At 40.5% G+C, this 115,343-nt stretch carries 112 protein-coding genes, 5 pseudogenes and 1 riboswitch (2 of these 118 cut by a window edge); of the genes and pseudogenes, 25 read left to right on the forward strand and 92 right to left on the reverse strand.

Annotated elements, in window-relative coordinates; all coding sequences use genetic code 11:
• The 11 genes from cysT to R8695_RS15630 form a co-directional block, all read right to left on the reverse strand.
• A protein-coding gene (gene cysT / locus R8695_RS15580) for a sulfate ABC transporter permease subunit CysT (protein ID WP_154779496.1) crosses the window boundary here: on the reverse strand, positions 1-451 show its 5' portion. The gene continues 386 nt to the left of window position 1, outside the view; only the first 451 of its 837 coding nucleotides appear in the window; its start codon is at positions 449-451; the stop codon falls past the left edge of the window.
• Between the two features lie 118 nt (positions 452-569).
• The gene (locus tag R8695_RS15585) at positions 570-1,568 is read right to left on the reverse strand and encodes a sulfate ABC transporter substrate-binding protein (RefSeq protein WP_118509138.1); all 999 of its coding nucleotides are present in this window, start codon (positions 1,566-1,568) and stop codon (positions 570-572) included.
• Positions 1,569-1,696: 128 nt separating this feature from the next.
• Positions 1,697-2,107 carry a M67 family metallopeptidase gene (locus tag R8695_RS15590; protein ID WP_154779656.1) on the reverse strand — a complete coding sequence of 137 codons (411 nt, stop codon included), beginning with the start codon at positions 2,105-2,107 and terminating at the stop codon, positions 1,697-1,699.
• A gap of 16 nt (positions 2,108-2,123) precedes the next feature.
• Complete coding sequence (gene thiF / locus R8695_RS15595; RefSeq protein ID WP_167829730.1) at positions 2,124-2,930, reverse strand: thiazole biosynthesis adenylyltransferase ThiF; 807 nt, start codon at positions 2,928-2,930, stop codon at positions 2,124-2,126.
• Entirely contained in the window at positions 2,930-3,136 is a 207-nt protein-coding gene (thiS, locus tag R8695_RS15600; RefSeq protein ID WP_154779495.1) for a sulfur carrier protein ThiS, read from the reverse strand. The genes thiF and thiS overlap by 1 nt, the downstream gene beginning before the upstream one ends.
• A gap of 132 nt (positions 3,137-3,268) precedes the next feature.
• Positions 3,269-3,586: a thioredoxin family protein gene (locus R8695_RS15605; protein ID WP_118509135.1), complete on the reverse strand. Its 318-nt coding sequence runs from the start codon at positions 3,584-3,586 to the stop codon at positions 3,269-3,271.
• Between the two features lie 13 nt (positions 3,587-3,599).
• On the reverse strand, positions 3,600-3,845 hold the full coding sequence (locus R8695_RS15610; protein WP_118509134.1) for a sulfurtransferase TusA family protein: 246 nt from the start codon (positions 3,843-3,845) through the stop codon (positions 3,600-3,602).
• A complete protein-coding gene (locus tag R8695_RS15615) occupies positions 3,838-4,698 on the reverse strand; it encodes a 4Fe-4S binding protein (RefSeq protein ID WP_154779494.1) in 861 nt (286 codons plus the stop codon). Before R8695_RS15615 ends, R8695_RS15610 begins: the two co-directional genes overlap by 8 nt.
• 349 nt (positions 4,699-5,047) lie before the next feature.
• Entirely contained in the window at positions 5,048-5,536 is a 489-nt protein-coding gene (locus R8695_RS15620; RefSeq protein WP_118509132.1) for a DUF2798 domain-containing protein, read from the reverse strand.
• Positions 5,537-5,845: 309 nt separating this feature from the next.
• Positions 5,846-6,838, reverse strand: a complete 993-nt coding sequence (locus R8695_RS15625) for an ABC transporter permease subunit (RefSeq protein WP_243139424.1) — start codon at positions 6,836-6,838, stop codon at positions 5,846-5,848.
• Positions 6,839-7,011: 173 nt separating this feature from the next.
• Entirely contained in the window at positions 7,012-8,250 is a 1,239-nt protein-coding gene (locus tag R8695_RS15630; RefSeq protein WP_154779493.1) for a galactokinase, read from the reverse strand.
• Positions 8,251-8,518: 268 nt separating this feature from the next.
• Between R8695_RS15630 and R8695_RS15635 the strand changes: the two genes are divergently transcribed.
• Both R8695_RS15635 and R8695_RS15640 read left to right on the forward strand, forming a co-directional pair.
• Complete coding sequence (locus R8695_RS15635; protein ID WP_167829729.1) at positions 8,519-9,445, forward strand: AraC family transcriptional regulator; 927 nt, start codon at positions 8,519-8,521, stop codon at positions 9,443-9,445.
• 96 nt (positions 9,446-9,541) lie between these two features.
• A complete protein-coding gene (locus R8695_RS15640) occupies positions 9,542-10,084 on the forward strand; it encodes a prolyl-tRNA synthetase associated domain-containing protein (protein ID WP_118509130.1) in 543 nt (180 codons plus the stop codon).
• 75 nt (positions 10,085-10,159) lie between these two features.
• Here the strand turns inward: R8695_RS15640 and R8695_RS15645 are convergent, their stop codons facing one another.
• From R8695_RS15645 to R8695_RS15660, 4 genes are read right to left on the reverse strand one after another with little or no spacing between them, the layout of a single operon-like run.
• Positions 10,160-11,917 (reverse strand): beta-galactosidase, encoded by a 1,758-nt coding sequence (locus R8695_RS15645; RefSeq protein ID WP_331669672.1) that lies wholly within the window; start codon positions 11,915-11,917, stop codon positions 10,160-10,162.
• Positions 11,818-12,753 (reverse strand): LysR family transcriptional regulator, encoded by a 936-nt coding sequence (locus R8695_RS15650; protein ID WP_154779491.1) that lies wholly within the window; start codon positions 12,751-12,753, stop codon positions 11,818-11,820. Before R8695_RS15650 ends, R8695_RS15645 begins: the two co-directional genes overlap by 100 nt.
• A gap of 29 nt (positions 12,754-12,782) precedes the next feature.
• Positions 12,783-13,904 carry a glycerate kinase family protein gene (locus R8695_RS15655; RefSeq protein ID WP_154779490.1) on the reverse strand — a complete coding sequence of 374 codons (1,122 nt, stop codon included), beginning with the start codon at positions 13,902-13,904 and terminating at the stop codon, positions 12,783-12,785.
• Between the two features lie 42 nt (positions 13,905-13,946).
• A complete protein-coding gene (locus R8695_RS15660; protein ID WP_154779489.1) occupies positions 13,947-14,330 on the reverse strand; it encodes a DUF3783 domain-containing protein in 384 nt (127 codons plus the stop codon).
• Between the two features lie 419 nt (positions 14,331-14,749).
• On the opposite strand from R8695_RS15660, the gene R8695_RS15665 reads away from it, so the two are divergent.
• The gene (locus R8695_RS15665; RefSeq protein WP_154779488.1) at positions 14,750-15,973 is read left to right on the forward strand and encodes a dicarboxylate/amino acid:cation symporter; all 1,224 of its coding nucleotides are present in this window, start codon (positions 14,750-14,752) and stop codon (positions 15,971-15,973) included.
• 166 nt (positions 15,974-16,139) lie between these two features.
• On the opposite strand, the gene R8695_RS15670 is transcribed toward R8695_RS15665, so the two are convergent.
• The 11 genes from R8695_RS15670 to R8695_RS15720 all read right to left on the reverse strand — a co-directional run bounded on the left by R8695_RS15670 (position 16,140) and on the right by R8695_RS15720 (position 29,245).
• A complete protein-coding gene (locus R8695_RS15670; RefSeq protein ID WP_025580901.1) occupies positions 16,140-17,531 on the reverse strand; it encodes a GH32 C-terminal domain-containing protein in 1,392 nt (463 codons plus the stop codon).
• Between the two features lie 118 nt (positions 17,532-17,649).
• Positions 17,650-18,489, reverse strand: coding sequence for a carbohydrate ABC transporter permease (locus tag R8695_RS15675; protein ID WP_008705243.1), 840 nt, complete (start codon positions 18,487-18,489; stop codon positions 17,650-17,652).
• Positions 18,486-19,370 carry a carbohydrate ABC transporter permease gene (locus tag R8695_RS15680; RefSeq protein WP_008705245.1) on the reverse strand — a complete coding sequence of 295 codons (885 nt, stop codon included), beginning with the start codon at positions 19,368-19,370 and terminating at the stop codon, positions 18,486-18,488. The genes R8695_RS15675 and R8695_RS15680 overlap by 4 nt, the downstream gene beginning before the upstream one ends.
• A 99-nt stretch (positions 19,371-19,469) precedes the next feature.
• The gene (locus R8695_RS15685) at positions 19,470-20,765 is read right to left on the reverse strand and encodes an ABC transporter substrate-binding protein (RefSeq protein ID WP_008705247.1); all 1,296 of its coding nucleotides are present in this window, start codon (positions 20,763-20,765) and stop codon (positions 19,470-19,472) included.
• 227 nt (positions 20,766-20,992) lie between these two features.
• Positions 20,993-22,606 carry a response regulator transcription factor gene (locus tag R8695_RS15690; protein ID WP_154779487.1) on the reverse strand — a complete coding sequence of 538 codons (1,614 nt, stop codon included), beginning with the start codon at positions 22,604-22,606 and terminating at the stop codon, positions 20,993-20,995.
• On the reverse strand, positions 22,606-24,438 hold the full coding sequence (locus tag R8695_RS15695) for a cache domain-containing sensor histidine kinase (protein WP_154779486.1): 1,833 nt from the start codon (positions 24,436-24,438) through the stop codon (positions 22,606-22,608). The genes R8695_RS15690 and R8695_RS15695 overlap by 1 nt, the downstream gene beginning before the upstream one ends.
• 171 nt (positions 24,439-24,609) lie before the next feature.
• On the reverse strand, positions 24,610-25,002 hold the full coding sequence (locus R8695_RS15700; RefSeq protein ID WP_020993212.1) for a VOC family protein: 393 nt from the start codon (positions 25,000-25,002) through the stop codon (positions 24,610-24,612).
• A 480-nt stretch (positions 25,003-25,482) separates the two neighbouring features.
• Positions 25,483-27,114, reverse strand: a complete 1,632-nt coding sequence (locus R8695_RS15705; protein ID WP_154779485.1) for an AAA family ATPase — start codon at positions 27,112-27,114, stop codon at positions 25,483-25,485.
• A 90-nt stretch (positions 27,115-27,204) separates the two neighbouring features.
• A complete protein-coding gene (locus R8695_RS15710) occupies positions 27,205-27,783 on the reverse strand; it encodes a hypothetical protein (protein ID WP_154779484.1) in 579 nt (192 codons plus the stop codon).
• 108 nt (positions 27,784-27,891) lie between these two features.
• Positions 27,892-28,734 carry a hypothetical protein gene (locus R8695_RS15715; RefSeq protein WP_154779483.1) on the reverse strand — a complete coding sequence of 281 codons (843 nt, stop codon included), beginning with the start codon at positions 28,732-28,734 and terminating at the stop codon, positions 27,892-27,894.
• Between the two features lie 37 nt (positions 28,735-28,771).
• Positions 28,772-29,245, reverse strand: coding sequence for a DUF3990 domain-containing protein (locus R8695_RS15720; RefSeq protein ID WP_154779482.1), 474 nt, complete (start codon positions 29,243-29,245; stop codon positions 28,772-28,774).
• 974 nt (positions 29,246-30,219) lie between these two features.
• Between R8695_RS15720 and R8695_RS15725 the strand changes: the two genes are divergently transcribed.
• Together R8695_RS15725 and R8695_RS15730 are read left to right on the forward strand one after the other, a co-directional pair.
• A complete protein-coding gene (locus R8695_RS15725) occupies positions 30,220-30,774 on the forward strand; it encodes a TRAP transporter small permease (protein ID WP_025580891.1) in 555 nt (184 codons plus the stop codon).
• Positions 30,775-34,107 carry a TRAP transporter large permease subunit gene (locus R8695_RS15730; protein ID WP_154779481.1) on the forward strand — a complete coding sequence of 1,111 codons (3,333 nt, stop codon included), beginning with the start codon at positions 30,775-30,777 and terminating at the stop codon, positions 34,105-34,107. It abuts the gene before it with no gap.
• Positions 34,108-34,347: 240 nt separating this feature from the next.
• On the opposite strand, the gene R8695_RS15735 is transcribed toward R8695_RS15730, so the two are convergent.
• The 12 genes and pseudogenes from R8695_RS15735 to R8695_RS17785 all read right to left on the reverse strand — a co-directional run.
• Positions 34,348-35,367, reverse strand: a complete 1,020-nt coding sequence (locus tag R8695_RS15735) for a GTP-binding protein (protein WP_154779480.1) — start codon at positions 35,365-35,367, stop codon at positions 34,348-34,350.
• A 134-nt stretch (positions 35,368-35,501) separates the two neighbouring features.
• Positions 35,502-37,034 carry an isopeptide-forming domain-containing protein gene (locus R8695_RS15740; protein ID WP_154779479.1) on the reverse strand — a complete coding sequence of 511 codons (1,533 nt, stop codon included), beginning with the start codon at positions 37,032-37,034 and terminating at the stop codon, positions 35,502-35,504.
• Between the two features lie 17 nt (positions 37,035-37,051).
• Entirely contained in the window at positions 37,052-37,885 is an 834-nt protein-coding gene (locus R8695_RS15745; RefSeq protein ID WP_154779478.1) for a class C sortase, read from the reverse strand.
• Positions 37,886-37,889: 4 nt separating this feature from the next.
• Positions 37,890-38,711, reverse strand: coding sequence for a class C sortase (locus tag R8695_RS15750; RefSeq protein WP_154779477.1), 822 nt, complete (start codon positions 38,709-38,711; stop codon positions 37,890-37,892).
• A gap of 109 nt (positions 38,712-38,820) precedes the next feature.
• Complete coding sequence (locus R8695_RS15755; protein ID WP_154779476.1) at positions 38,821-40,404, reverse strand: SpaA isopeptide-forming pilin-related protein; 1,584 nt, start codon at positions 40,402-40,404, stop codon at positions 38,821-38,823.
• Positions 40,405-40,564: 160 nt separating this feature from the next.
• Positions 40,565-46,939, reverse strand: a complete 6,375-nt coding sequence (locus tag R8695_RS15760) for an LPXTG cell wall anchor domain-containing protein (protein ID WP_154779475.1) — start codon at positions 46,937-46,939, stop codon at positions 40,565-40,567.
• 34 nt (positions 46,940-46,973) lie between these two features.
• Positions 46,974-47,582 (reverse strand): signal peptidase I, encoded by a 609-nt coding sequence (lepB, locus tag R8695_RS15765; RefSeq protein WP_243139423.1) that lies wholly within the window; start codon positions 47,580-47,582, stop codon positions 46,974-46,976.
• Positions 47,554-47,838 carry a DNA repair protein gene (locus R8695_RS15770; protein ID WP_118509117.1) on the reverse strand — a complete coding sequence of 95 codons (285 nt, stop codon included), beginning with the start codon at positions 47,836-47,838 and terminating at the stop codon, positions 47,554-47,556. The genes lepB and R8695_RS15770 overlap by 29 nt, the downstream gene beginning before the upstream one ends.
• Before the next feature lie 154 nt (positions 47,839-47,992).
• Positions 47,993-48,122: riboswitch (cyclic di-GMP riboswitch) on the reverse strand.
• A gap of 214 nt (positions 48,123-48,336) precedes the next feature.
• Entirely contained in the window at positions 48,337-50,220 is a 1,884-nt protein-coding gene (locus tag R8695_RS15775) for an ABC transporter ATP-binding protein (protein WP_118509116.1), read from the reverse strand.
• A complete protein-coding gene (locus tag R8695_RS15780; protein ID WP_154779474.1) occupies positions 50,213-51,946 on the reverse strand; it encodes an ABC transporter ATP-binding protein in 1,734 nt (577 codons plus the stop codon). Before R8695_RS15780 ends, R8695_RS15775 begins: the two co-directional genes overlap by 8 nt.
• A gap of 74 nt (positions 51,947-52,020) precedes the next feature.
• Positions 52,021-52,530 carry a MarR family winged helix-turn-helix transcriptional regulator gene (locus R8695_RS15785; RefSeq protein ID WP_308418791.1) on the reverse strand — a complete coding sequence of 170 codons (510 nt, stop codon included), beginning with the start codon at positions 52,528-52,530 and terminating at the stop codon, positions 52,021-52,023.
• Between the two features lie 295 nt (positions 52,531-52,825).
• Positions 52,826-52,969, reverse strand: a pseudogene (locus R8695_RS17785) (DUF6783 domain-containing protein); the annotation flags it as partial.
• Between R8695_RS17785 and R8695_RS17790 the strand changes: the two are divergent.
• Together R8695_RS17790 and thrH are read left to right on the forward strand one after the other, a co-directional pair.
• Positions 52,907-53,047 (forward strand): annotated as a pseudogene (locus R8695_RS17790) (DUF6783 domain-containing protein). The pseudogenes R8695_RS17785 and R8695_RS17790 overlap by 63 nt on opposite strands.
• 247 nt (positions 53,048-53,294) lie before the next feature.
• Positions 53,295-53,897, forward strand: coding sequence for a bifunctional phosphoserine phosphatase/homoserine phosphotransferase ThrH (thrH, locus tag R8695_RS15800; protein WP_118509113.1), 603 nt, complete (start codon positions 53,295-53,297; stop codon positions 53,895-53,897).
• 91 nt (positions 53,898-53,988) lie between these two features.
• Here the strand turns inward: thrH and R8695_RS15805 are convergent, their stop codons facing one another.
• A complete protein-coding gene (locus R8695_RS15805) occupies positions 53,989-54,489 on the reverse strand; it encodes an NUDIX hydrolase (protein WP_118509112.1) in 501 nt (166 codons plus the stop codon).
• A 381-nt stretch (positions 54,490-54,870) separates the two neighbouring features.
• Between R8695_RS15805 and R8695_RS15810 the strand changes: the two genes are divergently transcribed.
• Positions 54,871-56,454, forward strand: a complete 1,584-nt coding sequence (locus R8695_RS15810; RefSeq protein WP_154779473.1) for a glucose-6-phosphate isomerase — start codon at positions 54,871-54,873, stop codon at positions 56,452-56,454.
• Between the two features lie 108 nt (positions 56,455-56,562).
• Here the strand turns inward: R8695_RS15810 and R8695_RS15815 are convergent, their stop codons facing one another.
• From R8695_RS15815 to R8695_RS15840, 6 genes are all read right to left on the reverse strand, one after another.
• The gene (locus R8695_RS15815) at positions 56,563-58,674 is read right to left on the reverse strand and encodes a two-component system response regulator (RefSeq protein ID WP_154779652.1); all 2,112 of its coding nucleotides are present in this window, start codon (positions 58,672-58,674) and stop codon (positions 56,563-56,565) included.
• Between the two features lie 198 nt (positions 58,675-58,872).
• Complete coding sequence (locus R8695_RS15820) at positions 58,873-59,085, reverse strand: hypothetical protein (RefSeq protein ID WP_154779472.1); 213 nt, start codon at positions 59,083-59,085, stop codon at positions 58,873-58,875.
• 62 nt (positions 59,086-59,147) lie between these two features.
• Complete coding sequence (locus R8695_RS15825; RefSeq protein ID WP_167515431.1) at positions 59,148-60,668, reverse strand: right-handed parallel beta-helix repeat-containing protein; 1,521 nt, start codon at positions 60,666-60,668, stop codon at positions 59,148-59,150.
• 163 nt (positions 60,669-60,831) lie between these two features.
• Positions 60,832-61,305, reverse strand: a complete 474-nt coding sequence (locus R8695_RS15830) for an 8-oxo-dGTP diphosphatase (protein WP_243139422.1) — start codon at positions 61,303-61,305, stop codon at positions 60,832-60,834.
• Between the two features lie 270 nt (positions 61,306-61,575).
• Positions 61,576-61,764: an AlbA family DNA-binding domain-containing protein gene (locus tag R8695_RS15835; protein WP_308418790.1), complete on the reverse strand. Its 189-nt coding sequence runs from the start codon at positions 61,762-61,764 to the stop codon at positions 61,576-61,578.
• A 425-nt stretch (positions 61,765-62,189) separates the two neighbouring features.
• Complete coding sequence (locus R8695_RS15840) at positions 62,190-63,284, reverse strand: alpha/beta hydrolase (RefSeq protein WP_154779470.1); 1,095 nt, start codon at positions 63,282-63,284, stop codon at positions 62,190-62,192.
• Positions 63,285-63,547: 263 nt separating this feature from the next.
• Between R8695_RS15840 and R8695_RS15845 the strand changes: the two genes are divergently transcribed.
• Both R8695_RS15845 and R8695_RS15850 read left to right on the forward strand, forming a co-directional pair.
• Complete coding sequence (locus R8695_RS15845) at positions 63,548-63,952, forward strand: LysR family transcriptional regulator (RefSeq protein WP_154779469.1); 405 nt, start codon at positions 63,548-63,550, stop codon at positions 63,950-63,952.
• An 18-nt stretch (positions 63,953-63,970) separates the two neighbouring features.
• Positions 63,971-64,465: a nitroreductase family protein gene (locus R8695_RS15850; protein ID WP_154779468.1), complete on the forward strand. Its 495-nt coding sequence runs from the start codon at positions 63,971-63,973 to the stop codon at positions 64,463-64,465.
• Positions 64,466-64,508: 43 nt separating this feature from the next.
• On the opposite strand, the gene R8695_RS15855 is transcribed toward R8695_RS15850, so the two are convergent.
• The 3 genes from R8695_RS15855 to R8695_RS15865 all read right to left on the reverse strand — a co-directional run bounded on the left by R8695_RS15855 (position 64,509) and on the right by R8695_RS15865 (position 66,128).
• Positions 64,509-64,760, reverse strand: a complete 252-nt coding sequence (locus R8695_RS15855) for a hypothetical protein (protein ID WP_205730787.1) — start codon at positions 64,758-64,760, stop codon at positions 64,509-64,511.
• Between the two features lie 35 nt (positions 64,761-64,795).
• On the reverse strand, positions 64,796-65,704 hold the full coding sequence (locus R8695_RS15860) for a LysR family transcriptional regulator (protein WP_154779467.1): 909 nt from the start codon (positions 65,702-65,704) through the stop codon (positions 64,796-64,798).
• A gap of 202 nt (positions 65,705-65,906) precedes the next feature.
• On the reverse strand, positions 65,907-66,128 hold the full coding sequence (locus R8695_RS15865) for a hypothetical protein (RefSeq protein WP_243139421.1): 222 nt from the start codon (positions 66,126-66,128) through the stop codon (positions 65,907-65,909).
• Positions 66,129-66,480: 352 nt separating this feature from the next.
• On the opposite strand from R8695_RS15865, the gene R8695_RS15870 reads away from it, so the two are divergent.
• From R8695_RS15870 to R8695_RS15885, 4 genes are read left to right on the forward strand one after another with little or no spacing between them, the layout of a single operon-like run.
• A complete protein-coding gene (locus R8695_RS15870; RefSeq protein WP_005608366.1) occupies positions 66,481-66,810 on the forward strand; it encodes a DUF6442 family protein in 330 nt (109 codons plus the stop codon).
• Positions 66,807-67,013: a helix-turn-helix transcriptional regulator gene (locus R8695_RS15875; protein ID WP_003865061.1), complete on the forward strand. Its 207-nt coding sequence runs from the start codon at positions 66,807-66,809 to the stop codon at positions 67,011-67,013. The genes R8695_RS15870 and R8695_RS15875 overlap by 4 nt, the downstream gene beginning before the upstream one ends.
• Before the next feature lie 9 nt (positions 67,014-67,022).
• Entirely contained in the window at positions 67,023-67,325 is a 303-nt protein-coding gene (locus tag R8695_RS15880) for a hypothetical protein (protein WP_008121271.1), read from the forward strand.
• Between the two features lie 19 nt (positions 67,326-67,344).
• Positions 67,345-68,142, forward strand: coding sequence for a YhfC family intramembrane metalloprotease (locus tag R8695_RS15885; RefSeq protein WP_243100771.1), 798 nt, complete (start codon positions 67,345-67,347; stop codon positions 68,140-68,142).
• Positions 68,143-68,223: 81 nt separating this feature from the next.
• On the opposite strand, the gene R8695_RS15890 is transcribed toward R8695_RS15885, so the two are convergent.
• From R8695_RS15890 to R8695_RS15945, 12 genes and pseudogenes are all read right to left on the reverse strand, one after another.
• Positions 68,224-68,370, reverse strand: a complete 147-nt coding sequence (locus R8695_RS15890) for a hypothetical protein (protein WP_167515430.1) — start codon at positions 68,368-68,370, stop codon at positions 68,224-68,226.
• 40 nt (positions 68,371-68,410) lie between these two features.
• Positions 68,411-68,935, reverse strand: a complete 525-nt coding sequence (locus tag R8695_RS15895; RefSeq protein WP_154779466.1) for a flavodoxin family protein — start codon at positions 68,933-68,935, stop codon at positions 68,411-68,413.
• Positions 68,936-68,982: 47 nt separating this feature from the next.
• Positions 68,983-69,798 (reverse strand): alpha/beta fold hydrolase, encoded by an 816-nt coding sequence (locus tag R8695_RS15900; protein WP_154779465.1) that lies wholly within the window; start codon positions 69,796-69,798, stop codon positions 68,983-68,985.
• A gap of 94 nt (positions 69,799-69,892) precedes the next feature.
• Positions 69,893-70,411: pseudogene (locus R8695_RS15905) on the reverse strand (DUF1349 domain-containing protein); the annotation flags it as partial.
• A 274-nt stretch (positions 70,412-70,685) separates the two neighbouring features.
• Positions 70,686-71,111 (reverse strand): annotated as a pseudogene (locus tag R8695_RS17795) (GNAT family N-acetyltransferase).
• Between the two features lie 543 nt (positions 71,112-71,654).
• On the reverse strand, positions 71,655-72,494 hold the full coding sequence (locus R8695_RS15915; RefSeq protein WP_008393853.1) for an aldo/keto reductase: 840 nt from the start codon (positions 72,492-72,494) through the stop codon (positions 71,655-71,657).
• 4 nt (positions 72,495-72,498) lie between these two features.
• Positions 72,499-73,080 carry an acyltransferase gene (locus tag R8695_RS15920; RefSeq protein WP_005347226.1) on the reverse strand — a complete coding sequence of 194 codons (582 nt, stop codon included), beginning with the start codon at positions 73,078-73,080 and terminating at the stop codon, positions 72,499-72,501.
• Positions 73,065-73,394, reverse strand: a complete 330-nt coding sequence (locus R8695_RS15925; RefSeq protein WP_167829735.1) for a flavodoxin — start codon at positions 73,392-73,394, stop codon at positions 73,065-73,067. The genes R8695_RS15920 and R8695_RS15925 overlap by 16 nt, the downstream gene beginning before the upstream one ends.
• A pseudogene (locus R8695_RS15930) lies at positions 73,352-73,630 on the reverse strand (MerR family transcriptional regulator); the annotation flags it as partial. The pseudogene R8695_RS15930 and the gene R8695_RS15925, both read right to left, overlap by 43 nt.
• 16 nt (positions 73,631-73,646) lie before the next feature.
• On the reverse strand, positions 73,647-74,219 hold the full coding sequence (locus tag R8695_RS15935; protein WP_154779462.1) for a flavodoxin: 573 nt from the start codon (positions 74,217-74,219) through the stop codon (positions 73,647-73,649).
• 208 nt (positions 74,220-74,427) lie between these two features.
• Positions 74,428-74,559 (reverse strand): hypothetical protein, encoded by a 132-nt coding sequence (locus R8695_RS15940; RefSeq protein ID WP_279238185.1) that lies wholly within the window; start codon positions 74,557-74,559, stop codon positions 74,428-74,430.
• Positions 74,560-74,561: 2 nt separating this feature from the next.
• The gene (locus R8695_RS15945) at positions 74,562-75,560 is read right to left on the reverse strand and encodes an alpha/beta hydrolase (RefSeq protein WP_154779461.1); all 999 of its coding nucleotides are present in this window, start codon (positions 75,558-75,560) and stop codon (positions 74,562-74,564) included.
• A gap of 119 nt (positions 75,561-75,679) precedes the next feature.
• Between R8695_RS15945 and R8695_RS15950 the strand changes: the two genes are divergently transcribed.
• A complete protein-coding gene (locus R8695_RS15950) occupies positions 75,680-76,117 on the forward strand; it encodes a MerR family transcriptional regulator (protein ID WP_118571954.1) in 438 nt (145 codons plus the stop codon).
• A 27-nt stretch (positions 76,118-76,144) separates the two neighbouring features.
• Here the strand turns inward: R8695_RS15950 and R8695_RS15955 are convergent, their stop codons facing one another.
• Positions 76,145-76,663, reverse strand: a complete 519-nt coding sequence (locus R8695_RS15955; RefSeq protein ID WP_024729655.1) for a ClbS/DfsB family four-helix bundle protein — start codon at positions 76,661-76,663, stop codon at positions 76,145-76,147.
• A 54-nt stretch (positions 76,664-76,717) separates the two neighbouring features.
• Positions 76,718-77,320 (reverse strand): Type 1 glutamine amidotransferase-like domain-containing protein, encoded by a 603-nt coding sequence (locus R8695_RS15960; protein WP_062808204.1) that lies wholly within the window; start codon positions 77,318-77,320, stop codon positions 76,718-76,720.
• A 338-nt stretch (positions 77,321-77,658) separates the two neighbouring features.
• Between R8695_RS15960 and R8695_RS15965 the strand changes: the two genes are divergently transcribed.
• Genes R8695_RS15965 through R8695_RS15990 form a run of 6 tightly spaced genes read left to right on the forward strand, consistent with a single transcriptional unit; the run spans position 77,659 to position 82,282 of the window.
• Complete coding sequence (locus R8695_RS15965; RefSeq protein WP_025580190.1) at positions 77,659-78,363, forward strand: lantibiotic protection ABC transporter ATP-binding protein; 705 nt, start codon at positions 77,659-77,661, stop codon at positions 78,361-78,363.
• Positions 78,364-79,110 carry a lantibiotic immunity ABC transporter MutE/EpiE family permease subunit gene (locus R8695_RS15970; protein WP_008705323.1) on the forward strand — a complete coding sequence of 249 codons (747 nt, stop codon included), beginning with the start codon at positions 78,364-78,366 and terminating at the stop codon, positions 79,108-79,110.
• A 2-nt stretch (positions 79,111-79,112) separates the two neighbouring features.
• Positions 79,113-79,856, forward strand: a complete 744-nt coding sequence (locus R8695_RS15975) for a lantibiotic immunity ABC transporter MutG family permease subunit (RefSeq protein ID WP_118509081.1) — start codon at positions 79,113-79,115, stop codon at positions 79,854-79,856.
• Complete coding sequence (locus R8695_RS15980) at positions 79,849-80,226, forward strand: NisI/SpaI family lantibiotic immunity lipoprotein (RefSeq protein ID WP_025580194.1); 378 nt, start codon at positions 79,849-79,851, stop codon at positions 80,224-80,226. The genes R8695_RS15975 and R8695_RS15980 overlap by 8 nt, the downstream gene beginning before the upstream one ends.
• Before the next feature lie 38 nt (positions 80,227-80,264).
• Complete coding sequence (locus tag R8695_RS15985; protein WP_055056575.1) at positions 80,265-80,927, forward strand: response regulator transcription factor; 663 nt, start codon at positions 80,265-80,267, stop codon at positions 80,925-80,927.
• Entirely contained in the window at positions 80,918-82,282 is a 1,365-nt protein-coding gene (locus R8695_RS15990) for a sensor histidine kinase (RefSeq protein WP_154779460.1), read from the forward strand. The genes R8695_RS15985 and R8695_RS15990 overlap by 10 nt, the downstream gene beginning before the upstream one ends.
• 445 nt (positions 82,283-82,727) lie before the next feature.
• Here R8695_RS15990 and R8695_RS15995 read toward each other — a convergent pair whose 3' ends face one another.
• Complete coding sequence (locus R8695_RS15995) at positions 82,728-83,834, reverse strand: RNA-guided endonuclease TnpB family protein (RefSeq protein ID WP_154779459.1); 1,107 nt, start codon at positions 83,832-83,834, stop codon at positions 82,728-82,730.
• A 605-nt stretch (positions 83,835-84,439) separates the two neighbouring features.
• Between R8695_RS15995 and R8695_RS16000 the strand changes: the two genes are divergently transcribed.
• On the forward strand, positions 84,440-84,865 hold the full coding sequence (locus R8695_RS16000) for a sigma-70 family RNA polymerase sigma factor (RefSeq protein WP_118510262.1): 426 nt from the start codon (positions 84,440-84,442) through the stop codon (positions 84,863-84,865).
• Between the two features lie 183 nt (positions 84,866-85,048).
• Here the strand turns inward: R8695_RS16000 and R8695_RS16005 are convergent, their stop codons facing one another.
• The 19 genes from R8695_RS16005 to R8695_RS16095 all read right to left on the reverse strand — a co-directional run bounded on the left by R8695_RS16005 (position 85,049) and on the right by R8695_RS16095 (position 101,610).
• Positions 85,049-85,276, reverse strand: a complete 228-nt coding sequence (locus R8695_RS16005; protein ID WP_008705329.1) for a hypothetical protein — start codon at positions 85,274-85,276, stop codon at positions 85,049-85,051.
• 574 nt (positions 85,277-85,850) lie between these two features.
• Positions 85,851-86,411, reverse strand: coding sequence for a hypothetical protein (locus R8695_RS16010; RefSeq protein WP_154779458.1), 561 nt, complete (start codon positions 86,409-86,411; stop codon positions 85,851-85,853).
• A 2-nt stretch (positions 86,412-86,413) separates the two neighbouring features.
• Positions 86,414-87,226, reverse strand: a complete 813-nt coding sequence (locus R8695_RS16015; RefSeq protein ID WP_154779457.1) for an endonuclease/exonuclease/phosphatase — start codon at positions 87,224-87,226, stop codon at positions 86,414-86,416.
• A gap of 28 nt (positions 87,227-87,254) precedes the next feature.
• Positions 87,255-87,554 carry a type II toxin-antitoxin system RelE/ParE family toxin gene (locus tag R8695_RS16020; protein WP_154779456.1) on the reverse strand — a complete coding sequence of 100 codons (300 nt, stop codon included), beginning with the start codon at positions 87,552-87,554 and terminating at the stop codon, positions 87,255-87,257.
• A 1-nt stretch (position 87,555) separates the two neighbouring features.
• A complete protein-coding gene (locus R8695_RS16025; RefSeq protein WP_154779455.1) occupies positions 87,556-87,804 on the reverse strand; it encodes a type II toxin-antitoxin system prevent-host-death family antitoxin in 249 nt (82 codons plus the stop codon).
• A 123-nt stretch (positions 87,805-87,927) separates the two neighbouring features.
• On the reverse strand, positions 87,928-88,983 hold the full coding sequence (locus R8695_RS16030) for a helix-turn-helix domain-containing protein (protein ID WP_154779454.1): 1,056 nt from the start codon (positions 88,981-88,983) through the stop codon (positions 87,928-87,930).
• A gap of 162 nt (positions 88,984-89,145) precedes the next feature.
• Complete coding sequence (locus tag R8695_RS16035) at positions 89,146-89,733, reverse strand: helix-turn-helix transcriptional regulator (protein WP_167515429.1); 588 nt, start codon at positions 89,731-89,733, stop codon at positions 89,146-89,148.
• 199 nt (positions 89,734-89,932) lie between these two features.
• Positions 89,933-90,307: a TnpV protein gene (locus R8695_RS16040; RefSeq protein WP_154779452.1), complete on the reverse strand. Its 375-nt coding sequence runs from the start codon at positions 90,305-90,307 to the stop codon at positions 89,933-89,935.
• Positions 90,308-90,311: 4 nt separating this feature from the next.
• Positions 90,312-91,730 (reverse strand): plasmid recombination protein, encoded by a 1,419-nt coding sequence (locus R8695_RS16045; protein ID WP_167515428.1) that lies wholly within the window; start codon positions 91,728-91,730, stop codon positions 90,312-90,314.
• 780 nt (positions 91,731-92,510) lie between these two features.
• A complete protein-coding gene (locus tag R8695_RS16050; protein WP_154779451.1) occupies positions 92,511-93,005 on the reverse strand; it encodes a PIN domain-containing protein in 495 nt (164 codons plus the stop codon).
• Complete coding sequence (locus tag R8695_RS16055; protein WP_012742196.1) at positions 93,002-93,292, reverse strand: hypothetical protein; 291 nt, start codon at positions 93,290-93,292, stop codon at positions 93,002-93,004. The genes R8695_RS16050 and R8695_RS16055 overlap by 4 nt, the downstream gene beginning before the upstream one ends.
• Before the next feature lie 71 nt (positions 93,293-93,363).
• Positions 93,364-93,831, reverse strand: coding sequence for a plasmid mobilization protein (locus tag R8695_RS16060; RefSeq protein WP_154779450.1), 468 nt, complete (start codon positions 93,829-93,831; stop codon positions 93,364-93,366).
• An 18-nt stretch (positions 93,832-93,849) separates the two neighbouring features.
• Positions 93,850-94,920 carry a site-specific integrase gene (locus tag R8695_RS16065; protein WP_154779449.1) on the reverse strand — a complete coding sequence of 357 codons (1,071 nt, stop codon included), beginning with the start codon at positions 94,918-94,920 and terminating at the stop codon, positions 93,850-93,852.
• Between the two features lie 55 nt (positions 94,921-94,975).
• Positions 94,976-95,164, reverse strand: a complete 189-nt coding sequence (locus tag R8695_RS16070) for a hypothetical protein (protein WP_154779448.1) — start codon at positions 95,162-95,164, stop codon at positions 94,976-94,978.
• A 36-nt stretch (positions 95,165-95,200) separates the two neighbouring features.
• A complete protein-coding gene (locus R8695_RS16075; RefSeq protein ID WP_154779447.1) occupies positions 95,201-97,255 on the reverse strand; it encodes a hypothetical protein in 2,055 nt (684 codons plus the stop codon).
• A gap of 190 nt (positions 97,256-97,445) precedes the next feature.
• Entirely contained in the window at positions 97,446-98,891 is a 1,446-nt protein-coding gene (locus tag R8695_RS16080) for a hypothetical protein (protein ID WP_154779446.1), read from the reverse strand.
• A gap of 178 nt (positions 98,892-99,069) precedes the next feature.
• The gene (locus tag R8695_RS16085) at positions 99,070-100,707 is read right to left on the reverse strand and encodes a hypothetical protein (protein ID WP_154779445.1); all 1,638 of its coding nucleotides are present in this window, start codon (positions 100,705-100,707) and stop codon (positions 99,070-99,072) included.
• Positions 100,708-100,728: 21 nt separating this feature from the next.
• Complete coding sequence (locus R8695_RS16090; RefSeq protein ID WP_154779444.1) at positions 100,729-101,376, reverse strand: J domain-containing protein; 648 nt, start codon at positions 101,374-101,376, stop codon at positions 100,729-100,731.
• A gap of 51 nt (positions 101,377-101,427) precedes the next feature.
• Complete coding sequence (locus R8695_RS16095) at positions 101,428-101,610, reverse strand: hypothetical protein (protein WP_154779443.1); 183 nt, start codon at positions 101,608-101,610, stop codon at positions 101,428-101,430.
• A 170-nt stretch (positions 101,611-101,780) separates the two neighbouring features.
• Here R8695_RS16095 and R8695_RS16100 point away from each other — a divergent pair, with 170 nt between their 5' ends.
• On the forward strand, positions 101,781-102,125 hold the full coding sequence (locus R8695_RS16100; protein WP_154779442.1) for a helix-turn-helix domain-containing protein: 345 nt from the start codon (positions 101,781-101,783) through the stop codon (positions 102,123-102,125).
• A gap of 91 nt (positions 102,126-102,216) precedes the next feature.
• Here R8695_RS16100 and R8695_RS16105 read toward each other — a convergent pair whose 3' ends face one another.
• The 8 genes from R8695_RS16105 to R8695_RS16140 all read right to left on the reverse strand — a co-directional run bounded on the left by R8695_RS16105 (position 102,217) and on the right by R8695_RS16140 (position 108,373).
• Complete coding sequence (locus R8695_RS16105) at positions 102,217-102,990, reverse strand: hypothetical protein (RefSeq protein ID WP_154779441.1); 774 nt, start codon at positions 102,988-102,990, stop codon at positions 102,217-102,219.
• A 52-nt stretch (positions 102,991-103,042) separates the two neighbouring features.
• Positions 103,043-103,729, reverse strand: a complete 687-nt coding sequence (locus tag R8695_RS16110) for a recombinase family protein (RefSeq protein WP_154779440.1) — start codon at positions 103,727-103,729, stop codon at positions 103,043-103,045.
• Positions 103,730-103,914: 185 nt separating this feature from the next.
• Positions 103,915-104,802, reverse strand: a complete 888-nt coding sequence (locus tag R8695_RS16115) for a DUF5688 family protein (RefSeq protein ID WP_154779439.1) — start codon at positions 104,800-104,802, stop codon at positions 103,915-103,917.
• Positions 104,803-104,821: 19 nt separating this feature from the next.
• Entirely contained in the window at positions 104,822-105,541 is a 720-nt protein-coding gene (locus tag R8695_RS16120; protein ID WP_243139420.1) for a hypothetical protein, read from the reverse strand.
• Positions 105,538-105,867 carry a DUF3848 domain-containing protein gene (locus R8695_RS16125; RefSeq protein WP_167515427.1) on the reverse strand — a complete coding sequence of 110 codons (330 nt, stop codon included), beginning with the start codon at positions 105,865-105,867 and terminating at the stop codon, positions 105,538-105,540. Before R8695_RS16125 ends, R8695_RS16120 begins: the two co-directional genes overlap by 4 nt.
• Before the next feature lie 11 nt (positions 105,868-105,878).
• Positions 105,879-106,808, reverse strand: a complete 930-nt coding sequence (locus R8695_RS16130) for a YqaJ viral recombinase family nuclease (RefSeq protein ID WP_154779437.1) — start codon at positions 106,806-106,808, stop codon at positions 105,879-105,881.
• Between the two features lie 82 nt (positions 106,809-106,890).
• Positions 106,891-107,829 carry a DUF932 domain-containing protein gene (locus R8695_RS16135; protein WP_154779436.1) on the reverse strand — a complete coding sequence of 313 codons (939 nt, stop codon included), beginning with the start codon at positions 107,827-107,829 and terminating at the stop codon, positions 106,891-106,893.
• Positions 107,830-108,187: 358 nt separating this feature from the next.
• On the reverse strand, positions 108,188-108,373 hold the full coding sequence (locus R8695_RS16140; protein ID WP_154779435.1) for a helix-turn-helix domain-containing protein: 186 nt from the start codon (positions 108,371-108,373) through the stop codon (positions 108,188-108,190).
• A gap of 299 nt (positions 108,374-108,672) precedes the next feature.
• Between R8695_RS16140 and R8695_RS16145 the strand changes: the two genes are divergently transcribed.
• Positions 108,673-109,173 carry a relaxase/mobilization nuclease domain-containing protein gene (locus tag R8695_RS16145; RefSeq protein WP_154779434.1) on the forward strand — a complete coding sequence of 167 codons (501 nt, stop codon included), beginning with the start codon at positions 108,673-108,675 and terminating at the stop codon, positions 109,171-109,173.
• Positions 109,174-109,304: 131 nt separating this feature from the next.
• On the opposite strand, the gene guaA is transcribed toward R8695_RS16145, so the two are convergent.
• Both guaA and R8695_RS16155 read right to left on the reverse strand, forming a co-directional pair.
• Complete coding sequence (gene guaA / locus R8695_RS16150; RefSeq protein WP_008705330.1) at positions 109,305-110,882, reverse strand: glutamine-hydrolyzing GMP synthase; 1,578 nt, start codon at positions 110,880-110,882, stop codon at positions 109,305-109,307.
• Between the two features lie 753 nt (positions 110,883-111,635).
• A complete protein-coding gene (locus R8695_RS16155) occupies positions 111,636-114,029 on the reverse strand; it encodes a glycoside hydrolase family 31 protein (RefSeq protein ID WP_154779433.1) in 2,394 nt (797 codons plus the stop codon).
• Positions 114,030-114,200: 171 nt separating this feature from the next.
• Here R8695_RS16155 and R8695_RS16160 point away from each other — a divergent pair, with 171 nt between their 5' ends.
• Positions 114,201-115,343 carry the 5' portion of a PqqD family protein gene (locus R8695_RS16160; RefSeq protein ID WP_317676190.1) on the forward strand. It continues 51 nt past the right edge of the window, so only the first 1,143 of its 1,194 coding nucleotides appear in the window; the start codon lies at positions 114,201-114,203; its stop codon lies off the right edge, out of view.

The raw sequence follows: 115,343 nt of genomic DNA on the forward strand, positions 1-115,343 counted from the left end.
TTCCTACGAAGATCATGGCAACTGTGATGCCGATCCTTGTGTATGCGATCTTGATACCAAATCTGGCAAAGAAGCTGCCTACCATGCCGGAATCAGATGTTAAGGATGTAAGTGCGATACCGGCTACCGCGGTTGGAAGTGCGAAAGGAAGTTCGATCATTCCGTCCATGATTCGTTTGCCTGGGAATTCGTATCTCACAAGCACCCATGCAAGGATGATTCCCATAATGCCGTTAATTACTGCTGCTGCGAAAGCAGATATGAAGCTGGTGTAAAAGGATGCCAGTACTCTGGCTCTTGTGATGGTTTCAATGAAATCTCTGAAGCTGAGCTTCGCTGTATAAATCACAAGACTTGCAAGGGGGATCAGAACCACCAGACTTAATATGGAAATGGTAATTCCCATAGAGAGTCCGAATCCTGGAATCACTGGTTTGTTTCTTTTTTTCATAATCAATTACCACCTCTCTGTCTCGTATGTTCTGGTCGTGTTATCTTCGTGCTCTATTTTGCGCCCCGTTATTATGGGTCGATAGTTTCCGCATCCTGGATCATGGTTGCATCTGTTTTTATCGCTCGTAAATCTCATCAAAGATTCCGCCATCCCCGAAGTGCTTTTTCTGCACCTCATCCCATCCGCCATATTCACTGATGTTTACCAGGTCTACGCTCAGATCAAACACATCGCTATGTTCTTTCAGGATTTTCTCATTGGTCGGGCGGAAGTAATTCTCTGCTTCAATTTCCTGTGCTTCGTCAGAATAGAGATAGTTTAAATACTCTGTCGCCACTTCTCTTGTATCTCTGTAATCCACTACCTCATCTACCACCGCTACAGTCGGCTGTGCCAAAATGCTGACGCTCGGAGTAACGATCTCGTACTCATCCGGGTAGTCACGCATGGAAAGATAGGCTTCGTTTTCCCATGCTACCAACACATCGCCCTGTCCGTTCTCTACGAATGAAGTAGTTGCACCTCTCGCACCGGAATCCAGAACTACTACATTCTGATAGAGCTTCTTGATGAAATCTTTGATCTGGATCTCGTCTCCGTTGTATTTCTTATCTGCATAAGCCCATGCTGCCATGTAGTTCCATCTGGCTCCACCGGAAGTCTTCGGGTTGGGAGTTACCACTCCTACGCCCTCTTTCGTCAGATCATCCCAGTCCTGAATGTTTTTGGGATTTCCTTTCTTAACCAGAAATACGATGGTGGATGTATACGGGGAACTGTCATTGTCAAAGTTATCTATCCATCCCGCCTTGATCAGTCCTGCGTTCTCTATGGATTCAATATCGTATTCCAGTGCCAGTGTTACCACATCTGCATCCAGTCCGTTGGCTACCTCCAGTGCCTGTTTTCCGGAACCGCCGTGAGACTGTGTAACTTCCACATCTTCTCCGGTTTTCTCTTTCCAATGTTTTTCAAATATTTTGTTGTACTGTTCAAACATCTCTCTGGTTGGATCATAGGAAACGTTTGTAATAGAAACGGTTTTCCCAAACGCCTGTACCGGTGTCAGCGCCAGCACTGCTGCCAGACCGAATGCAAATATTTTTTTGATCATGTTTCATCTCCTGAGTATTCACATAACATTTTTCTCTTTTGCTGATTTATGTCTTTATACTCTGTCTTTGCTGTTTTTAACTGTTCAGCATCGTCTTCATTGGCAGCCGAACAGTCGTCTTTATCTTTTTATACTAATACAAGTTCTTCTTTCTCAGATTCTGTTCCTTCTATATGGAAGGAATTCAGAACCGGGTTCTCATTGTCCATGAGAGAAAGGATCATGTAGCTTGCTGTACTGTCGTATGCCAGTCTCTTGTCTTCTTCAGATGGCCTGGAAGGGCTTTCCGGGTGGGAATGCCAGTTTCCGAGAGGTACCAGACCGTTGGCACGCATGTCTTTTACTGCTGTAAGCTGTTCTTTCGGATCCAGAGAAAAATGTTCATTGGAATGGTCAATGTTTGTCAGGCAGTAAACTTTCTCGATGGATTTGTTATTGCCGTCTTTTTTTCCGGCGATCAGTCCGCAGGCTTCTTCCGGTAGATTTTCTCTGGCATGCTTTAAGATTATTTCATAGTCATTTTTTGACATTGTGATCATCATGTTTCTAACTCCTTTAGATTCCGTCACATTCCGCCTGCTCATAGTCGATCAGTTTTGTGATTGTCGGATGCTCACCGCATACCGGGCAGTTCTTCACATGTTTCGGAAGTTTGATCTTACGGAATTCCATTGTAAGTGCATCGTATGTGAGAAGAGATCCTGTGAGAAGATCACCGACTCCAAGAATGTATTTGATGGCTTCCATAGCCTGAAGGCTTCCGATCACACCACCCATTGCCCCGATGACACCTGCCTGTTTACAGGTAGGTACAGCATCCTTTGGCGGCGGATCTTTGAAGATACATCTGTAACATGGTCCTTCTCCGGGAACGTATGTCATCAACTGACCTTTGAAACGAATGATTCCTGCATGAGAGAATGGTTTCTTTGCCATAACGCAGGCATCATTGATCAGGAATTTCGCCGGGAAGTTATCGGTTCCGTCAATAATGAAATCGTAATCTTTGATCAGATCCATGATATTCTCGGAATCTACGAAAGTCTGGTAAGTTTTTACTGTCACATCCGGATTGATGGCTTCCATGGATTCTTTTGCGGAAATTACTTTTGGCTTGCCGATATCTTTGGTTGCGTGAATGACCTGACGCTGAAGATTGGAAAGGTCTACCTCATCTGCATCTGCGATTCCGATGGTTCCCACACCTGCTGCAGCAAGATAAAGGGCTGCCGGTGCTCCAAGTCCACCTGCTCCGATGATCAGGACGCTGGAATTAAGTAATTTCTTCTGTCCTTTTGCTCCAACCTCTTTCAGAATGATGTGTCTGGAATAGCGTTCGAGCTGTTCGTTTGTGAATGCCACTATCTTCCACCTCCCATGAAGTACAGAAATTCAACGCTGTCGCCTTCTTTTAATGCATAGGTGTCAAATTCTGCTCTGTCGATGAAGTCATCGTTTACGGATACTGTCACGTACTGAGGAGTTTCTACGTTCTCCTGTACGATCAGTTCTGAAACTGTGATTGCGTCTTTTACTTCTTTTTTATCTCCTGCTACTGTAATAACCATAACTTTTGCTCTCCATTTCTTTATATTTTGTATTATCCGAAATTTAATTTTCAAAATTTGCTGCCAATGAAGAAAAGCATCTGCATTTCTGCTTGCTTCATAATCTGATAGCAGCTTCTCTATCTGATTTAATTAAATGTTCTTGTCAATAATCTCTTCCAGCTCTGCTGCTTTCTTTGCTCCTGTCAGCCGTTCGATCTGTTTTCCGTCTTTCAGGAAGATCAGGGTCGGTGCTGACATGACCTTGTATTCTTCTACCAGATTCTGTTCGTAAGCTACATTTATTTTTCCGATATAGATCTGGTCACCGTATTTCTCTTCCAGCTTCGCAAATACCGGAACCATTCGCTTACACGGTACGCAACTGTCGGAATAGAAATCGATCAGTGTAAGTTTTCCTGGCTGGAAAGCTTTCTCTTTAAATGTCTCACTGTTTAATCTCTCTGCCATGGTCTCGCTCCTGTCAGTCTCCGACTTTCTTCACATAAAGTGTGTAAGTTCCGTCTTCGTTGTCATCCAGTTTCAGAATCTGATGTCCTTCTTCTTTGATGCTTCGCGGTACGTTCTGAACCGGTTCGCCGTCATTCATTCGGATGGATAAAACCTGTCCCTCATCCAGTTCTTCCAGCGCTACCTTTGCCTTTACAAAAGTTACCGGGCACACAACATCAGTAATATCTACAGTATCATCAAATTTAATTTCACTCATTTTCATATGCCTCCAGGATTTCTTTATTGAATTCGTCCTCGCCTACGCGATCGATGGTAAATTTCAGTCGCTCACCTGCATTTGCATTCTTCTCGAAAAAACTGATCGCTGCATCGCAGACCTTCAGGAGTTTTTCGTGATCTTCGATAAATGGGATCACTGTTTTTCCTTTGTTGATATGGTTTCCGAAGATTCCTCCGAAAGAAACGATGTATCCGTGAGTATTGTCATACGCGTCTGTCGGACAGGCTTTGGTGCATCGTCCGCAGAAGTTACATTTGGAAGAATCGATAGAGATTTTTCCATCTTCCAATGTGATGGCTCCCTCGCGACAGGCTTTCACGCAGACACCACACTGGATACATTTATCTTCCTGCCATGCTACTTTGATACCGCCCTTGATCCCTACGTCGTTCTCTTCTGCTTTTAAGCAGTTATTCTGGCATCCGGTAACACCGAATTTGAATTTGTGCGGAAGTTCACGTCCGAAGTATCTCTCATCCAGCTCCTGTGCCAGCGCGTAAGTGTCAATACATCCGCCTGGACAGATAGCTGCGCCCTGACAGGCTGTGATGGTACGAACTCGAGGTCCGCATACACCTGGAACTACATCTCCTTCCGCAAGTGCTGCTTTCACTTCATCAATCTGGTCTAACTTGATAAAAGGAATCTCCACACCCTGACGGGAAGTAAGATGTACATAGCCCTCGCCGTATTTCTCTGAAACCTCAGCTACTTTCGCAAGCTGTTGCGCATCCAGATGTCCGCCAACTACTCGGATTCTTAATGAAAAATTATTTTTCTGTTTCTGGCGCATGAATCCGCCTTTTTTTAATGCTGCATAATCTGCCATTTCTCTTTCCCTCCTGTCAGGATTTCGTTTCGCGTTTACTTTATCTCTTTAATCCGATGTGTATTTTCTACTTTTCATAGTTATTTGATAGGTTTTCTATGATATTACACGAAATGGCATTATTTGTCAATACTGTATTGAAATAAATACAATACTCGTTCTGTGACCTGATTTATCCAAAAATAAGCACAAAAAAGACTATTGCTTCATGAATTTTCTTCGTTAAAACAATAGTCCTTTCTTCCTTATTTTTTGTGTTATTATTGTGCCATAATTATGGTATTTTTTTATGTATTTCAAGAAAAAAACAGCATCCTGGAATCCAGAATGCTGCAATCTAATCCAATATTTATTCAGCAGAAGCTGCTGCTCTTTCCTTCTCCGGGAAGAGTTTTCCGAATACGAATCTTACAAACGGACCTGCGTAAAAGATCTGCCAGAAGAATGCCATCGGGAAGTTCATTGCTGTTGTCTGAAGCCATGTCGGGATGAACTGGCTTACCGGTGCATGTTTGATCAGCAGAGTTGCTGCAAAGCTCATACACGGACACATAAATGCTACGGATACTGCTGAGATTGCAAGTACAAGGTGGAACGGATTGTCTCTTCTCACATCCACAATGCGAAATGCAGTCTTCTTTGCAAGAGCACCGATGATAAAGAAATCAAGAACAAAAGCAATCGGTCCCATGAATGTTAATTCATGAAAGGCTAACAGAAATGTCTCATTTGTCATCGTTCCTGTGTTCAGCACAATATTGTAGCAGATCATGGCATAGACCATTACAAACACCATGATAATCGTAAAAATAACTTCCTGAAACTTGTTTTTTGGCATAAAAAAATCCTCCTTAGATAGTGTGCAAATAACATAAATTAGAGATTTGTGTTGTTCATAACCACCCAGGAGGATGTACCGTTTCCAATAAAACCAAATATCTGTTTCTTAAATTTACCGTTGGTTATTATACGGATTGTTGTAAAAAAAGTCAAGAATTTTTTTCAAAACAAAAATCCCCGTCTTTCACAGAGTTCTGACTCTATGGAAGCCGGGAATTTTATGTAAGTATAGTAATGAGATTATGTCAGCTATATGGCAGAGGTTCTTGTGCCATACAGGTCTGTCGCAATGATAAAATGATAATGATTATTTAACGATCATACCAGTCTTTCTGTCGCTGAAGATTGCTACTTCGATCAGGAAGATCACACCAAGGATCAGCTGCTGTAACTGGGTTGGCATCATCAGCATTACCAGACCACTGGAAAGTACTTTGTAAGTCATAACGCCGAGGAGGATGTTGTAGAATCTAACTTTGGCACCGCCGTTTACCGGCATTCCACCAAGTACCAGGGCAATCATGATCTGTGTTTCCAGCTGGTTACCAGCTGTGGATGTAACGGAACCTACTTTGATAGCATTGACGAATGCTGCAAGTCCTGTGATACATCCTGCTGCTACGAAGATGAGGATCTTTGTACGCTCTACGCGGATACCTGCATATCTTGCTGCTGTTTCACCGGCACCGATGGCTTTCAGTCTGTCAGGTGTAGCTTCTTCCTTTGTGATGGAACCGATCTTCACACCATCTCGAAGTACACTGATATTATCAGACTGCTCGATAACCTCCTCAAGGTCATGGGAAATAAAGATTACGCAGTTTCCTGTGTCACGAACCTTGTGCATTACCTTGAAAAGCTCTTCACGGCCTTTCTGTCCAAGTGCTGTTGTTGTCTCGTCTACAACCAGAACCTTCGGATTAAAGTAGGTAGATTTTACGATCTCTACCAGCTTACGATCCTCGAAGTTGTAATCATCGATCACCTTAGTTGCATCAATATAGTTGAATCCATAGCTGTCCAGATATTCCTGGGCTTTCTTGTTCTTGGCTACAACTTCGTTACTTCCGATGGCGTAAGTATAAGTACCGATTTTTGTATATTTCAAAATGAATGCGCAAAGCAGATATGCGATCAGTGCCAAGATCAGGTTGACCGGATAATCACCAAATGCTCTGTAGTCTGCTGAAAGTATTACGTTCTTTCCGTTTGTGGCGTATACACTGAAGTCCTCATAGATCAGGGACAGCGCACATGTAACGATCAGGGAAGAGATATGTAATTTAATATTGGAAAGCAAAACAGGAAACTTCCATCAAAAAAACAGCAGTAAAGTGTATGTCAATCCAATCCACCTTACTGCTGCCTGTTTTTCCTGATAACATCTATAGCAATATTCGTCAAACAGATATTCACAATCCGCTTCGCGGTCTGCTCATAATTTTATGTTCGGCAACACCCTTTGCGGCATATTTACTTTTCAATATGTACCGCACCTACTGCACGGATGTTCATCGGATATACGTTTTCTTTTCCTGCAAATTCAGAAATATAGGAAACATAGTTCTCTGTCTCTTCTTCCGGTACTACACACATGATAACACCGGCAAATCCGCCTCCGTGGATACGGCAGATACCTTTGCCCAGTTTCTCAAGGAAGAGATCTGTAAGAGCAAGCGCAATAGAAATCTTCTGCTCTGTATATGCTTTGATCGGATAGCAGTTCTGAAGTAATTCCCAGGAAGATTTTCCGGATTCACTGAGAAGCTTCAGTACAGTCTCACCGTCTTTCTCTTCAACTGCTTTTGCGGCTCTCTCTACACGTTCGTTCTCTTTGAAGAAATGAATCGCTCTTAAGATTGCTCTGTCATTATCGATCTTATCCATATTTGCAAGCACTTTCTCAAGAGTTGTCTCACAGAGAAGATCTGCTCCTGCTGCCTTGGCTGCTTCTTTCATTTCCATAGGGATCTCAGAGTATTCTTCACTTAAATCAGCATGACCTTTTCCTGTATTAACGATTACAAGATGATGATCATAATCATGGAAAGAGAAGTTTACTTTCTCATATTTAGGATTCTCTCTGTCTGAGAAGTCCAAAAGGATCGGACCGCCAACTGCACATGCAAGCTGATCCATTAATCCAGAAGCCTTCAGCCAGTAAACATTCTCAGCATACTGTCCTGCTTTTGCATAGTTGATGTATGTCATTGCACCATCATTAAAGAAATAATTGATGATGGAACATACCAGCATTTCGAAAGATGCAGAAGAGCTTACACCTGCTGCGCGGATTACATTTGTGGTCACATAAGCATCAAAACCCGCTACTTTAAAACCGAATTTCTGAATAGCTTCCACCATACCTGCTACCAGAGATACGGTTCCTTGAGCCTTCGGTACGCTGGCAAGATCATTGATGTCTACGACAACTTCCTTATCATATCCTTCACTGGTGATACGGATAACACTGCTGTTGTTCGGGTAAGCAGCACCGATGGTATCCATGTCAATGCTGCCTGCGATCACGCGGCCGCCATTATGATCTGTATGGTTTCCTATAATCTCTGTTCTTCCTGGTGCTGTAAAAAATTCTGCTGTATCATGATGGTAAATTTCTGCGAAATGATCAGCTACAGCCTGAAAACGTGCTGCTGATTTCTCTGCTTCGCCGTAAATACGTGTCAATTCATTTTTATTTGGAATATTCATTGTAAAAATCCTCCGTTGCTCTCTCCGGTCTGTCCGCCGCTGCATAGTAACATCATATGAAACTGGGCGGCAGACGGGAATATGTGTATAGAATGTTTGGGAGCAGCCTTGTTTCGGCCCCACTCTTAAAGTCTAGTATATCTTGCTGCAACAGGAAAATCCTTGATAATCTAAGGAGAAAATAGTAAAATCTTGCGTTATTCTGGAAAACAGCGTACAATGACTTTAACCAGACCGCCTGATCACTGCAGAAAGGAGAAAACACATAGTGGCTGAGATCATAACCGACACCTCCCAGAAAGAACTGAAAAAACATGGCAGCGATGAATTTCCTCTGCTTGTGAGCTATGAGAAGCTTTCCGGCTACAAATCCGGTTCTTTTCTGTGGCACTGGCATCCGGAAATAGAGATCACCCTTGTTCTGGAAGGCCAGATCCTTTATAAAGTACACCAATGCACTTATCATATGAACACCGGTGATATTCTCCTTGGAAATGCCAATGTTCTCCACGCAGGTTTCATGGAAGATATGAAGGATGGCAAATATGTGTCCATCACTTTTCTGCCAAAGATCATCTATGGAGCCTATGAAAGTGTACTGCGCAGAAAGTACGTAGAACCTTTTTTACAGAACTTTTCCATTCCGGCGATTTATATTGATCATTCACAACCCTGGCACAAGCTTTTCGCAGATTATGTAAAAGAGATCATTCGTCTGTATGAGGAAAAGAAGGAGTTCTATGAACTGGATATCACCGGAACCCTGCAGAAATTGTGGCGCTGTATGCTGCAGAACCTCCCCGGGGATCTTCCCTACACAGAACACAGTAAACTGGAGCGTAACCGGATGCGTGAGATTATGGATTATCTGGAACATAATTACATGAACAAGATCCAGATGAAAGACATCGCAGAAGAGATCCATCTCTGTGAGAGCGAGTGCAGCCGGTTATTCAAGCGTTATATGAATGTTTCTTTATTTACATTCCTGCAAGAATACCGCGTAGAGCGAAGTCTGGAGTTTCTCCTCAGTTCCGGTGACAGCATCATGGAAGTAGCCCTGAAATCCGGCTTCACAGATTCCAATTACTATGCCAAAGTATTCTCCAGAATCAAAGGCTGCAGCCCACAGAAATACAGAAAACAAAACGTTACTGTTCACTCTGTGAACAATAACAGCAAAACATCAATATGAACCGTGATACCTGACTATATTGTCTTTTTCACGTTACTATGCTGCAATTTTTGCAGATTACTATAACTAAAAATATTTAACGAAAGGAACAGAAAAATGGAATTATTAAACGGACGTCCTGCTGATGAAGCCGGACGGTTGGAAAAGGAAATCCGCGTTTATGATCTGCTGGATTCTCTTGGGATTTCTTATCAGAGAGTAGACCATGAACCGGCAATGACAATCGAAGCCTGCCAGGATATTGACAAACTGATGGGAACACATATGTGTAAGAACCTGTTTCTCTGCAACAGACAGGAAACAGCTTTTTATCTCCTGCTGATGCCTGGTGATAAGAAATTTAAGACAAAAGAGCTTTCTTCTCAGATCAATACTGCACGTCTTTCTTTTGCGAATGGAGCACACATGGAAGAATTACTGGACATCACACCAGGATCCGTAAGTGTTATGGGACTGATGAATGATAAGGATAACAAAGTACAGCTTCTCATCGACGAAGACTTGCTGGAACATCCTTATCTCGGATGCCATCCATGTATTAATACTTCCAGCCTCTGTATCAAAACAGACGATATATTGAAAACATTTCTCCCGGCTGTACACCATGAACCGCGATATGTGAGGTTACTGGGAGAATAAGAAATAACCATACCCAAAACAAAAAAGATGCCGCCAGACCATCAAAACAGATGATCAGGCGGCATCCTGTGCCAATTATGCCTCTTCTACAATCTTAACATTCCATGGTGAAACTGTGACCGTCTCTCCGTCCTGTACAGCTTCTCCTGAAAATAATTCTGTTCCGTTTGCGCCGTGATATACCACGTTCTGCTCTTCTGCAGAGTAGTTCAGGATATATCTGACACATTTTCCCAGATCATTGCTGCCTTTTCTTATGATCACCGGCCAGTTGTATTCCGGAATTTCTACTTCCACACTGTTAAGAGCTTCTGTGATCACTGCTTTTAAGGTGTTGTCATCTGTCATGCAGCCGATGTAGATAGCAGTTCCTTTTCCATAATGGTTCTTGGTGATCGCTGCGTATTCCTTCCAATTATAATGGTCATAGGATGCAAGTACCTCTGCTTCCTGAGGCATTAATAATTCCATAAATACTTTTGCTTCAGCTTTTTCATCTGCTCCCTTTGCAGTTCCATTGATAATGCTTCCTGACAGCCCTGTATTCTTCGGGAAAGTGAACTGCTGGTAGCTGATGCCGAAACATTTACTCAGAATATGGGGTTGCATTTCATGGCTTACTTTAACATTCTCATTTGCAAATGCGGTCTTGAACGTTGCCACCAATGTACCGCCATTTGCCGTGTACTGTTTCAGTTTTTCCAGCAGTTCATCCGGTGCGGCATAGAGTGCCGGAACAAAGATTGCTTTATACTGATCAAGATTATCAGATTCCGGCCATACGAAATCACACTCAATATTCATCTTAAACAGCGCATCATAAAGCCAGCGTACCACATCATTATATCCAATGCCGTTATCTCCTGCTGCGGTTGCTTCGATTCCAAACCATTCAAGAGCTGTTAATGCTTCATTGCTTACAAGAATGGCAACATCATTTTTCTTCTTCAGATTTACCAAATGGCTTCCAAGCCTGGAGAATTCGTTTCCGATGATGCAGGCTTCACGGTATGGTGCATTCTCCTGCATGTCATGGCTGAGAAGTCCTCTCCAGTATGTCTCAAAAGAATTATGGATAGAATGCCAGTGCCAGTACATCACACTGTTTGCACCGCTTGCCAGATGACTGTATGCCTGAAGTCTGAGCTGTCCCTTATAAGGAGTCCATCCCGGATAACCCTGTGCTTCTGTTTCCAGAACAAGATAGTTATCTCTCTTTAAAGAACGTGTCATATCACCGCCAAATGCAATCTCTGCCCCTGTCAGATCATCCTGTGTTGGATGATAAATATCTGTGCCCGCAATCGTCAGTGCTTTCGCTGCATGATAATGGTTTACATCAGGCTGTACTCCATAGGAATATCCCCGCCATTCAAAGTCAAAATTATGGGTGATAAACTGATCTTCTCTGCGGTATTCATTTACAATATCTGCCTGCCAGCCTAAAAACTCATCTACCAGTGTTCTCTGGAACTTCTCGAACTCTGCACCAAGGCTTCCATTGATAGTTCCTCTTACGTCTGGGAAATCTTCCCATGCATTGATACGGTTACTCCAGTAATCCAGACCAAATTCATAATTCATGGCATCCAGATCATTATTGAATTTCTTACGGAGATATTTTACAAATTTCTCCTGAACATTTTTACCTGCATTATCCTTTTGCCTACAGGCACTATAGCATATGCAAATCCGGAAATCAATATTCCTCTGCTTTCTGTAATTCTTTTTTATTACTCCGCAGAAACAGTATTCTGCTCCAGGTATTTCTTCAGCGAAGAAACATACAAATTCCCCACCTTGCTGAGAATTGAATTCTTTCTGGTAATATATCCGATCTCCATGTCACTGTTCTGGTTCTGCTCATCCCCTTCGAAGGGAATTGCCAGATAGTCACTGCCATTCAGCTCCTCGCAGATGATTCCGGAACACAGGGTATAGCCATTAAGTCCTACCATCAGATTCAGCATAGTCGCCCGGTCCGAAGCCTTAACTGTTCTGGAATATTCATTGGTAGACAGAATTTCCTCTGACAGATAAAAACTGCTCTTATCTCCCTGTTCAAAGGACAGACAGGGATATTCTGCCAACTGGCTGTAGCTGATAGATTTCTCATTTGCCAGTGGATGATTTTTCCACAAATATACATATGCCTGACAGTCAATCAAATGATGAAACTCCAGATTCGCAGAGTGGAGAAGCTTTAACAGTGCCTTTCTGTTGAAATCACTGAGATAGAGTACTCCCACCTCGCTTTTCATGGTGCTGACGTCACTGATCACATCTGCAGTCTTTGTCTCCCTGATGGCAAATTCATATTCCGACACATCAAACTTCTGCACCATATCCACGAATGCTTTCACTGCAAAAGAATAATGCTGGGTGGAAACGCCGAATTTCTTCTTATAGGAACCACCCTCACTGTATTTCTCAACCACACTTTCATACTGTCCGTATATCTGACGGGCATACATCAGAAATTCTGTCCCGTCATTGGTCAGCGTCACACCACGGCCGCTACGGTTGAATATAATGATACCAAGCTCCTTCTCCAGCTCCTTCACTGCATTGGTCAGAGAAGGCTGGGAAATATACAACGCCTCCGCAGCTTTATTCAATGAACCGGTTTCGGAAATTGTGATGATGTAATTCATCTGTGTTAATGTCATATGGTTTCTCCCTTATATGATTAATTTTTCTATAGCAGTCTGAATACCTGCTCTGCAGTTGCAACCATATTTGCTTTTGCGGTGTCCGGATCCATTGCTTCTTCCAGCGTGGAAATTCCGCGTACAATTGGAAAGAAAGCATCTATTCCTGCTTCATTGCAGGCAACCGCCTCTTTCGTAACGCTTCCTGCAAATGCAATGGTTTTTGCACCATATTTCTTACCAAGCTTTGCAACACCAACCGGGGCTTTCCCCATGGCAGTCTGATGATCCAGACAACCTTCGCCTGTTACAACCACATCTGCATCCTTCATCTCCTCTTCCACATGGACAGCATCCAGAATAAGCTGTATTCCCGGTGTCAGCTCTCCATCCAGATAATTCAGAAATGCAAATCCAAGTCCGCCTGCCGCACCTGCACCTGCTGCATTCTGGTTATCTTTACCAATCACTTTGGCAGTAACCTCTGCATAGTTTTTCATGCCTGCATCCAGAACCGGAAGGATATCGGGGGTAACTCCCTTCTGCGGTCCATAGATATATGTAGCTCCCTGAGAACCGCAGAGAGGATTGGTCACATCACAGGCAATCCTGAAATTACACTGGGAAAGAAGTTCCTTCTTGTCTGAAATTTCTACAGATGCAATCCTTGCAAGTGCCTGTCCACCTTCCCCTACATCTTCTCCCTTTTCATCCAGAAATTTATATCCAAAGGCTCTCAGCATTCCCACTCCACCGTCATTAGTGGCGCTTCCGCCAATACCGATAATGAAGTTGCGGATACCTCTGCCGATTGCATGAAGGATCAGTTCTCCCACTCCATAGGTGGTAGCGGTCATAGGCTCCTTCTTATCTGAAAGTGTGATACCTGCTGCTGTTGCCATTTCCATGACTGCGGTATTACTTTCCCTGAGATATCCATAATATGCCTGAACCGGCTCATGATAAGGACCTGTAACTGTCACATCCACACGTTCTCCCTTCAGACCTTCGATCAGCGCATCCGTAGTTCCCTCTCCACCGTCAGCCAGAGGTTTTACGATCACTTCTGCGTCCTTTTTTGCTGCAAGAATACCTGCTTTGACAGCCATTCCTGCTTCCATGGAAGTCATACTTCCCTTAAATGAATCAACTGCAACTACAACCTTCATAACTTAAACCTCCAACTATCCATGTTATTTACCAGGACTGCTCTAGGACGGATGATACATATTATGTTCTTTCTCCAGTTCTTTATAAAGCTGCATACAGTTCCAGTTCTGATTATGCTCCGTCAGAACTGCCTTATAATCCACAGGTGTACCTGCTTTCCGCAAGGTATAGAGCACCTGGTCAAACAGATTCCCGGTAATTCCTGCAAGGATCAGCATTTCCTTCTCCATCTGCTCCTGAGGGATCAGCGCTGATGGAATCTGCACCTGAGAAACCTCTTTCACTCCTGCCAGATATCCGATTGGCTGACTATAGTCCTGGGGTTCTACAGTTTTTAAACGTATCTTAAAAGGCAGTAATGCCATCTTTAACTTGCGAAGCTTCTGCTGATCCTGAAAATTTATTAATAAAATAGTTGGTTTCATATAAACACTCCTTCTGATACAAGTAAGTCCCCACCTACTACTTATTGCTCTTTACAATTGAAGCAGGGTCTTCCTTGATTTGATTAAATAATTACAACTATTATACCCTCTTCACCTGCACCTGACAATAACACATACTCTGTGCTTTCATCCATTCTCAACAAAACACCCTGCAGAATAAAAACATGCAAATTACTGTTCACATACTACTCTCCCAAGACATACAAGTCAAAATCCCATTGCTACAGGCAATCTGGAATGAATTTTGACTGCGTTACTGAAAATGAAATAAACAGTAATGTAAAAGACTGCTCAAATAAGAAAGCAACGGGAAATATTGTAATTCACACACTATTGTGATAAAGTAGTGTCGTGCTATTTTTCATATCAGTAAACGAAAATAAAGAGGGAGGGAACAAATGAAAAAATTCTATTCGTGGTATAAAAAACATATTACCGCAGCAATCTTTACCGGTCTGATCCTTGGTATCATTACCGGACTGTTTCTGGCAAACCGTTTCGAACCGGTACTTGCCATCACAAGCCTTATCGGAAGCATTTACATGAATGCCCTGAACATGATGATCTTTCCACTGGTCTTCTGTTCCATTATCATGGGTATCTCCAGCATCGGTAATGCCCGCACAACCGGCAAGATCACAGCCGGCGCCATGATCTTTTTCCTGTGCACCACAGCACTTGCCAGCCTGGCAGGACTGATCATCCCGCGACTGATCCATCTTGGCGAAGGTGTTAAATTCGAGATGGCAACTTCCGACATCCAGGCAACTGAGATGACCAGCATTCTGGATACCATCAAAAACCTGATCCCATCCAATCCGGTTGCAGCTTTCGCAAACGGAAATATGCTTCAGGTACTTGTATTCGCAGTCATCGTAGGCTTCACACTTATCGCCATCGGCGAAAAGGGTACTGCACTTCTGAAAGTCATCGATTCCTGTAACGAAGTCTGTCTGAAAGTCATCAGCACAGTTATGTACTTCACACCTATCGGTGTATTCTGTACTATCGTTCCTGTTGTAGAAGCCAACGGTACAGAAACCATCATTTCACTGGCAACTCAGCTGATCATCCTGTATGTGGCATTCTTCGGATTTGCCCTGGTCATTTACGGCGGCTCCGTGAAATTCATCGGCAAAGAAAACCCTGTGAAATTCTTCAAAGCAATGCTTCCTGCAGCTCTGAACGCATTCGGAACCTGTTCCAGTTCAGCGACCATTCCAATCAGTAAACAGCGTATGGAAGACGAAATGGGCGTATCCAACAAGATCACAAATATTGCCATTCCTCTTGGCGCTACTGTAAACATGGATGCCGTATCCATCCTGATGTCATTCATGATCATGTTCTTCGCCAATGCATGCGGAATTAGCGTAAGCATTTCCATGATGATCATAATCCTTCTGGCAAACGTACTCCTGTCAGTAGGAACCCCGGGAATCCCGGGCGGTGCCATCGCATCCTTCGCAGCCCTGGCAACCATGGCAGGTCTGCCTGCAGGAGTTATGGGCGTTTACATCAGCATCAATACACTCTGCGACATGGGTGCAACCTGCGTTAATGTTATCGGAGACATGGCAGGATGTGTGGTCCTTAAGGAGAAGATTAAATTAGAAGATTAAGCAACCCCTAAATCTGTTGTTTCCAATCGACTTAACGCAAAAAAGCTGCTGTGCATTTCTATAACTGAAACGCACAGCAACTTTTTTATTTACAGCAATCTCTTCGTCACGTTACTCTACACCGAATAACTGCTCCACGGTTTATCGGTTAAATTGCTGTCTGTCTCTATTTCTTTAATCCGGTTGTAACCTTACAGTTAGTTACTTTCAGGCTTCCTTCAGAAGCAAAGAGTGACAGACTTTCTCCCGGACGTTTATATGCTCTTGCATTTAATGCAACACCGTCTACATAGATTGTAGCAATTGTATCATCTACGATCATTTTGATATTGTATTTCTTACCAGGTACCAGTTCCAGCGGTCTCTCCAGTCCGATATTCTGGTTTGCAGGCCATGGCCAATTTGGTTTTTTCTCAAATACATATCTGTCTTCTGTTACATTAAATACGAACTGGTAAGACTCAGCTTTATCCTCATCTTCATAGAATCTCACACCGAAAGTTCTAGTTCCTTCTGTGAATTCCACATCTGCTTCGAATTTGAAGATATCTCCTGTATCTTTTGCAACTACTTTTTCTGTACTCTTAGTTGGAGTATCAATTACAAAATCTTCTGTCTTTTCTTCTTTATCAAATGCATTCCATACAGTTTCCGGAATTCTTACACCAAGGGTTCCATCTTCTCTCTGGTAAACCTCATGTGCCATAAATGTTCCTGCCCAGATGAAGTTATTGTCATCATCATCCTGATCCTTGGTAGCAACCCAGCCAAAGAGGATTCTCTGTCCGTTCAGTTCAAAAGTACGTCCTGCATAATAAGATCTGCCGTCAAATGCATCATCTTTCGGTGCGATCCATGGACCTTCCAGACTCTTGCTCATACGGTATACCATTTTACTTCTGTCACTGTATTCTGTCACAATATGATACCACCAGTCACCAATCTTAAATAAGTCTGGCATCTCATGCATAGTATAGAGATCCGGTGCCCAGAAATCTCCTTCAAACTTCCAGTTTTTCAGGTCTTTAGATGTGAATTTAACAGTTCTTCCTGTCTGTCTTGTCTTTGGTCCCTGTAATCTTGCACCAAGAATCAGCAGATACTGATCATTTTCCTCATCGCGGATCACCCATGGATCTCTCCAGTCATCCGGGTCATAGCCTTCCTGTGGAGTGAAGGTAAGTGCATCCTGAGTTTTGTGCCATGTTACAAGATCATCGCTGTATGCATGCATCAGAACCTGAGATGGTTTTCCAAGTGCCGGATAATCACGGTTATAACCTGTATAGAAAATATGATACTGTCCTTCTGCCTCGAAAACACTTCCTGCAAAGATAAACTGATCCTGCTCTTCATCTGTTCCTCTCGGAATTGCCACACCTTTATCTTCGTAATGTACAAAATCAGAAGTTGTTGCCAGATCCCAGCCAAATGGTTCTCCAAATGGTCCCGGTTTTCTGGTATCTCTCTGATGATATAAATAGAATTTATCTCCATGTCCAAATGGCATGCAATCGCCAAACCATGTTCCCGGGAACTGATAGTATAATTTCTGCATAGTCTTAATCTCCTTTTTTATACTTTATTTCACTTTACAGGCCTGCTTGTACTTTTCCGGCAAACCTGTTATTTACTCATAAATCAAACTACTGTTATCAGGTAATTCTTGCATATTATCAACCTTTTACTGCACCTGCTGTCATACCTGCCAGCATCTTCTTGCTGCTGAAGAAGTAGAAAATAAATACCGGAAGTACTGTTACAGTGATGGCTGCAAATGTACCACCCCAGTCTGTCAGTCCCATGCTTCCTACGAAGTCATTTAAACCAAGTGTAATGGTTTTCATATCTGTAGATCTGGTAAATGTATAAGCATTAATATACTCATTCCAGCAGAATACTGCCTGCATGGTTGCTACTGTAATAATAGAGTTCAGTGACATCGGAACCACCATCTTAAAGAAACATCCTATCGGTGAACATCCATCAATGATCGCTGCTTCCAGCATTTCTTCAGGGAAGAATTTGCTGAATGAATAAAACAGCTGAATGGAGTAAGACAGTGAAAAAGCAATCTGTGGCAAAATAATTGCCGGGTATGTATTGATCAGTCCCATCTTATTAAAAATAGTAAACAATGGAATCAGTGCAACCTGCATAGGAAGCATCAATCCAAGAAGGAAATAATTAAGGACAAATTTTCTGCCTTTGAATTTGATTTTGCTTAATGCAAATCCAGCCATCAATGCAAATAAAAGCAGAGGAATCAATACACCGATCAAAACAATGATACTGTTTTTAAAATAAGTCAGCATATGGCTTTTTGTAAAAACATTGATAAAGTTTGTCAGCACCCATTTTGACGGGAGTGCATATGCCGGTAACTGTCTGAAATCATCCAGTGACTTAAAGCTTGAAGTAAATACATAGAAGAAAGGATAAACCTGCATCACAACAAGGATTAATGCTATAACCCATTTAATGATGCTCGGAATGGTTGGTTTTTTCTTTTTCATTCGTCATCCCCTCCTCCTGTGAATTTACGGAATAACATTCCAACTACCATACAGATGATTACGATCATGATCGCTACAGAACTTCCGTAACCATATTTCATACTGCTGAACGCCTGTTTATACATATAAGTTGTCATAAGTTCAGAAGCATTTCCCGGTCCTCCATGTGTTAACAGATAAGAGAACTCGAAAGATCTCAGGGAACCATTCAGTACCAGCAGACAGTTTGCAATGATAACCGGTTTAATATAAGGAATTCTTACATAAAGATATTCCTGCCATGTTGATGCTCCATCGATCAGTGCTGCTTCTCCCAGTTCATCCGGAACACCGATCAGTGCTGCATAAAAGATAACCATATACAGTCCCAGGTATTTATATGCTTCTACAAAAGCTGTTACATACAGTGAAATCTGAGGATTGGAAATCCACTCCATCAGTTTCAGAGATGGATCGATGAATGATAATACCTGATTCACAATACCGGTTGGAGTTACTGATAATAACTTTGTAAAAATCTGGCAAATCGCTACAGAAGAGATAACTACCGGAATATAATACAGAGTCTGTAAAGCAACTCTTCCTTTTTTAATACGACTGAGGAGAATCGCAAATAATAAACCTCCAAATACCTGAATTGCAACATTGATCACTGTATAAATCAGTGTATGCCATACAGTAGATCTGAAAACATCATCCTGTGTAAGAAGTTCAATGTAATTTTTGAAGCCTACAAATACCTTTTCACCAACACCGCTCCAGTCAAAGAAGCTGTAATATCCGGCCCATACAATGGACACGATTACAAATGCCGTATAGATAAGAAATGCCGGAAAAATAAATAAGAAAATTACTGATTTTTTTCCAAATGCTTTCTGCACGAGGCTCCCTCCTTTCCGAAAATCAAATTGTTTTATGTCTTTTCTTTCAAAGAGACTGACAAAAATTTTGCCAGTCTCCAGACTACTGCTTAAATTTTTTTATTTCTTTACCAGAGAATCACAGGTCTTAATAAATTCATCCGGTTTTATGATTCCCTGAGCAAGCTGCTGCTGTTCATCAACAATTTTAGTCATTACATCTGAATCCAGTTTATCATCCCAGGAAGTCCATGCTGTTTCTGCATCTTCAAACATTGGCTGTGTATCATAGTAAAGCTGTGGCAGTCCTTCCGGAAGTTCTTCATTAAACGGTGAGAAAACCTGTGCCTGATTGTAGCATGCATCTGTAAAGTTTTCGCACATATAATCGAAGAATTCCTGCATTGTATCATCATATGTTGCCTTATTAAATCCTTCCGCAAAACCTGCATGAACTGGTACGTTAGTAGACATATTGTCCATTCCTTCTGTATCCGGCACAGGGAAGAATCCAAGTTCACCATTGTCATACATTTCTTCTGCAAGGCTGATCTGTCCGGAGCCTGTATAGAAGATTGCACCGGAACCACCAAAGAATAAGTTACATGCAGAGGTAAAATCTACACTTGCAAATCCTGGTTCAAAATAACCTTTTGTTCCAAGATCAGAAAGAAGATTTACTGCATATTTTGCAGACTCATTGTCACTGAAAGAATCTGTTCCAGCCTGATAACCCTCAATAAATTCAGGACCAGTTACTCTCCATGGTGAGAAAGAAAGATATCTCATCAGCTGCCATGCATCAGAACCTCCCACAATAACCGGAATCTCGCCCTGATCTGCAATTTTCTGGCAATCTTCTTCAAATTCTTCCCATGTTGTCGGAGCATCTTTGATTCCTGCTTTTTCAAAGATATCTTTTCTGTACATAAAATACTCACAGTACAATCCCTGTGGGAAGAGATACATATTTCCGTCGTCTGCATCTGTAAGGAAATCTCTGATCGCACCATTTAATTTCTCATCATATCCGTTTCTTTCAAGTTCATCTCCCACATTAACCAGTGCATCAATATCTTTGCATGCTTTAGAAAGTGTTCCGTTCGGGCATCCAAAAATATCCGGAAGTGTATCACTGTTAATATACATCTGGAGTTTTGTAAAATAATCCTGCATATCGTTTACAAGTTCAATTTCATAATCCAGACCTTTTTCATCACAGAAATTTTTAAGAAGATAATCAAATGTCTTATACTGTTCTGTAGACTCTGTACCTTTTAATAAAGCAGTAATCTTCGTTCTTTTTCCATCGTCCGATTTCTTCGCAGAAGCTGTAACTGCTCCCATGCCTGTCAGAAGACTGGCTGTCATAGCTGCCGTCATGGCAAGTGATAACACTTTTTTCATTTTCCTCATTTACTTGTTTCCTCCTTTTAATTTGTGTTTCCTCGTTCTTGATGATTTTATTTTAGTCTTTTTGCCTTTTATAAACAATTGGAAATAAAAGTAAAAATAGGAGATTTGTGCACAAATTTTATACTGTGCACAAATCTCCTGTTCTATCGTCAGGCAGATAAAATCATCCGCCTCGCTGCTTGCCTGATTCGGTTAAATGACTTACCTGATACAGTTAACCTCGTTGTTTATATATGTTTCCTGAATTCATTGGGCGTAATGCCGTAACGCTTTTTGAATACTTTTATGTAGTATCCAAAGTCTTTGTATCCTACCATTTCTGCGATTTCATATTGTTTATATTTATTATCTGCAATCAGTTTCTCCACCTGTTGGAACCGGACATCTGTCAGATATTCCAGAAAACTCTTTCCGGCATATTTCTTAAGAAGGCGGCTGATATAGGTTCTGCTTACATGGAATTTCTCAGTCAGATCATCCATAGATAAATCTCCTGAATAATTCTTCTCAATGTAAGAAAGAACACTCTGAACCAGTTTCCGGTTCCGTTCATCAGTTCCTTCTGTATTCTGTTTAATCAGCGTTCCAAACAGATTCAGCAGACAATTCAACACCTCTTCTGTGTTCTCGCACTGACAGATTCTTTTTATTCCATCCTGAAGCACAGAAAGATTCCAGTTTTTATTATGAATTTCACTGTCAACTGCACAGATATATGGAAATTTCATACATCCCAAAAGTAAATCCATTGCTGCAAATTTCACCGGAGATACATCTTCCGGTGCGTTTCGAAACATCTGATGAAGTTCATCCTCCGCTTTCTCAAAACTGTCCTGAAACAAAGTCATCATAAAATGTGTTTTTTCACCGGAAGTAATCACAAAGTCTGTCTGTTTTTCATATTGCAGATCTTCGTATCTGAGTATGATATTCGTACCCAGATAAACACATTGCCTGCATGCTGTCTGTGCCTTACGGTACTGTGCATTTGCCTGATATTCGTCCACTTCTACATCGCTCAATCCAAAATTCATATGTGCTTTCAGATACCGTTCTACTTCTACCTGTATCTTACTGCATGCCTGCAATGCTTTTTCCATACATACTGCGTTTTCTTCTTCCTTTTCAAACAAAAGAATAAAATTATATTCTGCAGTTGCTGTATTATAATCGCTCAAAACATGAATTCCAAAATCATTAAAAATTTCCTCAAAAATATTGATGCATGCAAATTCCTCTATCCATTTATCTCCTGTATGGATTTTATTTTCTCCAACAACTTTTCGCCCTACACACACAATATATTTCTCTATTGTCAGATTCAGAGATTCTGCCTGCTCTTTTACAACTCCTTTTCCCTGGATTCTTCCATACAGAAGATTTCCCGCAAATTTGGATCTCAGCTGCGGAACTGACCTGTTGAAATATTTCTTCAAATCCCGGATTTCCTGCTGTTTTTCCTTCTTTGCATGAATTTCTCCGGCAATCCGGGCAGCCATTGCCTTTAACTCATCATAGTCCACCGGTTTGAGAAGATATTCTTCCACACCAATGCTGATTGCTTTCTGAGCGTAGGCAAAACTGTCATATCCTGTCAGTATCACTATAACCGCATTGGGATAAATCTCATGTGCTTTTTCTGCAAAATCCAGTCCATCCATTCCCGGCATCTTCACATCTGTATGGATCAGATCCGGTTTCGCCTGCTCCAGTTTCTCCAGCCCTTCCAATCCGTTCCTTGCAGTTGCGGATATACGGTATCCATAATCGCTCCATGGAAACGAACATAAACCATCCAGAATAATATATTCATCATCTAATATCATTACCTGCAATTCCATTATCTCTCGTCTCCCCTTTTTTTGTTATTTTCATTTACAGTTTCATCGTATTTCCTGTAAGTAACTCCGACATTACCGTTCATCGGAATTTCCAGTATTACCTGTGTTCCCTTCCCCGGTTCTGATGTAATGCTCATCCTTGCTTTGTTCTGATATACATAATCCAGTCTCTTTCTCACCGCATATACTCCCAGATGGGTATGTGTCCGCTCTGCTTCATGATCTGGCTCTTCCTCTGTCCCCATCAATTTCTCCAACTGCTCCTGTGACATTCCAACGCCATCATCCTTTACTGTAAATACTGCCATTCCATCTGTAATTTCTCCTGAAACATAAAGGAAACAGTCCCATGTCGCATTTTCCACACCATGAACCACCGCATTTTCCACCAGTGTCTGAATAGTCATCTTCGGAATCTCTAATTCATTTAATCTCTCATCCACTTCAATATAAGATGTAAATTTATCTCCATATCTGGTTTCCTGTATGTAAAGATAATCCTGTACATATTTTATTTCCTCACGAATATAAACCATACTTCTTTTATTGCTGATACTTGCACGCATCAGACTGCTGATAGAAGTAACCATACGACAAATATTATCCTCACCTTTTTTTCGCGCCATCCAGTTGATTGTATCCAGTACATTATAAAGAAAATGCGGATTGATCTGTGCCTGTAAAGCCTGGAATTCAATATCTTTGTTAACTGTTTCCATCTCCACAACCTGTTTTATCAGCTGCTCTATTTTCTCTATCGTCTGGTTGAAAACAGAATTCATGGCTCCAATCTCATCCCTTCTTCCTTCCGGAAGACGGACAGAAAAGTCACCCTCCGCAAACTGCTGCATTGCTTTACTTGTACGCTTGATCGGACCAGCGATTCCCTTTGCCAGAATATTAGCAAGAAAAATACACAACATCAAACTTGCCAGAATAAGCATGATTGTCGTTTTCTGTAATCCTCTGGCTGTTTTCTGCAAGAAACTCATAGGAATCATTCCTACAACTGTAAGTCCTGTGTCAGAACTTCTCTGATATACACAGTCATAACCCTGTCCATCTGCAGTAAACAGAAATTCTCCTGTGTTGCCTGATATTTTTTCTATCCAGCTTCTGTCACTGATTGTCGCATCATTCTCTGCACTCTCTATCAGAACATTTTTGTCATTGTCCAGAAGAAAAATATGTGCAGCCAAAGAATCTCTGGCTGTGATCGTCATTTTTTTCAGATAGCTCAGCTTAATAGATGCTCTCAATATTCCCACTGGCTTCATAGTCAGAGAATCTTTGATCTGCTTTGCCATATACATCAGACCTTCCTCAGAAGCATTATAATAAATACAGCGTCCTTTTGCCTGCTCCGCCAGTTCACAGGATATCTGAGCGGTCTTTTCATGAATCTCATGATTATTTGCCAGCAGATGATTTGCTCCGTTATAACCATACAGCTGGATATCATTCATATAAATACTTGTATATCCCTGCAAAAGCAGCCTTCTGATCTGCCCCGATCTTGAATAATAGGAATACAGCTCTGTGCCATCCGATTTATATGGTTCATCAGACTCCAATTCCTCCTGAACCGTATTGTTATTTGCAATATACTCAAATGAATTCCTCACCATATCAAAATAATGATCCAAATTCACCGACAACTCGTTCACCACTCCCGCAGACTGCTTCCTTGTCTGTTCTGTCACAATTGAAGATGCAGACATATACTGCGAAACACTGGCAGCCAACAGAACAACCAATGCTACCCCTAACGTACAATACAGAATTTTTCTCTGTATCGACAGATTAATATACCACTTCTTTAAATTTTTCATCTCTCTTTTCCCTTTAATGCCCCTTTATTTTTCCCGTTTTTCACTGCTGCGGTCTATTCCGGACAGCCAAAAAGCCGACACACTGTTTCCAGTCAATGTATCGGCTTTACTGCTTCATTTTATTATGTTCGGAATTTTATTATGTAGGTATATTCCGTAACTTTTTCTGTTTTACAGATACTGACTGAATTCCACTTTCTCCTTATTCGGACCCTCAATGGTAAAGAATTTTACACCATTTTCCCAGAATGGCAGGAAATGAATGGTATCCTGTGTGGAGTTTAAACCAGCTTCATTAATATACTGGAAAATCTCCTCAATGTCTCTCACATCAAGCGCAACATGATCAATCGCCCCATGCTCCATCTTCGCCGCATGATTCTCATAAGTCTCCACTACCAGAGTTCCCAGTTTCAGAAACACAACCTTCTCATTCGCTTCCTCATTTACAGTCTCAAACGCCGTCTCAAATCCCAGCTTATGATAAAACTCCACAGTTTTATCAATGTCATTTGTCGGAATCCCGATATGCTGTACACCTGTTGAATAGTTCTTTAAGTCCATAATCATTTGCTCCCTTCTAGTCAATCGGATATTCGCAATCCGCTTCTGCTACATGGCTCATTTTTCTACAATATACTCAGAAAACAATTTAATTGTCAATAGCCGTTATAAATTCTTTTTATTTGCTTTTCTATTTTGTACAAAATTCCCATGACATAGAACTCTAATACCTGATAAAATAAATACGACATAAAATGTCGCTTACCCAATGTCAGACGAGTAGGCGGCATTTTTGCATTTATATGGAGTTTTTGTTACTACCCACTCCAGGTCCTGATTGTCGGACCACTCTGCCGCTTCATCTTCCGCCACCTATTTGCCACCACAGCCCAGGATTAGGAAAACTCACCTGTTTAAATAATATAAAAACCATCCTGTTTCTAATCATATCAATGATATCATACAGGATGGTTTTTTATATTTTTATTCATAAAACCAGACAGATACTCGCAATCCAATTTCGCTACTTACTTAATTCGGTTAAATTCTGTTTCTGAGAATCTCCGTTTTACATCTGTGTATTTTATCGATTTTACTATAACTAATTCCAACACCTAAAATCTCACCAGTATATTTCGGTAATTCACCTAATTTTCCCATAAACCGTAGCATATAATCCTTATCTCTAATCTGTTCAATGGCTTCTTCCGGTGTATGGTCCACTTTTAATTCTAAAATAATACATGTGTCCGATCTGTCTTCTGGATAAAAAATAAAATCAACAAACCCCTTCCCTGACTTATCCTCTCTCTCCACACGGTATCTATCTCTCGCTGCCAAATAAACAAGATTCACAACCACTGATAATTCTGTTTCATTATTGTAAGAAAGGATTGGGGTCTCTGTATTGTGAACATAAGCCAATATATTCTCCATAGTTTCTGTATCCCCATGAAGTGTGGCCTCCAGCATACGCTCAGATTCTTTCGCCAATCTGTATACATATCCCAATGAAGCTTCTTTCTGAACCATCTCATCAAATTTGTCCATCAATTCTTTATTAGGAATATACACCTTTCCATTATAATAGCTTAAAAAACCATATACTACCATGGCAGATAAAATTTCTTCTCTGGTCAGCAGATTCAGAGAAGTGGCCGCATACTCCTGAATCTTCGCCTTGACACCCTCACCAGAAATCATAAGCGCAATATCTTTACGCACATCTGCAATATTATTCTCAACGTAATAGAATATTTCATCATATGGTCCTGAACTTGTCCAGTAACTGCCCAGATTATTATTCTCTAAGGCTGCCACAACCGATCTTGGATTATACATTCTCTCCCCATTTTTAGTAAAATATCCATCATACCATTCACGTAATCCTTCTCTGGTCACATTCAGCGTTTCTTCTTTTCCGGCATTGTTCTCGCAATATCTTTCATAAAGCATATCAACTTCTTTATCTGAAAATCCAAATACATTACCAAACTTAGACTCCGAAGCCATCGTATACTCCATGAACATGTTTAATTCAGATCCACTGGAATACTTGGCGATTGGCAATATTCCCGTCATATATGCCAATGCAACATACGGCTTATCCTTTAACAATCCTTTCAAAAATAGCAAATAAGACTTTTTATCATCCTCTGTCACAAACGGCATATGAAATACCGAATCCCATTCATCAAAGACAAAGACAAAACGTTCTTTTTTTTCCGCAAAAATCCTCTGTAGGTCTTCTCTTACAGAACCATTCTCACGAAAATCAATATCCGGATATCCCCTCTTTAAATCCTCTTTTAAATTCCCCTTTATCTCATCTATATATTCCTTATAACTTATACATTCATCATCAACCACGCTAAAATCAATATAAATTGTATTATACTGGTTCAAATGCTTTCTGTAATCAGCAAATTCTGAGATTTTCAATGTCTCAAATACATCCTTCGACGCAACATCTTTTCCAAAAAAAGCGCCAATCATATTTGCCATCACTGTTTTTCCAAATCTGCGGGGACGTGTCACACACACATGACGATTTCCAACCTCAGCCAATGGAATCAGTTCTCTTAGCATCTGCGATTTATCCACAAAATACGGACTACATACTTCGCTTTTATATAACGTATACGGAGATACGCTGTTTAAATAAATTCCCATGTGGACAGTCTCCTTTCTGGACAATTTCCCTTTTCTCTTACTCCAAAATATCATAAAACATACAAAACTGCAATTATTACCAATCTTATATCATTTTCTCCAAAACATCCCCCCAGCCAGAACCAGCATCACGATTCCCACCATTACCAACGGCAGAAATCCGTCTATATACCCCTTCCAAGTTTCCAGCTCATAATAAATCATATAACAATACAAACTCGCCACAACCACAACCAAGGTCAACACCACAAATGCAACAGAAACTCCAGCTGAAAACAATCCACTGGCATACAGCGTATCAACTGTGATTAGATTCAAAACCGCCCATCCGATAATCAGAAACAACTCCGTCGTCACCATACGATGAAAAATAATATTACTGATTACCAACAAAACAACATAACCAATCACACCACCAGCCAGAATCCATCCACCAGGAATTCCTGCACGCACCTTCTCTGCCTGAAAAATGCCCTGCGCCATCCAGTTTACCGCCATAATCCCACAAGCCGCCGTCGCCACCAGCAAAATTCCCGACAGCCACAACGGAACATGTCTCTCCGGATAAAAAGCCACACCCCACCAAACCAGATAACACCCCGAACAGGCTGCAAGCATCAAAATCCCTTTAAATAACGTCTCCATAGGCGTTCCATAATTTGAAAACATCCTATCACTCCTCTAGAATACCTATAAATCATCTTATATATTTATAATTGCAAGCCTTTTTCCTATAAAGACAACCACAGATTAACTCAAAACTAAAGTCTCAGTTTTTTATGCCTGCAACTTTGGTAAACTTATACTGCTAAATATCCACTTAACTGCAAGAATCAAAATTATAAGCACTACTATTGGGATAATACATGTTGTGACCATAAAAATTGCAAATGCTTCTATAAGATTATTAAGATAATTTTGAACTGCATCCAATGTTTGCGTTACTCCAGATGTAATTCCTTCTGCTAAATCTGTAACTTTTGAAACAAGTCCACTAACAAACCCCTCTTTTTTCTGACTTTCATTATCAGAATCAGATTCATCCATACTCTCCGCTGATTCTTTTACTTTTTCTACACTTTCATTAATTGATGTCGCATGTAAATTTTCAACTACTGTAGATATTTGTATACTTACAGGAGTAACTATACATAATACAAAACCAAACAAGAGCATTCTAACAATAAGATTGTAACAAAATGTTCTCCAAGTCTTTTTTCTTATCAATATTGCTGAAATTGCTACAAAACACAATATAGGAACGATACATTTAAAAGTAACATATCCACCGACAGTTAATAAAATTTTCTCCAAAAAAATTGCACCTAATACACTAAGAAAATATGTACTCAAATCTGCAATTTTTTCTGCAATAGGGGTCCCAACATCATCTGGTAAAACTGTTATTGCCGCTGATGTTGCAGTAGAAGTTGCAATTAAACCGGTTACTGTATTTCTTTTTTCATCTAAAGATTCAATCATAGATGCATATGTCTCAGGTGATGAAGTAACCACCGAAATTTTATTAAATGATAATAATGCTACTAACAATAAAAGTACTATACCCATTATCTTCTTTGTCCACTTAGAATTACTTAATTTTTCAACATCCCATTCCATTATGTATCCCTTCTTTCGTGATTAATTATATTTTAAGTTAACTGTTATTTTTATTTCTATAAACCGTCTCACTTCCTGTGAACGTCAATGTATCCAATGCAGAAATCGTATGAAAACTAATCTGATATGTCGGATGATTATATTTAACAAGTTCCCAGAATGCCACTCTTGTTATTTTTCCATCCACAAAATCCTGTACATAATTAAATATCGCATCATCAACCATAGGTCCTTCAACAATATCATAAGTATGCGCTTTTCCAACCCTGCAAGCTACAATAAAGTCAAGCCATTCGTCTGTTATTCTCTCAAACTTCAAATATTTCAATGCAGGATTTGGAATATAGTTATACTTGTTCACATATCCTTTTTTCTCATACCTGATTGCACACCTTTCTGCCTGCTCTTTATTCGCAGTACAATAAAATCCAAAATAAAAATCTCTATTATAAATAGACTTTCTTATACTCGGATACACAACAATTTCTTTACTTCCATAAAATAAAACCATTCCTTCTCCTTTCCCTGTTACTTATATGCACTTATAATTGTAAGTCTTTTCTCTAACAGAATCAACATCTTTGCATCCAGCATTACAGTCATTACTGTTCCCTCTTACACTTCCAATCCCCAGCGCGAAGCAACATCTCTCTGCAGGTGAATCTGGAGTTACTTAGCCCCCGGAACTGAACCTGCAGAGAGATGCTGCTTCGCGCGTCCCCTCTTGCGCTGTGTACGCCCCACACCAACAAACTTCCCCCAAATACTTACAAAAACCTCTTGACTTTCAAAACAAACAGCGTTAAAATTGCTTTAGCTTTTTAAACAGCTAAACCTATAACGCATAAATTCAACGAAGGGAACCAGTAAAAACAGTCCCCCCTGTCCTCAGAGAACTGCAGTCCGGTGAAATGCAGTGACAGACCTGTTTCGAATATCATCCCCGAGAAGGAAAGCCGAACCCTTGAATACAGCCATCACAGATATTGCCGTATTCACAGTAAGCTTCCCCGGCCGCCCCCCGTTACAGGAGCCGCGTATATCGGTACGTTGCAGAATCGTACTTGTTTCAAAGGTGAAACAGGGTGGTTACGGAATATCATATGTCCGTCCCTGCGTGGGGCGGACTTTTTTTATGTTATAGGAAATTACTCCATAATATTCCTATAACATAAAAAAGCCCTCTGGGCAGGATCGCACTGCGATGGAGAGGAATTATGTCGCTGAAGCGACCCATCGCAGGCGGAGAATCCTGCAAGCAGGATTCTTTCTTGTGTCAAAAATGCCCTTACACACGAGACATACTTTCTTTTCCAGGCTGTCGATCTGAAACCGAAACACTACTTCTGTTTTTCGCAGACAACAGAATTCACCACAGATGAAAAATGTAACTAATTACATATTATAACCATTACATTCCATCTGCCTTGAATCTGCTCCAAATTCCGAAAAACAGCAGCAAATTTTTTGAGAGGAGTAGAGAGCATGAAAATCTACAAAAAAATCATGAACGCACTGGCTGCAGTAGAAAAGATCGTCCTTGTGATCTCCACACTGCTGATCCTGGTGCTGACTGTGGGAAACGTATTTTCCCGTAAAGTCATCCACCGTTCCTGGTCCTTCACAGAAGAACTTGTAGTAGCGGTATTCGTACTCATCACCCTGCTGGCAGCCGCACTGGCCTGCCGCGAAGGAGAACTGGTCAGCCTGACACTGGTCACAGACCGCCTTCCAAAGAAACTGAAGAAACCATCCGTAATTCTGATCACAGTCCTGAGCATCATCTTCAGCGTCATCCTTTTCAAATACGGAATGGACAAGGTAATCACTCAGCTTCAGAATGGAAAAAGAACCTTCGTATTAAACTGGCCTGAATGGATCTTCTGGTCCTTCGTACCCATCGGTGCAGGATGCATGATCCTTCACTTCATTGAATTCTGTCTGGACTTCTGCTGCAAAACCGACAGTGCCAAAAATACCGACAACAGCACAAAAAGTAACATGAACACAATCACAACAGACAAAAAGGAGGGCAAATAAATGATCAGTGCAATCTTATTTATCTCCTTCTTCATATTCCTGATCCTGGGTGTACCCATCGGAATCTGCCTCGGACTTTCCTCCGTATGCGCAATCCTCTACTCCGGTACATCCCTGACGATCGTAGCAACCAACATGTACTCAGGAATCAGTAAATTCCTGCTCCTGGCAATCCCATTCTTCGTACTGTCAGGAAACATCATGGCAAAAGCCGGTATCTCCAAGCGACTGATCAAATTCGTTGATACCTGCGTAGGCCACAAAAAAGGCGGTATCGCCATCGTATGTGTTATCGTAGCCTGCTTCTTCGGCGCGATCTCCGGTTCCGGCCCTGCAACTGTTGCAGCCCTTGGCGCCGTACTGATCCCTGCAATGGTAGAACAGGGCGGTTTCTCCGCACCATTCTCCACAGCACTGATGGCAACCTCAAGCTCCATTGCCATTGTCATCCCGCCAAGTATCGCCTTCGTTGTATATGCCTCCATCACAGGCACATCCATCGCAGACATGTTCATGGCAGGTATCGTACCAGGTCTTCTAATGGGCGTGGCACTGATAATCGTAGTAATGCTGGAAGCAAAGAAACACAATATCAAACCATCCAGGGAAAAAGCCTCCGGCAAAGAACGCTGGGACGCTTTCAAAGATGCTTTCTGGGGATTCCTGATGCCGGTCATCATTCTGGGCGGTATCTACGGCGGTATCTTCACACCAACAGAAGCAGCAGCCGTATCCGTTGTATACGGTCTCTTCGTAGGTATGGTCATCTACCGCGAAGTTTCCATCCGCGATATGTTTGACATCCTGGTAGACTCAGCAAAGACAACCGGCGGTATCATGCTCATCGTAGCAAGTGCCTCTCTGTTCTCCTTTGTATGTACCAAATTCGGTATTGCAGATGCAGCCTCCAATTTACTTGGAAGCATCGCACATAACCAGTTTACCTTCCTGCTGATCGTAAATATCATCTTCCTGATCGCAGGATGCTTCATCGATGCAAACTCCGCTATGTACATCTTCATCCCGATTATGCTTCCTGTATGTAAGGCTCTTGGATACGATATAGTAGCATTCGGTGTTATGGCAACTGTAAACCTTGCAATCGGACAGGTAACTCCTCCTGTAGGTGTAAACCTTTTCGTAGCAATCAGCATCAAGATCAAAAAAGGTCTGGAAGTTACTCTGCAGGAGATCTCAAGGGCAGTTGTGCCAATGATCGCAGCCTGCGTTGCAGTTCTTCTGATCGTTACATACATCCCGATCACTTCCACTTTCCTTCCGAAAGTTCTTGCAAAAGAAGGCTCCTACACAGGTGTTCAGTCCTCCGCTTCCTCTGACACAGCTTCCAAGGAGGCAGGAGACGGCAATAACTCCTTCGACACAATCGCAGATTACAGTGACCTTGACTGGCCGGAAATGACCTGGAACTTCGCATGCTCCACTACTGAGACAAGTACCTGGGCAGACGGTGGACGTAAGTTCGGCGAACTGATGGAAAAAGCTACAGGTGGCAAAGTCAAAGTTAACATTTACGCAGCTGACCAGCTGACAAACGGCAACCAGTCCGAAGGCATTCAGGCTCTGATGAATGGTGATCCGGTTCAGATCTCCATGCACTCCAACCTGATCTACTCCGCATTTGACCCACGTTTCAACGTTGTTTCTCTTCCATTCGTCTATGATTCTTACGATGATGCAGATGCGAAATTCGACGGCGAAGCTGGTGAAAAGCTGAAAGAAATCCTCAGTGAGTACGGACTCCACTGCATGGGTATCGCAGAAAACGGTTTCCGCGAAATCACAAACAGCAAACATGAGATCAAGTCTGTAGACGATCTGAAAAACCTGAAGGTTCGTGTAGCAGGCTCCAACCTTCTGATGGAATGCTACAAGAGATGGGGTGCTGATGCCACTAACATGAACTGGTCCGAAACCTACACAGCACTTCAGCAGAACACGGTAGAAGGTCAGGAGAATCCACTTCCGGCTATCGATGCTGCAAGTGTTCAGGAGGTTCAGCCTTACTGCTCTATGTGGGATGCAATTTATGACTGTCTGTTCTTCTGTATCAACGAAGACATCTACAACAGTCTCACACCTGAACAGCAGGCAGTTGTTGACGAAGCAGGACAGAAAGCAGTTGAATATGAACGTTACATCAACCGTTCCGGAGATGACGAGATCAAAGAACGCTGGGCAAGCCAGAACGGTGTAACAATCACAGAAAAAGAAGACATGGACATCGACTCCTTCAAAGAAGCAGTTGACGGTATCGATGACTGGTTTGTAAACGAACTGAAGAGCCAGGGCTACGACGATGCTCAGGATCTGGTTGACCTTTTCACAAAGGATTCCTTCAACACAGTGGAAGATTACAGTGATCTGGACTGGCCGGAAACAACCTGGAACTTCGCATGCTCCACTACTGAGACAAGTACCTGGGCGGACGGCGGACGTAAATTCGGTGAACTGATGGAAAAAGCCACAGGCGGCAAAGTCAAAGTCAACATTTATGCTGCTGATCAGCTGACAAACGGTAACCAGTCCGAAGGTATTCAGGCTCTGATGAATGGCGATCCGGTTCAGATCTCCATGCATTCCAACCTGATCTATTCCGCATTTGACCCACGTTTCAACGTCGTATCTCTTCCGTTTGTCTATGATTCTTATGATGATGCAGATGCGAAATTCGACGGCGAAGCAGGTGAGAAGCTGAAGGAAATCCTTAGCGAATACGGACTCCACTGCATGGGTATTGCAGAGAACGGTTTCCGTGAACTGACTAACAGCAAACGCGAGATCAAATCTGTAGACGATATGAAGAACCTGAAGGTTCGTGTAGCAGGCTCCAACCTTCTGATGGAATGCTACAAGAGATGGGGCGCTGATGCCACTAACATGAACTGGTCAGAGACTTACACAGCACTTCAGCAGAACACTGTTGAAGGTGAGGAAAATCCACTTCCTGCTATTGACGCAGCAAGCGTTCAGGAGGTTCAGCCTTACTGCTCTATGTGGGATGCAATTTATGACTGTCTGTTCTTCTGCATCAATCAGGATATCTACGACGGCCTCACACCTGAACAGCAGGCAGTTGTTGATGAATGTGGCCAGAAGGCAGTTGAGTATGAACGTTACATCAACCGTTCCAGCGACAATGAGATCAAAGAACGCTGGGAATCCAAAAACGGCGTAACCTTCACAGAGAAAGCTGATATGGATATCGATTCCTTCAAGAAGGCTGTAGACGGTGTAGACGAATGGTTCGTAAACGAGCTGAAGAGCCAGGGCTACGAAGACGGCCAGGATCTGGTTGATCTGTTTACCAAATAATTCAAACGGTTACAAAACTCCATAAAAATAAATAAACAGGGTATGAAGTTTCATCAGATTACGATGAGCTTCATACCCTGTTTGTTCTGCCCTCCAGTTTCACGAAGGGAGGGTGATGCCAGATGAATACAATGGGCACCTGATTTTTCAAGTGCCCTTTTTATAAAGTAAAGCGGACATTCGCAATCCGCTTCGCTACTTGCTCATGAGCGCAGTCACTTCGCGACCTGCGTTCAAATCTCAAATCTTCAGGTAAGACTTGATTTTCTCCTCCTGCAGCTCTTCCCCGATCACGATCAGAACCTCCTGCCCCACATGAAGCGGACGGATTGTGATTTCATTCTTCGTAGCATTTAATTCAATCCACTGCTCTCCATCACTCTCTGTCCGGGCAGAATGTCCAGAGCAGTCTTCGCTATCACTGTCTATTTTCATAAATCCCTTCATCCGAAACACTCGCCCGCATTCAGGATCAGACAAAACATGCTCAGCGGCTTCCCGCAGCTCCTTCTCAGTCATCTTCACATTCATAAAGTACAGAGAAGTAAAGGCATCCTCTGCCTCGAACTCCGGTTTCCTGTAGCTTGCCATCTCATATCCACAGGATGCGATCAGATCAAAGTCCTCTTTCGACATCTCATCCCAGTTTTTGTGGATAACATTGTTGGTAACACCAGCTTCACCACTGCCATCAAAATCTTTTCCAAATCTCCTGCTACAATGCACCTTTTCCAAGGCACAATTCACATGCTCAATCGTCTCCTGGATTTCCTCCGGCGTTGCCTCCTGGCTCTTGCTCATCACAATACATCCGGCATCCGCCACTTCCGAAGCCAGGATAAACTCCGCCTCATCCGACAAATCACTTTCCAGCTTCGAATCCACGATCGCGATCACATTCCCGATCTGATACCAGCGGTTCAGCGGCTCTTCATGAAGAATGTCAAAGAACTCATCCACATCAAAAATCCCTGATGGCTCCACGATCACACGATCATAGCCACACATTCCCATAGCGATCAGCTTTGTCTTAAATCTCCTCCTGTGGCAGTCCTTATCACATCCCCCGGAGATCATCTCCAATTCACAATTATCCCCCATCAGATCCTGAAGCAGCATCATATCCACATTCACAGCCCCATAATCATTCTCCAGAATCCCGATATTCTTTCCTGTATCCATCAAATACTGCGCATACTTCCTGATAAATGTCGTCTTCCCTGAACCAAGGAAACCGGTGATCAAATCTATTTTTACCATTTCATGTCTCTCCTTTGCTGTTGGAAATTATATATACACAACCATCTGCATTCGCCTAAAATCTTTTTTCAAATCATAACATCATAACGAAAAAAACGCAACGCCTGCAGACGTTACGTTTTTTCAATAATATATTATTTCTTTTTCTTTCTGGCGATCACGAATCCTACTGCTGCAGCTGCTACAAACAGAACTACGAACCAGATTATAATGTTCGTGTTATCACCTGTCTTTACGCTGTGGCGTGAAGTGGTTGGTGTGATTCCAGGAGTAACGCCTGGCGTTGTTCCAGGAGTTGTGCCAGGAGTGATTTCCGGAGTCTGTGTTGGGGTCGGTGTCGGTGTCGGAGTGGTTGTTGTCACTGTATTGGTAATCGTAACTGTCAGTTCTTTCTCACCATCGAATGTCAGATTACCTTCACCGCTGACCTTATATCCGAATGTAGCCTTATCCACCGCCTTACCATCTTTATCAGACTCGAATACTCTGTATTTGAATACCTTATCCTTATCCGCAATATCCGTAGACTGGAATACCAGACTTACCTTATCATTCTGCTTCAGTTCCAGAGTCTCTACCTTAACCTCGCTGCCATCTTCCTGAACCTCATTGACAGTAGCATAGAATGTATCATCTACAGTCGTCTGCTGTCCATCCTTCACCACATTCTTCTGGATCCATAACAGACGCTCCATGTAGAAGTTATCCGGCAGATCCAGATAAATATTATTTACAACAGCTTCCTGTACATCGAAATTCACATTGTCAAAAGTAACCATAGAACCGGTTTCACCATTCACATCAATACTGCAGATAACCTCGGTTCCTGTCTCATCCAGGAAAGAATCACCATCCGGTCTCGGATTACCCTCTGCATCTGTCTCACGCACATAATAAGTGCCCAGCGGCAGATCCGTATACTCCACAGTACCACTGGTATCTCCCACAATATGGATCGCTTTCGCATCCCCATAAGGAATGGTGGCCGCCTCATCCAGATACAGACGTACATAATAAGTTGCTTCCGGTGTATAGATATCAACCCAGTCATCATCCAGCAGATACAGCTTCTTGGTCACTTTCAGAGTACCTGTATTACTGTCATTATTCTTCTCTGCTTTCGGATAAGCAGTTACATTATATTCCAGGCCAGCTTCACTTCCATCACTGGAATACGGCACAGAGATCAGCATCGGAGAAACCCTGCAGCTCTCCAGATTTCCTGTCTGAACCATCAGATACACGCCCATCTCCAGAGAAGTGAAACTCACATTACCATTCACATCTGAAACAGCCGTCTTCACAGGAACTCCTGCACTTCCAACTTTATTTACCAGTGTCTTCGCTGCTGCCTCTGCATCCGCTGCAGTCTTCAGATTATTCAGATCTATTCCCGTAGATTCCAGAGAGGAAGCCAGCTGGAAATGAACCACATAGGTATCAATCTCCATAGTTCCTACCTGATACAAAGACAGCGGCACATCTGCCAAAGGTACCTGCGCACCATCCTCAGTCACAGCCAGTGTCATAGAAAGACTTCCCAACTGCCCCCCGCTGCCTGTATCAGATGCCCATACTCCCGGCACCACTCCCAGCAGAAGCAGCAAAGCCATACAAACGGCTGTCAGAATCCTGAACCCTTTCCATTTCATAAACTTTTTCTTCATATACTACCCAGCCTCCGTTATCTCTGTAGATTTCTACGTTTCCTGCGGCGTTTTACCACCACGATAATGATTATGATCAAGAACACAGCACCGCCGCCGGCCAGCAGCCAGATACCTGTTTCCTTTTTCTCTGCTTCCTTCTGTACCCGAACAACTGTCTCTTCTATGTATTTGGTCCGGTGTCCACGCACCAGAAGCCTGTGTGTGTTGATTCCATATGGCGTACAGGTAACCAATGTGCAGAGATCCTTTCCCTGAACGATTTCCAGGTCAGACATCTCATCGGGCAAAACCACCTTGATCTGGTCCACCTCATATGCCAGCTTCCTGCCAAGCACATTCAGGACAAAAATGTCACCTTCCTCCATCTGATCCAGATCTGTAAAGAGTCTGGCACTGGGCAGTCCCCTGTGTCCGGAAAGAACACAATGAGTACTTTTGCCCCCTACAGGAAGGGAACTTCCTTCCAGATGTCCGATGGCGATCTGCAGTGCGCCCTCGTCTGTTCCGTGGTAGATTGGCAGGGAACAGTCGATCTTCGGAACTTCTATATAGCCCATGATCCCGGTTCCGGAAACATCCAGAAGGCTCTCATATTTCTTCTTATCCTTCTTCGAAAGTTTCCAGTGGTCTGATTTCTTCAAAAGACTTTTATTATACTTTCTGGCTGCTTTCAGCATCTCCTTGTTCTGGGAATCATCCAGCTTCTCCACCTGCTTCGTATAGGTTGCAATAGCGCGAGACTGATGCGCCCTGTTCCACAGGTTACTTACCGTAGGATACAAGAGGAAACCAAGTCCTGCCAGAAAAATAAGTGCGATAATGATCGTTGATATATGTTTTTTCTTCATTCTTTTATCTCTTCCTGCGACCACTTACAAAGATGCCAGCCAGCAAAATAAGCAGGACAGGAACGGCAATACATGCAGCCACAATTCTGTTGTCTACTTGCATGGCATCTGCTGTTACACGAACAGCTTCCGCTTCCTCACGGTTGGCTACACGATGACCGCGCACCAGAAGACGGTGGGTATTAATTCCATAAGGAGTACAGGTGACCAGTGTACAGAGATCTTTGCCCTCTTCGATCTTCAAGTCATCCACTTCGTCCGGAAGAACGATGCGGATCTGATCTACTTCATAGGTCAGCGTCTGATCCAGGGTACGGATCATGAATATGTCCCCCTCTTCCAGCTTGTCCAGATTGGAAAAGAGCTTGGCACTGGGAAGTCCTCTGTGTCCGGAAAGAACACAGTGAGTATTGACACCGCCTACTGGAAGGGAGCTCCCTTCGATGTGACCAATGGCAATCTGAAGGACACCTTCATCTGTGCCGTGATAGATTGGAAGAGAACATTTGATCTTCGGAATTTCGATATAGCTCATGATCCCGGTTCCGGAAACATTCAGCAGTTTATTGTATTCCTTCTTCTCTTTCTTCTTCAGCCCCAGACCATGTCCGGTCTCGAAAAGTTTCTCATTATACTCCTGGGCTGCATTCCACATTTCCTCATAGTCCTGTTCATCCATCTCAGCCACCGAATCCGCGTATGTCGCGATTGCCTGTGACTGATGCAGGGAATTCCAGTAATCACTGATTGTTGGATATAACAGCACGGAGAGACCCATGAAAAATACAAGCACTAATGCAATTGTAGATAAATTCTTTTTTTTCATGTGCATCTCCCTGTTGTCACTTTTTATCCCCAAAGGAACAGGAATGACTTCCTGCTCCTTTGAAGGGTTTGTATTACTTTATAACTTTTTTCTTTATGTAAGTTCGTGATTAGCGGTTAGAGCTCATGCGTTTCTTTGTAACAAGAAGAACGCCAGCGCCAAGCATAAGGATTACACCAACTACGTAGAAAATTGTTGTACCGATACCACCGGTTTCTGGAAGCTGAGAACCAGATTTGTTGACAATGTCAGCTGTTACAGCACCTGTAAATTTTCCAGATTCCGTCTGAGCTATAAAGAGCTCACCAGCTGTTAAACTTCTTAACTGAGGATTATCTGCAAGAATATCATGACCAGCAATAACAGTAAATGTGATGTCGCTAATTGAGTTATATCCTGAAGGAGTCACAACTTCCGAAAGCTTATACTCACCATCATCAATGCCTTTAAATTCAAATATTTTATTATTTTTCTCTGTTTCTGTTTGAGTATATACATCTTTTCCCGTATTAGGATCGTTAGTTTTAGTTGCTCCAATGACCTTTACAGAATTCCACTTACCAGCTGCATCTTTTTTCCATAATTCAAATGCAGCTCCCGCAAGAGGATTTCCATCTTCATCTTTTTTATTCGCAATTACACTGTATGTAAATACTATATTTTTATCTGGTGCTGTTTTGCCAAGTCCATCCTTGTTTGGATTATTGCTATATTCGAGGTAAGAAGTATTTGGATTTCCAGTAGCTCCAATTACTGCATCAGCTCCGAGAATTGCATAATACTCTACAGTAACATTCATTCCCTCAGCACCACCAAGTGTCTTAACATCAGCAATAGTAATATCAAAAGCATTCTTATTCTGATTTACATTTAAAGCATATTCATTATCGTTAAGCTCTCTATCTCCAACTTTAACTTTCAAAGCATGCTCAGAATATTCGCAATTCTCGTCAAGTTTTAAATGGGTCATCTCATCATGAAACACTAATTTATAAGTATCATAATTTTCCAAATCTCCAAGTGTAGCTGTCAGCTGATAAGGAATATGATCACCTATATCATAATCAGCTGAATCCTGCCACGTAGTTTCAGAATTTAATACAGAGTCGTTAACGTCTTTAACCTTTTTTTCCAAAGTTGTTTTACTTGTTTTATTCCTAACAGTTACAGTTTCTGCTTTAGACACTTCCAAAAGAGAAAGGTTACTTGCATCATCCTTACTGGATACAGCAGTTGCATCAACAATCAGATAATATCCTGCTTTGGGTAAAGTAGCTTTTCCCGACTCAGTACCTACAGTTTTTACGTCTGTTAAATTGGCCGCTACTAACTTTGCAAATGTCTTCGCATTGTTCGAATTGTCTGACCACTTTCCAACAATATCTGCTACATCTGCCGGAGTACTACACTTACTGAAATCCACACCATCACTGAAAGTTTTCGGAACTTTTAATGCCTTCAAAAGATCAGTCGAGTTTACACCGTCTCCCCATTTCACATCTGAAAGCGTATTCGTTCCTTCCACTAATGTACCAGTAAAAATCTGATATGCGTAAAAAGTATGTTTTGATATATCTACCGTCGTTGACGCAGTAGTTGGTGTAGATGCATTGCTCGCAAATGCGGTCATGCTCATTGCCGGTACCATAGCCATTGCCAGTACCATAGGTAATACTTTTTTTGAAAATTTCATAACTTTCCCTCTCTTTCTTTTCTCACGCTATTTGCATTGCGCATTGTATGTTGATTTAAAATATCGCCAAATTTCAAACCAACGTATATCCAAAATTAGCTCTCTTCTGCTAATATTGATATTATAAGTTATCTTGTCCGGGTAAGGAGTAGATTATTTTCTACTCCTGCCCTTTGCGTTTCTGTCTTAACATAAATCCTGCAAGTGATCCCACCATCATTAACAGTCCCACTGCTGTAAACCTGTTAGTACCGATTCCACCGGTTTCCGGAAGTTCGTACCCATTATCAGTTATCTTGTTTTTAGCAAGAATTATTATGTTTTGTTTCTCATAGTATACGAAGCTATAAGAACTAGGACTTAATTTTTTTCCATCCTCGCCAATACCAAGTAGTTCATAACCCTCTGGAATATTTACTTCTTCTATTGTATATGTTTTACCATTTTCCAAAGCAATCGATTTTCCATCAAGGTCTGTAATATCTTTAAAATTCTTGTAACCACCCTGTGACACTTCAAAAGTTGCAAGCTCTGTGGCTCCATCTTTCAGCTTGAATTGGAACTTTTTGGTTTCATCAGCTTCCTGAACTTTTCCATTAGAATCAACTACTTCTTTTCTGATAATTGGACTTGAAGCAGGAATCTTCACACCTACCTTTGGTGGTTCTGCAATAATTCCATCCGTTTTTCCCTCAACCTGATAACGGTACCCAAAGCTATTCCATGCGATAAGTCCTGGTGCAGCATCATTGCCTAATCTTCCTTTATACTCATATACCAGTGTATCGCCGGAATCAATCTCTCCATTTAATACCACTACAAATGACTTGTCAGTAGCTAGCCATGTATCATGCCATTCATCTCCAAGTTTTCCTTTAAATTCATCTTCTGTAAATGATGTTTCACTTGAATATTTTACAGTATATCCTGATACAGGTATTGACTGATTATTTTTATCCAACTTGTAAATATTGAGATTTTTAGCAAATGCTACTGTAAATTCACTTCCTCTAATGTCTTTCTGGTTTACAACACCAGTGTCATTCAAACCAGGAAGTAAATCAATCATCACCAGATTATTCATCTTTTTACTGCTTACGTTCCTAATATGATTTCTGTAAATCACATCAACGTCTTTCTCTACAGTGATATAATTTTTATCATCTGATCCACTAGCTGTATTAGATGAATTTCCCTCTTCTGTAATAGTTTTCCATGATACAGTACCATACTCTCCCAACGCATTCACTGATGCACTGGCTTTTACTCCAATGTATTCACCATCATCATTCTTTACAAGTTCTCCGTGTCCGGATTTTACTCCATTTGCATTGAACTCCTGAATTGGAATAAGCGTTGCTGTATTGGTATAAATTTGATAATTTGTAATGGCTTCATTCTCTGTATATAATTCCAATGTTGCATAGCCGCCTGCAGGAATATCATATTGGGAATCAGCGAAATTAAATTCAAAGTCATTTGTTTCCGTATCGTTTATAGAATTCCATACAGCCTCAGTAATATTTTCCTCATGTTTCTTTTGTCCATTAGCATAATAAACTGTATATTTATATGCTTCTTTTATCACTTGCCTATGTAATTTTTGTGCCTCATCTTTTGTAATCAGATGGAATGGATCAGTTACTATATCTGTTACCTTATAATTACTCATATCCAAAACGCCATCATTATAAAGTGTTACAAGCCATTTTACAGCTGACTGCGGAGAAATATTATCATTCGTATTAATATTATTTAATTTAGAATCACCTGCTTTTATATAACCTACCGCCTTTTTTTCAATACCCGGTATGATCTGGTTAATCGGCGTAATTGTTACCTCTGATGATATAACCCGCTTATCATTCTGTATTCCCTCGTCTTTGGATGAACCATTATTCTGATTTGCATCATTAACAGTGTTATCTGTTTTAATCTCTTCATAATCCTTATAATTAACATCCTTATCTACAATTAATTTTGCTGTATTTGTCAAAGGCACATTCTCAACTAGCTTATCATTTGTTTCACATACTACGCAAAACAGAATCAATTGACCTTTTTGTAATTTGTACGGTTTATTATCATCCCCTGTTACTTTCATAGAAAGTTCCTGACCATCTATTGTCGCAGCAATGTGCACTCCATTTACAAAACCAGAAAACCAAGGTGCATAATTTCCCTCTGCAGTAACTATATTATCCGTTAGCGCTGAAGTATATCCTGCTGTCCATGTCCAGCTACGATTTGTGGTCAATCCTTTATATGTTAATCCTTCCGGAATACTATCCTGAATATCAGATATTTCAACAGTTTGTTCCCCTGAATTAATAACTGCAATAGTATATCCAATTACTTTTTTACCTGAGCTGGTAAAAACTTCCTTACTGGCAATTTGAGTTCCACTACTCAGATTACTATTTTCCTGATAATTATAAATTCCCCATACACTTTTCTGTAAATCCACAGATTTGGGATTCTCATATTTATTATCAACAGTAACCCTGATAGCTTTATCAGTCGAAGCACTGTCAACTACTTCAAATGATGCATTCTCAGAAGATATTACGTCCTTTTCTCCGGTAATATCTGTAGCATCCTTTGCTTTTACAACCTTTGCCTTGTAAGTAGTTGTTCTCTCCTTTCCTTCTACATCAGCATTAGTCTCTACCAGCGTGTATTCCCCTACTGGAAGATTATCAAAAGTATAACCCCAACGGGAATTATCCCAGCTTGGACAGCTGAAATCTGAATATTTTACTTCTTTTTCATAAGTTCCATCTTCAAATTGAATTGGCTCACCACTTGATGTCTTTCCAGTAAGTTTAAATATAATATTTCCATACTTGTTTTGATATTCCTTCTCAGAATAATATGGCGAATATCCATTAAACGTTTTCTGCAAATACAACTTTCCTTTTTCTGACCCACCGTATACAGTTACAGATTTAGAACGATCCAGATATTTAACTGTGTTGATAAATGAATAGCTTCCTCCATTCTTTTTCTGTTCATCTGACAGGATAATCTTCGCCGGATACTGTATAGTAACCTTTTCCCCTGACTTCAGCTCATCAATTAACCATCTCAAAACTATTCTGTTACTCTCAAATGTAACACCGGCTGTTCTATCTCCGAATTGGGCTGTAAATGTAGCATTTCCTTCTCGGACACTACCATTTTTATTCTCGTAAAAATCAATCCAACTAACAGTCGATTCTATTCCATTAACTTTTTTAATAAGATGTATGCTGTCGCCCAATATCATTCCTGTTGGCAATTCATCTGTCAGATATTGATCTTTTACATTGTTTGGATTACTTTCATCATTCTTAAGAGTAATCGTATAATTAAATTCCTGTTCATCTGAATAAACTTTACTTGTATCTTTATCAACCGTTTTATTTATTACTATCGGGTTCTTTACAGTAATATCTGTATTACCGCTGCCGCCTGACCCAGTTGTTACATTATTCTTCAGTACAGTATTTCCACCTGTTTTATCTGTATTTACTCTACACTTGTATGTAAAAGTAAGTTGCTCATGTGCACCAATTTTATCAACAGTCCACTGTAGATTCTGTCCATTCACATCAAAGTCAACTTTATGCCCGTCACTCAACGAAATATTTTTCTGGCTTTTTGTGATTTCCGTACTATTAAACTGCGCAGATATAAATTCCAGTCCATTCGGCAACACGTCCTTAAGCGTTTCATTAGCAACCGGAATATCTGTTGGATTTTCAACAGTGATCTTATAGATAACTTCAGCTCCATTATTCAATACACCATTGGCATTTGATTCCTTTTTTACAGTTGTATAGCCTTTATGATATTTAACCTTTACGTTCTCTGTATATTGATTTTTATACTGAGCCTGATTAGAAATATCACTGTTATTGCTCAAATCCTTCATGGCTGAATCATCAGCATCTTTTACTTTTACCGTAAAACTAACTTCTTTCGTTTCACCAGATGCGATATTACTTTCACTTGGAATCCATTCAAGAGTGTAAATACCATTATTTTTATTTTTAGTTACAGTAATATTCTTGCTCTTCAAATCTGCTATCTGTGCATCCGTTAATTCCAAATATTGCGGTAAAGTATCAGTAACCTTGTAATAATTACCTTTCGAGTCTTTTACTATAATTTCATTTGTACCTTCATTTTTCACTGACAAAGTATAAGTAATAGTATCTCCCGCTTTAACACCATTTTTAACACTAGTATTATCTGCTTTTTTACCTACAACAATCTTTTCCGGTTCCCTGGAAGGTATAATAAGTGCATCATCCTCTGTCTCTTTAACCGGATATTCTTTATATGGATGTGGCGCAATTTTAACATGATTCCGGATAATATCTTTTTGAATTTCTGAATTCTCCCGATTCTTGTAATCTTCCGGCACCTGCAGTTTACTTGCATTCAACTGCATCTTAAGGTTAAGATGCGCCTGTTCCTTAGTTGGAACATTACCATTCATATTCTGATTCGGAATCTTTAGAGTATAAGTAACTGTCTTTCCATTAATGTTCAGATTCTCGACAGTTCCTCCCTGCAAATTTGTAAATTCCAAGATTGTTTCTTCATCTGAAGTTACAACCTTTCCATCTTTTACTTTTACCCCCTTGGGGAATGATATATTATCAGGCAAGGTAAATATATCTGTCACTTTCACATAATCTGTCCAGATTTCACCATAATTTTCTCCATTAGAGTGATTTGCTTCAATAGTATATTCATAATTTCCTGTCAGATTTGATCCTGATACCTCTGTATACGCCTGCTTCTGATTATTTACTTTCTTTGAAACCGGATACCACTCATTCTTTGCAACCCATGTAAGAGTTTGAGAATCACCTAAATAATCTGTTCCTGATGTTCCCTCAGGAGCTTTCGTTCTGGTTTCATCTACAGATAACGTCATCTGTGTCTTAGCGGGCATTGTTCCATTTGTAGAACTCAACTCTACATCGAACTCAATTGTAGAACCAGCAGGCTGTTCATATTTAATATAATATTCTCCATTTTCCTCCACTAGTTCTAATTCCAGCGCATCCTTTCCACCATTATAGTTTACAGTCCGCTTTCCATTTTTAAATCCCTCTATATGCACTCCTTCTGGCAGCTTTCCAACTTTAACATAAACAGTTGCTTTAGAGTTAGGATTATTTGCCTGAGAATATGTTGATACAACTTTTGCAGAAAGTGGCTCGCCAGTGTTATCTTCTGGTTTTGATGCTGACAATTCAACTTTAATACGCTGATTAACCGCATCTCCATCTTCTCCGGTAGCTGCCATAGAACTCGTCTCATCATCCAGTGCTTCCGGTGCATCATCTTCGTCTTCTTCAGCTGCCTGTGCTGGTTCCGGTGTCTCCTCCGGCTCCGCCGTCGGAGTTTCTTCTATATTATTATTGTCCGGTTCCTGTGCGTCTGCATCGTCCGCTGCCGGTTCTGCGTCGCCATAGTCGAAGTTCGGGTTGCGTGGCATGGTTACGTAGCCGACGATGATCGCGTTGTCCAGGTTGTATGTATTCTGTTTTACTTCTTTATCAGAGTCGCCGATCACGGTAGTTACCTGGGCGTCATTGGCGTTGAGGACGATTCCGGCGTGGTCGGGGGTGCCGTCCTGGTTGCCGTCGAGGATGATCAGGTCGCCGGTGTTCGGGGTGTAGCCTTCTTTGGAGACCGGTGCCCATTCCCAGCAGTCTGATGGCTGTACCATTGCGGATGACGGGATGCCTGCATAGCTGAGACAGAAGTCTGTGAACTGTGCGGACCAGTTATCGCGGTACGGGTCGCCTGCCCATGCGCCGTAGCGGGTGTAGCCGTTCATTGTGGCGCCGTCTTCTGCTACATTATAATTGGAAGTGCTTTCTCTGTAGCCGATCTGTGTCTGGGCGATGGCTGCCAGATCGCTGCCCCAGTTTCCTGTCAGGGATACAGAGCTTACAGAATTCTGCCATGTATCTGCATCTTCTACATCTGCATTCGGGTCAGAGTAGCATGCCAGTGAATGTGCATGCTCTTCTTTACCACAGGCAAGTACCTGCTCGTAGCATTCTGCTGTGTGCTGATGTCCTTCGCTCTCCTCCTGGTCACAGGTGAGAATGTCCTCTGTCTGGTAGCATTCCTCTGTGTGCTGGTGTCCTTCATTCTCTTCCAGTCCGCAGATCAGATTGCCTTCCTCATCATAGCACTCTTCTGTATGAGTATGAGCACCTTCACCCTCTTCCAGTCCGCAGATCAGCGTCTGTTCCTGGGTATAACATTCATCCGTATGGGTGTGTGCTCCTTCGCCTTCTTCTTTCCCGCAGATCAGACGGTTCTCATAACATTCATCCGTATGAGTATGTTCTTCTATTCCACAGTGAGGAGTTCCCTCTGCAGTAAGTGCCGGAAGGATCAGCGCATATACAGTACAGAAAACTACTATACATGCCAGAATACTGACCGCTTTCTGCCAGCGTTTATGCTTCCGGTTCTGCAGCTTGAACTTCGCCGCCTGATGCAACAACGTATTTTTCATCTGACATCTCTCCTTTTCCCTTTTCCTGTTCCCCTTACTTCACAGGACCTGCTGAACTCAAAGGCCAAAGCCTGAATACAATCTTTCCTACGATCTGCTCCTCTGCCACGCAGCCTACTGATGTATTTCGGCTGTCAATGGAAGTGGATCTGTGATCTCCCATCACGAAGTATCTGCCATCCGGCACCTGATAGGGGAGTTTGATATTGCAGTCTCCCAGAGACTTCTCTACCAGATAGGGTTCGTCCAGGGGGTCGCCGTCCACTGTGACATTTCCCTTCTCATCGATATCTACCCAGCTTCCGGGACCTGCGATCATTCGCTTCACCAGAATCTTATTATTATAGTAGAAAGCGATCACATCTCCCTGGGTGAAATCTGCACCTTTCACAGATACCACGATCTGACCTTCCTGAATAGTGGGATACATGGAATTTCCATATATCTGCAGTACCGGAAGTAACAGTACGGCGATCAGAACTGCCGCGGCTGCTACTGCGATCAGTGTACCGATGGTATTGCGCAGCACCTGATAAAACCGGTGCCTGTATTTACTTCTGTTTAACTCTGCCTCCAGCTGTGAGACTGTGGGCAGGGAAGTAATTTCTTTTTTCTTATGCTTCCTCATGCTGAATGCTTTCATTCTCCCGCCTGTCTGCATGCTGTCTGATATTCTCCAGATACTGGTCTGCTGCCTGCTGTGCTGCCTCGAATACCTTATTGATCCGAAGTGCTGCTTCCGCGATAGATCCGGCTTCCTGTTCCATCAGTCTCCGGTCTTCCAGCTTCTGCTTCGTCTCCTCCAGCTCCTGCTGCAGGCGCTGCACTTCTTTGCTCTGTTCCAGGAGCATTTCCAGTAAATCTGTGCGGCTTAAACGCCGCAGCTCTTTTTCAGTCATTATGCTCTCCATCCAAGTTTATTTCTCACTGCATTTGTTTCTGTGCAGAAATGTTTCTTTTTGATGCTTATTTTTGATTTTATTAAGTCATATTTTTGACTTTTTCTGACTTTTAACATACAAAAAAAGCCACAATTATTCTTTGATAAAAAATAATTGCAGCCGAACTACCTTATAAATTAATCCTTCCCGGATTAATACTCCTCTTATGTATGTAAATACTTTTTTATCAAAGGCTCCAAGCTTTGCGTCCCTGGCTCACACCAGGTTTGCCAATTCCATATTCAGTTTCGTACGTTTCACCATGCTTCTCATATTATACCTCTTGGGACAAAAATTTGTCAACCGGTACCAGTCCGTTATATTGTACAATTTTACGTTCACTTTTTGCATATTTCGTACAATTTTCGGTTTTATCAGTAATATATATATAAAAGCGCCTGCCAATCTGTTACTATTGACGATTGACAGGCACTTTTTGGTTAGACCAATTCGGTTTTATGATAATTCCAATTTTCCGGTATACAGCTGATAGTAAGTTCCTCTCATCTTAATGAGGTCTTCATGATCGCCTCTCTCGATGATCTTACCATGATCCAGTACGATGATGGCATCGCTGTTTCTGATGGTTGAGAGTCGGTGAGCGATTACGAATACGGTACGGCCTTTCATCAGGTTATCCATACCTTTCTGTACGATACTTTCTGTACGGGTATCGATACTTGAAGTTGCTTCATCCAGGATCAGTACCGGCGGGTTGGCTACGGCTGCTCTGGCGATGGAGAGAAGCTGGCGCTGACCCTGGGAGAGTTCTTCGCCGTCTCCGCTTAACATGGTGTCGTAGCCCTTTGGAAGCATCTTGATGAACTGGTCAGCATGAGCCAGTCTTGCTGCCTCGTATACTTCCTCATCTGTGGCATTCAGTTTACCATAACGGATGTTTTCCTTGATAGTTCCTGTGAACAGGTGCGTATCCTGAAGTACGATTCCCAGAGAACGTCTCAGGTCATCTTTCTTAATCTTGGTGATATTGATTCCGTCGTAACGGATCTTACCTTCCTGAATATCGTAGAAGCGGTTGATCAGGTTTGTGATAGTTGTCTTTCCTGCGCCTGTAGAACCTACGAAAGCAAGTTTCTGTCCAGGTTTTGCGAAGAGGCTGATGTCTTTCAGAATGACTTTATCCGGATTGTATCCGAATGTAACGTCTTCGAAACGAACATCTCCGGTCAGTTCTGTGTAAGTTACAGAACCATCTGCGGAATGCGGATGTTTCCATGCCCACATACCTGTTCTTTCTTTACATTCTGTAATGTTGCCGTTGGCATCTTTTCTTGCATTCACAAGTTCTACATAACCTTCATCCTCTTCCGGTTTCTCATCAATGAGTTTGAAGATACGTTCTGCACCTGCAAGTGCCATAACGATGGCGTTGAACTGCTGTGCCACCTGCATAAATGGCTGAGTGAAACTCTTTGTGAACTGTAAATAGGAAGCCATAACACCAAGAGTGATGCCACCCACACCAGTTACAGAGAGAAGTCCGCCAAGTACTGCTGTCAGTACGAACTGCAGGTTACCGATGTTACCGATCACCGGTCCCATCATATTTCCGTATTTATTGGCATTTGCGGAGCTCTCGAAAAGTGCTTCGTTGAGTTTATCGAATTCTTCTTTTGATTTATCTTCGTGGTTGAAAACTTTTACCACACGCTGACCATTCATTCGTTCTTCCACGAAACCGGTCACATCTGCCAGAGATACCTGTTGACGGATGAAATATTTGCCACTGTTGGAACCAATCTTACTGGTAACCTTCAGCATAATAAAAATAATCACAACTGCCAGAATCGTAAGCAGCGGACTTAACAATAACATGGAAATAAAGGTAACCACGATCGTAAACAGTGCCATCAGTGCCTGTGGGATCGCCTGACTGATCATCTGACGCAGGGTATCTGTATCGTTAGTATAGAGGCTCATGACAGATCCGTTTGTATTCTGGTCGAAATAGCGGATCGGAAGAGTCTGCATATGCTCGAACATATCATCACGGACACTTTTAAGCACACCCTGACCGATATAAACCATCATTCGGGTATAAATAAATGTGGCAATCACACCAAGTGCAAAAATACAGCCAAGGACTGCAAGTGCCTTATAGAGTTCTGCAAAGTTCGGATCTGTCTGTCCGATCAGCGGGATGATAAAGTCATCCAGCAGAAATTTCAGGGACAGGGATACTGCAATACTTGCTGCGGAACTGATAAAGATGCAGATAAATACGATGATAAACTGTATCTTATGGGTTCCTGTCATATATTTCAGAAGTCTTTTGGCAGTTTGGATGGTGTTCTGGTCTAATTTTTTCTTCTTATTCATCGTCTCCGCCTCCTTTGACCTGTGATTCATATACTTCTCTGTAAATATCATTTGTCTTCAGCAGTTCTTCTGAAGTACCCACACCTGCGATCTTACCGTCATCCAGTACGATGATCTGATCTGCATCTTCAATAGAAGAAACTCGCTGTGCGATAATAATCTTTGTTGTGTTCGGGATCTCCTCGCGGAAAGCCTTACGTATCAGGGCATCTGTTCTTGTATCTACTGCACTGGTAGAGTCATCCAGGATCAGGATCTTCGGTTTCTTGAGAAGAGCCCTTGCAATACACAGACGCTGCTTCTGACCGCCGGATACGTTGTTACCGCCCTGAACGATCATTGTATCGTAGCCATCCGGGAACTCACTGACGAATCCATCTGCCTGGGCCAGCTTACAGACCCTCCGAACTTCTTCCTCACTGGCATGTTCATCACCCCAGCGAATATTGTCATAGATGCTTCCTGAGAACAGCACATTTTTTTGAAGTACCATGGAAACCTGGTCACGAAGTACTTCCAGATTGTAGTTGCGTACATCCACGCCTCCCACCTGGACATTACCCTTTGTGACATCATAGAGTCTGGGGATCAGCTGCACCAGGGTAGACTTTGCACTTCCGGTTCCGCCGATGATACCTACTGTCTGACCGGATTTAATATGAAGATTTACATCCTTCAGGGAAAGATTTCCTCCCTCTCCTGCATAGCTGAAATCTACATGATTAAAGTCAATGGAACCATCTGCCACATTCTTTACTGCATCAGCTTTATCCTGCATCTCAGGAACTTCATCCAGAACCTCTACAATACGGTCTGTGGATGCTTCTGCTATCATGATCATAACAAACACGAAAGTTACCATGTTCAGGGACATGAGAATCTGAAGTGCGTAGACAATGATACTTGTCAGCTCACCGGTTTCCATGCCACCGAGAACAATTCCTCTTCCGCCAATTGCAACAATGATAATGATTACAGTATACATGGCAAACATCATAACCGGTGAGTTCCATGCAACGATTTTCTCTGCTTTAGTAAACAGATCATAAACATATCTGGAAATTCCATGGAATTTCTCAATCTCATAGTCCTCTCTTACGAAAGCCTTAACTACACGTGAGGCATTTACATTCTCCTGAACGGAATTGTTCAGGTTGTCATATTCATCAAAGACCTTGATGAAATGCGGATGTGCCTTTTTCGCAATAAAGATCAGTGTACCGCCAAGGACAGGAACAACTATCAGGAAAAGCATTGCGATCGGTTTATTGATCGTCAGTGTCATAATCCATGACAGGATGATCATAAACGGTGCCCTGGCAAGAAGGCGGATACTCATCATGTATGCCTGCTGTACATTTGTGATATCAGTGGTCAGTCGTGTGACCAGACCTGATGTTGAAAAGTGGTCGATATTTTTAAAGGAAAAATCCTGCACCTTATAAAAAATATCGTGTCGTAAATTCTTCGCATATCCTGCTGCTGCAACTGCCGCCATATTTCCGGCCTGTACGCCGAAGAACAGGGAAATCATTGCCATTGCAACAAGGATGACTCCACGCTGGATGATATAGCTCATATCTCCGTTTGCAATACCTACGTCGATAATCTTCGCCATCTCCAGAGGAATCAGAACTTCCATCAGTACTTCCAGGATTACAAGGACCGGAGCCAGTACAGACTGCTTCTTGTATTCCCGGACTGAACGTAAAAGTTTCTTATTCATCTTTGTCGATGTCCTCCTTAATTATAAATTTTCTGTAACTGTTCAGCAGTCCGCTGACTGCAAATACTGAACAGTTACAATTTTTTACTGTCATTTTTAGAATCGCAACCTTGTTTTCGCTGCAGTTCTTCCAGATTCTTGTGCATCATCCACAGTACCTGTTTACACAGAGTTATGTCTTCTCTCGGAATTCCTTTTTCCAGCCAGTGCTCTGTCTTATCAATGTGCTCAAGGATCGCCGGAAGAATGTCTTTCGCCTTATCTGTAGGTACGATCCGTTTCAGACGTCCATCCTGCTTTGCACTTTCTCTGTAAATAAAACCTTTCTTCTCCATCAGCTGAAGCATACTTGTAGCAGTTGATTTCCGTACCTGAAATTCCTCCTCGATATCCTTCTGATAAAGGTCATGGTGCAAAGTTTCCAGAAGAATAAACTTCAGCACATGTTTCTGCAATGTAGTCAGTTCATCTGACTCCATCACAATCGACGGATTATTTCCATTCCGCATCATCTGATGGGAAAGAATCCCGACCAGTCTTCCCATATGCATATCCTCTACTTTAATTTTCAGCTCTTCATCCACACTTCACACCTCCTTTAAGCTGATAAAATCCCACCTCCAAAACTCTGCATACAGACAAAATCTATAGGTGGGAAATTTCATAACTTCTTAATTAGTTAGCATTCTAATAGTTCGTATCCTAACTTTCAACTATTATAGGGATGTATCTATGAATTGTCAACTTCTTTTTGAGAAAGATTTTTTTTGAAATATATTCACATAACATTTGATATTATATCGCTACAGAAATATAATACCAGTAATTACAAATATTACATCTATCTTCAGGGAGGATCTGTATGTCTATAATTTTATATCATGGTTCAGAAAACATTATCGAACATCCGATGTACGGAAAAGGCGCCCGAGAGCGTGTTTGAAAAAGGCTTTCTGCAAGATGTGCGTCACAATTTGTGGGAGATTTTGCACGGATGAGGGCGCCGTAGCGGGCTACGGCAACTGAATTCGGGTGAAATATCCCACAAAGTGGGGCGTGCAGATTGTAGGAATGATTTTTCAAACACGCTCGAGGACATGAAGACTATCTCAGATATTCTCAGCGAATATCAGGAGATCTGCTGTTACTGTTCACTCCGTTCACAGTAACGATCTGCTGGAAATCCAGCATCATATCTTATTTTAATAATTGCAACCCCAATAAGAATATGTTAAGATAGTTTCATTAAGTACAGCGATAAAATATAAAAGTCATCAATATTACCGGGTGCAGGATAACCCCGTAATAACAGCAATCAACAAAGGAAACAAGAGGAGGAACTATCATTATGTATATTACATGTCTTGACGTAGAAGGCGTATTAGTACCAGAAATCTGGATCGCATTTGCAGAAGCAAGTGGAATCCCGGAATTGAAGAAAACTACCCGCGATGAGCCGGATTATGATAAACTGATGAAATGGAGACTTGGAATTCTGAAAGAACACGGACTTGGTCTGAAAGAGATCCAGGATGTGATCGCGAAGATCGATCCCCTTCCAGGTGCGAAGGAATTCCTGGATGAGCTTCGTTCTTTCTCTCAGGTAATCCTGATCAGCGATACCTTCACACAGTTCGCAGCACCTCTCATGGAGAAACTTGGCAGACCTACTTTATTCTGCAATACACTGGAAGTTGCAGAGAACGGCGAGATCACAGGATTTAAGATGAGAGTGGAGCAATCCAAGTTAACTACTGTAAAAGCTCTCCAGTCCATCGGCTTCGACACCATCGCAAGCGGCGATTCATACAATGACCTTGGCATGATCCAGGCAAGCAAGGCAGGATTCCTGTTCCGCAGCACAGAGAAGATCAAAGCAGACTATCCGGAGATCCCGGCTTATGAAGAATATGATGAACTTCTGAACGCCATCAGAAACGCTATGAAATAAAAATCCATATACACTAAAACCCGGCAGCCCTTATCTTAATTCGATAAGACTGCCGGATTTTCATTTATTCCGAAAATTTTCTTTTGTATTCTTACTCAAACGCTCTCCTGATGCTGTCATAATGTAAAAATTTGCCCGCCTCGCCCAGCTCTCTGATCTCATCAGCTGTGGCGAATTTATATCCATCTGTTTCTTCTGTCTGAAGATGCACATCTTTCTCATCAATATCCATGACAAAGCGGTACACATCTACGAAATAATTATCTCCCTCACCTGGGTTCTCTCTCTGATAGGTAAAAAGATAACCTCCTTCTGCATTCCGCGCATCCAGGCCTGTTTCCTCTTTTACTTCCCTCAGTACAGCCTCATAGGATTCCTCGCCTGCCTGTGCTGCTCCACCGGATACTTCCCAGCAGCCCGGCGCCCATGCCTTGGTCATCACACGCTTGGTAATAAGAAAAGTTCCGTCCGGTCTGGCAATCACTCCAAGTACCGTCAGATGGTACTCGCCATCCTTCAGGCACCAGTCATTCCTCTTCATAGTCCGTCCTGTAGGCTTCTTATCTTTATCATATATGTCCCAAAATTCCATTTCTTTTCTCTCCTCGTATCAGTTTCTTCTTGTTTATTATCTTCATCCAGTCTCTCAATATCCATATTCTTCGGCAGAACACAGCTTAATACTACTGCTGCCACGAATACCAATGTTATAACCTTTTCCTTTCCGAACAGACCTGTACCATGTCAGCTGTTCTCTGTTGTATCTATATTATAAATTGTTTCTCCTGATTAGGCAACTTGATGTTTTTTATTACAGGTTTTTTTATTTTCCATGATCCTTGCATTGAAATTGAACCTCTTTTTCAGTATAATTGCTGTATAGAGGATCGTGATTACTGCATTGCTGCTGGTCAATAAGATCGCAGATTATATGGAAGATAACCACACTCATTTTTAAAGGAGGAATATTATTATGGCAACTTGGAAAAACCTGGACACCCTGAATTCCTACGGAAAACTTGCCGGTCTGAAAAATCATGTGAATATTGCTGATGCAATGTCCGGTGAGAAGGGCGCAGAACGTGTAAAGAATTACAACACACCTATGGCAGCCGGCTTAAATTATAATTATGCTGCCAAGGAAGTAGATGAAACTGTTTTATCTGCTCTGGCTGAACTTGCTGATGAGGCACAGTTGATCGATAAATTTCAGGAATTATACAATGGCGCAGTGATCAACACCGGAGAGAAACGTATGGTTCTTCACCACCTTGCACGTAAACAGCTTGGTAACCCGGTAGTAGCAGACGGTGTTGACAAACGTGAATTCTACGTTACACAGCAGAAGAAAGCTGCAGACTTCGCTAATAAAGTCCACGCAGGCGAGATCACCAATGAGAACGGCGAGAAATTTACAACCGTAGTACAGATCGGTATCGGTGGAAGTGACCTTGGTCCACGTGCTTTATACATTGCACTTGAGAACTGGGCAAAGGCCAACAACACATTCAAGATGGAAGCGAAATTCATCAGCAACGTTGACCCGGATGATGCAGCCGCTGTTCTGGCATCTGTCGACCTGGCCCATTCTCTTTTCATCGTTGTATCCAAATCCGGAACAACTCTGGAAACACTGACCAATGAAGCATTCGTTAAGAACGCACTTACCAAAGCAGGCCTGGATCCATCCAGACATATGCTTGCTGTAACCAGCGAGACTTCTCCTTTAGCTAAGAGTGAAGATTATCTTACAGCAATCTTCATGGATGACTATATCGGTGGACGTTACTCTTCTGTATCCGGAGTAGGCGGAGCAATCCTTTCCCTGGCATTCGGACCGGAAGTATTTGCCCAGCTTCTGGAGGGCGCTGCTGCTGAGGACGAGCTTGCAACCAACAGAGATCTGTTAAAGAACCCGGATATGCTGGACGCACTGATCGGTGTGTATGAGCGTAATGTACAGGGCTATCCTGCTACAGCAATTCTGCCGTACTCTCAGGCATTGAGCCGTTTCCCTGCACACTTACAGCAGTGTGATATGGAGTCCAACGGTAAATCTGTAAACCGTTTCGGTGAGCCTGTTGACTATGTGACAGGACCGGTGATCTTCGGTGAGCCAGGAACCAACGGACAGCATTCCTTCTATCAGTTATTGCATCAGGGAACTGATATCGTACCGCTTCAGTTCATCGGCTTCAGAAACAGCCAGCTTGGCGTGGATGTAGATATTGAAAACAGCACCAGCCAGCAGAAACTCTGCGCTAACGTAGCTGCCCAGATCGTTGCCTTTGCATGCGGAAAGAAAGATGAGAACCTGAACAAGAATTTCAAGGGTGGACGTCCTTCCAGCATCATTACAGGCGATGAGCTGACACCTGCTTCTCTGGGTGCATTACTTGCACACTTCGAGAACAAGATCATGTTCCAGGGCTTTGTATGGAACTTAAACAGCTTCGACCAGGAAGGCGTACAGCTTGGTAAAGTCCTTGCGAAACGTGTTCTTGCACACGAAACTGACGGAGCACTGAAAGTTTACAGTGACCTTCTGAACATCTGATAATCCTTATGTCCGGCAGGCAGCACTGCCGGCATAATGAATAACGTGAAACCAAAAATGGGAGATATGCAGTGAGTATGCATATCTCCCGTTTTAGTTTCATAATATTTACTGCTTTTTCCGAAGCATTTCTATGTACACATCTTTCGGCTGTGGACGAGCATAATAGAATCCCTGTATATTATCGCATTCCATCTTTCTCAGAAGTTTCACCTGTCCGAGAGTCTCCACACCCTCTGCGATCACGTCCATATCCAGGCCGTGGGCCAGATTAATCACCTGCCGTACTACTTTTTTACCTTTGTCCTGCTCAATATAATCGATCAGACTCTTATCAATCTTCAGAGTAGTAAACGGCAGCTCATTTAAAGTGATAAGAGACGAATATCCGGAACCAAAATCATCCATATGAAGCCGAAATCCTTCATTCACCAGCATATCTGTAAATTTCCTGATCTGTTCATTATACAGAGTTGCCGTTTCTGTCAGCTCAATGGGGACACAGGAAGGCGGAATGCCATATTCCTTCACGATCTCCACATAACGCTCTACGACTCCGCTGTGATGAATGCTTGCCCTGGACAGATTCACAGATACAGGCAGAAGTTCCTCACCCCGCTCCATGGTATCTCTCTGGAATCTGCATACTTCACGAAATACATATTCATCCAGTCTCACGATCAGGCCGTCCCTCTCATAGAGCGGGATAAAATCTCCCGGCATTACCATAGAACCATCTTTATTGATCCAGCGCACCAGTGACTCTGCACCTACGATCTTGTCTGTTTTTACATCATATTTCGCCTGGAAATAAACTACGAATTCCCTGTCACGGATCGCTTCTTCGAATCTGTTCTCCAGAACACGGTTCTGATTCTGCTTCTCATTCATCTCCCGGGTATAATAGGCTACATTACATTCATAATTATCCCGGATACTCTTCAGCGCCAGAAATCCTCTGTCACAGAGTACAGAGATTGGCTGAGATTTATCTATATTCTCATAGATTCCACATTTCACCCTTACATTGGGAACCGGCGCATCGGCAGCGATCTTTGCCAGAGATCCTTTCACATTCGCCGGTGACAGGTCAATATTTCCATAAGTCATGCACACGAACTGGTCACTTCCATATCTGGCGATCAGTCCCAACTTGTGATTTTTGTTAAAAGCCCTGCCCAGATAACAGAGCATCTGATCTCCTACTTTCTCTCCATAGCTGCTGTTGATCTGCTTGAAATCCCTGACATCCGCCACTATCAGATGGAAGTTCTCCTCCGGTTTCAAACGTATCAGTGTTTTCGCATGATAGAAAAATGCCTGTCTGGTGTACAGCCCGGTCAGCTCATCATGCTCCACAGCAGTCAGTGTCTGTGCAGATTCTTTCAGCTTGATCACACTGTTGATCCTGCCGATGACCACTCTGGAATTATAGGGCTTCGCAATGAAGTCCGATGCTCCCAGATCCAGGCACTGTATCTCCACATCCGGTTGATTGCTTCCGGTAGTCACGATCACAGGTACTGAGGCCAGCAGAGGATCACTCTGACTCCTCTTCAGGAATTCAAAGCCGTCACAAACCGGCATACAGATGTCCAGCAGTATTACAGACAGATCCCTATAATGCTCTGCAAGAAGCTTCAGTCCCTCTTCTCCATCCTCTGCCATAAGTACTTCGAAATTCTCAGACAGTACTGAGGAAAGGATTTCACGGTTCAGTTCATTATCCTCTACGATCAGCACTTTACGCTTGGACGCTGTGCCGCCTGGTTTCAGAAGTTCACTCAGCTCATTCCTGCGCACATCTATATCTTCATTGGCAAATGCAAATACAATGCTCTCGAAATCATCTGCATCTCCAATTCTGGCGCATTTCATATAATAAAACTGGATTTCGCCGTTTCTTCTTACGCGATAATGTACTGTAAACTGTGACACCCTGGTGAGATGTTCACAGACCGCATCCAGATTCGTCTCCATACTCATCTTGCGTCTGTCCTCAGGCACTACTTTGTTCTCTATGTAGGAAGTCATGGCTGATTCATAAGGTTTTTCTTTATACAATTCTTTTTCTACATCAACGTCCTGGTTTCTGTAGCGGTAGATCTCTATCTGCTGAGTTTTTCTGTTTACCAGATAAATATTCGTGTAATCATCACCCAGAATATTGATCAGTCCCAGAAGCTGTGTATTTTTTTCCCTGTCAGAATCTGTTCCCATCAATCTCCACCGCTCCTTTCTGATATTTATCTATAGTATAAAACACCCCCGCTTTTGTAACTGTCGGGGTGATATGTTTATATAATCATACAATTAATGATATAATTCTACTCCTTTTCTGTAAGTGTTTCAAGCCTTCTCTCGTCAAATCAACGTAAAAATCAGGCTAAAAGCATCCCATGCCCTCCAGTGCTATCACTACTTGTTTAATGCTTCGTTCAGTGCCTCTACAGAATTGGCTTCTTTGAGGACCGGAAGATACGCAGATTCACATCCGAATTCCAGATTCTGCTCTTTCTGTGTGAACCATTTCAGGAAAACACAGGAAGCATATCTTTGTTTTCTATTGTAAACTTTTTCTCGGATTTTTTCTATCTGAACACACCCGAAAATCATATTATCTGTATTCATATTGTTATCTGACAGATAATTGATGTTCTTTCGGGTGTGTTTTTATATTTTGGTTTACTGGTTCAGACATTTTTTACGTTCCAGTACACTGTATATTTCATCTGATTGTAAATAACATTTGTAAATGAAATATCATAACTGGTTCCCAACCCTGATACTGTGTTGTATACTACATCCTCTTCTTTCATAGAATTGTAGACAGGTTCATAATCTGCCAGTCCTGGCTTTTTCGCAATGGTATCCTCGGAATAACGGCTTACGATGATCTCCATAAAAGCATCACAGGCAGAAGCTGTATTTCCGCTGACTGTTACATTACTGATTCCCCTTGCATCCACTGCAAATGCCGGTTCCGATGCTGTGGCAGATTTGATATTGGTAAACGTATTATTTTTGATCGTTGAATTCTCCCAGTTCTGGGCTCTTATGGCAAATACTCTGCAGGAGCTGAATGTATTATTTTCTATGCGGATATTCCGATGGGGATGTCCCGGTGTATACATATGGGTTCCTACACCTGCTGCCAGATTTCTGAACACATTATCATGAATATAGATGGTATCGTCGGCCGTTTTGTCCATAGTACTTCCTCCCCAGGTAAATCCTCCTGTGGCAGCATCCGGCACATCCAGGTTGATGGCTTCCTTAACTCCCGTGGAAGTACATCCACTGAATGTACAGTTCTTTATTTCTACATTATAAGAGGCATCCATTTCTATGAAATGGGAAGTTTTCCCGGACATATTGGCGAAAGTGATCCCCTGGATCAGGATGTTCTTCGTGTGTCCCATCAGAATGGCGTCACTTCCACTGTATTCTTTGTCAAAAATTACTGTTCCCTTGCCAATGAATTTCACGTCGTGTACCCCATTATATCCGGAGTATTTTACTCCTGCACGGGCATCATTATTATCATACAGGACAAAAAGTCCTGCCTTTTTCAGGCTTTTTATGATTACGCCGTCTTCGAATACCAGGGTTACGTTGGATGGAACATACAGGTTATAGGCGAGATTGTAAACACCTTTCTTAAGATGCAGTTCTCCCCCTCCGATGGTTGAAAAATACTCCATATAAGAAAGAAGAACATAATGAGACCGTGTCTTCTCTGTGAAAGCAGCGGTTCTAATATATCTGTTCTGATATGGGTTGGATTTCGGAGTTACCGTAAATACTCTGGGAACCGGAGTGGGTGTGAGCGTAGGTGCCTTTTTCTTCGGTATGGTGATCTTTACGCTGGATGAATAGCTACTGTACACAGTCTTTCCGCCAACTGTTTTATACGCCCGGATACGGAAATAATACTTCTGGCCGTAACTTAGATTCTTGATCTTCAGGGAACTGATATTTCCTGTTTTCTTTACTTTTTTGTAAGATGCAAAGCCTTTTTTCTGATAGACCACATATCCTTTAGCTCCGGAAACTTTCTTCCAGGTAAGCTTTACTTCCCTGGCGGCAGTTTTCTGGACTTTAAGTCCGGAGGGCTTCTTCAGTGATGCCGCACTCACAGGATATGCTCCCAGACACAGGCTAAGCAGGAGCACCAGCAGTAATGGCAGGACTGACAGTTTCTTCTTTCTCATGAACATGATCTCCTCTGATTTTCATCTGTTTTATTTTTATATGTTTTATTTCCATGTTTTTTCGGTCGGATGCAGGCTTTTCCTTCGCTGCAGCGGTATCTTTGTATAACAGTATTATATAATTAATGAACTGTATATGTAACAGAAAACCCAATATCCGATGTTAATACAACGTTCCTACATACCCTTCCGTTTTCCGTTTCATATAACACTCATTCACCTGGTCAGATTCCATAAGTTCCAGCACGTATTCCATCCCTGTAGCCAGTTCACGTTTTTTCAGTTCTTCTAATGGAATCCAGTATACTTTTCCCTCTTCAGAACTTTTTAACTCGCCTGAAAATTTCTCTGCTTTATAGAGAAAAAGTACATTATGAATGCCATCCCTATGCCAATGATATACCCCTCGCAGCTTCGGGCTTTCTATTTTTAATCCGGTTTCTTCCCAGACTTCACGGATTATGGAATCATTGAATATTTCGTTCTTTTCTACATGACCACCAGGAAAGGTCGTTCCTGTGTAGCTGTCGTTTACTTTATCCAGTGCCAGGACATTTCCTGCATTGTCGCAAATCATGCACATATTCATAAAGCAAACCTGCTCTATACGACTGGCCTGCTTTTCATTTGTACTCATTTTTTCCATTCTCTACGTTATCCTCAATTTATTCTATATTCTGAATATAAGGCTTCCAATATTAAACGCCTGTTTCACTTCTCCAAGTATCAGCGCAGACAGAATCACTCTGCACAATGGATTGACAAATCCAAAGATTGCAACTTTCGAAACATCATTCCATTGTAAACTGCGTTCCACTCAGCACTACCGGAGATACTCTTCTGGAAAAAAGATTGATCACCACAACTCCGGCAAATCCCAGAACACATCCTGCGATTTTTCTGCCTGTCATCCGCTCATTTCGGAAGACCAGACAGGACAGCAGAATGGCAATAAAGTTTCCCAGTCCGGTGATGATGCTTCTACTGATACAACAATAACTGTTTTCCCGTTTACCATCTGCGGCTCAATATCAGGAATGATCTGTGGCACACAGGAATCAGAAACTGTATTGGCAAAAGCTACGATTGTCTTCATGTACTTTTCACTTTTATCAGGTAAGGATACCTTGTACTCAATATTTTCGATTCCCCGGAAAACATAGTATCTTCTACCATTCTTTTACTCCTAATCTATACTCGCACCACTGGTGCGAGTAATTCTATTTCCAGAATAAGAACTCTCTGGATGCTTAATAATTATTATACGGTCCATTCATCACTTTCCGCAAGTAAGAAAAAAGAAATAATCAATATATAAGGTTTGTCACAACATCCACAAACTTTAACTATTGTCCTTAAAATACAAATTATCTTTCTAGAAAATAACACAAAAAGGATGCACTACGGTAACTTCTCCATTACCTTGGCACATCCTTCGTATTATTATTTTTTGCGCTTCTTTTTTTACAAAAAAGGTAGAACACTCTCTTAATTTCGAGAGTATCCTACCCTGTTTCATTTTTATTTGGCAAGCTTATCGATCCATGCAAACAATTCTTCCAGATCATAATCTCCGCTATGCGGTAATCCCCACGGCAATGAAAAATCCACTTCATAACCTTTGTTCTTTAACATTGTTGCCAATATTACAGGAATCGCAATCGAAGTATCTCTGTCAAAAGCTCCATGACGGATTCTCCAGTTTTTTGTCGTATCACATTCTCCGATGAATTTTGTCGGATTCAAAAGTTTTATAATCTGTTCGTCCGCTTTTACTCCACCTACTTTGGAATGTTTTTCAGCAAATTCTGTAAAATGTCTTGCCATTACTTCATCATCACCAAATTCTTCGTTTTCCGGGCTTTCTAATGAAAGTGCATCAAAAGCCGGAGTTGGTTTCATTCGTGTGATTTTCTTTACATATGCATCTGTATCAATCTTTTTCACCTGATTTCCTTCAAATATAATGTATTCCTGTTCATCTATATCGCTTCCCGGAACAGCTAGATCTGACAATCTTACGCTGGTATCATGTGTTTCTTTTTCTTTTTTAGCAGATGCAGATACAAAGCTCATGACATAGTCTTTAAAATTTGTGATGATTTTTTCTACGTCTCCTGGTACTGTTTTTGCGTTATGTCTCATATAGCGGATTGCCGCTTTCATATCTACAATTAATGCCGGCGCACGTCCACTTCGTTTCTCCTGATTTTCTGTGTTTTCTTTTCCTGTTCCACCTACAAAAAATTCTTTGGAATGCATACCTGTATTGCGGCCTCTGATTCCTGCACACATTACAACATATCCATGTAATAAAGCTTCAAATGCAGAATTTGGTTTGTGATTAAATCGATCAATTCCCACTTCCATTGCCGGACCTTCCATATAGCCACCTACCGTATTCGGTGCAAAAATCGGCGCTGTATTTAATGAATATCCATTTATTGTTTTCCCACTATAATACTCTTCCGATACATAGATGTTCAATGTCTGAATTTTACTTGCAGGATTTGCACAATAAACAATATGTTCAAATGCCCTATATGTAATGCTCCGGTTTCCCAGCTCACATGTTTTTATTTCATATTTTTCTGGATCAAATGTTAAATCGTACATAAATATCCTCACTTTCTAGTCGTTGTTATATTGATCTGCATATTTCTCAACATCGAGTAATAATACAATTATAAGAATAATAATTCCAAGGATTGCTCCCATCCATATTCAAAATAGGTACTTTCCTTTTTGTTTCCATATTAAAACCTCCCTGAGTTTTTATTTATTTGATACATTTATTATATTGTTTGCTTTGTTGACAAATAATTCTGCTTCTTTTAAAATTAAGTCAGAATCCGACTTAAAAGTAATAGGGGCTTATTATGAATACAGAATATTTGAAAGAATTTGTCGTCCTTGCAGAAACAAAAAATTTTGGGAAAGCTTCTGACCGCCTGTATATGAACCAGTCAACCTTATCCAAACATATTAAAAGTCTGGAAAATGAGCTTGGGATCAATCTGTTTTTACGCACTACCAGAAGAGTGGAGCTTACTAATTATGGTCAGACATTTTTACCTTACTTTGCTTCCGGACTAGGAAATGGTATGATTAATATGATCAGTGCAGCTATCCGTCAGTTAGTTTTGCTAATTCCGTGCCTATGGTTTTTAATAAAAACTCTTGGTAGCACACACGGCTGGTATGCATTCTGGATTGCAGAGACAGTTGCCTGCATATACAGTTACTGCATATCACATAAATTACTAAAAAACATTTCACAATAACGATTGGAGGTTTATAAAATGAACGAAATATTTCACAGAACAAGTATTAGAAAATATCAGAACAAATCCGTTGAGGACGACAAAATCGAAAAAATTCTACAAGCAGCTATGGCGGCACCATCTGCTGGAAATCAACAGCCTTGGGAATTTTATGTAATCAAAGATAAAACTACGCTAGATAAATTATCAAAGACCAGCCCTTACGCATCCTGCTGTGCATCTGCACCTCTTGCTTTTGTTACATGTTACCGCATTAACTGCACAATACCTGAATATGCACAGATTGATATGAGTGCTTCTGTAGAAAATCTCTTACTGGAAGCAGACGCCCTCGGACTAGGTGCTGTCTGGCTTGGAATTGCTCCTCTGAAAGAACGAATGGAGGCTGTCCGTACAGTATTGAACGTGCCTGAAAATCTGGACGTTTTCGCTATTATTCCATGCGGCTATCCGGAAGCGGTTCATGCTCAGCAGGATCGTTTTGACAAGAAGCGGATACACTATGTTTTGTAATGACAAAGGCATGAACTCCTAATAGAATTCATGCCTCTTATTTTTACTGCTTTTCTTTCTTTTCATAATTTTTAAAGCCAACAATCTGAAGAATTAAACATACAGCCACAAGCATCAGCAAAAATATAAAACCATGTGTAGATCCTGCTGCCGTTTTTTGCTCATGGCTAAAAGAATTATTCTGCATCTGCGCTGCTACCACCAATGCCGCACAAACACTGGTTCCTACCGCCATAGGCATAATCATCAACCACCTTTCTGCTGCTATTATATCAGCAAACAGCGGTACATACATAACACCTATTTTATATGATTATCCATAGCCTATGACTATGGATTGGCTGGAGCATATTTCCGTAATTCTTCCAGATAGCTTTTTCCAAGTTCACTTAATTCCTGATTTTCATTCAACACATATCCAATATGCATTGTTTCATTTTCTGCAAGCGAAACGGAGATGATATTTTCTCCGTTCAAATATTTCGGGAAAATGCCACTTGAAATAGTATAGGCATTCAGTCCAAGCATGAAGTTGACAATAGCCCCTCTGTCATTGACCCGAATTTCCTTATCCACCGGGATGGAGCTGAATAGTTCCTCTGAAAAATAGACAGATTCATACTCTCCCTGTACAAAGTTTAGCCGCGGATAAGGTGCAAGGTCATGGACGGAAACTACTTTTTTCGATGCTAATGGGTGATCTTTTTGTAAAAAAACATGAGGCTTTGCTGAAAATAGCTCGGTAAACACCAGATGGTTTTCCTCTATCACTTTCCGCATGACGACTTCGTTTTCATGCGATACATAAAGGATGCCTAAATCACAGACACGATTTTTCACATCATCCAATATCTGATGTGTTCCGGTTTCATTATAATAAAAAGCGTATCGTTTCTGTCCAAAACGCTTAACTAACTCCACAAAAGCGTTTTCCGTAAAAGTATAGTGCTGAGAAGATACTCCAAATGTCACTTTTCCCGGAAGATTTGTAACATACCGATCCTCCAGCAGTTCCATCTGCTGTATCACCTGACGAGCATAACCGAGAAATTCAGCACCATCTTTTGTCAGAGTAATTCCGGTTCTGCTGCGAAGAAAAATGGTAATACCAGCCTCTTTTTCCGTTTCTTTGATGGAATTGGACAGACTTGGCTGTGATATAAAAAGCAGTTTTGCCGCTTCAGTAATAGAGCCAACTTCTGCTACCTTCAAAATATATTTTAATTGTTGAACCCTCATTTCTTTATCCTTTTTATTCTTACAAATCTTGATTTCACGATATCATTTCTAATACAGATTTTACCGTATTTTTTAGGTTCAGTCCATCTTTTAATCACAACCGATAGAAAAACTCTTCTATATCTGCTCCACTGCTGAAAATTGCATTACAGTATTCCGTAATCACTTCTTCCTGTTCTGGGGATAACGTTTCCAGTAATTCCTAGTATTTCTTTTCAATCTCACTTACTGGCTCTTTATCCTGATTTAACTTCCATTCCGAATACGCTTTTCCCATATGCTCTGTAATTGTCAGATTCACAAATTCCTGCACTTCCTCTGGTATGGTACTCGTAGATTCCTGTTTATCTTTCTTTTTATCATTTGATTTTTCAAGTGTCGTATCATCCATATAACGAATGATTTCTCGAATATTTGACTTCATTGACTGCAAATATCCATTGATCAACTCCGTGTCATTCCGTCAAGGGCATCTTTCTCTCCTCCTTACATTTCATATGTTTAACACGAATTGATACAAGTGTCAATCTCGTTTTGTTAATATCACCCATTTCCCTTTTTGGCTACTTCCCTGCCTCTTCAGATAATTCTTTTCCTTCAATTTGGTTATATATAATACTTCACACTAGCAAGATTCCAATCTAACGCATAATCGAAGTGGTAGAAAAGTTATCTCTTATATCGGTTGTAACTTTTTTATGAACTCTATTGACAAGAAAACTTGGTATGTGCATAATATAAAATATGCAAAGAAAACTTGGTATGGAGGTGTTTTTATGAAAAAAGACGAAATCTTAAATGCAAGCAGAAAAGAACATCGCAATAAGGACTTGGCTGAAATGGAAGTGGTATATCAAGCCGGAAGTCACGCAAGCAGAGTTGGTGCTTTAGTGTGTTGTTTGCTTTCGCTGTTATCTTCTGTGCTTGCTCATACTATGATTTACAGTCCGTGGGTTATATACTTCAGCATTATTGCAACACAATGGTTAGTTCGTTTTATCAAAATGAAGCGAAAGAGCGATTTGGTCTTGACTGTTCTGTTTTTTGTGCTTTCCATTTTGGCATTTGTTGGATTTGTTAGCCATCTTTTAGAGGTGAGAATATGAAAGAACAATTACAACTGAAAAATCACTTAAAGGAAGTTCGCACAGAAGCAAATCTTTCTCAAGCTCAGCTTGCAGAAATGGTAGGGGTATCAAGAAATACCATTAGTTCTATTGAAACAGGACAGTTTAATCCAACTGCAAAATTGGCTCTAATTCTTTGTATTGCATTGGACAAAAAATTTGAGGAACTATTCTATTTTTAGGAGGTCATTATGGAAAATATTATAATGTTGATTTTGGGAGTGTTCATATCTGTTGTGGGAATTGTAAATATCAAAGGCAATATCAGCACAATTCACTCTTATAACAGGCGAAAAGTAAAGGAAGAAGATATACCAAAGTATGGAAAAACAGTCGGCACAGGAACGCTGATCATAGGAATATCTCTTGTATTAGGTTTTATTGTTTCGTTTTGGAGTGAAATAATTATAGATTATATCATTCTTCCAGCAGTTATTGTCGGATTAGGCTTTATATTGTATGGACAGTTCAAATACAACAAAGGAATTTTTTGAGAATCAGGGAGGTATAAAGATGGAATTGAACACAATATCAGGTCTGGCGATAGCGGGAGTTATCTGCTCCGTTGTCTTCTCGATGGGGGTACCGATTGCTTTGTTCATTGCAGGAAGGGTGAAGCTTAAGGCAAGGATTTCCTCGTTCTTTATCGGAGCAGGAACCTATCTGCTGTTTGCCATGCTGTTGGAGCAGCTGCTGCATGTTCTTGTCATTCAGTTCTGCGGACTGAACGCACAGAGCAGGCCATGGCTTTACTATGTGTACGCGGCTTTGGCTGCAGCGGTTTTTGAAGAGACCGGAAGACTGATTGCCATGAAGTTCTGGATGAAGAAATGGCTGGATTTTCCAAATGCACTGATGTATGGAATCGGGCATGGCGGTGTGGAGGCCATTCTGATCGGAGGACTCTCCGGAATCAGCAATCTTGTGTCCATGCTGATGATCAACAGCGGAGCCATGCAGAATACGCTGGCGGCACTTCCTGCTGAGTCTGCAAACCAGACCGTGTCACAGCTGTCGGCCCTATGGACAACACCGGCACCACTCTTTTTTGTAAGCGGAATCGAAAGAATCAGTGCCATCATTCTGCATATCGGGTTGTCACTGCTGATCTACCGGGCGGTAAAGGCAGGCAAATGCAGGACAGCGGCTTTTACAGCGGTTCTTGCATATGGGATTCATTTTATCGTGGACTTCTTTGCCGTGGCAGGTCCGGCGCTTCTTCCCATCTATGTGATTGAAATTGGTGTCTTTGTGATGGCAGCCGGAACTCTTGTTATGGCGCTGAAGATGGGAAGGATGGAAGAACTGTGAATTCCAGTTTTCTGCTATCATAAAACAGAATATATCTGACAGAACGCACCGTAGAAATACGGTTTTTCAAACAAGAAGTTATCAGTGATTATCTTTTAGAAAACAGCCAACTACAGCGACGCCAAATCCAAGAACACCTAGGACATATCCCCAAAAATTATTTGTTGTCACAACAATTCCTAAATGTATTATTGCAATCCCCAATAACTCAATCTTAATTCCTTTCATCGCAAATACCTTCGTTACAAACTTGAATTTGGAGTGTGCTTTATAAATTTTTTCCGATTCCCTCAAGTTCGTTCATGGAATTCTTATTTTTTTCAAGTTCATCTCTGGCTGTTGCATAATATGATTTATTGAAAAGCATGTCCCATGAAAGATATTTTGCCATACAGTCAAACTGCTTATCAATCAGCTCATACTGGATACTGTCTACGGGAGAACCACCTACAACAATCGTGCCCACTTTTTTATTTTTTAACTGCAATCCACGGCAGTAGCACTTATCAATGACTAATTTCAATTGTGCTGACATTCCCCACCAATAAACTGGCGTAGCAAAAAGAATCATATCTGCGGCAGTAATTTTATCAATTGTAGGATTTGTATCATCCTTATCGACGCATCCCTTAGAGCATTGACAGACACCACATCCCTTGCATGGTGCAATGTTGAGTTTGTCGGGTTCAATGATTTCAATTTCATTCTTTTCTGACGCTCCTTTTATAAATGCATTGATTGCTGTCAGCGTGTTTCCTTTTCTGGCACTTCCATTAATGATTACAATTTTCATGCGTGTATCCTCCAACTTTTTCAATTCAAATAACTTTAGGTTGCCTGTCATAAAATATTCGAGAAGAACTCTTCTAGTAAACTATTGATCATCTCCGGTTTATCTGTATTAGAATTATGACCGGCCCCTTCAATCCACTTTAAAGGAATTTTCGTTTTTCGATGCCATTCTCTGTTATACCTTATGCATGAACCGGCATGATCCTTTGTACCACATATCAACAGGGAAGGACATTTGATTTCATAAGGCAGATCCTTTTCCATTGCCTCTGCCAGAATACGAAATCCATGCCCGGCAATTTGTGCATAACGATGCTGATCACCATCATAGACCAGCATCATTTCCTTCATCAGGTTTCTGCCATAATTAGAAGTTGCAACTCCCTTTGTTCCGGATTTCAAAAGCAACTTCCATGGGTAATGTGCATATACTGGTTCCATTCTTTTCAGAAGCCAGATCTCCACTGCTGTCACATAGTTTCTCTGGAGCGGTGCTGAATCAATGGAAATAAAACCTGCCAGCCGGTCAGGATACAATTGTGCATAAGCCTGGCCTACATATCCTCCCATTGATTGACCGATTATAATTGGTTTTATGATTTCTTCTTTTTCAAGAATCCCATTCAGCCATTTTGCCTTATCAAACAAGTCAAAATCAAACCGGAACGGCCAGGAAGAGGCATGAGCCGGTGCATCCCATACAATAATATTATATTTTCCATCGAAGTACGCAACCTGTTTATCAAACAGTCTATGGTCAGCAGTCAGCCCCGGAAGAAATACAAGCGTCGTTGTATCCAAACTCAGAATACTTGACCAATAGTGAATTGTTCCGCAAGAAGTTTGATATGTACTTTCCTTCAACAAATCCACCTCCGCAATTTTCATTTTTCTCAGTTACTCAACCTGAAAAACTTTAACTATTTTCATATTGTTTTTTTATATCAAATACATTCTGCTACATCTCATCCGGTTTTTGACCATCGTGGGCTTTCCATTGACACTCCGTCAATTTCATATCTGTAAATACCGCTTTAAACGATGAATCTTCCGGACTGCATGCATAAATTCCAAATTTGATTTTTCCTGCACCAGCCCACATATGACAAATCCTCATTTGCTTAAACCGTATGCCATCCTCAGAACATTCAATGCAATAATCATCTTCACGTCTACTGAGACGATACCACATAGATTTAATCTCTGCATCAATTTCCGTAGTTGCCCAATCTGAATATCCATTGTTTGTCACGACACTTCCCAGGTGCTGAAAATTGTCATTCTCATATTCTATAGAACCTTTCAACCAATTCTCACTGTCAAGATACATAACCACACCGCACTGATCAAAGCGATTATGGCTTTCCTTAAAATCTGTTTTCACCATAAATGAAAAAAACTTTTCCTCTGTTTCTATCTGCAAAACCGGAGCATTATCATTGCGGAAATGATAGTAAGTTCTTTGCCACAAATCAGTTCTAGTACATCGTTTCGTAAATAACTATACCAATCGCGTAGGATGCGGATTCGAGTGTGCTGGTATAAAAACGCAGGCGTAGCGGGCTACGCTGAGGCTTTTAGACCTGTGCAATCGGATTCGCAGACAAGTGAGTGGTATAGTTATTTCGAAAGCGATATACTAGGCTGTGTAGTAATCTCAATTTTGTCATCTGTCAGCGTGTAATCATCAGGTTCTCTCGTCCACTTAAAATCTTTTATATTCATTTCATTATCCCTCCAACTTCCGATTTCTATTTTCGTTTCCATAGCATAGTGTACTCTTTTTCACCAGTATCTTCATCCAAATCTTCACATTGAATAATGAACCCTTCTCTTTGGTAAAAAGAAATTGCTCTGGCATTCTTCTGGTATACATTTAATCGTAAGTTAACTTTTTTATCCTTAACATAATCTAATAAAAGCTTACCTATGCCACATGACTGCATTTCATCGGAGACAAAAATACCTTCGATATATTCAGCATTTAGTCCTACAAATCCTTGAATCATTTTATCATCTTCATACACATAGACTTCGGATTGTCACATCATTTCTTTCACTAATTCATAATTACTTTTCCAGTATTGATTGGAAATAAAATAATGTGCTTTCAGATTTGTCTTTAACCATATGTCAGCAACTCTATCGATATCTCCGTTCAGCAACTTTCTAATCATAACAAATATTCTCCACAACTACATCCTTTATGCTTTTCTCTTTTATCCATTCTATCACAAGCTCACCATTAATCATCAATTTTTTGATATTTTTTCTTTTTCCCTACTGCAAAACAGCATCTGAGTGTTTAGAAAATAACAAAAGCGTTCGTTGTCAGCTAATCCAGCTAACATTTTCGAACGCTTTGAAGCCCGTCGCCAAGAGGATTTAAACCTCCGACCCCTCGCTTAGGAGCTCGAGATACCACTGTAAATACATACAATGATTAGTCAACCTAAGTCAAGGAAATCCTTGGTTTTCCTAACTATTCTGTTACTCCCTGTCAAAATAAGAAAACCTGTTTTCATCTCTGTAAAGCACCTTTCGGTGCTCGGAGCACCCGGAGGATATAACCATTCCGTTCCATCGAGTTCACTCAGTTGGCCACCATTACGATTCAGCTTCGTAACAATGATCACTTGGTTTTCTTATTAGATTAACTATATTATAACGTGCTGTAGGTCGGATGTCGATGATTTTTTGACCATACTATTTTCTCCATATTATTTTTCAAACTCTGGTTTCCAGTTTGCAAACTGTACAAGCTGTTCATCCGTGCGGTGATAATATCTTTCATTTTTGTCCAGCTTTGCAATCTGTTCCATTTCTTCATCTGTTAATGCAAAATCAAAGATATCCATATTGTCCTTAATGTGTTCTGCATTTTTACTTCCAGGAATTACAACAAATCCCATCTGAGTATGCCAACGGAGAATAACCTGTGCAGGTGTTTTTCCATATTTTTTGCCAAGTCCTGCAAATACCAACTCATTCATTAATGCTGTATCTCCATGTCCCAGCGGATACCAGCTCATAAGCTTAATTCCATATTTGTCTAAAGTTACACGAAGTTCTTTCTGTGTGAAATATGGATGTGCTTCCACCTGAATAAACTGAGGTACAATTTCCCACTTTGTTTCCAACTCTTCCATATATTTTCCTTCAAAATTCGAGATACCAATGGATTTTGCTTTGCCCTCTCTATACGCTTTTTCGAGCATTCTGTATCCGGCAAGCCAGTTGCCTGCAGGCTGGTGTATATAAAGTAAATCCACATAATCAACACCAAGTCTTTCTAGAGTTTCTTCTACAGTATTCTCATTTTCATATTCGCTAGCCCATATTTTTGTTGATAGAAATATATTTTTTCTGTCAATTCCACTATCCTTGATTGCTCTTCCAACTGCACGCTCATTTACATAAGCATTTGCTGTATCAATTAGGGAATATCCCATTTTTAATGCCTCTAATGTACTTGTGTAGGCATCCTCTGGTGATAACATAAAAGTTCCTAGTCCAAGCATTGGACATTCCAAATTGTTATTCAACTTCATATTTTCCATCTTTTTAGTCCTCCTGAAATTTTTCTTTATCAAGCATTTTTATTACTTTTGCCGGATTTCCAACTGCTACTGCATAATCCGGTACATCCTTTGTCACTACAGATCCAGCTCCCACAATTGCGTGTCTTCCGATACATACTCCCGGAAGTATCGTAGCTCCAGCTCCTACCCAGGCATATTCTCTTATCAGAACAGGCTTACAAGTCAGAGTACACAAATCATATGGATCATGATTATTGGAAATAAGCTGTACATTTGCAGCAATCATAGCATTGTCTTCAATCGTTATTCCACCTCTTGCCATTGCAAGAAGATTAGAATTGATAAATACATTCCTGCCAATCTTTACGCTTCCAACACATGCTCCATTAAGCGGTGGTGATATCATACTCCCATCTCCTAGGTTATTTCCAAACAATTCCTTTAATAAATGATTATATTCATCAGTAAAAGGCATTGTATGATTAATCTGAAATAATATTTTTGTCTGACGTTGCCCTTCTGTACTTTCTTTTATTGACGCAGTTCTTACATCAACACGTATTTCCTTGCATTCCATTTTTCTAACCTCTATTTCTGTATCCATCTTTCAAGTACATCTTTCGCTTGATCTACGCTGCTTCCATGTATCGCAATGCCTTTCTCAATCACTGCACCTTTTGCACTTTTTTTAATATCACTCTCCGTATTTGACAATCCGCTTCCTTCATGCGTACAGAATGGATGAATTTTCTTTCCTGTAAAATCATAACTTTCCAGAAAAGTATATACAGCCATTGGCATGGTTCCCCAGTAATTCGGGTATCCAAGATAAATCTCGTCATATTGATCTATGTCCTGTGGCAGATTTAGTATCTCTGGTCGTTTTCCTGTCTGTTTATCCTCTTTTGCCTGTGCAATGCAGGTATTGTAGAATCTCCCGCCCTAAATAGCCTTTGATATTCAATCAGACTTTCTATGGGAAGTCCTGCATTTCTCATACATACTGCAAGCTCAACCCATCTAAGATCTTCTTCCTGGTAATCCCGAATTCCTCCGGATGTTCTTGTAACTTTAGGAATCACATTAACCCTCTCATAATAACGGAGGGTATCCTGTGAAATACCATATTTTTCTGACACTTCTTTTATTGTCATATTCTTCCTCCACAATTTAAAGAAGATTTTTCACACTCTGTATCCATTCATTAATTTGTTCCTGAGGTGTCTCCAGATTACTTCCACCTGTAGAATCAAACTGTATCTGCATATCGCAAACCACATTTGCGCCTTTGCAGGCTACTTTCATATCCTTTATTACATGCCCTGGCCAGCCACCATTTGTCATAAAAGGTACTACTGTCTTTCCGGTAAAATCCTGTTGGTGCAGAAATGTTTTTACAGCCGGAGCCATTGTGTACCACCATGTAGGTGTCCCAACTGCGATGACATCATAATCTGCAATATTGATATCCAGCGGTTTAATTTCAGGTTCGTATCCGCGCTGCACTTCATTCTGTCCCTGATTTACCACATCATCATAACTGCCAGAATATGGAACTACGGTATCTATTTTTAGAATATCGCTATCAGTCTCACTCTGCAGCATTTTTGCAATTCTTTCCGTGTTTCCATTTGACCATGAATAATATATAATCAGTAATTTCTTCATCTTTTTACCTCCTGTTTCGATTAGCATACTACTTGAAGTTAACTCCAAGTCAAGAGCTTTTGATTTTTTCTTCATAAACGCTGGTATGACGCAGACTGTGGAAGACCCAAGACTCGCTACTGGCGGTTGGTTAGACCTTACCAGACAGGCATTCCACCTGCTAGACTACTCGCCCTTATCTGGGCGCACAATCCCGATTTGACGGTAATTTCTGTTTCTCTACATCCTACAAGCCCAGATAAAACTAATATACACAGACTAAATAACAGTACTCTTTTCAAACTCATAATTTCTTTCCAAGTTCATATGCTTTTTTCATCACATCAGCATGGCTTGCAGCTATATTTGCAGCATCAATTCCACCATCTACGATATATCCGGGCTTCATATTACTCAAATATTCTTCACACGTCATAATTAACCAACTCCGTTTTCTTTAAAAAATTTCTGAATTTTGTCAAATGGGATCACATCCGGATTATCGTATAGATCTGTATGAACAGCTCCCGGAATTGTCAGCAATTCTTTATTGGATGTGTACTTGCTGTCCTTAATCATATTTTCATAAGCATCTTTTCCAAAATAATAGCTGTGTGCTTTTTCTCCATGAACGATAAGGACTGCACTTCTGATTTCATTACTGTACTTTAATATTGGCTGATTCATAAATGACATACATCCAATACTGTTCCAGCCATCATTTGAATTCAGGCTCCTTTTATGATAACATCTGCCTTTATAATACTCACTGTAATCTTTTACGAAGAAAGGTGCATCTTCCGGAACCGGAAGGGGAACGCAACCACCGCCTCTTGAATATTCGCCTTTACGGTATTCTTCTGTCCTGAGGGTATTCAGTGACTGTTTCTTTGCATAACGTGCTTCTTCACTGTCCTCAGAATCAAAGTATCCATTCGCATTTACTCTTGTCATATCATACATGGTAGAAGCAACGGTTGCTTTTATTCTTGTATCCAACGCAGCTGCGTTAAGAGCCATTCCACCCCAGCCGCAGATTCCAATGATTCCTATTTTATCCAGATCCACATCTTCCCGAACAGAAAGGAAATCAACAGCAGCCATAAAATCTTCTGTATTAATATCTGGAGAAGCCATAAATCTTGGATAGCCTCCACTTTCCCCCGTAAAAGAAGGGTCAAATGCAATTGTTAAATATCCTCTTTCAGCCATTGTCTGTGCATATAATCCGGAACACTGTTCTTTGACTGCCCCAAATGGTCCGCTTACGGCAATCGCAGGATATTTCCCAGATGCATTTTTCGGTTTATACAAATCTGCGGCAAGTGTGATTCCATAACGATTTACAAATGTCACTTTCTTATGGTCTACTTTTTCACTCTGTGGAAAAGTTTTATCCCATTCAGATACCAGCTTTAATTTTTCTGTTTTTAACATATTTAACATCCTCCATATGCAAAATTTCTTGTAATTACACTAACAATAGTATATGATATAAATATCTTACAACCTAAAGTTAACTTTAGGTCAAGCATAAATTTGAAAGAAGGTTTTTTATGTATACAATCGGTCAGGTCTCTGCAATGTTTAATCTTCCTGTTTCTACATTAAGGTATTATGACAAGGAAGGCTTTTTCCCTAATCTGGAACGTAAGGGAAATATCCGTTATTTCAGCGATAATGAATTAGAAGCACTTCGTATCATTGAATGTCTGAAGAAATCCGGTCTTGAGATAAAAGATATAAAGCAATTTTTTATCTGGGTATCTGAAGGCAGCTCCAGCTATGAAAAAAGGAAAGAATTATTTGAAACCAGAAAATCAGCTGTTGAAACTGAAATTCAGGAACTTCAAAAAACTCTCTCCCTCTTAAAATTCAAGTGCTGGTATTACGAAACAGCAATGAAAGATGGTAACGAAGATGCTATAAATGCCATGTTGCCTGACAAACTTCCAAAAAATATACAGAAACTATATGACAAAGGGCATGAATGATTTTTGCTTTCTCCATCAAACTGGAAGTTATAGTGCAATCTTTTTCCATTTTCTAATCTTGGTTCTAAAGGTTCCGAACGGAGCAACTGTATTAACATGTATGAATTTGTATACTTCCCATACAGCTGTTTTAGTTGCTTCGTCAGCCCATTTTCTCATATGTGGTTTAAATAATTCTTCATCACTCAGAGAATCAATCATTGCATAAATAGAGTTGATATTCTCATTCAATCTGTCTTTCAATTCTTGCAGTGACAGCTGAGCATATGTATCTGTGAACCATTGATATAATTCGCCAAGCTGATTCCACTTAAAATTATCCGAAGGAGTTTTGACAGGAATACCCTTTCTTTCGTCTGATTCCCATTTAATAACAAGAGTTGTCCAGCCAACCTGATAAGCAAGATTTTCTGCCGGAGTTCGATCGATCTCATCAATTCTCTTATCTTTTAAATGCTCCGGAATATCATTAAATTCTGAAATATACTTTGCAAAGCTTTTATTTATCTCGTTTTTAAGTTCGTCTTTATTCTCATATGTTCTCAATAGTCTATCTCCTCAGCTTCCGATTTTCCAGTTTCAAAAACTGGAACTTTCAAATTAGTCTTTGCAAACAACCTTTGAACCTTCACCATCAATTACAATTCCCTGACGGTTGTTAATTGGGGATAGATTCAAATCCGAAAATTCAGTCATTATTTTCTCGGTAACTTTCTTAAATGGTGCTGTAAGATAATGCGGAAGAACATAGAAATCAATCAAATCAAGCCCTGCATCATCTTCTTGTGAGTAGTCCTCCGGCTTTTCATCCATTTGTTCAATATATTGGATAGTTGGAGCGCATATAATCGCACCTGCCGATTCACCGATCATCAGTTTTCCCTTTTCCAATTCCTTCTTCAATAGCTCATCCGTTCCCGTTTTACGAAGCTGGTCCATAAGGAAGAAAGAATTTCCACCAGTAAAATATATCACATCCGCATCTTCAAAAACAGACTGTATCGTTAAATAAGCCTCCGTTGAAATATCAATTTCAGTTACGGCTGCTCCCAGTTTATTGAATAGCTTTCGAGCCGAGCCGACATAACCGGTATAGCCTTCACGCAGCGAAGCTGTGGGAATAAATGCGACTTTCTTGTTATCAATTTCTTCTTTTATCAAACTTCCTACACTTGAAAAGTGCGAACATAAAAACAGTTTCATCCATATCCTCCTTAATAAATTCCGATTTCACGATATCATTTCTAATACTAATTTTACCGTATTTTTCAGATTCAGTCCATCTTTTAATCCCAGTCGGTAGAAAAACTCTTCTGTTTCTGGCATGGGAATGGCGGAGATCATGAAGTCGTATCCGCTTTACACCAGACCGCTCAATTCCGGTAGGGCTTTTTAAGGCCCTAAATGCGTAGGTTGGTGCTTTGTTGCGATATGCTCCACGGTTACGGTGTATTGTTCATATTCTGTTTTCGGGAATCTTTATGAAATCTTCAAAATTGCCCGGTATGCTATCCGTAAAATCAAAGAAAGGACTTGATTATATGGATATGATTTTGAAAACGACTGACCTCTGCAAAAATTTCAAGGGGCAAATGGCGGTAAACAATGTGTCACTGAACATCCGGCGCAACTCGGTTTATGGTCTGCTGGGGCCGAATGGGGCTGGCAAATCCACGATCTTAAAAATGCTCACCGGCATTTTGCGCCCCACATCGGGAAGCATCGAGTTTGACGGCCACCCGTGGAAGCGGAATGATCTGGAGCATATCGGTGCTTTGATTGAGATGCCCCCGCTTTACGAAAATCTGACTGCATACGAAAATCTCAAAGTCAGAACTACATTGCTCGGCCTGGACGATGCACGAATTAACGAGGTATTGCAAATTGTCCAGCTCACGAATACCGGCAAGAAACGGGCCGGGCAGTTTTCTCTTGGTATGAAGCAGCGGCTTGGTATTGCTATTGCATTGCTGAACAGTCCCCAGCTTTTGATTCTGGATGAACCGACTAACGGCCTTGACCCTTTAGGGATTGAGGAACTTCGAGAGTTAATTCGCTCTTTTCCCTGCAAAGGGATTACAGTTATTTTGTCCAGCCATATTCTGTCAGAAGTCCAGCAGATTGCAGATCATGTGGGTATCATTGCTGGCGGCGTCCTTGGATATGAGGGAGAGCTTCGCGCCGGTGAAGATTTGGAACAACTCTTTATGGATGTTATTCGCAGAAATGGTAAGGAGGGATATTAAATGGAGATGGCATATATTCAGGCAGAGAACCTAAAGCATAAGAGAACTTTCACAAAAACGCTGATCGTTCTGGCCCCGTTTGTAACTGCGCTTATGAACTTTTTTGCCCCTCTTTGGTTCCAGCTCAATTCTTATAATTGGTGGTATATCCTGCTTTATCCTGGATTCCTTACGCTCACCTGTGCCTTGATTGAACAGCGGGATAATGGCAAACTAAAATATCGTGCCGTTGCTTCATTGCCTGTTTCGCAGAACAAAGTCTGGAAAGCAAAAATTGGAGTGGCCGGTATTTACTCCTGTGTGGGGAATTTCATTTTCTTGGCGCTAAATCTGTTGGGCGGTTTTGCAATATTAGTTATCAACGAAATTCCCCTGACAATCGGAATTTGGCAGGCTGCGGCCGGAACAGCTTGTATTGTCATTGCAAGCCTATGGGAAGTTCCGCTGTGCTTATGGTTATCAAAAAAAGTTGGTATCTTTGTCACGGTTATTCTTAATGCCGGACTTGGAAGCGTTTTAGGGATTTTCACGGCTACAACCTCTTTGTGGATGATCTGCCCGTATAGCTGGGTGCCGCATCTTATGATTTCCGTGTTAGGTATTTTGCCTAATGGTGAGCCGGTTGCAGATCAGAGTACGGCAATGGCATTTTGGATGATTATACTTGTATTGGTCATTTCGCTGGCCTGGTTTGCGGCGCTGTCATTTTTAACTGCAAGATGGTTTGAGAAAAAGGAGGTGGGGTAACTATGGTATCTGTGGTTCGCTGCTGGAAAGCAGAATATCAGAAGTGTAAACATAGCATTTTGCTCTATATGCACAGCATGATTCCGATTATATGTGCGGCGATTTTTGCGGGTTACTATCATATATCCAGATGGGAACTGGCAACCAAAATCAGTGCCTATCTGGAAGTGCTGGCCGTTGCGTTCCCGTTTCTGATCGGCATTATTGTGGGCCTGGTTGTTCAGATTGAAAATCAGGCCGGGCATTATCAGCTTTTGTTGGGAACAATCCCATCTCGCATGGCAACGTATATTGGTAAACTTGGTTTTCTGATGATCTGTGCTTTTGGCGCAACATTTTTAGCGTTAGGAACATTCGCTGCACTATATAGGGATGCTCCGGCAAGCCTTTACCTGAAAGCAGGGATTCTATTGTTGATTACCATGCTTCCCATTTACCTGATTCATTTGTTTGTGGGAATGAGCTTCGGAAAAGGTGCATCTATGGGATTGGGAATTGCAGGGAGTTTAATAGCTGCCCTTATGATAACAGGGCTTGGTGACGCTACATGGAAATATATTCCCTGGGCCTGGGGCGTTCGTGCTATGGATTACACTGTGCTTGCATGGGATAGCCCCCAACTGTATGCACAGGTAAAAACCGATTTTTTCAGCGGTATGATTATTTCTGTATGCTACACTGTTTGTCTGCTGATTGCCAGTTTGGTTTGGTTTCATGGTTGGGAGGGAGGTAAAAACAGTGAATAAAAAGTGCCTGTTTGCCGTGGTAATTGTGCTTGTAAGTCTTATATGCTTATCGGCCTGCGGTGCGCTCCGCGATACCGCCGATAAAAATAAGGCGTTAAATGAATCTCTGCCGTATTATGAGCTGAACGCCGCAAACTATGATGAAATTTCATATAACGGCCTGACATATACCATAACGGATGAATGTCTTGAAATGTCAGAACTGCAAGAAGAAATCGGGCAGGTATCGAAACGCTTCAAAAATGTGGCGGGGGAAGATTTCAGTTTCGGCTACGTTTACAGTATTGTGGATGTGGATATAAGCAATGCCGTAGCTGTAAATATCAACAATGAATATCGGAAAGCTGACATTAAAAATAATGATGAGTAACCTCGACAATGTGGTATAATGGGGCGGGAGGTGATTTTTTGACCCACTTACTTGTAGTTGACGATGAAGTTTCTATCTTGGAATTGATTAAGAACAGTTTGGGGAAAGATGGATATTTGATAACAGTCTGTCAAAATGCGGATGATGTAGACATCAAAAAGCTGCATTTCTATGACCTCATTCTTTTGGATGTGATGATGCCTGGCACAGACGGGTTTGAGTTTTGCAAACAGATCAGGAATATGGTAGACTGCCCGATTCTCTTTCTGACCGCAAAGACATTAGAGGAAGATATATTGTTTGGATTGGGCATCGGTGCGGATGATTATATTACGAAACCTTTTCGTATTCAGGAGCTTCGCGCCCGTGTCGCGGCACATTTACGCAGAGAAAAAAGGGAGCATCACAGCACACTTTCATTTGAGCCTGATATAAGATTTGACCTTTCCGCAAAGGTACTGTATGTTTCAGAACAGCCGGTTCCCCTTACCAAAAGCGAGTATTCAATCTGTGAATACCTTGCGAAAAACCGGGGACAGGTTTTTACAAAAGAACAAATCTATGAAGCCGTTTTCGGGTTTGATGGAATAGGCGATAACTCTACGATCTCAACGCATATAAAAAATATTCGTGCGAAATTGGAGCATTTCAAAATAAGTCCGATCAGCACCGTATGGGGGATAGGATATAAATGGGAGTGAAAAAGAAACCTACATTGAAAATATTGTTTCGCCAGTTTGCTATCTCCCTCATTGTCATGTTGGTAGCGGCAATTATTGTCCCTGTTGGTTTGGAGGGACTTGCTGTAAATGCTGGATTAGCTACAAGAGCAAATCTAAGTGAATTGCAGGTAAAAGAGATCATTCCAACGCTGACGATTGCCCCGGATATTACAAAGGTTGTGATTCCACAGGGATGCGGCTACTTAATTCTGGACAAGAACTTTAATGAGCTTTACAGCAATATGGACGATGATGAAAAAGAAATTGCCCTGCTGTACGCAAAGGGAGAATATATTGAATATGCTACGGGGAGGCAGTTTGCACTTGTTGTCCGGGAAAACGAATTTTGCGTTTTAAGGTATTATATTGGTTCTCAATTTACAGTGTCATGGCTACCGGAATATTTTCCATCTCCTGACACGCTTGCGTTTATCCTGATGGCTGTAAATTCGCTGCTGGTCATTATCATACTGACCGCCAGATTTGCTAAGAACCTGCGTACACAACTGACCCCGCTTTTTGAAGCAACTGCGGAGGTTTCAAAGCAAAACCTTGATTTTGAAGTAGGACACGCCAAAATCAAAGAGTTTGAAGATGTCCTTGCATCTTTTTCAGATATGAAAGATAATCTGAAAATTTCGTTAGAACGGCAATGGAAAACCGAACAGACACAGAAAGAGCAAATCGCCGCGCTTGCCCATGATTTGAAAACGCCTCTGACGGTTATTCAAGGAAATGCTGATTTACTCACAGAAACAAATCTTGATGATGAGCAACGATTATACGCTGGTTACGTCGTGGAAAGCTCCGGCCAGATGCAGTCATATATTCAAACCCTGATTGATATATCACGGGCGGCGGTTGGTTATCAGCTCCATATTGAAAGTATAGACTTGCCAGCGTTCATGCAGCACTTGTTCGGTTATATGGAATCACTATGCCGGACAAAAGAAATCCGGCTGCAAATGAATACTGTTTCACTCCCTCAAATGCTGAAATTTGATAGGGTGCTGATAGAACGTGCTATTATGAATGTTATCAGTAATGGGCTGGACTACTCCCCGCAAGGCGGAACGCTTTATGTGGATGTTCAGAGTAACAACGGTTTCGTGGAAATTTCAATCACAGACGAGGGAACGGGGTTTTCTAAAGAGGCATTATGCCACGCACAGGAACGGTTCTATATGGGCGATCAAAGCCGCAATTCAAAGTTACACTTTGGTATGGGTCTATATATTACAAATTCGATTATGGAACAACATAATGGTCAGCTTATTTTAGAAAATTCAAAAGAAACCGGCGGCGCAAAGGTTACTATGAAACTTCCTTGCTGATTTTCCGATAGTGTAATGGACGTCTTTTATGTCCGTCCATTTTTCAAATCTTTATGGAATCTTCAAAAATTCCTCTTATCATGTATCTAAAGAAAAAACATCTGCCCAGCGGCAGAAAAGAAAAAAAACGCTGCTGGGCAGACCCATTTTCACGCTTAATTTATATTCACTGGTGGCGGTTTTGAGAAATCAAGGCCGCTGCTTTCTTTCTGTCATTCCCAGCAGTTAAAGGCATGGCGGCCCACGGGAGGACGCCGCCATGCTGTTTTACTATCATTATAATCTAATCCACTTCTACCGCGTGACATGCTCCCGCCACTTAAATCTTACAGATTTTGAAGTGGGAGCTTCCTGCTCGATTGCCCTTCAGGGCAAAGCTAAAACAGGCTATCCCCGCGTGTCCCGCGGTTCTTTTTTTATCCGGTTACGGATCTTTTCTGTGCTATCATGCACATTTTTTATATATTCTTTTTCCTTCTTCCAGAATATTGACCGCCGCATTCACATCCCGGTCCATCTGGTTTCCGCATTCGCACAGGTATGTCCGTTCTGATAATGCCAGTTCTTTCTTCTTATGTCCGCATACACTGCATATCTTGCTGGATGCAAAATATCTGTCTACTTTTATCAGATATTTTCCACGTTCTTCCAACTTATATCCAAGCATGGAAAGGAACTGACCGTATCCGTTATCCTGTATCCCTTTTCCGAAATGCAGGCCTCCGGCTATTCCCTTCAGGTTCAGATCCTCCACACATACTGCATCATAGTCTTCTGCAAGGCTGTGGCTGAGCTTATGCTGGAAATCCTTCCTCTGATTCTTTATCTTTTCATGATATAAAGCAACCTTTTTCTTCTGTTTCTGATAGTTACGGCTGCCCTTTTCACATCTGGAGAGTTTTCTCTGTTCCCGGGCAAGTTTTTTCTCTGCATTCCGGTAAAACATGGGATATCCGGCCCTTTCACCGGTGGAAAATACACACATTCCATGCATGGCAAAATCAATCCCCAGAAATTTTTCCGCCTGTCTTTTCTCCGCTGTTTGGTTTTCACAGTCGAACAGCAGGCTGGCAAAATATTTTCCGGATGGTTCCTTGCTCACAGTCACTGATTTCAGCTTCCATTCCTCCGGGATCATACGGTGGAGTTTTATTTTTACCGGCTGCATCTTTGGCAGTTTCAGGAACCTGTCCTGCAGACAGATATTCCCATTTACCATATTTGTTGTATAAGATTTCCGCGAGTGCTTTTTTGATTTATAATGCGGAAAGCCCACTCCCGGTTCCTGGAAAAATTTCCGGAAAGCCCCTTCCAGATTTAACTGTACATTCGCCAGCGCAAGAGAATCCACCTCTTTCAGCCATGGATATTCTTTTTTATATCCGGCCGGCGTATTTTTCAGCATCTTTTTTTCTTCCTGATAATAACGGATCTTATCCGCAAGCATCCGGTTATAAAGAAAACGACTGCAGCCGATTGTCTTCTCTATCTGGGTTATCTGTTCTTTATTTGGATAGATTCTTATTTTTACTGCCCGGTTTATCTTTCTCACCCTGACTCTCTATATACTGATGGATTGTTTCAACAGGTGCTATATTTCAAAGATTTCTTTTGTTCTCTCTGACATCTTATCGTCCAGCATCTTTCTGCTATATTTCATAACCATGATCAAACAAAAACACTGAATGAGAATTATTATCTAAACTCATTATGTACACTCACTTATTGCTTATTTCGACCGTCCAAATTCCAAGAGCATATTGTTCTTTTTTCTATTATAATATATTTATTGTATCAGAACAAGTGTTTTTGCGATTTTTTATGAATTTGAGCAGACATGCCCGAATGTGCAATTCATCCCATCACCTATAGAGGTGAGGGAATTCTTGCTACGGTTGTTAAAAAAAGCCTTGCCCCGCCACGGGAATATTCCGGCTATGAGTATGAACTATACCATGTAAGAAAACAACAAAACGCTTCAAATCGTCGCCCGGTAGGTTTACGACCTGCCGGGCGATTTTTGTCGATTTTCACGGATTGTCATTTCCGGCAAAAAATCAGATGGAAAAGGAGGCGGTCAGCAGACCAGGGCCAGCATAGGCCCCTGACAACGGACAGGATCATCCTGCTCACTCCCCACGGAAAGGGGGTGAGAAGATGAAAGTTACCCCTGATGATTACGGGAGGCGCTGCCAGTTTGACCATTTTTGCAAGCTGGTACTGTACCATGAAGCCGTTGACTACTTCCGGGAAAGGAAGCGTCAGCGTGGCTGGGAAACATCCTTTGAAACGCTGCCGCTTTCGGAACTGGACACGCTATGCACGATAGATCAGTACCCCAGCGACAGTTTTATATTTCCGGCCTATGGCTGTGAGCTTCAGATCAGCGACGGGCTGGTGGCCGCTGCCTTTGCCAGCTTGCCCCAGCCGGGACAAAGCATCTTGATACTGCATTGTGTCCTGGAACTGACGGACGGCGAGATCGGCGCGGTGGTGGGAATGTCCCGCAGCGCCGTCCAGCGGCACAGGACTAAGACGCTGGAAACCATGAGAACAAGACTGACGGGAGGTATTGCAGAATGAAGCAGGCCAGATATAAGGAGCCTTTGTCCTCTACATAGCGAGCGGGTTGGCACCCGACCGAGAATCACATAATAGTTCTTGCTTGCCAGATCGGCATTCATTCTTTCCACCACCCGGTAAGCAAACGAAACTGATAATCCAAAGAGTTCTGCAATGTCTTCCACTGATAAATACATTTTTCTCTTACGCATGAAACCATTCCTTTCCCTCTTCCTGTGGAATCTCACAAGTATCTTCCACACCGTAAAAACGCTTCACAAAATACTTTGTCGGAACTTTTCCTCTAAGCGTCAGGTAGCCCTGTTCTTCCAGTTCCTTGTTCAGATTTCCGATGATCTCATAAGCCGATGTCTGTTTTACTTCCAGAAGTTCACATATATCGGCTGCCTTTAAAAATAATTTGTTCTGCATAATCAGTACCTCCTGTGTTTTGAATATTTATCTCTTCATATACTCTATACTGGCAGATACAAAATCGGACATCATTTTCCGAAATTTATCAAATTTTCTTGTTTTTTAATTCTCCATCAGTGTGATTACTGTGTCATGGAGTTTAAGCTCATCGAAAATAAAGAACCTTTCTGTGGTATCTGTTTTCTAAATGCAGGCAACAAAAAAACAGTCTGCCTTAACGAAAATCACTTCAATCAAAACAAACTGTTCTTCATATTTACTCTAATTTTATTTTATGAGAATAACTGATTTCACGAAATTTGCAGGTGAATCTGGAATATAAACAAGAGAAAAAAATAATTTTTAAACTCCATTTGCACTCCATTTGGTCTTTTCGACATCCCGCAAAACCTTTATTTATGGGCTTTTTCGCAATTTAGTCCGCTACTCAAACTCACAAATAAAATCTTGTCACTATACTTTTTAGTATTGGCATTATGGTTCTATTTGGTTTTATATGTGTTCAACTGTCCTAAATCCATAGGCTGTACTGAACGGTGTTATCAATTTGTTATCATAAAAGTGTTATCACTTATTCTTCAGGTAATGTTTCATCTTTAATAACTACTTTTTCCACTCTTTCCTGCCTCAATGATTCATTTATAAGTTTTTGAATAAAATCAATCATACTTTCCGAATTAATTACTACATCCAACATGTTTTCAAGTTCTTTCATAGAATCAATATAATATATGTCATTCCGCTTTCCACTGTATTCAATTGCTAACATCTCATTTAATACAATTGTTACAGGATAAGATATCGCCCCGTAATCAACAAACATTAATCTATATCTATAATGTTCCAACCCTTTTACAGTAAGAAAAACTTCATATCTATGATCCTCCTTACTCTGTTCTCCTAAATCTTCTTGTATATCGACTTTAATAGTCTCTGATTTTGTTTGAATAGAGCTCAAGGTTGCTGCCAATCCCGTCTGTTTAGTATAAGAACGTATTGGGCCACCATATTCTTCAATATTTCCTTTGACGTACCCTTGCGTAGCATCATTAATCTGAACTAATGATTTTTTTATAACGTCCTCTGGCGTATATTTATCAACCAAATCAAATGAGAATTTTGTCTTATCCATTTTTATCCCCTTTCACATTTTTGTTCATCCTCAATTTCACACATTATTGGAAAATGATCACTTATTTTTCGATTAGGATGCTTACTATCATCTACTAAGTCAGCATAGCTACATGCCGTAATTATCTTTAAACTATCTTTATTAAATATTGGCAATACATCTTGACTTATAATTACCTGATCTAACATATACCACATCGGTGAATGAAGTTTTGATTGATTCACATAAAATGTTCCCGGCGGATAATCAAAGTCTCCCATAAGATTCCACATTGGGTTGTAAAATTTTCGATATTCAATCTCATTTACTGTTCTTGTTGGTTTATCAGATATATTTAATGCCGGCAATCCATGAAATCCATTTGCATTTAAGCAGCCTCTTCCATAAGGCATTTCATTAATGTCTCCTATTACAATCGTTCGTTGTGTTTGAATGTTATCTTCAATTTTATGTATATCATACATTATTTTCTGAATAATAGCTAAACGTTCATCACTATGATCCCCATATAAATCCGTACATAAATGTATACAGCATAATATAAAACTATCGTTTATTATTTGAATCGAATAATATTTTTCCTGTATTCCTGATTTTATATTAACATAGCTACTCCAAACATCAATTCTATCGCAGCCTAATGTATTACATTTGATCAAACGCTGATTATTATCCTTGAACATTGCATTAAGTTCATCTATGTTTGCATCATACTCTGAAAGTGCAAGAATATCTATTTCATTATCCAAAACAAGACTCGCAATATATGGGTTAATATCTTTATTCTTATGTGTATTCCAAAATAAAATTCTCATTTTTCTTTCCAAATTTTAGCTATTCATTTTATTCAAAAATTCTTGTGATATCTTGATAACGATTAACTACACGATAAACCTCTACATATTCTTTACTGATCTTGTAGATAATCACATAATCTTCCCATATCACATATTTATAATCTGTCCGAAAGCTGACCCGTTTGGATAAATCTGACCCCATTCCCGGAAACATCTGAAGATTTTCAAATTTACCATAAATCTCTTTTATCGTCTTTGCAGCATATTCTTCATTATCCTCAGCAATGTAATCCCGAATATTCTTCAAATCCTTTGCAACAATCGGATTGATCCGCAGTTTTAACATCTTATTCCCCCACAAGAGCTTTCAATTCATCCAGATCCAGCCAGCCTTTTCCGTCTTTCACTGCTTCTTCGGCTTCCTGCAGCTTCATCAGAAGCTTTTTCTCTGCCCGGTCACGCTCATAATCTTCAATATCCATGACAACGAAACGTCCTCTGCCATTTTTGGTCAGATATACTGGTTCTCCTTTATGGCAGTTTTTCAGGACTTCATTATAATTTCTCAAATCAGATACTGGTAAAATATTTGCCATATTCTTTCAGCTCCTTCCTTTGATTTTAAATTGTTTCTGCTACTTCTATTATACACAAAAAGCTGTAAAATTCAACGTGGATTTTTACAGCTTTTATCTATTTCTATATATTTTCATCACAAGCTATTTCAAATATTGAGCAAAAATCGCCTCCAGTTCTTTATTTCCTTTCAAGAATTCATACTCTTCTTTGTTTTCAATTTCTGCAGCTAATGCACGAACAAAATTATTTCCGACGCCTGAAAAAGATTTTCCCTGTACTGTATCCGCATATCTGTAATATAAAGGTGATTCCACCATCTTCCATGGCTTCTGTGACTCCATCAACACTTCTTTTATCAACTGAATACATTTTTCTACATCCTTTCGATACCCGGCAATCAATAGATGTGGTACTACTTTACCATAATCCCACAGACCAAATAACGATATCATATGTTCTGTGATTTCGGCAATCTCCTCTGCTTTACAATGATTTCCGGTTTCTTCTTCCATTTCTATCAACTTATACAGATAGTTTTGTATATTCGTAACTGTCTGCATCAGTTTTCCCTCTAAAAAGAACGCTGCAATATCTGTCCCTTCCTGGTGTGCTAGTACATTCGTTTTCATAATTGTGGCATCTATCACAGTATCTGGAATTTTATCCAAAAAGATATTTGCTTCTTTATATTTTTCCATTTGTATATATTTCGCTGCAAGCATAAAAATACTGGAAATCCTTACCTTTTCATTCGGACTTTCAGCAGTTCGTTCCAGCCATTCAACAATCACATTATTGCATTCCAACTTTTTCTCATCATCGACATCGGATAAAGTTAACGCCGCATTTAAAACAGTAGCAATTGAATAAATCAACGAATCACAATGAGGATATTCCTTTATTTTATTTTTTCCCATCTCAAAAGCTTTTATAAAGCTATCCAATGAAACTTCCGAAAGCTCATTCACAAATTGTCCAATCTCTTTTTCTGTCAATTCTTCACGAAATGAAAATAATTCATTCATATCAATTTTTAATAATCGAGCAATTGCCGGAAGTAATGATATATCTGGATATGTGTTTCCTTTTTCCCATTTATTTACCGCAGGAGTAGAAACGTCCAAATAATCCGCCACCTGTTCTTGTGTTAATCCCGCAGTTTTCCGATAGTTTTTTATCTTCTCACCAATTTGCATTGTTCCTACCTCCTGTTTATATTCTCATTATAGTATTTCTAATATGTGTTTACAATTGAGCCTTCGTTTAATTATGGCTTCGATTTCTTAACTACCGGTTAAAATCTGCGAGAAAAATGCTCTATTTTATAATTCTACAAATCAAAATATCCTTAAATTTAATTAATTCAAGAATACGTGCATCAGTACTCCAATTAAGAAGCAAATCATCGCTGTAACACCCGCACTGATAATAACCTTTAATATATTTTGATAAGGACGTTTTCCCACTTCAACTGCCTTATGAAGTTCATCCAATTTTTTTCCCTCCGTAAATGCAACAATTTCCTTATAGGTTTGTATATCATTTTTCTTTTTTAGTTTTTCAACCTTTAACGCCCAGTACATTGTAATAATAAATAAAATCCCAAACGGAATATACGCATACCTTCCGATCCACATAAACAAAGGTACTGCCGATATAATCAACACGGCCAAATGAACTGTATAGATGGAACCATAATAATTAAACTTTTTAATTTCTTGCTCGCTAATAATTTCTTTCATTTTCTCTATATCTCCTTTAATTAATTGATCGAGAGATACATTAAACAATGAACTAAGAAGTAACAAGCTATGAATATCAGGATAACTCTTTTCGTTTTCCCAATTAGAAATTGTCTGTCTTGTTACATATACCTTTTCTGCCAATTCCTCCTGTGATAGATGAAGCTCTGTTCGGTATTTTTTTATCTGTATACTCAGCTCCATATAATTTCCTCCCTTCGCAAGTAATTTGTTCTCTTGATCTGAGCCAAGAATAATCATTTTTTCATTATCTGTCTATCAAAGATATTTTACTTAACGGAAAACACAATGTCAAAAGAGTTTTACACTACAACACTCATGCCTTTTCAGCAATTTTTATTATCATCTTTGTAAAGAGCAGCCTTTCGATCACCCTTTCTACTCACATATATACCCTCTCTTTCAACACAATTTCTTCTGCACAGGCTTTGATGCTATTCATTAAACCAACCCATTTCATCTGATCCTGCATTTTCATTTGTTCCGTCACACCCTGTTTTTCCGCCATCTGCTTCAGCATAATTTTCACCTGTTCTCTGGCTTCCTGATCAACTCGATTCAAGTGTGCCGTCAGCTCCCCCGTCATCAATAAATACTGATATCGTGCCGGTCTATGCACTTTCAGAAACTGTTTTCGCAACATTCCGTATTTACCATATGTCAGTTCTTCCTCATTCACTGCCAGATCCGGCAGGTAATAATCTCCATGCAATGTGTAGCTCAATCCATTACTTTCATCATAAATGTGCTTTTTCATCGTCTTATCTCTCCATTCCTCTATTTTTTGTTTTATTTTTCTTACGCTGTTGATTCTCCATTTCACTTTTACGGGCACCCCAAGCCAGTCTTTCGTGAATACTTCCTTTTGGCATTTGCTCCATTTGCCGTTTTTCTTCTAATGCTTTCTGCTCCTGTATATCCTGTTGTACTGCATTTTCTACAATATTTTCTCCAAGAACACGCACTACCCGATCATATCTGTCGGAAACACCCTGCAATTGTTGCTTTTCCTCAGATAACTGCTGTTTTTCTTCACATACTGTATCTAGCTGTCTCTGCACTCGGTTATATGCCTGCTTTGTTTCCTGATATTTGTGTTTCCATTTTTCTACTTCTTTGGTAAGTTCTTTGACCTGAGCTGCCATTGCAGCAATTTTATTTTTCATCTGGGTGAACAGTGGTTTTATCTTTTTATCCCGGTAAGTTGTTGCACGTTCTAATGTCCCAGCTTCCGGTAGAATTGCTTTCACTGTCCCATATTCCTTTATTTCCTTACTGACATTATCCATAACAGGCTGCAACCGTTCTCTGCGTTCTTCCAGGCTGTGCAGATCTTTCTCAGCTTTTTCCGCACGCTTTTCAGCCTCCTCTTTATCTTTAACTGCCTGCTCCTCATCATCTTTTAAAAGCTGGATATCAGCTCTTACTTCCGCAATCTGTGCAATCAGTCCTTCATTCTCAGCAGTGAGATATTCTTTTTCCTGTTCCAGTGTCTGTACTTCCTTTTTACGCTCTTTCTTCTTAAAATTATAAACATCAAGATGCTCCTCATGTGTCCCTTTCTGCTCCCATTCAATTCCATGCTGTCGTGCAACCTCTGCAAGCACTTCTTTTTCATGGTTGATCCACTGATTCAACTCTGTATCGTGTTTGTTCCCGCCTTGAAATCCCAGGCTTTTTAATGCCTGCTTCAGTGAAACCCTGGTATCCATTCCTTTCCCTTTCCAGCCAGTTACATAAGGAACAAAATCAATATGCAGATGCGGTGTAGCTTCATCCTGGTGCAGATAACAGCTAAATACATGAAGTGTTGGATTTCGTTGCTGAAAATTCTTTACATACTCATCCAGTACTTTTACCGCCAGGTCTCCTTCTGTCGTTCCCACAGACATATCTTCTCGATTTCCAATCTGGAAAATCACTTCGTGGAACAGCTTTTCCTGCTTTCCCTGACGAATTTTTTCATAGTAATTTGTAATCTGCCGATCCTTTCTTTTTCCCACATTGTACCGTTCCACAGAATCATCAAACAACTCTTTATATACTTCTTTCAGGTTTTCATTCTGGTAACAGATATTCAGATGTACTCTGTCCGGGTCTACATTTTCAGCTATAAAATCCCGTCTGTTATGGGCCAGCGATCCAGTTCCTATCATGCCGCTAATCGTTCTTCTCATCATTATGCTCCTCACCTCTCCTTCTAAAAAGAGTGCCAGATATGGCACATAATTTGTATTTCCGCCAATTATGGCGATTATAAGAAATCTTCGCCGGATACGGCGGTTTTGTTACTTTTGTCAAAAGTAACGCAAAAGCACTTTCGACAGCCGTACCGTCCATCAAAAGTACCCTTGCGCCCTACCGGAGGACGTCTGTTCTGCACCGACTGAAGCGGAGCGGAGACCATTATTCCTTCCGTTGGTCGGATTACTTCTGCGTTACTCACTTAACTAATCTATTACTGTATTCTTGCCCGGATATATTCTAGGTCATCACAATACGGTGTTCCTACAAGATACCATTGTCTTGCCTTCGGCTATATCCTTCCCACTACCGGGTGGATTCGGGACTTTAACCCGTTAGAAACGTGCGCCGCTAGGCGCACATGAAAAAAAGGCCTTACCAAATTGATTTCACTCAATTCAGTAAGACCTTTTTGTTGGTTTCACACATATTACCTGATAACCACAAGATTCCGGATAAATAATGCCAAAATCTCTTGTGTTATCATTTTGTTATCAAATAGAACTTTATCTACTCGGAAACGCCCTGTTTATAAGGCTTTCCAGAAATTTTTAATTATTCAAACTCTACTCCGTTCTCTGTAACATGGTGTAAAATTGGTTCGGTACAGACGTCAGATTTACTACTATTTTTAATTTTTTTCTATTCTGCATCTCGTTTCAGAACTTTTTAGAACCAATCCAGAACCACGGTACTGTTATAGAACCAAAGTATTTTTAGTCTTTCAATCTGCTTAACAGCATCTGATAATGCCGCTGTCCGATATGCCGTCCGGCACGTTGCAGACCATCTACACATTCTCTGACCTCATCCGAAGTCAGTTCGTGTTCCTCATAAGCAGCCATAAGAATCCCTATCGTCCCCATGATTCTAAGCCCCATCTGTGCTGATACGTTTCTTCCCTTTGCTTCATCCATCAATAGCAGATCTGCTTTTAATTCATCTGTCAGAACAATCGCTTCACTCTCGCCCTGATCAAGACCTGTTGCTCTTTTTAATATACTGGCGGATTCTGGATTGTTTACAGGCTTCACTACGATAAATTTCGTCTGTTTAATCTGATTCGCTTCAAGCTGAAAACGTTCATCGGCTGTCAGCTCATCAAATACTGCCTGCGGAATCAGAACATCTCCAAACAGCTTTTCCAGCAAATCTATACGATTGATTTTAAGAAGTGATATCAGCGGTGTTGTATCAGAGACAACAATCATACCGCAGCCTCCTTCTTTTTGAGTTCTCTGAAAGTATTCAGTTCATCATCCAGATCATCCATCGTCATATCAAAATAGGAATATCCCAGCTTATCATACAAATCAATCAACTCTGATTTTCTGATTCCCAGAATTTCAGCCGCACGACCATGAGATATCGTCTGATTCAGTATATATGGATACAGCAACAGTGCATTTCGGGTAAGCTCTGTTTCTGGATTCATAGTTACCAGATATTTTGACATTCCTACCGGAACTTTAATAGTTACAGATTCTGTTGTTACCATAATATCACATCCTTTCTGTTAGAAATCCATGTTCGTCTTCTTTCCTATATTATATCCATTATTTGAATTTTCTACAACTGATTTTTTATCTGCTCCACTGTGCCATTTTTACTAGCAATATCTTCCCTGAGAATCTCACAATACTCCTGAATCTCCTGCTGTTCTTTCCAGTGTCTATTATCGGAATCCGGCTTCTTATCAAATAAATAAGCAGCTCCGTTCAGAATATCCACCATTGTGATCATAAACGCCAGATAATCTTCTTTCAACTCCTTGTAACTTTCCCCAGACATGGAGAAATCACCGGACAGAATCTGCTCGGTGATCTCTTTCATAACAATCTGTGTTTCTCGTAATTCTTCTACAAGGTACTGTATCCGTTGCTTTGTTCCCACCACAACAATATTGGAATAGATACAGCTTCTTGCAATAAAATCTTTCTTATACAACCCACTGGCTTTTACTCGTTCTTCAATCATCGCTCTTTCCCATTGCGTAGGACGAAACGCTATTGTTGGATTGCTGTGTTGCCCTGGCATATTTTTCGGCTCCTTCCATTAATTTTCATCCGCTTCCGCTAACTTCTCCAACTGATCTGCCAGCTTTCGTGACTGATCTGGATACAAATGAGAGTATGTAGACAACGTTGTCTGAATCTTTTCATGTCCCAGTCTGTCCGCTACCAGATTAGGCTGTGCCCCAAGTTTGGAAATCAGTAAGCTGGCATGAGAGTGTCTCAGATCATGTAATCGGATTCTTTTTACCCCTGATAACTCAACACCTCTCTGTATTTCATGTTCCCAGTATGCTTTTGTCGTGTTCTGGAACAGTCTGTCCTTTGCCATGAGTCCGTACAGCCTACCTGTGTACTCCTTTAGCTCTGTTACCATAAAATCCGGTAATGTGATGGTTCTCTTTCCTTTTTTTGTCTTCGGATCAGTAATCACATCTCTGTTCCCGATTCTCTGATAGGACTTAGTTATCCTGAGCGTTTTTTCTTCTTCGTTAAAATCTTCTAATGTAAGAGCCAGCAGTTCACCAATTCGGCATCCTGTCCAGTATAAAATCATAAAACCACAATGAGAAGTTGGCTTATCTTCCATACAGGAAATAAACTGCTCAAATTCATCCTGTGTCCAGAAATTCATCTCATCTGCTTTACTTTTTCCAATGGTTCCTGCCTGACGGCATGGATTTCTCGGAAGATCATAATACTTTACAGCATAGTTAAAAATGCAGGAGAGCTGATTGTTCACAGTACGCAAATATGTCTGAGAATACCCTTTCTTCAGTAACGTGTTCTGCCACTCTCGGATATCTGCTGCTGATATCTCTGAGATGTTCCGATTTCCAAAGTAGGGTAAAATTTTTAACTCTACAATGTAATCTTTGCTTCTCATGGTGTTCTCACGCAGACGTTCCTTCATGTCATTTCTGTATATCTCCCAGAAAGCCTTGAAATCCATGTTCAGATTATGAGCCTGTTGCATTGTAAACTGATTCACCCATGCTACTGCTTCTCTCTTTGTCTTAAAGTTACGTTTGTGTTTCTTCACGCTTTTCCCTGTCCAATCCTTGTAGTAGAACTGAACATCCCATAAGCCTTTCTCGTTCTGTTTTACTGTCAATTATATTGCTCCTTTCTTTCCCAGAGACCTTTACAGTCTCTGGGATGCTTGCTGACTACGCTTCTTTCTCTGATAGTCCATAGCAACGTTCCTCCAGATATTTCTTTGGAATCTTTCCTGCAATTGTAATGAAACCTTTCTGCTTGAGTTCTTCGTTCAGCTTTCTTATAAGCGTGTAACTCTTGCTTTTGCTGATTTGTAAAACCTGTTCTACTTCATCTACACCGTAATACATGCTCTGCATATCAATCTCTCCTTCTCTGATTCTGTTTGATCTTACTTATAAATTGGCTACTTGATTTAATTTCATCTTGTCGATAACAACATATCTATATTTTCCGATTTTCTTGGCATATCGGTGGGTTTTTCCTTCATCACAAGGCATCGCGATTTCTTTGTCACATAAGTCTTTTGCGAGCCTTGCTGCTGTAACTTCAACCCTTTTTATGCCATTTTCTGCTTCATATTCGTTCTTCATTGTCAGAATGTCTCCTTGTCTTATATACCATTTTTCAGCATCTTCTAAAATATAATGTCTTGCATCGTCAATCTGTGCATTTCTAGGTACAACTGGAAATTTGTTTTCTGTTATTTTTGTGATAATTGCCTGACAAAGTGTTACGATTGGAGATTTCTCAATAAGGACTCTGTCATTGTAGTGTATTGCTTCCTGTATATAGGTATTAAACCTTATCATCAGCTGTTCTGCCTGATCAAAATCCAGCTGATTTGTTTCGATTGCATACTTTTTAAACACTAACTCTGCTACTACCATTAATTGTGCATAGTATTCACCATACCTCGGATTGGAAAATAACCCCTTACACTGACTTCGTAGTTCTTTCCCTCGCGTTTTTAGAAACGGAATTATATCTCGATATCGTTGTGATAAGTAGTTAATATAGCCAACCAGGAATGTTGTCAGAGCAGTTTTCTGCTCTTGTAATTCTGTCAGACGGTCTACATCTACCTCATCTCTTTTCAATGGAACAAACAAGCATCTGGCTAACGAGGATTCACATCCTGTTGTGTACTCACCAGTGATGACAGCTCCACCTTCAGCTTCATATTGTTCTCCATCAAATTTTTCATTCTGGAAATCATAATTCCGCTTTACACCAGTGCCATCGCCAAATGCTCTTACTACAAGTTCAAGATTACTCTGCATAATATTGCGCTCACGGAGTTCCTCTGTTGGGGCAAGATCATCAACCAACATTACTGCATCCTTATATTCTTTATATCCGGTTTCAAGTCCTGCTGCTCTTGCTTTTAAATTGTATTTTGGACTTTCAGTTCTCTCAAGCTGAGTCAGTATGAGAGACATACTGGTTTTATAGCTTCCTCGTGGTCCGTTTACAAAAAGTACAAATTTTGGAAGTATATCTGCCATTTTTAAAAGACTGTAAGAAAAACTCATTACCGTATAGAGGCAGATTACCGGAGCAGTCCAGTTACCCGGTGTCAGTTCAGTCATTTTAAGGAACAAATGTATGTTTCCTTCCTGACCGCTCTCAATGTTTCTGAAGCATTGTCCGTATTCCGATACAATTTGATTCTCACTTACCGGAATGGTTCCACATGGAGTAAGATAGATCAACTTGTCATTAACCTTTATCCACCCTGGTTTCTTTTCTTTTTCGAGAATATTCTTGTGACCATATCGAGCAACAATGTTGTTCAAATATTTATAAATTGCATGTGAAGCTACGTTTTTTTCTCCTTTAGTCGCAAAACCGGGAATTGTTTCCTGAAGCCAATTAATACTGGTAAATTTTCCACTTGAAACAATTCTCTCAAGCATTAGTCCACCTGTATAAACTTCACACTTGTACTCAATACGTGTCTTAACACTAATTGTCTGGATGATACGAACAACGCAATTCATAAGTTCCTTTCCTTTATAGAACAACTTACCATCCTGCGTAGTCTGAAATTCCTCATCATTGTACTGAAACTCGGCGGGCAAGCTACCTACATGCACAATATTAACGTATGGATTCATGCCATAAACAGATTTTATTGTTCTATCAACAAATCTCGATTGTAAATTTGTAAGTCCTGCTTGTTGTACCGGATTTGTTGTTTCTGTTGTTTTACTGCTTCGGATTTGTTCTGCAAGATACTGATATACTTTGGCATCTGGCATTGCATTACCAACCGTTGTTACCATCTCTCTTGCATTTGTACAGTCAGTGGTTTGTTCCATTAAGCCATTTCCCACTTCTGCATCCGAAATAGCTTTGTCAGTTACTATGGAACATATTTCTTTGGACTTGTTATCCGCTATGGTGCACATGTCTGTGATATTACACATTATTTTTTTCGGGTTCATCTTAATCTCCTCCCATTTTCCCATATTCCCCCAATTTTATTGGGGCTATGAATATTGTTTCCTTGTGGTTGATTGATTCTTGATGTCATCCTATCATACATATCCAATAATTATCAAAATACAAACTCCTCAAAATTCCGCACTCGTTCAAATAATAATGCCAGCTTCAATATCCGAAGCTGGCATAGCGTCATTTCTCTATCATATATGCTTTTCCTATAATTTTTAATATTTCACTTAGAACAGCATGAATCATCTCATACATAAGTTCATCATTGGGGAGATCTAATATTTTATTCAATATTCTACGGCATTCTTGATTTATACGATTATAATATTTATACTCTAAAAGAATATTATATTCACGAAATCTACCTCTTAAAATTTTTTTATCTAGAAAAATACCTTGCCTTTTTTCTACTTGTTCTCCTAGCATACATTTTTTTACAATCGTATAAGATGTCAGATTATTTCTGCTTTTATCTAGCAATTTTGCTTTATTCATAAAAATCTCTCGATATACGATGCGAAGTAGAACTACATCTTCTTTATCTCCTATAGCTTCCCCTTTTAAATTTGCCCAGTCTATATATCTCTTTGCTTTTTCTAAACGCTTATAATCACCCCCTGAGACCATATCATTTTCTTTTAAGTCCATTATTAATTGTTTTTTATTTGAATACAGTTTTGCTAATCCATAATGGAATGGCTTTGGATTTTCAAAGAAAGTTTTATGTGAATCAATGTCCTTTTCAAGCATTTGCTCAATCTGAGTAGCTTCTTCTGCATACGCTTTATATTGCTGCTTCAAAACATATGCTTGATCCGCTAATGATTCCCTTTTTCCCTCTTGATTTATCTTTACACTTTGATAATTTTTTTTCCCCCAGCGTTCAATCTCCATATCCATTTCATTATTAAGTATGCCTTCAGCCATTATTATAGCTTTCAATCGTTCCTCTTGTTCATTGTTATAAAATGTAATGATTATAGAATATAGTACTTCCTCTATTATAAGTTCCGCTATCTTCATATACTCTGTAATTCTCTCATAATTTAACTGTTCCAACCCAAAATACATTGGCAGCTGTTTCTCTACCAATAAATTTTGCAGAATTAAGTCCGAACACTCCTGTAATTTTCTTAATGTACAAGAATAATCCAGTCCCTTATTGCTCTTAATTATTCTTTGAATTGTTCCAATCATTTCTTGAGGAGCAAAAAATGATTCTATTTTTTCATATTGTTCTTGATATATTTTTATTTTTGAATTCAACTCGTCTGAATCTTTACAATAATCCTCCGCAGATTCATGCTCTGCAATAAGACTCGTAAAATCATAATGCATTCCTTCAAAGTTTTGCTGCGATAATAAATTTCTATGTGTGAATTTTTTAATTATCCAATCTGCAATATAATTTGACAGTATATCATCCGATACTTTTCCTTGAAACCAAGATAATTCAGAATTTGAACTTTGTATATACTTAAATATTCGTTCTATTTCTGTTCGTATCTGTCCATTTTTTTCTTGTGACTCTCTGCATTTCCATTCTTTACCCGCATATGTATCTCGATAATCACAAACTAATTTTAGAATTTTCTCTCGTATTTTATCCCAATCGTTCTCTATCATGTGCTTCATCTCCCACATTTTTCTAATTTTCTTAAGTATAACACGCATTTTTGTTATGGGAATATGGGAAAATGGTATTTTTCGCTAGCTTTTCTCTCTTTACAAGTACTACACTATCTACACAGAAGAAAAGAGTTGCCGTTCTCGGCAACTCCCACAATTTTGTTATGCACTCTCATTATTCATTCGGATAATAATCTCCAAAATAATTGTCCTCAGCATCCACATGTATATGATGATCTGATGGGTAATAACTCATCTTGATTCCTTTTCCATAATAATAAATATATTCTCCATCATCTCCCATTTCTGCTGGTTTCAGGTTCATTTCCCATTCTGCAACATTTCCGTCTGAGCCAGTACACTGCACAAACATTACTGCATCATTCATAACATTGATTTCAATGCCACCTATGTCTCTGGTTCTATAGAAACTGTTATAGGTAATAAACCATACATCTGAATCTGATTCAATGGAAGTATCCTCATCCTCTACTAAATCCATATTCTCCTGCCCTGATTCCTCGCCACTTTCCGTATATGAATCTTCTGACTCCTCATTTGTTTTCTTTCCCTCATTATTCTGGCATACAAATTTTCCACCACAGTCTTGACCGGATTCATCATAAATATTTTCATAAAATTGGATTTCCGGCAAATAAGAAACTTCCCCATATGTCAGTTGATCCTCTTCATACTGCGGATAATAATGAAACCTATTTCCGTTCTCGCAAGTATAAATAACACTGAATATGTCAGTTCCCGGTTCATATTCTGTTGCTTTAAATGAAGTATATTTTTTGCCATTCAAAGAAATCTGAACCGTTCCACCATTCTGATACTCCAAATCCAAATATGCAGATTCAAAATAGCTGAACTGTTTATTAGTCTTGCTCCAATATGGATTGAAGGCATAAATATCTGTCCCATCATTTACTATGTCAATTTTTTTCGAAATTGAAGTATAATCATAATCTATATCTTGATGATTTTTTAATACCTGTTCTTTCTTTTTTGAGATATCATAATCATCTTCCGTTAAATCGGCAACTTTCAGACCTGCTTTATAACTTTCAAATGCCATTCTTCTTCTGGTTATAAAATAAGCGCACCTTGCATCATATGCATCCTCCCCGACAAGTGCTATTGCGCCTTTTTCAATTATGGTTTCAAGAGGAACTTTTGTTGCCATAGCCGTAATTTCATATTCCGAATCTTTAAACTCAAGCCAATATACGTCAAGAGATTCTTTATTGTTTTTGTCTATCTCTATTGCTAAATCGCCATCTTTATATACCCCGGCTATATCTTCTGGTTTTAACAGGGATGAATCAATTACTTTATCTGCATTATATTCATCTGATATTTTCCGGCACTCAAATTTCTTATTTTCAGGATTTGTCAACGTAAGATTTTTCTTATTCATTTCATATGTATATTTTGTTTCTTTATCATCCAGCAAGCATATACTATTTTCTGCCAGATCTATATATGCATATTCCTCTAACCAGCCCTGATCTGGAAACACTACTGAGCAAGTTCCATCTGTAGTTCCTCTAATACCTTTTGGCAGTAGCAAATTAACATCCAAAATGTCTGTATCATTTATATCAATAGCAAAAATCTTACCATCATCTGTAACATATGTTCCTTGAATAGAATCTTCCGTGACTGTTTCATCTAATTCTTTTGCTAACTCTTTTGCTCTCGCATTTTGTGAATGTGTACCATTATTTGGATTTGCTATTCCAAAAGCCGCAACAGCTAAAATAACAACTCCTGTCCCGATTAAAAATTTCTTTCTATCAACTTTCATTTGCCATCCTCCGACTTGATATTATGGTTCATCAACCTTGACAATAATCTCAACAACCTTAACAACCACCCAAATCAATGCACAAACCATTAAAAATGTACATATACCGCTTAACCAGTTATGTATCCCATATACTGCAAAAGTGATCCTTAATCCCATTAAAGCTACCAAACTCTCAAGAGATTCACTATCTTCACTATTCCAATGCCCCTTTGCTGCTGGTAATTGGTTGATAATTTCTATAATATAAGGTGATACCAACCCCGCCAGGCAGAATATCATGTAACATATCGCAATTATTCCAAACCATCTCGGTAAGCCTAATATTCTAAATATAATACTCAACACCGCTGCTGCTATAACCCCTGCTATTTTTTCTTTTCGTTCATCTCTGCTGTGTGGCACTTCTTCCTTTGTTTGTGTTCCAGAATTTTGTTGCTCCGTTGCATTGTTCTTATGCTTTTCCCATTCACAATCATAAGCTGCCCTTTTATTTTTGTCGGAAAGCACCTCGTATGCTTCATTGATATCTTCGATATTTTTTTCTCCCGGAACAACTGTTCCTCCATTATCTGGATGCATTCTTTTAACTAATGCTTTGTATGCCGCTTTAATTACTTCTTCTGAAGCATCCGATGTCACTTCCAGTATTTCGTAATAATCCTTCATTATTGTTTTTCTCCTGTCAACAAATCTTTTTTAGAACTCTGTTCAAATTTACTACTTTCCCAAAAGCATTTTTATAACAGCGATCGGAATCAATATCCATCCCAGAATAGTCCCCATTACCAGACGTCTCATAAAAATGGTCATTCCTGTACCAATCAAAATTTTATTGGCATAAATCGTTCTTCCGGTTGCCCAATATCCAAACGCCATATAAACAAAGAATAATATTGTCATTTTACTCTCTCTTTCCCCTTATTCCTTTCGATTTATAGTATGAACCTATTTTATCACTTTTCATTTCATTTTCAAACCTATTAGGTTTGTATTTCTTTATTTTCTATACCTTTTAATGCGTTAATAATCTTATTAAGTCGGGATAAGCTATACGCAGGAGGTCTAGTCATATGAATAATGATTTTTTAATCCCCATAGGAAAACGTATTGCAGAAATTCGACGTTCCAACCACGTTACTCAGGAAGCTCTGGCAAATGAACTCGGTGTCAGTCCAAAGCACATTTCCCATGTAGAATGCGGAACATCCTCTTTGTCTTTGAAGAATTTTTCCATGTTCTGTGATCTGTTTCATTGCAGTTTGGATTACCTTATTTTCGGTAACAACAAAAATGATGTTCTTTCCAAACTTCCACCAGAGATCACACAAATTCTTTCTACTGGAACTGATGCTGATATTGACCGTTTAAACCGATATTTGCAGGTATATATCGAACTTTTGAATGCAAACGATTAAAATTTTATTCTAATTCAGCTTCCAGCAGCTCCAGATTTAAAGACATTCTTTTATCCAGAGCTGCTGTTTACTTTGACTTTCTATATCCCTATTACAGCAAATCCACCTCTTTCCTATATTCTTCTATATACATCCACGGAAACAGTTCCTTTACCGCTCTTCGTGCTGTCTCCTTATCTGTTCCAATAACTGCTTCGATGTCGTCATGATGAATCCCATCAAAGTCATCACATGATATGATTGTATTTTCTCCGCAGAACACGTCATACAAACGGGAAATGTAGATATCTGCTCCACTCTCCGGTTCCGCCACACTGGTAATAATCCCTTCGGAATACCCATAGATTGGATACTTGAATTTAACAATATCTCCAAATTTATATCGTTCATGCATGTAATCATAATCCGAAAGCTCGCACCGACATTCCAAACTTTTTTCCCATGTCATATCTCCATAAATTTCAAATCTTCTAATACCACTCGGATATTCCATGCAATAGGAAACCGCCGATGCACAGCTTTCAAAATATTCTTTATGCGACAGAAATACCTTTTGAACTGAAGTACGTGAGTACCATGGAATGCACTTGTTGCTGTCTATATACTGAGCTTCTGCATATAACTTTAATTTTCCATTCTTGATATCGTCTTCCAATGCTTTTTTGCTGGAATAAACCTTTGCATTTATCAGATTTTCAATCACATCATCAAAACCGTTTTGAAAATCTTCCTTAATGCTGTCGAGATCAGTATCCATACTACTAACAGACTCCCTTTGTCTTGGTGTATCGCATATGGAAATTGTAAGTTCCAGTTCCTTATCTCTATTTTCAACTACAATAAAATTTTTGTACCATATCATCATATTCTTTAATTCCTCCATCATTTTTTCAAATCTCGCATATCTCTATAAACCTTTACCTCTGCTCTATCTGCAATTCATTTTTGTATTTGTAAAAAGTCTTTTTAGATATTCCAGCCTGTTTCATTGTTTCTATGTCATTGAGCGAACCACCGAAGTCCTGATTATGCTTCATGATGATTCGTTTGGCTGCTTTTGATTTTTTAGTTTCATAAGTACGTCCCGGAAGCTGTCCAATCTGCTTTCCATTTAATCTGGCAGTTTCTATCCCCTCTTTAGTACGCTGGCGAAGATCTGATACTTCTTTCTCAGCCTGTTCAAAAGCAAGTCTGATCTGTGATTTCGCCAGTTCCAGAAGATATCGGTTGATTCCTTCCAGAATCAGATCAACTGTATCTCCAGTCATGTTCAACTGATTTCCCATTGCCTTTTTGTAGGTATCCGTATTGATATGTGGCTCTTTTAAGAAAATGAGATTGATTCCCTTACGGAACAATTCTTCATATAATTGGAATCCTTCTTCTGCGTTACGGGACATTCTGCTGACAGAATCGAAAACAATCGTATCTCCAGTTCGGACTATTTTCAGAAGCTTTTCCAGTTCCTTTCTGCCCTGAAATTTTGTTCCCGTATAGATTTCTTTGATGATAATTGCATCCGGGAACACTGCTAGTATATTTCTTACCTGCCGTTCTATATTCTGCTTTCGGGTAGAGATACGGCAATATCCATATAGTTTCAAATTTCAACTCACCTCCAACGGTAGTAAATCTGACGGTCGTTAGATTTACACTTGCTTTTTATGCCATGGCAGATATAAAATGCCATAATTTTACTACTAATCATCTACACGTCAGATTTACCCCACAAAAAATAAAATCTGTTGAACAGCCAGGCATCTGCCTGACTGTTCCACATTAATAATTGTTATGCTGCAATTTTTAATTCCTGTGTATCCCTGTTGTAAGTGTACACATGATCCGATAAGTAATCTTCCGGAAGAACTACAGATGTATTGACATTCTTTACCATTTCTGCGCACGCTTCACAATCTCCGGTATACTGGTTTTCTGGTAATACGATCAGCTCATGCAGAGAGCTTGGAAGGATAATCAAGTTTCCAAGGCTCTGGCTGATCTTCGACAGTTCCTTTTTTAACAAAAGAACAGAAGCCCCGTAATAACGGCTAGCATTTGTCAGTACATACATCGGAAATGACGGCTCATCCTCTTTCTGCAGCCATATTGGGAGAATCTCTTTCATATTCTTAAAGAAGACCTGATCGGATATTTCCATATTTTCTATTCCGGTTCTGTACAGTTCTTCTTCTGAAATCCCCCACATATCCAGATATTTATTCTTAACGTCCATGGTCTCTAATTCGTCTCCGCTTTCATTGAACTTTATGTAATACACAACTGCAAAGTCCAGATAGAAGCGGTGTGGCATATCTTCCAGCAATTCCATATTCTGTTCCGCATTGATAAGCTTTACACATATATTAGATTTCATCTGATTCCAGTTCATCAGGTCCGTAATCTTGATATTAGGGACATAGTTCATATGCTCCATAATTACATCGTAAACAGTATCAGAAACTTCTTTCAGTGAAATCTTGGAATGGAGAAACATATTGTAATATCCGTCAAGATACACGATTGGCTGTGCCTGATTCTCTGTACCGGAAATTGTAATCCCCACAAAAGATGTACCATTATTCTTATGAACCGTAGTAGTCCATACACTAAAATTTCCATCTGCTTTTTCTCTTACTGCAGATAATACCTGTTCTGCAAATTCATTTAACTGCATCATAATTTATCCCAACCTTTCTTTAAGCTGCTTTGCTCTTGGTTTTCTTCAAACTGTTAATTGCCTTCTGACATGTCTCTTCGGACATCTCCTGAATACTCTGCACTTTATATCTCTTTAATACCGTATCCAGTGCCACGCCTGTCCGTTCCAATTCCCTGTTGATAGACTGCTCATAATCCACAGCCTTTTTTGCACCTGAAAACGCTGTTATTGATTGCATTTTACCTGCTTCTGTTGGAAACAGACTGTACACAACCTGACCGTTCTGATTTGAGATCACAAGACCTGAGATTTCTCTATTCTGGTTATAATGAATCTCTTTTACCTTGAATTTATCATAGGTAATACATCTGTCATTTTTCTTCTGAATATTTACTTTAGTTGCCGGAATCCAGATGAACGGTGCAGAATATAGCTCCCTGCCTATTCCTACGCTGACACAGGCTCTTTTAAAGGAATCGCTTGCCTGTCCCTTTTCCTTTTCAGTATAGCTTTCTGTGCCTACATCCATTTTGGATATCCACTGATGCTTGTTTTCATCCCAGATACGAACGGTACAGTAAAGATTGTCCCCGATCAGCTCATGCTGACGTTCCCAGTTCATTGCTCCAAATGTCTCATCCAGAATCTTCATATCTGCCCTGGCATCCTTATAGAGCAAGAGAGACAAGCCCTTTTCACTGATAGTACCAACCCGGCACTCGATTTCATCACTGTTTAATAAACGAATCTGATTCATGCTACATTCCTTTCTTTGAGTTCTTCCGTATTAGAAATCAGCTTTTTCATTTCATCCGCTACATGATGTTCCATTTCAGCGTAATGACTGTCTGATCTCTTCATCCACAGTTCATACAGATACTTCAGAATATCACGATGGTTCATTAATCTTTCCAGCTCGTTTACTGACAATTTCATTGCAAATTCTTTTAAAATTTCGTAAATGTTTATCATACAGTCAATCTCATAACAACGAGCATATATAGAACCACTGTTTTCTTCCAGTACAGAAGCCTTATAAGACTGATACTCACCGTATATCCGATTCAGAAAATACTCCCTCATCTGCATCCCTCCTAAGCTACTGATAATCGTCGATACTGGCTCTGGGTAAGATAATCATTGTAAATATCCGGCTTTTCTGTCTTTAAGCGTTTTGTATCAACAGAACTCTTGCTAATCTGTTTCCAAGAAATCTTACGATTCCCGACAATCCCTGTTTCTGCTTCTTTCAGATAATTTTTCAACTGATTCCCGGCTGCATTCTTAGCGGTCTCTACATCTTTTAACTGTTTAGACAATCTTTCATATTCCTCGCAGATAGGAATGACTTCTTCAGGAAGAGTAATAGTCTCTCCATTGGAATGACCGAATTTGCTGTTAAAATAATTGGTTGTAGCTTCAGAGCCATCTGGAACAGGTTCGATACCGCCCAGTACATTTTCTTCCCAGAAGTGCTTTTCCATAAGGATAATTTTCTCGATCATTTCTTCATCCCGTTCCATCATATGACAGTAAAAGTGATTGCCACCCACAATTGCTGCAATATAAGTTCTTTTTGCTCCTGTGACTGCCATATAATGCTGAATTTGCAAGATATAAGGAGCTGGTATGCCTTCTTCCCAGATATCCTGCTTAAATGCGGAAGCTGTCTTTGCTTCAAAGATAGCCATTTCTCCATTATCGTTGATTGTTCCATCAAGGTTTGCTGTCATAAACGGATATTCCTCACTCTGCAGAATCATATGTTTCTGGCGTACCTTGATTCCGGTTCTGGCAGTAAACTCTTTTCTTACGATTGGTTCCAGAAGAGTTCCAAAATGAGTGTATTCCGTATCACCTTCTTCCAACTCCACCTGACCAGTCTTCTCAAGCCATAACTGATGGACCGATTTAAACGGATTGATTCCTGCAAGAATAGAAACGTCTGAACCACCAATTCCCTGTGTCCTATACTTCAACCATTCTTCATGGCTAAGATCTTTTGTTTTCGCTAAAATCTTCATATTCTTTTCTCCATTTCTGACTGAAATACTCCTGCACGTTCATGTGCAGGAGCATTCTTTAATTTTATTTACCATATTGAATTTAAGCGGCTGACAATACCATCTGGTATGCTTTGTCAATCATTGGATGTCCTTCAATAGTGCGGGAAAACAGACTTTCTTTGTAATTGGCACGTTCTCTTAAAGGTTTTGCATGTGTAGAAAAGTCTGAAATAGCATTGATAAAACGATATCCGTTCTTTCCAACACCTTGCAGATCAGGTGCATCAAAGTATCTGCTTTTTGCATCCTCACGAAGTTTGATGATGTTTCTGTGCTGTTGCGGGCTGGCATTATCCGGTTCAGGAATTAGTTCATTGATAAACTCCATCACCTTGCTGTCCAGAAGCTTGATCTGACCGAGCACATCAAAACTCTTTCCCAGTTCTGCCATATATTTTCCTGCAAAGAGAAGGGTATTCCTTGCTTCATCCATTTTTCCGTTAATATCTCCTGTGTGGTAACAGCTCCAGCTTCTTTTAGCGGTAGAAAGTGCAAGATTCAGTGTGTTACTGCAAACAACACGAACTGGTGTCATTGCTACCTTGATCGCAGAACTACCATCATGGGCGTTCATAAATACAAGGAATGGTGAGATTTCTTCGCCATTGATAATATATTGATGCGGAAGTCTTGCTAAAAGCCATGTACGTCTGCCTCCCTGCAGACTTCCAGCTGTTTCGTAACGTACACCTTCGCCAAGAAGTTCATCTGTAAAAGCAAAGGCTTCGCTGTTCTGAACTACTTTATAACGATCTGTTACAATACCAAGTACACTGTTATCTCTGTCTCTCACATTTGCTTTGAATCCAGGAATCACACTGCTTCCGTCAGATGTGATAATATCTTTTTGAATCACATTCCAGTCTAATCCTGCAAGCTCCAGAGCCTTCTGTGAATCTGGTGCCTCACTTACGATTGTTCCTAATCCATGCCACGGTTTTTCTCTTACTGAAAACATTATTTCTACTAATGCTGCCATAATAAATCCTCCAATTCTTAAAATTAATTTTTGTATAGCTGTAAATGATATCATTTTGCCAGTAGCCAGGAATCCTATAAGCCTCCTTTCTTTGTTCCTGTAATGATTCCGGCAGATACCTAAGTGCTAACTTATTCAAAGAAGCTTTGTATTCTATTGCTTCTTCACAACTATAATATCTGCCTGTATTTCGGAAGTTTTTCAAAAAGGGAAAAAAATACCACAGGCGATAAAGCCTGTGGCAGTCTACTATGTTCCACTACGTTCCTTTATGTTCCTGTAAGGCGGATCATGTCCGGCTAATTGCATAAATATAATATACGATTTCAGTACAAGATTTTCACTTACACGTTTTCCTTTAATCAGCACATTTTCTTTCAATATAGTCATTCACACTTTTAACAGGTATCTTCCATGTTCCAACTTTAAATGCTTTTATCTCTCCTGACTGTAATAACTTATAAGCTGTTGTTGCTGATATAAATAAACGGTCACAAAGCTGTTCGATTGACAGCAATTCATTTTCATCAACAGGTGTATTCATATGCTCGTCTCCTTTATTTGTATTTTTCTATACCTTTATGTTTCATCAGAAATATTTTTATCAGCAAAAAATAAAAGAAGCAGACAAAAGACAACAAAAAATAATCTTTTCCAGCCACAAATAACATTTGTAAAAAATAACCAATGAACACTATGGTAAAGGTCTGGAGAGATTCCTACCTTGCAGGGTTTTTCATTATATATACTATATACCCTATTATCTTATTTCTTATATACCATATATAGATATTATTACTATATATACCTAATATTATGATAAACATAAGGAGAACTACCATTATGAAAAAAGGAACTTTACTTGTAGTCCGTAAACCATATCAAGGAGATACTGTTATTCAGAACACTTTAAATTATGCCATCGGATCACTGTTTGCAGATGAAGAAGATATATTGACATCATATATTGATAATGGAGATGACTCCGATCAGATTATTGAAGAATATTACCGCTTACAAGCACCTTATAATATGACAGACCATAGAAGAATGTTTCATTTCATTCTCACAACCCGAACCTCAAAATCCATGTGTACTATATTGGAAGAAGGTGCTTATGCTTTGCAGGACTATTTTTCATCCATTGGGTATCAGGCTGTCATGGTTCTGCATTCCGGCAGTTACAACGATGCGTTAAACTATCACTATCATGTATTGCTCAATCCCATTTCTGTCACAGGCTGTCGCATTCAAGACAAATATCAGATTTATCAGGATATTGTGAATTATCTGAATCAATACACGCACACCCTATGGGACTGGAAATATCGTTCAGATCACTAATTCTACATAAAAAAACATAGAACCACATTATTCCACCGGCTAACAGAACCAGAATAGAACCAGAACAAAAGCAAAGAGACCGGAAATGCCCTGTTTTCAAGGCTTTCCAGTCTCTAAATGTGCCAAATTTTTTACTCAAACTCAATCGTACCCGGCGGCTTGCTGGTCAGGTCATAGAATACGCGGTTAACGCCTTTAACTTCGTTAATAATGCGGTTCATAACCTTATTCAGTACTGCATACGGAATCTCAGCAGATTCGGCTGTCATGAAGTCGATAGTCTTCACTGCGCGGAGCGCTACAGCGTAATCATAAGTTCTGAAATCACCCATAACGCCTACACTTCGCATATTTGTCAGTGCTGCAAAGTACTGGTTCGGCATCCATGAAGGATCTTCACCATGTTCTTTCTTATACTCAGCTGCAGCATTGTCTACCTCTTCACGATAAATGAAATCTGCATCCTGTACAATACGAACCTTCTCTGCAGTAACTTCACCGATAATACGGATTCCAAGTCCCGGTCCCGGAAATGGCTGACGGAATACCAGTCTCTCCGGAATTCCAAGCTCCAGACCTGCTTTACGAACCTCATCCTTGAAAAGGTCGCGGAGCGGTTCAATGATTTCCTTGAAATCAACGAAATCCGGAAGTCCGCCTACATTGTGGTGAGATTTGATCACTGCGGACTCTCCGCCCAGACCACTCTCTACAACGTCCGGATAAATAGTTCCCTGTGCCAGGAAATCTACCGCACCAATCTTCTTGGCCTCTTCTTCAAAAATACGGATAAATTCTTCACCGATGATCTTACGTTTTGCTTCAGGCTCTGTAACACCTGCCAGCTTGTCATAATATCTCTGCTGTGCATTGACGCGAATAAAGTTCAGGTCAAACTGACCGTTTGGTCCGAATACACCCTCAACCTCATCTCCCTCATCTTTACGAAGAAGACCATGATCTACAAATACACAGGTAAGCTGCTTGCCGATTGCTCTGGAAAGAAGTCCTGCTGCAACGGAAGAGTCAACACCACCTGACAGGGCAAGGAGAACTTTTCCATCTCCGACCTTCTCGCGGATTTCTCTGATAGTATGCTCAACAAAAGCATCCATTTTCCAGTCTCCGGCACATCCGCAGACACCAAGTACGAAGTTGGAAAGCATCTTCTTTCCTTCTACTGTATGAAGCACTTCCGGATGGAACTGGATCGCATACAGCTTCTTCTCCTCATTCTGTGCAGTTGCTACTGGACAGTCTGCTGTGTGAGCAGCAATCTCAAATCCTGGTGCAACCTGGGAAATGTAATCTGTGTGGCTCATCCAGCAGATTGTTTTGTCAGATACGTCTTTGAAGATTTTGGAATCTGTCTTATCTACCAGAACCTCTGTCTTTCCATATTCGCTCACATCTGCTTTCTCAACTTTTCCGCCCAGAACATGCATCATAAGCTGTGCGCCATAGCAGAGTCCCAGAACAGGAATACCAAGCTCAAATAATTCTTTATTGCATGTAGGTGAATCTGCCTCATAGCAGCTGTTCGGACCACCGGTAAGGATGATTCCCTTAGGATTCATTGCCTTGATTTTCTCAAGATCGGTCTTGTATGAATAGATTTCGCAGTATACGTTACATTCTCTCACACGTCTGGCAACCAGCTGATTGTACTGACCGCCGAAATCCAGTACGACGACTGTTTCTCTTTTCATGTTTTCCTCCTTGTTTCTCATTATTTGTAACTGTAAAGATATTGAACCGTTACCATTGAATTTTATTATAAATTACAGTTCGGATTTTTACAATGCTTATTTTCAGTTTTCCACCTTGTGTTTTCTTCCTACGTTATTGTTCACTCCGTTCACAGTAACGTAGCCAAAATTCATTCCAAATTGCCTGCGGCAATGGAATTTTGGCTTGTATGTCTCGGGATTTTGGCATATTCATGCCAAAACACCTCGCGGGATAGTGGTGTGTGAACAGTAATCTTACTTCCAATTTATAAGTTTTTTAGAATTTAATCACGTTTTTTTCAACAGTCCATCACATTTTACTCACAAATTCCCTGTATATTAATAAGCAAATAAAGCAAATGCTTTACAAACAGGTTGCAAATGCTTTTTCACATAGATTTTTAACTTTTTTCTTTTTCATACTTATGCCGGGCCGCAAGGTCCGGCCCTCCTTCTTTTTACAGACCTTTTCAGGTCTTTTTCTTTTTTTATAAGTTTTTTAGAATTTAATCACAATTTCTTCAACAGTCCATCACATTTTGCACACATTTTCCCTGTATATTAATAAGCAAATAAAGCAAACGCTTTATTTATAATAAAACTTTTTCTTTTTCATACTTGCCGGATCGCAAGATCCGGCACTCCTTCTTTTAAAATGTGAAATCCCGCTCACAGTAAGACACAACTGTGAGCGGGATTTTTGTATTACCGCAGGGAACTTACTTGATTCGGTTAAATTCCCATTGTAAGAATTTCCATCAGTACCCCAAGCAATGACGGATTCAAATTCATGGATACCAGAACTGGCACTGCCTCTGTGCCCAGCTCTTTCACTACTTTATAAACGTCTGTCTTCTGTGCATAGGTAATCTGAGCTTTTTCCAGAATCTCATAGACTTCTTCTGCATAGTCTCTCTGATAAACAGCTGCATCTGCCGCAAAAGTAATCTTCACCTGCGCATCTGCCGGCACATCCTTCAGGATCACTATTGTTCCATGAAGCTTCTCATCCTCTGCGAACTCTGCATCCTTATATACCTGTCCGTTTACAGTAACCTCCTGCGGTTTGTCCTGAATGTTGCAGAAGCGGATCTTCCAGGAACGTTTCTGCGGGATCACTGCTGTATTTCCCTGCGCAGCTTCTACAATAAATATTGTTCCATTCTCATCTGCAGTCTTCGTCATTCTGGTGGATACCCAGTTCTCATCCAGGTCTTCCGGTGTGTCCCCACCGTCTTCCCAGAGTACAAATTCTCCTGATTCTCCAGGATATACAAGTACTTCCAGTTTCTCAGGATTCTCAATGGAATTATCATATCCTTCCATGTCCTTCAGCGGAATGATGCTGCCTTCACGCACAAGTACCGGCATCTCATAAATATCTCTCCAGAGATCCACTTTTCTGCCGCCCTTATATGCTCTTCCGTTAAAGAAATCATACCAGATTCCCTGCGGGATCCATGTTTTTGCACTGGCCAGTCCTGTTACCGGATCCAGCTTATCTGTAATTGGAGATACCATCATCTCTGTACCGAAATAATAGTTGTTCGGTACTTCATAGGTTTCCTCGCGCTCCGGCTCCAGATAATACATCGGCTGTACCAGTGGCAGTCCCGCTCTGCTTGCACGACGATTCATAGTGTAAAGATACGGAACCAGCTTATGACGCAGTTTCAGGAAATTCTTCATTACTGTTTCTACAATCTGGTTGTATTTCCACGGTTCTTTTCCACTAAACGGGTTATCTGTGCTGTGCAGACGATTCATTGGTGAAAAGACTCCAAGCTGTACCCATCTTGCAGTGAGCTCGTCGTCTCTGTATCCCAACATATGTCCACCGATATCATGACTCCACCATCCAAAACCGATGTTGCTGGCATTTGCCGTAAAATATGGCTGGAATTTCAGACTCTCCCAGGTAATGATCGTATCACCGGAAAAACCAACCGGGTATCTGTGGCTTCCTGGACCTGCATATCTTGAGAAAGTCAGCGCACGTTTTCCTTTCCACTTGCTATCCAGATAGTGATAGTGGTTCAGCATCCAGAGCGGATCCAGTCCCGGAACCTTGGTTACAGTTCCCTGCTGCCAGTCAAGCCACCAGAAATCTACTCCCTCTTCTTCCATCGGATGATGCAGTTCCTCAAAATATGTCTCAATGAATTTCGGATCTGTCATATCAAAAAGTACCGGTTCTTTACTTGCAGGATCAATTCCCATCTTCTCTGCAACTCTCGGATAGGCTTCTTCATAAGCACGCACTCCATCTGCCGGATGTACGTTCAGTGTGATCTTATATCCATGTTTGTGCAGCCAGTCCATAAATTCAGGCGGATTGGGGAAAAACTTCTTATTCCAGGTATATCCTGTCCATCCGCTTCCATATACAGGAGGTACATCCTCTACCAGATGCCAGTCCATATCTACAACTGCAATAGAAAATGGCACTTCTTCTTTCTCAAAACGCTCTACCAGTTCTTTGTATTCTGTCTCTGTATATTTGTGATATCTGCTCCACCAGTTTCCGAACGTATATCTTGGAAGCAGAGGTGTTTTTCCACATAATCTGTAAAAATCCTGCAGACATTCCACATATCTGTGACCATATCCAAAGAAATAAAAGTCTGCTCTGTTTCCCTGACGTGGCTCTACCATTCCATCTTCGCCCATAGCCATTGTGTGGGAATCATCCAGCACTGAAAAACCGTTTCTGGACATAATTCCATGACTCAGCAAAATCTCACCGTCTGCTTCATCCAGGGTTCTGGCTGTTCCCAGCAGATCTTTTGGTTCATCACCATAATGCCACACACGCTCGCTGGCTTTTCCACCCGCAACACGTATCATCAGACCGCTTGGAGAAAATTTCTGCCTGTCATAGTGGATTTCCAGATCTTTGGTGTAAATATGTAATTCCTCACCGCCATCGCTCACCCTGAATTCCGGCACCGGGAAATCACGATTACATACCATTTGTGTTGCTCTGTCCTCAAATCCTCCGTCTTCGCTGTACTCAAAACGGATCAGGGCAGTTGTCAGCATTGTAATCCTGAAATGATCGCCCACGATCACAGCTTCCTTTCTGCATACAGGATTACCTTCCAGCACAAATTTCTTTAAGTCCATAAAAGCTTTTCCTCCTTTACATTCCCGGCAGTCTGATACTGCCTGCTTTTGAAACTATTTTATACTTTTGTACATCAATTGGCAATAGCTTGTATTTCTTCCCTCCTCAGTGTTATAATTTGCTATAGTCACAGACATCACAACACATATATAAGTTTACAAGAATTGGCTTTGAAAAAGAAAGGAATCTTTTTTATCATGTTCAAATGTCAGCCCGGATATACACTTCGAAAAATCAAAGGTATCAGTTATCTCTTACCTTATGGTCAGCAGATTGCCGATCTGAAAAAAGGCTTTGTGCTGAATGAGACCAGTACTTTCCTGTGGAATGTACTTCAGCATCATGAAGGTGCCGAACCGCATCAACTGGCAGAAATACTTGCCAGGACTTATCATCTGGATGAGGCTTATCTTCCTGAACTTCTGAAAGATGTGACAGATTTTCTTACACAGCTTACAGCCATGGGAATGATCACAGAAGATCTCCACCTGATTTCATCAATCCCTTCTGTCTCTATGATAATCGCAGGAATCTTCATAAAACTATACGGTTCTGCAGAACTGATTTCCCCAAATTTCAAACCTTTTTATCATGAATTTTCGGATGATGATACCTCACAGGAAATCGAACTGGTCACTACGCCTCCACCCAGTCGTTGTTACGGACAGGTTCTTCTGCAGAATTCTGAAATGACTGTTTTTGAAAATCCCGACCGTTATGTTGTCCTTTTCCCACAGATGCAGAATCTTTACGAAGCTCATATGCTGAAAGATGGTACTTATGTACGGATTTACTGCCACCCACAGGTTTCTGAAACAAATATAGAAAATTTATTTCACGCCATACGGCTGTTTTTCCTTTTCACAGCACAAAGAAACAGACTGTTTGCAATCCACTCAGCTTCTGTTCTCTATCAGGGAAAAGCATGGCTGTTTTCCGGTCATTCCGGAATGGGAAAATCCACACACACCTCTCTGTGGCATGAGCTTTTTGACACACCGTATTTAAACGGAGACCTGAATCTTCTTGGATTAAAGGAGGATCATATCATCGTCTATGGCATCCCCTGGTGCGGAACTTCCGGGATTTTTACTGCCGAAGCATATGAACTCGGAGGAATTGTCCTCCTTGGGCGCGACCTGCAGACAGATTATCTGGAAGAGTTAAATCCTTCGGAAAAAGTCCTCCGTGTCATGCAGCGCATGATCTCCCCTGCATGGACTGAACGCCAGCTTTCAGAAAATCTTTTCTTTGCCGGGGAAATCGCTGACCGCGTGCCGGTACTACATCTTCTCTGTACAAAGAATGCTTCT

Source organism: Blautia luti, assembly GCF_033096465.1.
In the GTDB taxonomy this organism is placed as follows: domain Bacteria; phylum Bacillota; class Clostridia; order Lachnospirales; family Lachnospiraceae; genus Blautia_A; species Blautia_A luti.

Bases quoted from the DNA above. Each gene is read 5' to 3' on its own strand.
- R8695_RS15585 (WP_118509138.1), bottom strand. From the start codon at position 1,568: ATGATCAAAAAAATATTTGCATTCGGTCTGGCAGCAGTGCTGGCGCTG.
- R8695_RS15590 (WP_154779656.1), bottom strand. From the start codon at position 2,107: ATGATCACAATGTCAAAAAATGACTATGAAATAATCTTAAAGCATGCC.
- thiS (WP_154779495.1), bottom strand. From the start codon at position 3,136: ATGGTTATTACAGTAGCAGGAGATAAAAAAGAAGTAAAAGACGCAATC.
- R8695_RS15605 (WP_118509135.1), bottom strand. From the start codon at position 3,586: ATGGCAGAGAGATTAAACAGTGAGACATTTAAAGAGAAAGCTTTCCAG.
- R8695_RS15610 (WP_118509134.1), bottom strand. From the start codon at position 3,845: ATGAGTGAAATTAAATTTGATGATACTGTAGATATTACTGATGTTGTG.
- R8695_RS15615 (WP_154779494.1), bottom strand. From the start codon at position 4,698: ATGGCAGATTATGCAGCATTAAAAAAAGGCGGATTCATGCGCCAGAAA.
- R8695_RS15620 (WP_118509132.1), bottom strand. From the start codon at position 5,536: ATGCCAAAAAACAAGTTTCAGGAAGTTATTTTTACGATTATCATGGTG.
- R8695_RS15630 (WP_154779493.1), bottom strand. From the start codon at position 8,250: ATGAATATTCCAAATAAAAATGAATTGACACGTATTTACGGCGAAGCA.
- R8695_RS15640 (WP_118509130.1), top strand. From the start codon at position 9,542: ATGGAATTATTAAACGGACGTCCTGCTGATGAAGCCGGACGGTTGGAA.
- R8695_RS15650 (WP_154779491.1), bottom strand. From the start codon at position 12,753: ATGACATTAACACAGATGAATTACATCATCACAATTTCCGAAACCGGT.
- R8695_RS15655 (WP_154779490.1), bottom strand. From the start codon at position 13,904: ATGAAGGTTGTAGTTGCAGTTGATTCATTTAAGGGAAGTATGACTTCC.
- R8695_RS15660 (WP_154779489.1), bottom strand. From the start codon at position 14,330: ATGAAACCAACTATTTTATTAATAAATTTTCAGGATCAGCAGAAGCTT.
- R8695_RS15665 (WP_154779488.1), top strand. From the start codon at position 14,750: ATGAAAAAATTCTATTCGTGGTATAAAAAACATATTACCGCAGCAATC.
- R8695_RS15670 (WP_025580901.1), bottom strand. From the start codon at position 17,531: ATGCAGAAATTATACTATCAGTTCCCGGGAACATGGTTTGGCGATTGC.
- R8695_RS15675 (WP_008705243.1), bottom strand. From the start codon at position 18,489: ATGAAAAAGAAAAAACCAACCATTCCGAGCATCATTAAATGGGTTATA.
- R8695_RS15685 (WP_008705247.1), bottom strand. From the start codon at position 20,765: ATGAGGAAAATGAAAAAAGTGTTATCACTTGCCATGACGGCAGCTATG.
- R8695_RS15690 (WP_154779487.1), bottom strand. From the start codon at position 22,606: ATGGAATTGCAGGTAATGATATTAGATGATGAATATATTATTCTGGAT.
- R8695_RS15695 (WP_154779486.1), bottom strand. From the start codon at position 24,438: ATGAAAAATTTAAAGAAGTGGTATATTAATCTGTCGATACAGAGAAAA.
- R8695_RS15700 (WP_020993212.1), bottom strand. From the start codon at position 25,002: ATGGACTTAAAGAACTATTCAACAGGTGTACAGCATATCGGGATTCCG.
- R8695_RS15705 (WP_154779485.1), bottom strand. From the start codon at position 27,114: ATGGGAATTTATTTAAACAGCGTATCTCCGTATACGTTATATAAAAGC.
- R8695_RS15710 (WP_154779484.1), bottom strand. From the start codon at position 27,783: ATGTTTTCAAATTATGGAACGCCTATGGAGACGTTATTTAAAGGGATT.
- R8695_RS15715 (WP_154779483.1), bottom strand. From the start codon at position 28,734: ATGGAATGGGATGTTGAAAAATTAAGTAATTCTAAGTGGACAAAGAAG.
- R8695_RS15720 (WP_154779482.1), bottom strand. From the start codon at position 29,245: ATGGTTTTATTTTATGGAAGTAAAGAAATTGTTGTGTATCCGAGTATA.
- R8695_RS15725 (WP_025580891.1), top strand. From the start codon at position 30,220: ATGAAAATCTACAAAAAAATCATGAACGCACTGGCTGCAGTAGAAAAG.
- R8695_RS15730 (WP_154779481.1), top strand. From the start codon at position 30,775: ATGATCAGTGCAATCTTATTTATCTCCTTCTTCATATTCCTGATCCTG.
- R8695_RS15735 (WP_154779480.1), bottom strand. From the start codon at position 35,367: ATGGTAAAAATAGATTTGATCACCGGTTTCCTTGGTTCAGGGAAGACG.
- R8695_RS15740 (WP_154779479.1), bottom strand. From the start codon at position 37,034: ATGAAGAAAAAGTTTATGAAATGGAAAGGGTTCAGGATTCTGACAGCC.
- R8695_RS15745 (WP_154779478.1), bottom strand. From the start codon at position 37,885: ATGAAGAAAAAACATATATCAACGATCATTATCGCACTTATTTTTCTG.
- R8695_RS15750 (WP_154779477.1), bottom strand. From the start codon at position 38,711: ATGAAAAAAAAGAATTTATCTACAATTGCATTAGTGCTTGTATTTTTC.
- R8695_RS15755 (WP_154779476.1), bottom strand. From the start codon at position 40,404: ATGAAATTTTCAAAAAAAGTATTACCTATGGTACTGGCAATGGCTATG.
- R8695_RS15760 (WP_154779475.1), bottom strand. From the start codon at position 46,939: ATGAAAAATACGTTGTTGCATCAGGCGGCGAAGTTCAAGCTGCAGAAC.
- lepB (WP_243139423.1), bottom strand. From the start codon at position 47,582: ATGAAAGCATTCAGCATGAGGAAGCATAAGAAAAAAGAAATTACTTCC.
- R8695_RS15770 (WP_118509117.1), bottom strand. From the start codon at position 47,838: ATGACTGAAAAAGAGCTGCGGCGTTTAAGCCGCACAGATTTACTGGAA.
- R8695_RS15775 (WP_118509116.1), bottom strand. From the start codon at position 50,220: ATGAATAAGAAGAAAAAATTAGACCAGAACACCATCCAAACTGCCAAA.
- R8695_RS15780 (WP_154779474.1), bottom strand. From the start codon at position 51,946: ATGAATAAGAAACTTTTACGTTCAGTCCGGGAATACAAGAAGCAGTCT.
- thrH (WP_118509113.1), top strand. From the start codon at position 53,295: ATGTATATTACATGTCTTGACGTAGAAGGCGTATTAGTACCAGAAATC.
- R8695_RS15805 (WP_118509112.1), bottom strand. From the start codon at position 54,489: ATGGAATTTTGGGACATATATGATAAAGATAAGAAGCCTACAGGACGG.
- R8695_RS15810 (WP_154779473.1), top strand. From the start codon at position 54,871: ATGGCAACTTGGAAAAACCTGGACACCCTGAATTCCTACGGAAAACTT.
- R8695_RS15815 (WP_154779652.1), bottom strand. From the start codon at position 58,674: ATGGGAACAGATTCTGACAGGGAAAAAAATACACAGCTTCTGGGACTG.
- R8695_RS15820 (WP_154779472.1), bottom strand. From the start codon at position 59,085: ATGAATACAGATAATATGATTTTCGGGTGTGTTCAGATAGAAAAAATC.
- R8695_RS15825 (WP_167515431.1), bottom strand. From the start codon at position 60,668: ATGAGAAAGAAGAAACTGTCAGTCCTGCCATTACTGCTGGTGCTCCTG.
- R8695_RS15830 (WP_243139422.1), bottom strand. From the start codon at position 61,305: ATGAGTACAAATGAAAAGCAGGCCAGTCGTATAGAGCAGGTTTGCTTT.
- R8695_RS15835 (WP_308418790.1), bottom strand. From the start codon at position 61,764: ATGAAGACAATCGTAGCTTTTGCCAATACAGTTTCTGATTCCTGTGTG.
- R8695_RS15840 (WP_154779470.1), bottom strand. From the start codon at position 63,284: ATGTACGATTTAACATTTGATCCAGAAAAATATGAAATAAAAACATGT.
- R8695_RS15845 (WP_154779469.1), top strand. From the start codon at position 63,548: ATGAATACAGAATATTTGAAAGAATTTGTCGTCCTTGCAGAAACAAAA.
- R8695_RS15850 (WP_154779468.1), top strand. From the start codon at position 63,971: ATGAACGAAATATTTCACAGAACAAGTATTAGAAAATATCAGAACAAA.
- R8695_RS15855 (WP_205730787.1), bottom strand. From the start codon at position 64,760: ATGTATGTACCGCTGTTTGCTGATATAATAGCAGCAGAAAGGTGGTTG.
- R8695_RS15860 (WP_154779467.1), bottom strand. From the start codon at position 65,704: ATGAGGGTTCAACAATTAAAATATATTTTGAAGGTAGCAGAAGTTGGC.
- R8695_RS15865 (WP_243139421.1), bottom strand. From the start codon at position 66,128: ATGAAGTCAAATATTCGAGAAATCATTCGTTATATGGATGATACGACA.
- R8695_RS15870 (WP_005608366.1), top strand. From the start codon at position 66,481: ATGAAAAAAGACGAAATCTTAAATGCAAGCAGAAAAGAACATCGCAAT.
- R8695_RS15875 (WP_003865061.1), top strand. From the start codon at position 66,807: ATGAAAGAACAATTACAACTGAAAAATCACTTAAAGGAAGTTCGCACA.
- R8695_RS15880 (WP_008121271.1), top strand. From the start codon at position 67,023: ATGGAAAATATTATAATGTTGATTTTGGGAGTGTTCATATCTGTTGTG.
- R8695_RS15885 (WP_243100771.1), top strand. From the start codon at position 67,345: ATGGAATTGAACACAATATCAGGTCTGGCGATAGCGGGAGTTATCTGC.
- R8695_RS15890 (WP_167515430.1), bottom strand. From the start codon at position 68,370: ATGAAAGGAATTAAGATTGAGTTATTGGGGATTGCAATAATACATTTA.
- R8695_RS15895 (WP_154779466.1), bottom strand. From the start codon at position 68,935: ATGAAAATTGTAATCATTAATGGAAGTGCCAGAAAAGGAAACACGCTG.
- R8695_RS15915 (WP_008393853.1), bottom strand. From the start codon at position 72,494: ATGGAAAATATGAAGTTGAATAACAATTTGGAATGTCCAATGCTTGGA.
- R8695_RS15920 (WP_005347226.1), bottom strand. From the start codon at position 73,080: ATGGATACAGAAATAGAGGTTAGAAAAATGGAATGCAAGGAAATACGT.
- R8695_RS15935 (WP_154779462.1), bottom strand. From the start codon at position 74,219: ATGAAGAAAAAATCAAAAGCTCTTGACTTGGAGTTAACTTCAAGTAGT.
- R8695_RS15940 (WP_279238185.1), bottom strand. From the start codon at position 74,559: ATGACGTGTGAAGAATATTTGAGTAATATGAAGCCCGGATATATCGTA.
- R8695_RS15945 (WP_154779461.1), bottom strand. From the start codon at position 75,560: ATGTTAAAAACAGAAAAATTAAAGCTGGTATCTGAATGGGATAAAACT.
- R8695_RS15950 (WP_118571954.1), top strand. From the start codon at position 75,680: ATGTATACAATCGGTCAGGTCTCTGCAATGTTTAATCTTCCTGTTTCT.
- R8695_RS15960 (WP_062808204.1), bottom strand. From the start codon at position 77,320: ATGAAACTGTTTTTATGTTCGCACTTTTCAAGTGTAGGAAGTTTGATA.
- R8695_RS15965 (WP_025580190.1), top strand. From the start codon at position 77,659: ATGGATATGATTTTGAAAACGACTGACCTCTGCAAAAATTTCAAGGGG.
- R8695_RS15970 (WP_008705323.1), top strand. From the start codon at position 78,364: ATGGAGATGGCATATATTCAGGCAGAGAACCTAAAGCATAAGAGAACT.
- R8695_RS15975 (WP_118509081.1), top strand. From the start codon at position 79,113: ATGGTATCTGTGGTTCGCTGCTGGAAAGCAGAATATCAGAAGTGTAAA.
- R8695_RS15990 (WP_154779460.1), top strand. From the start codon at position 80,918: ATGGGAGTGAAAAAGAAACCTACATTGAAAATATTGTTTCGCCAGTTT.
- R8695_RS16000 (WP_118510262.1), top strand. From the start codon at position 84,440: ATGAAAGTTACCCCTGATGATTACGGGAGGCGCTGCCAGTTTGACCAT.
- R8695_RS16005 (WP_008705329.1), bottom strand. From the start codon at position 85,276: ATGCAGAACAAATTATTTTTAAAGGCAGCCGATATATGTGAACTTCTG.
- R8695_RS16010 (WP_154779458.1), bottom strand. From the start codon at position 86,411: ATGGATAAGACAAAATTCTCATTTGATTTGGTTGATAAATATACGCCA.
- R8695_RS16015 (WP_154779457.1), bottom strand. From the start codon at position 87,226: ATGAGAATTTTATTTTGGAATACACATAAGAATAAAGATATTAACCCA.
- R8695_RS16020 (WP_154779456.1), bottom strand. From the start codon at position 87,554: ATGTTAAAACTGCGGATCAATCCGATTGTTGCAAAGGATTTGAAGAAT.
- R8695_RS16025 (WP_154779455.1), bottom strand. From the start codon at position 87,804: ATGGCAAATATTTTACCAGTATCTGATTTGAGAAATTATAATGAAGTC.
- R8695_RS16030 (WP_154779454.1), bottom strand. From the start codon at position 88,983: ATGCAAATTGGTGAGAAGATAAAAAACTATCGGAAAACTGCGGGATTA.
- R8695_RS16035 (WP_167515429.1), bottom strand. From the start codon at position 89,733: ATGGAGCTGAGTATACAGATAAAAAAATACCGAACAGAGCTTCATCTA.
- R8695_RS16040 (WP_154779452.1), bottom strand. From the start codon at position 90,307: ATGAAAAAGCACATTTATGATGAAAGTAATGGATTGAGCTACACATTG.
- R8695_RS16045 (WP_167515428.1), bottom strand. From the start codon at position 91,730: ATGATGAGAAGAACGATTAGCGGCATGATAGGAACTGGATCGCTGGCC.
- R8695_RS16050 (WP_154779451.1), bottom strand. From the start codon at position 93,005: ATGATTGTTGTCTCTGATACAACACCGCTGATATCACTTCTTAAAATC.
- R8695_RS16055 (WP_012742196.1), bottom strand. From the start codon at position 93,292: ATGGTAACAACAGAATCTGTAACTATTAAAGTTCCGGTAGGAATGTCA.
- R8695_RS16060 (WP_154779450.1), bottom strand. From the start codon at position 93,831: ATGCCAGGGCAACACAGCAATCCAACAATAGCGTTTCGTCCTACGCAA.
- R8695_RS16070 (WP_154779448.1), bottom strand. From the start codon at position 95,164: ATGCAGAGCATGTATTACGGTGTAGATGAAGTAGAACAGGTTTTACAA.
- R8695_RS16075 (WP_154779447.1), bottom strand. From the start codon at position 97,255: ATGAACCCGAAAAAAATAATGTGTAATATCACAGACATGTGCACCATA.
- R8695_RS16080 (WP_154779446.1), bottom strand. From the start codon at position 98,891: ATGATAGAGAACGATTGGGATAAAATACGAGAGAAAATTCTAAAATTA.
- R8695_RS16085 (WP_154779445.1), bottom strand. From the start codon at position 100,707: ATGAAAGTTGATAGAAAGAAATTTTTAATCGGGACAGGAGTTGTTATT.
- R8695_RS16090 (WP_154779444.1), bottom strand. From the start codon at position 101,376: ATGAAGGATTATTACGAAATACTGGAAGTGACATCGGATGCTTCAGAA.
- R8695_RS16095 (WP_154779443.1), bottom strand. From the start codon at position 101,610: ATGACAATATTATTCTTTGTTTATATGGCGTTTGGATATTGGGCAACC.
- R8695_RS16100 (WP_154779442.1), top strand. From the start codon at position 101,781: ATGAATAATGATTTTTTAATCCCCATAGGAAAACGTATTGCAGAAATT.
- R8695_RS16105 (WP_154779441.1), bottom strand. From the start codon at position 102,990: ATGATGATATGGTACAAAAATTTTATTGTAGTTGAAAATAGAGATAAG.
- R8695_RS16115 (WP_154779439.1), bottom strand. From the start codon at position 104,802: ATGATGCAGTTAAATGAATTTGCAGAACAGGTATTATCTGCAGTAAGA.
- R8695_RS16120 (WP_243139420.1), bottom strand. From the start codon at position 105,541: ATGAATCAGATTCGTTTATTAAACAGTGATGAAATCGAGTGCCGGGTT.
- R8695_RS16125 (WP_167515427.1), bottom strand. From the start codon at position 105,867: ATGAGGGAGTATTTTCTGAATCGGATATACGGTGAGTATCAGTCTTAT.
- R8695_RS16130 (WP_154779437.1), bottom strand. From the start codon at position 106,808: ATGAAGATTTTAGCGAAAACAAAAGATCTTAGCCATGAAGAATGGTTG.
- R8695_RS16135 (WP_154779436.1), bottom strand. From the start codon at position 107,829: ATGGCAGCATTAGTAGAAATAATGTTTTCAGTAAGAGAAAAACCGTGG.
- R8695_RS16140 (WP_154779435.1), bottom strand. From the start codon at position 108,373: ATGAATACACCTGTTGATGAAAATGAATTGCTGTCAATCGAACAGCTT.
- R8695_RS16145 (WP_154779434.1), top strand. From the start codon at position 108,673: ATGAAAAAAGGAACTTTACTTGTAGTCCGTAAACCATATCAAGGAGAT.
- guaA (WP_008705330.1), bottom strand. From the start codon at position 110,882: ATGAAAAGAGAAACAGTCGTCGTACTGGATTTCGGCGGTCAGTACAAT.
- R8695_RS16155 (WP_154779433.1), bottom strand. From the start codon at position 114,029: ATGGACTTAAAGAAATTTGTGCTGGAAGGTAATCCTGTATGCAGAAAG.